Below are 114094 nucleotides of genomic sequence, written 5' to 3'. Positions count from 1 at the left end.
GGGTGAATTCGATCTGCCGGGCTTCCTTGCGCCGATCATCAAGAGCGGGTACACCGGGCCGCTGTCGCTGGAGATCTTCAACGACGGCTTCCGCGCCGCACCACCTCGGGCCAACGCCGCCGATGGTTTGCGTTCATTGCTGTACCTGGAGGAGAAAACCCGCGAGCGTCTGGCGCAGCACGCCCGGCCAGCGTCCACCCCGGAAATACTGTTCGAGACGCCCAAGGCCAGTGAGTACAACGGCATCGAGTTTCTTGAGTTCGCCGTGGATGAAAGCCTCGGCGCCAAGCTGTCGCACTGGCTGGAGCGACTGGGGTTCGTCAAGGCCGGGCAGCATCGTTCCAAGAGCGTCAGCCTGATGCGCCAGGGTGATATCAACCTGATCCTCAACTCCGAGCCTTACTCGTTCGGCCACAGCTTTTTCGAGGCGCACGGCCCATCGCTGTGTGCCACCGCCGTGCGGGTCAACGACAGTACCAGTGCGTTGGCACGCGCCGTGGCGTACAAAGGCCAGCCTTATCGTGGGCTGGTCGGCCCCAATGAACTGGAGCTTGCCGCCGTGCGCGCTCCGGATGGCAGCCTGATCTACCTGGTGGATCAGGACGCCGACGTCTACGGCACCGACTTCAACCTGCAACCGACGGCGACAGCCAGCGGCGGTCTCAAACGCATTGATCACATGGCTATGGCATTGCCGGCCGATAGCCTCGACAGTTGGGTGCTGTTCTACAAAAGCCTGCTCGATTTCGAGGCCGACGACGAAGTGGTTTTGCCCGATCCCTATGGTCTGGTGAAGAGTCGCGCATTACGCAGCCGAGACAGCTCCATCCGCCTGCCGTTGAACATTTCCGAGAACCGCAACACCGCGATCTCACATGCGCTGTCGAGTTATCGCGGTTCCGGCGTGCATCACATCGCCTTTGACTGCGACGATATCTTTGTCGAAGTGAGCCGCGCAAAAGAGGCGGGGGTACCGCTGCTGGATATTCCGCTCAACTACTATGACGACTTGGCGGCACGCTTCGATTTCGACGATGAGTTCCTCAGCGAACTGGCCTACTTCAACGTGCTGTACGACCGCGATGCCCAGGGTGGCGAGCTGTTTCATGTGTATACCGAGCCGTTCGAGGGGCGCTTCTTCTTTGAAATCATTCAGCGCAAGACCGGCTATGTCGGTTATGGTGCGGCCAATGTCGCAGTGAGGCTGGCAGCCATGGCCAAATCCAGAAGCGGTGCCATTCGTCAGGCGAAGTTGTAGGAAAAGCGTAAGCACGGCAATGAAAGCTCAACCGCGCGGCTTCCTTTCTCTGTGCCGCGCGGCCCATAATCGCCTGCTTGTGCAGTGATGGCCGTGAGCCCGCAATGACAACAATTTCAGAGTTTTCCCCTGCGCCCGCCGAGACCGTTGCCGAGCCGCGCAAAAGTCGCAAGAACAACCCGGAAAAGACCCGCGAGAATATCCTGCAAGAGGCTATTGTCGAGTTCGTCCAGCAGGGGCTGTCCGGTGCTCGCGTCGACGCCATCGCCGAGCGCATCCATACCTCCAAGCGCATGATCTATTACTACTTCGGCAGTAAGGAACAGCTCTACGTCGAGGTGCTGGAAAAACTCTACGGGGATATCCGCAACACCGAGAGTCGCTTGCATCTGGCTGAGCTGGCGCCGGTGGATGCGATTCGGCGCCTGGTGGAATTCACCTTTGATCACCATGACCGCAATGTCGATTTCGTGCGTATCGTCAGCATTGAAAACATCCACAATGCCGAGTTCGTGAAGCGCTCCGAAGCAATCAGGGCGATGAACAACACCATTCTTGATTCACTGAGTGTGATTCTGCGGCGGGGTGTTGAAGCAGGTGTATTCCGCGCAGGTCTTGTACCACTGGATGTGCACCTGCTGATCAGTTCGTTCTGTTTTTACCGTGTTTCGAACAGACATACCGTCGGTGAGATTTTCCAGATCGACTTGCCGGACGAAAGCATCAAGCAGCGTCATCGGGAGATGATTTGCGAGTCGGTGTTGCGCTACCTGCAGGCTTGACGCCTTCGCGGGCAAGCCCGCTCCCACAAGGATTTATGGCGTTGCCGGGATTCGTGTCTGGCTGCAATACCCTGTGGGAGATTCTATGTTGCAGGGGAATTCAGTTGCTCCCACAGAACACCGCGGTTCCTGTGGGAACGGGCTTACCGGCGATGCTTTTCAACCATTCATGCTCTGAAAATGCGCCAGCATCCGCTGTGCATCCGGCACTACACCGCTGAACAATTCGAATGCCTTCACTGCTTGAAACACTGCCATATTGCTGCCATCCAGCGTGCGGCAGCCCAGGGCGCGGGCGTTGCGCAGCAATTCGGTTTCCAGCGGGAAATAAACGATCTCTGCCACCCACAACTCAGCCCGAAGCAACTCCACAGGCACTGGCATGCCCGGCAGTTTTTTCATGCCCATGGGCGTGGTGTTGACCAGGCCGTCAGCCTCGGCCAGCGTGAGCGCCAAATCATGACCGGCCACAGCGCGGCCGCTGCCGAAGTGTTGATTGAGGTTATCCGCCAGGCTCTGGGCGCGAGTGATTTCCACGTCGAAAATGCTCAGCTGTTGTACGCCTTCGCTCAATAGCGCGTGGGCCACCGCCGCGCCAGCGCCACCGGCACCCATTTGTACGACGCGCTCAACGGCAACGCCCTGCAAGCCACGGCGAAAACCCTCGGCAAACCCCAGGCAATCAGTGTTGTGGCCGATGCGTTTGCCATCTTTTAAAACCACCGTATTCACCGCTCCGATGCCACGGGCTTGCGGCGATAGTTCATCAAGCAGCGGAATGATTGCCTGCTTGCATGGAAATGTGATGTTCAGGCCGGTGTAGTTCATGCGCTCGGCGGCTATCAGCAGATCGGGCAGGGCGCTGCTGTCGAGTTGCAACTGGTCGAGATCGATCAGGCGATAGAGATAGCGCAGGCCCTGGGCATCTCCTTCGTGTTCGTGCAGCGCCGGGGTGCGCGATGCCTGGATGCCGGCGCCGATCAGCCCAGCCAATATCACCGGGGCGCGAGTCATGGCGATACCCCCAGCAAGCGTTGGCCGAAGTGCTGCAGCGCAAGGCGATAGCCGTGGCTGCCGAAACCGGTCAGCACGGCGCTGGCAATGGCGGAAACGAAGGAGTGGTGACGGAACGGCTCGCGGGCGTGGACGTTGGACAGGTGGACTTCAATCACCGGCAGTTCGCTGGCGACCAACGCATCGCGGATGGCGACGCAGGTATGCGTCCACGCGGCGGGGTTGATCACGATCCCGGCGCAACGGCCACGGGCGCCGCAAATCCAGTCGAGCAACTCGCCTTCATGGTTGGTCTGGCGAAACTCTACCGCCAGGCCGAACTCTTCGGCGGATCGTGCGCAAAGGGCCGAAATGTCTGCCAGGGTTTCGTGACCGTAGGTCGTCGGCTCGCGTGTGCCAAGCAGATTGAGGTTGGGGCCGTTGAGCACCAGAACGATAGGGGGCATCGGGTCTCTCCACTTATTATTTTTGGGATCGGCCGATTGTTTCAGCCTGTGGAGATAAAATGTACTGAATGGTTAATTTGGTCAACTTAAGCAGATGCTACCCGACGTATTTTGTGCGGTGATCGGACGCTTTCGCCACTCAACGCTGAATGTGTTCCAGCAGAAAGTCGATAAAAGCCCTGAGTCGCAATGGCACGTGGCGACTTTGTGGATAAAGCAGCGTGAAGGGCCGTGAGCGTCCACCATAGGGTTTGAGCACTTCCACCAGTGAGCCCTTGGCCAGCTCTTTTTCGACGATAAAACGATAGGTCTGAAACAACCCGGCCCCATATTTGGCCAGGGTCACCCCGCCCAACACATCGTCGGAACAACTGAGGTTGCCTTCGGCCAGTATTTCCCGGGGCTCGCCCTCATCATTGAACAGCCAGGCGATGCGCCGCCCACTGCTGGGCAATTCGTACTGGATGCATTCGTGTTTTTCCAGGTCGCCGAGGGTTTGCGGAGTTCCGGCCCGTTTCAGGTAGTCGGGGCTGGCGATCATTACCAATTCGGCATCTTCCAGCTGCCGGGCGATCAGGCCGGAATCGGGAATGGCGCGTACACGGATCGCCATGTCATAGCCTTCGCCGACAAAATCGATGTTGCGGTTGCTGATGTGCGACTCGACCTTCACTGCCGGATAGCGCGCGCGAAATCCGGGCAGCAATGGCAGGATTCGATGGTGCGCATAGGTGGTCGGAATACTGATGCGCAATGTTCCGGAGGGCACTTGCTGCTGACCCATGACCTCGCGCTGGGCTTCAACCAGTTGCACCAGTGCCTGGCGACATTCCTCGTAGTAGCGCCGGCCACTGTCGGTCAGTTTGACGCTGCGGGTGGTACGTGCGAACAGGCGTACACCCAGGCGTTCCTCCATGCGCGACACCGAACGGCTCACTGCGGCGGGCGTTACCCCTGCCACTGACGCAGCAGCGGTAAAGCTGCCGGCTTCGGCGGCCAGGCAAAACAGCTCGATGCTGCCCAACTGTAGATCGTCGAATTGTCGCTGCATGATGGCACCGGGATTTGGATGAAGAGGCGCGACAAGTATTAATCAGGGGGCGGAATACGAATACAAAAAAGCCGTCACTGAGACGGCTTGATTGCATCTGGCAAGGTGATCAACGCCGGGTCAACAACACGCCGGATTCCATGTGATGAGTCCATGGGAACTGGTCGAACATCGCACAGCGGGTGATGCGGTGGGTGTCGTGCAACTGGGCGATGTTGGCCGCCAGGGTCTCCGGGTTGCAGGAGATGTAAAGGATGTTGTCGAAGCGCCGGGTCAGCTCGCAGGTGTCCGGGTCCATGCCGGCGCGCGGTGGGTCGACGAACACGCTGCCAAACTCGTAGCTCTTGAGGTCGATGCCGTGCAGACGGCGGAACGGGCGCACTTCGTTCAGGGCTTCGGTCAGTTCCTCGGCGGACAAGCGCACCAGGGTGACGTTATCCACGGCGTTTTCGCTGAGGTTGCTCAGCGCCGCATTGACCGAGGTCTTGCTGATTTCGGTGGCGAGCACCTTGCGCACGCGGGTAGCGAGCGGCAGGGTGAAATTGCCGTTGCCGCAATACAGCTCCAGTAAATCGTCGGAGCGATCGCCCAGGGCGTCGTAGGCCCAGTTGAGCATCTTCTGGTTCACCGTGCCGTTGGGCTGGGTGAACGCGCCTTCGGGTTGGCGGTAGCTGAAGGTGCGGCCGCCGACTTCCAGTTTCTCGACCACATAGTCGTGACCGATGACTTCGCGTTTGCCTTTGGAACGGCCAATGATGCTGACGTTCAAGTCGCTCGCCAGTTTCGCAGCCGCCGTGTGCCAGTGCTCGTCGAGCGGGCGGTGATAGCACAGGGTGATCATCGCATCGCCCGCCAAGGTGGTCAGGAACTCCACCTGAAACAGCTTGTGGCTCAGGGCCGCACTGGCTTGCCAGGCGGCTTTTAGCTGCGGCATCAACTGGTTGATGCGCAGGCTGGCAATCGGAAACTCTTCGATCAGGATCGGCGTACGTTTGTCTTCCTGGGAAAACATCGCGTAGTGCCGCTCACCGGCTTCACGCCACAGGCGGAACTCGGCGCGCAGGCGGAAGTTCTTCAGTGGCGAATCGAAGACAGCCGGCTCGGGTGCATCGAACGGGGCCAGCAGGTCACGCAGGCGCGTGACCTTGTCTTCGAGTTGAGCAGCGTAGGCCTGGGAATCAAAAGTCATGCGTTGAACCAACCCAGCTTGATCACAAACAGAATTGACAGGATCACCAGCGCCGGGTTCAGTTCACGGGCGCGGCCCGACAGCACTTTGATCACGGTCCAGGAGATGAAGCCGAAGGCGATGCCGTTCGCGATGGAATAAGTGAATGGCATGGCCAGGGCGGTGACCACGACCGGTGCGGCAACGGTGATGTCTTCCCAGTCTACCTCGGCCAGGCCGGAAGTCATCAGCACGGCCACGAACAACAGCGCAGGTGCAGTGGCGAACGCCGGAACGCTGGCGGCCAGTGGCGAGAAGAACAGCGCCAGCAGAAACAGGATTGCCACCACGATGGCGGTCAGGCCGGTGCGGCCACCGGCACTCACGCCAGCGGCGGATTCGATGTAGCTGGTGGTGGTCGAGGTGCCGAGCAGGGAACCGGCCATGGCCGCGGTGCTGTCGGCGATCAGGGCGCGCCCCATTTTCGGCATGTGGCCGTCCTTGCCCATCAACCCGGCGCGCTTGGCGACGCCGATCAGGGTGCCGGAGTTGTCGAACAAGTCGACGAACAGGAAGGCGAAGATCACGCTGACCAGACCGATGTCCAGGGCACCTTTGATGTCCAGTTGCAGGAAGGTCGGGGCCAGGGACGGCGGCATCGACATCACGCCGCCGAACGGGGTGAAGCCCAGCACGATCGACGCGATGGTCACTGCCAGGATGCCGATCAGCACCGCACCGCGCACGGCGAGGGCTTCGAGGCCGACGATCAGGGCAAAGCCGAGGGTCGCGAGAATAGGCGCCGGTTGTTTCAGGTCACCGAGACCGACCATGGTTGCCGGGTTGCTGACCACGATTCCGGCGTTGTGCAGGGCGATCAGCGCCAGGAACAGGCCGATACCGGCGGCAATCGCCGAGCGCAGCGGCAACGGGATGCTGTTGATGATCCATTCACGGATGCGGAAGATCGACAGCAGAAAGAAGCACACTGCCGAGATGAACACCGCTCCCAGTGCCACCTGCCAGGTGTGACCCATGTGCAGGACCACGGTGTAGGTGAAGAAGGCGTTCAAGCCCATGCCCGGTGCGAGTGCGATCGGGTAGTTGGCGATCAGGCCCATGGTTGTGGAGCCGATGGCCGCCGCCAGACAGGTGGCGACGAACACGGCACCCTTGTCCATGCCGGTCTCGCCGAGGATGCTCGGGTTGACGAACAGAATGTAGGCCATGGCCAAAAAGGTCGTGACGCCCGCCAGAATCTCGGTCCGCACGTTGGTGTTGTGTGCCTTGAGTTGAAACAGCCTTTCCAGCATGTCTGCTCCCCGTGGCGCGCCGGGCGCCGTGAATGTATCGACCTCAACAGCAAAGCACAGACAGCAGAACGCGCCTGGAATTTACTGTGGGCCGGAAAAAGCCGCGCATCATACCAGCAGCGTGGGGCTATGGCTGCTTAAGCCTGCGATGGTTAGCAATGTTTTGCGACGAAGCCAACTGCGCCATACTGCGCGCTGGTTTTTCGGGGTATTCAGGTCCTGCATGAAAAAGCGTCTGGTTAGCGTGTTTGCGGCGATGTTAGCGCTGTTTCTCGGGGTTCAAAGCGCTGCGGCAGCTTCGGCCCCGCCGTTGAGTCAGTTGAAAGTGCTAAAGGTGTCATCGCCGTCCTGTGGCGTTGAAGACATTGCCGAGGGGCAGGCTCAGACCCGCTGCGATCACAGTGGCCCGAACATCATGATTTACGTGCTGGAGGTCGGTTACGGGCGCGAACCCCATGTCGGGCTGGATGGATTCGACGTCAATGGCACCCGCACACCGGTCTGCGCCTTTAAAAACGGCAACCTGACCACTTGCACCCCGGGGGGGAACACCGTGGGCTATTTGTACGCCTTCGATCTGGCGGGCAAACAGGAAGGCACGTTCACCTTCAGCAATATCTCGCTCAATGCCCCGGGCATCACGATGTCGACGCAGCTTTACATCAAGTAACGGCACGGCTCTAACAGGGGGCAGGAAAGCTGACTACGCTTTAAGGATCATTCCGTGGATCGTAGCCAATGACCTTTCGAGCCTTGATTTCCCTTGCCGAGGGCACTGATGACCTGCAGACAGTCACCCTGATCGATGTGCTGCGCCGCGCCAACGTCGAAGTGGTGGTGGCCAGTACCGAGGGGCGGCGCATGCTCACCTGCGCTCGCGGCACGCGCCTGACCTGCGATGCAATGCTGGTGGATTTGCTGGCGCAGCCATTCGACCTGATCGCCCTGCCGGGCGGTGCCGTCAGCGCACAACACTTGGCGGCCCATCAACCCCTGCAACAATTGATCAAGGACCAGGCGGCGGCCGGACGTTTGTTCGCGGGCATTGCCGAAGCGCCTGCGGTGACGCTGCAAACATTTGGTGTGTTGCGACAACGACGCATGACTTGCTTGCCTTCGGCCAGCCATCAATTGTCAGGCTGTAACTTCGTCGATCAACCGGTAGTGGTCGACGGCAACTGCATCACCGCCCAGGGTTCCGGCGCAGCGCTGGCATTTGCCCTGGCACTGGTGGAGCAGCTCTGCGGCAAGGCCGCGCGTGCGACGGTGGCAGCAGAGTTATTGGTCAAATAAACGTCAGACCTTCGCCTCTTCCTTAGGCTCATGCATGCGGTCACGGCTGGCCAGGGTCGGGAAGAGTTTGACCCAGACTCCGGTCACCACCAGCGTGCCGATCCCGCCCATGACCACTGCGGGCACGGTGCCGAACCAGTGGGCGGTCAGGCCCGACTCGAACTCACCCAATTGATTGGAAGCGCCGATGAACAGGCCGTTCACGGCGCTGACCCGGCCGCGCATTTCGTCCGGGGTTTCCAGTTGTACGAAGGACGCGCGGATCACCATGCTGATCATGTCGGCAGCGCCCAGTACCACCAGCACTGCCAGGGAAAACCAGAACGAAGTCGACAGGCCGAAGGCGATGGTGGCCACACCGAAGATACCCACCGCTGTGAACATGACTCGTCCGACGTTGCGCTCCACGGCAAATCGCGCGAGGAACAGCGACATCAGCAGCGCCCCCACCGCCGGTGCCGAGCGCAACAGGCCCAGCCCCCATGGACCGGTCAGCAGAATGTCCTTGGCAAACACCGGTAGCAATGCCGTCGCGCCACCGAGCAGGACGGCAAACAGGTCGAGGGAGATCGCACCGAGAATGTCCGGACGACTGCGGATGAAACGGATGCCCGCAAGCAGGGAGTCGAGGGTGGCCTTGCCCTTGTTCAGTGGCGTCTGTCGCGCCGGCAGGTTAAGCATCAGCGAACAGGCGATGACATACAGGAGCACCGTCGGGCCATATACCCAGACACTGCCAAAGGCATACAACAAGCCACCGAGGGCCGGGGCAACGATGGTTGCCGATTGCTGGGCCGATTGCGCAGCAGCAACGGCTCGGGGAAACAGGGCACTGGGCACGATGCTCGGCAGCAAGGCCTGGGTGGTCGGCATTTCGAAGGAGCGCGCGGCACCGAGCAGGAAGGCCAGGATGAAGATCATTTCCCGGGTAACGTGATCGGTAGCGCTGCCGATGGCCAGGGCCAGGGCGATCAGCGCTTGCAGTGACTGGCAAATCGCGGCGACCTTGCGCCGGTCGTAGCGATCCGCGACGTGTCCGGTGTGGAGCATGAACAGCACGCGTGGCGCGAATTCCACCAGGCCGACCAGACCGAGGTCGAGGACGTTTCCGGTCAGTTGATACAGGTTCCAGCCAATCGCCACGGTGAGCATCTGAAAGCCGCTGGCGGTAAAAACCCGCGCCAGCCAGAACGCAATGAAGGGACGGTGGTGACGTAACAGCAAGGGCTCTTGGCTGGGCATCTGCGGGCAAATCTTGGGGGAGGGGAAGGGTGAGGTTATCACCAACCTGTAACAGGAAGTTGCGGCGGCGGAAAATTTAGTTAGCCAGACATCTATTCCAGGCACCCAATAGCCCCTGTGTGCGGGCTTGCTCGCAAAGAGGGTGGTACATCCTGCATTCATTTCGACTGACACAGCGCATTCGCGAGCAAGCCCGCCCCCACAGGGAAATGGTGTGCAGGCCTCATCAACTCCATGAGGCAACTTGTCACGCGGCAATAGACCACGCGGTTCTTCCCCACAAATGGGACTACGCTTTCAACCTTGATTGATCCAGGTCAATACCCCAAAAGGAATTGATCCGGCGGCCGCAAGGCCAGACCCCTGCGGTGTGATGCCGGTAAAAAAAAGAACGAATTGGAATTCGCCGCACTCGATATCCGTGGGGCCGGGGATGCAGGCTCCCAGCCAGCAGCCGTACTACCTGACAGAGGAAGACTTATGTTCGGTTTAGAGGCACTTGATCTCGCCCGAATCCAGTTCGCGTTCACCATCTCGTTCCACATCCTGTTTCCAGCCATCACTATCGGCCTGGCGAGTTACCTGGCGGTACTCGAAGGTCTGTGGCTGAAAACCCATAACGATACCTATCGTGACCTCTACCATTTCTGGTCGAAGATCTTTGCCGTCAATTTCGGTATGGGCGTGGTCTCCGGCCTGGTGATGGCCTATCAGTTCGGCACCAATTGGAGTCGCTTCTCGGACTTCGCCGGCTCCGTGACCGGGCCACTGCTCACCTATGAAGTGCTCACTGCATTCTTCCTCGAAGCGGGTTTCCTCGGCGTCATGCTGTTTGGCTGGAACAAGGTTGGCCGGGGGCTGCACTTTTTCGCCACGGTGATGGTGGCCATCGGTACGTTGATCTCGACCTTCTGGATCCTCGCCTCCAACAGCTGGATGCAAACCCCGCAGGGTTTCGAAATCGTCAATGGTCAGGTCATTCCCACCGACTGGCTGGCGATCATTTTCAACCCGTCGTTCCCCTATCGCCTGATGCATATGGCCACGGCGGCATTCGTGGCGACGGCATTCTTCGTCGGTTCCTCGGCGGCCTGGCATCTGTTGCGTGGCAAGGACAATCCGGCGATCCGCAAGATGCTTTCGATGGCCATGTGGATGGCCTTGATCGTGGCGCCGATCCAGGCGGTCATCGGTGACTTCCACGGCCTCAACACGCTTGAGCATCAACCGGCGAAAATCGCCGCGATCGAGGGGCACTGGGAAAACAAGGGTGATGAGGCGACTCCGCTGATCCTGTTCGGCTGGCCGGACATGAAGGAGGAGAAAACCAGATTTGCTGTCGAGATCCCGTACCTGGGCAGCCTGATCCTGACCCACTCGCTGGACAAACAAGTGCCCGCGCTCAAGGAGTTCCCGCCCGAAGACCGGCCAAACTCGACCATCGTGTTCTGGTCGTTCCGGATCATGGTCGGCCTGGGTTTGCTGATGATCTTCACCGGACTGTGGAGCCTGTGGCTGCGCAAGCGCGACACCCTCTATACCTCGCGCCCTTTCCTGTACCTGGCGTTGTGGATGGGGCCGTCCGGCCTGATCGCGATCCTTGCCGGTTGGTTCACCACTGAAATCGGCCGTCAGCCGTGGGTGGTGTATGGCCTGATGCGCACGGCAGATGCATCTTCCAACCACAGCTTCATGCAGATGAGCATTACCCTGATTCTGTTCGTCGTGGTGTATTTCGCGCTGTTCGGTGCCGGTCTGGGTTACATGATGCGCCTGGTGCGCAAAGGGCCGAAGATCGACGAAGGCAAGGAAACCAACGACGGTGGTCCAGGCCAGAAACGTACACCGGCGCGTCCGCTCTCCGCAGCGGATGACGAGCACACTGATGGCGATGTCAGCCTGACCAGGGAGAATTGAGTCATGGGTATTGATCTTCCGCTGATCTGGGCCGTGATCATCATCTTCGGCATCATGATGTACGTGGTCATGGACGGATTCGATCTGGGCATCGGGATTCTTTTCCCGTTCATTCCCGGCAAGGGCGACCGTGATGTGATGATGAACACCGTCGCGCCAGTCTGGGACGGCAACGAAACCTGGCTGGTGCTGGGCGGTGCAGCACTGTTCGGGGCTTTCCCGCTGGCCTACTCGGTGGTGCTTTCGGCCTTGTACCTGCCGTTAATCCTGATGTTGATCGGGCTGATCTTTCGCGGCGTGGCTTTCGAGTTTCGTTTCAAGGCCAAGGATGACAAACGGCACCTGTGGGACAAGGCGTTCATCGGCGGTTCGGTCACCGCAACGTTCTTCCAGGGCGTGGCATTGGGGGCGTTCATCGACGGATTGCCCGTGGTCAACCGGCAGTTTGCCGGCGGTTCGCTGGACTGGCTGACACCCTTCACGATGTTTTGCGGTGCGGCGCTGGTGGTGGCATATGCGTTGCTCGGTTGCACCTGGCTGATCATGAAGACCGAGGGCAAGCTGCAGGAACAGATGCATGACCTGGCGCGGCCACTGGCCTTCGTGTTGCTGGCAGTGATCGGCGTTGTCAGCATCTGGACCCCGCTGACCCACGCAGAGATCGCCGCGCGCTGGTTCACCTTGCCAAACCTCTTCTGGTTCCTGCCGGTGCCGATTCTGGTACTGGTGACGATGTACGGTCTGATTCGCGCCGTGGCCCGCAATGCGCACTACACGCCGTTCCTGCTAACGCTGGTGCTGATCTTCCTCGGCTACAGTGGATTGGGTATCAGCCTGTGGCCGAATATCGTGCCGCCGTCGATCTCGATCTGGGACGCCGCCGCGCCGCCGCAAAGCCAGGGGTTCATGCTGGTCGGCACGCTATTTATCATTCCGTTCATTCTGGGGTACACCTTCTGGAGCTACTACGTATTCCGCGGCAAGGTCACGCACGAAGACGGGTATCACTAGCTCCACGACTTGCCTTTGATGGCGTCGATAACGGCGCCATCGATCTGAAGGAGATCGAAGCAATGAGCAGCAAACCTTCCCTGCGCGAGATTGAAGAAGGCGAAAAAAAGCCGCTGTGGCAGCGGCTCGGCTGGTTGGCCATGATCTGGGCTGGCAGTGTCGGTGCACTGTTCATCGTCGCCAGCCTGATGCGCATGTTCATGAATGCCGCAGGCCTGACTACCCACTGAGCATTCCCTCCCGCTGCCTCCTGGCGCGGATTCACAACCCTGGGGCGGCCGCTTATTTGCGTGCTTTGAGAATCACGAATTTTGGGTTGGCCGCCACCTGTTCGACGCCACGGAACAGCCGCGCCAACTTGCTGTGATAACCCAGGTGTCGGTTGCCGACAATGTACAGCGCGCCGCCCACGACGAGCGCTTCCCGGGCTTGCTGGAACATCCGCCAAGCGAGAAAGTCACCGACCACCTGTTGCTGGTGGAACGGTGGATTGCACAGCACCACGTCCAGCGATTGCGCCTCCTGGCCTGCCAGGCCATCGCCAGCACGCACAATCACTTCCCGCTCACCCAGCGCCGCACGCCAGTTTTCGGCGGCCGATTGCACGGCCATGTAGGATTCGTCCACCAATGTGTAATTTGCCTCGGGGTTCTGCAGGGCACTGGCGATCGCCAGCACACCGTTGCCGCAGCCCAGATCGGCAACCCGCGCCGTGCCGAGACTTTTCGGCAGATGTGGCAAAAATGCGCGGGTGCCGATGTCCAGGCCCTCGCGGCAGAACACGTTCGCATGGTTTAGCAATTCGATCGCCGGCTCGTCGATCCGGTAACGGGTGGGGTAGGGCGATGAGGCGGGTGCTTTGGCTTGCGCAGTGGCAATCAACAGGCGGGCTTTTTTCACCGCCAGCGACGCTTGCACCGGGCCTATGTAGCGCTCAAGCAGATCGCCTGCCGCCCGTGGCAGGTGCTTGATCATCGCTGCGGCGATCACCTGGGTACCCGGTTGCAATTGGCCCTGCAGGCGGATCAATTGTTCTTCCAGCAGCGCCAGGGTTTTCGGCACCCGCACCAGCACGCAGTCGAATGGCCCGTTCAGCGGCTCGCTGGCTGGCACGGCGGGTACCGCGTCGAATGGCAGGCCGTTGCGTACAAGGTTTTTTTCCAGCCCCTGGAGGGCCAGGAAGGAGTCGCCGCTGCTGACCACCCGGACTTTGCCTGCCAGGCTGGCTGCCAAAGCACCAAAACTGTCGTTGAGCACCAGCACCCGGGTGTCCGCCGTCGGATTCTGCTCGGCCAGGTGGTTCAGCAAATATTCGTCGGCCGCATCGAAAGCTTGCAGTGGTTCGTTCTGCTGTTCGGGCTGGCGGATCAGGTCGAGGCTGGCGAAGGGTGTTTCGAGCAAAGGCATGGGGCGAGGCTCTGGGTAATCAACGGGATTGCCGCTGCCCGGGGGCGCTGAAGCGGGCGGGACTCGCCGAGTGTACTTCGTCGTGCAGGTTCACACGGCAACACTCAGGCAGCAGCCGCAAATGGTACGTTTTTTTACGCTGGATTACCCGCAGGTTTTCCTGGCACCCAGTGGTTCAGATGGCTCTGGACCTGGTTGCAGCGATCACCGCAGCAATCTTGTTATTGACCCCGAGCTTCTCGATGGCCCTGTGCACATGAAAATTGATGGTGCGCTCACTCAAACTGAGGATTCTGGCGATCTCGAAAGCGGTCTTGCCGGTGGCTGACAGTTTCAGGACTTCGACTTCTCGTATTGATAGGGGCGGGTGCGAAGGTTTTTTCGGATATGCCCGGCTCGCCAGGGCATGCAAATGACGGCTGATGAACACCGTAAATCCCAGGTTTTCATACAGTTCATAGGGCGAAATCGGACAATGGCTCCTGGCCAGACTGAGGATGCTGCGCAGACCGGATTCCTCATCATGGATCGCCTGCGACCAACCATGCGGCAAGCCTTGCTGCTGCAACATCTGCCAAAGCCATGGGGTTTTGCAGAAGAGCTGTTCGCTCCAGAGAACGGGCAGCATGGAGTGTTCGCAGTGGTCGGCAATGGGGTCGGGCTGATTGGCATTGTTTTGCGCGTACCGGGCGTTCCAGCCAGAGGGGAAATTGTTAAGCCTCAGAACGTTACAATCGGAGCTGGCAGTGGTTGAGCAGGTTGAGAAGGCGCAAAATTTGTAACCCAGGTTTTTGACGAAATCGAGTGACATTCGAAAAGCGATATTGATGTCTTCAGTGTGTGAGAGTTTCTTGAGTTGTGACTCTTTCCAATGCTCCATTCCTAATCCTCCCTTAAGTGTCCTCTGGGGTGCCACTATGGATCCAATATCCGGCACGCTTCGAGTGTAGGATAATTCCTATATTCTGAGTTGAAACTTTTTGCTCTTAAACAAATGCGGAATATTCAGTTGCAGTCCTGATTTGTGAAAAAGTATTAATATGTCGCGCGGCATTTGATGCGAAACTGTTTTAAACAAAGTTGCGCTTGGCTGTTTAAGTCCATTATGCCACTACCCACTGTCGGTGTTATTGCCCGCCATTTTGCGGGACACTGGGTTATCTGTTGAAGGGAGTGCGCCATGACCGTCAGTGAAGAAAAATTTACCCGCCAGACGTTGCTCGATGTACAGCCGGTGACCCCGAACCTGTTCACCCTGCGTGCCACCCGCGATGCGGGGTACCGTTTTCGTGCGGGGCAGTTTGCCCGGCTGGGCGTGGTCAGGGCCGATGGCAGCACGGTATGGCGCGCCTACTCCATGGTTTCGTCGCCCTTCGATGAATTCCTTGAGTTTTTTTCCATTGTCGTGCCCGGTGGCGAGTTCACCAGTGAACTCAGCCGATTGGGTGTCGGCGATACGTTGCTGGTCGACCGTCAGGCCTTCGGCTACCTGACACTTGACCGCTTTGTGGATGGGCGTGATTTGTGGCTGTTATCCACAGGCACGGGCGTGGCCCCCTTCCTGTCGATCCTGCAGGACTTCGAAGTCTGGGAAAAATTCGAACGCATCATTCTGGTCTACAGCGTGCGTGAAGCCCGTGAGCTGGCGTATCAGGAACTGATCGCGGGACTGGCGCGCCGTGATTATCTGGCCGAGCACGCACACAAGCTGCAATTCATTGCCACGGTCACTCGCGAGCGGCATGTCGGCGCCCTTAACGGGCGAATTACCACGCTGATTGAAAATGGCGAACTGGAGCGTGCTGCCGGTGTGGCGCTGACGCCCGAACACTCGCGCGTCATGTTGTGCGGCAACCCACAGATGATCGATGACACGCGCAAACTGCTCAAGCAGCGGGACATGCATCTGAGCCTCAGCCGGCGACCCGGTCAGGTGGCGGTAGAGAACTTCTGGTAGAAAAAAACGGCGCCTCGATGGCGCCGTTTTTTGCCCCGCGTTTGGGTCAGGGCGCGTCGTTACGGGCCTTGAGCAGGTCGCGGATCTCCCCCAGCAACACTTCTTCCTTGGTGGGGACCGGTGGCAGGGTTGGGGCCGCTGCTTCTTCGCGCTTCATGCGGTTGACCGCCTTGACGCCCAGGAAGATTGCAAAAGCGACTATGACGAAATCAATTATGGCCTGGATGAATTTGCCGTAGGCCAGCACCACAGCAGGTGCATCACCCTGGGCGGCCTTGAGCGTAACGACCAAGTCGCTGAAGTCCACACCACCGATCAGCAGACCGATGGGGGGCATGATCACATCGCCGACAAACGACGTAACGATCTTGCCGAAGGCGGCACCGATGATGATACCGACAGCCATGTCGATCACATTGCCTTTGACCGCGAAGGCCTTGAACTCGTTTAGCACGCCCATAGGTTATTTCCTTGTTACAGATGAGGTTGATGAGCGCAGTGTAAATCAGCCAGTCGCTTCCTGCTCGAAACAACTGCTTACCTGCGTCTGCCTGCAATCGACCCGGGGCATGGGGAAAAGTTTGCAAGGTGACCGCGATGGGCCAGTGATCTGGACATCCGCAATGGCGTAGCAGGCGATTTGGCCATCAGTTTAATCGCTTCGTGGCGAACGGATTAAAGTCCGTTTGCTTAAGGCTTGTCGCAATCTGATAACGCAGCCGTAATGTCATGTCATTCGGCTGACTAACTAGTTGGTTATTCCGGCCGTGGCCCTCAAGTATCACGGTAATGGGGTCTGATTGGTTGTTGTTTTTGAATCTGTAAATCGGGTTTATTCTTGAATATCAGGTTGTACGTCAGAGTTGATAATGTGCAAGGTATGTATAAGTTTTATGGTGACTGTGCTGAATGTTTTGTGTCTGTTTGTTCAGTTATAAACGAAAATATGTACAGGACATTGCCTGAAGTGCAGGGATTTAATATTCCTGGTCATACAAAAGTATTGTGTCTGCCTTCAGGCATCCGGCCACGCTGATCGACGCCAGCTGAGCTATCATCGCGTTTTTTTGCCGGGGGTTCCGATGGCCAAGGCCAAACGCATGTACGGCTGCACCGAGTGCGGCTCAACCTTCCCCAAGTGGGCCGGTCAGTGCGGTGAGTGCGGGGCGTGGAACACGCTCACTGAAACCATGGTGGAAAGCGGCGGGGCCGCAGCTCCGACGGGTCGTACCGGTTGGGCCGGGCAGCAGGCGCAGATCAAGACCCTGGCAGAAGTCAGTGTCGAGGAGATTCCGCGATTCTCCACGGCCTCCAGCGAGCTGGATCGTGTGTTGGGTGGTGGTCTGGTCGATGGCTCCGTGGTGCTGATCGGCGGCGATCCGGGCATCGGCAAGTCGACCATTCTCCTGCAAACCCTGTGCAACCTCGCCACGCGCATGCCCGCGCTGTACGTCACAGGCGAGGAGTCCCAGCAACAGGTGGCCATGCGTGCACGGCGGCTGGGCTTGCCCCAGGACCAACTACGGGTGATGACCGAAACCTGCATCGAAACCATCATCGCCACGGCCCGGATCGAGAAACCGAAAGTCATGGTGATCGACTCGATCCAGACCATTTTCACCGAACAACTGCAATCAGCGCCCGGCGGCGTCTCCCAGGTGCGCGAAAGCGCGGCTTTGTTGGTGCGATACGCCAAGCAGAGCGGTACCGCGATCTTCCTGGTTGGACACGTCACCAAGGAGGGCGCGCTGGCGGGTCCTCGCGTGCTCGAGCACATGGTCGATACCGTGCTGTATTTCGAAGGGGAGTCCGATGGGCGTTTGCGTCTGTTGCGGGCCGTGAAAAACCGTTTTGGGGCGGTCAACGAGTTGGGCGTGTTCGGTATGACCGACAAGGGCTTGAAAGAAGTCTCCAACCCGTCAGCGATTTTTCTTACTCGCGCTCAGGAAGAAGTCCCGGGCAGTGTGGTCATGGCCACCTGGGAAGGCACCCGGCCGATGCTGGTGGAGGTTCAGGCGCTGGTGGACGACAGTCACCTGGCGAATCCGCGACGGGTAACGCTGGGGCTGGATCAGAATCGCCTGGCGATGTTGCTGGCGGTGCTGCACCGCCATGGTGGCATTCCGACCCATGATCAGGACGTGTTTCTCAACGTGGTCGGTGGGGTCAAGGTTCTGGAAACGGCTTCCGACCTGGCACTGATGGCGGCGGTGATGTCCAGTTTGCGCAATCGGCCGCTGCCCCATGATCTGTTGGTGTTCGGCGAGGTCGGGCTGTCCGGTGAAGTACGTCCCGTGCCAAGCGGTCAGGAGCGCCTGAAGGAAGCCGCCAAGCATGGCTTCAAGCGGGCCATCGTGCCTAAGGGCAATGCGCCGAAGGAAGCACCGGCGGGCTTGCAGATTATTGCCGTGACCCGTCTGGAGCAGGCCCTCGACGCACTGTTCGAATAACCACGCCCCTGTAGGAGTTGCCGCAGCCTGCGGCAGCTCCTACAGGGCGATCAGGGCACCCAGTTCGCGCTCAAGCTCTTGCGGGTCACCCAGGTTGAGTTCGATCAACCGCCGCAAGCGTTCAATGGATTCCAGGCTGATGTATCGACATACGAAGCCGAGCTGACCATGATCTTCGTGGGTCAGATGCACATCCATGGTGATTTCGCTGTCATCGCTCAAGTGGATGTCGATCCGGAAGTCATGCGCCTTGTCGCCAAGCCATGGCTCGGGCTGCTCGATCAGCAATCCTTTCAGCGACAAGTCGATCAGCTTCACCGGCCATATGAAGTCGCCCTGGCTCAGTTCGGCTCGGGCATCGAACGCAATACGTTTGAAGCGGCGACGTTCGGCAGGGTGCTCGCTCATGGTGCGATCCTCTGAAATGTACGCAAACTATAGACCGGCATTCTCAAAGGCTGCCAGCGCGCACGTTTCTAGACCAATGTTGGGGTATGGCCTTTACCGTCAGGAGAGCTAAACTCGGAGTGGCTGTCTTTCTTGTCCACTCTGGCCGGAATAATAAAATGAAAAATAATAATAGCCCGCTACGCCATTTACCCTGGCTGGTGCTGGCAATCGTAGGTGCGTGTGCCTTGGGTGTCGTGGCGTTGCGCCGAGGCGAGGCGATCAACGCCTTGTGGATTGTGGTCGCTGCAGTGGCCATCTATCTGGTTGCATATCGTTATTACAGTCTGTTCATCGCCAACAACGTGATGCAACTCGATGCGCGTCGGGCTACTCCCGCCGTGCTCAACAACGATGGTCTGGACTACGTGCCGACCAACAAACACATTCTCTTCGGCCACCACTTCGCCGCCATTGCCGGTGCGGGGCCGCTGGTCGGTCCGGTACTGGCCGCGCAGATGGGCTACCTGCCCGGCACCCTGTGGCTGATCGCCGGGGTGGTGCTGGCCGGCGCGGTGCAGGACTTCATGGTCCTGTTCATGTCGACCCGGCGCAACGGTCGCTCCCTGGGTGACATGGTCCGTGAAGAAATGGGCCGTATCCCCGGCACCATCGCGCTGTTCGGCTGCTTCCTGATCATGATCATCATCCTCGCGGTGCTGGCGCTGATCGTGGTCAAGGCACTGGCCGAAAGCCCGTGGGGTATTTTCACGGTGATGGCGACCATCCCGATCGCGATGTTCATGGGCATTTACATGCGCTACATCCGCCCGGGCCGCATCGGTGAGATCTCGGTGATCGGCGTGCTGTTGCTGCTCGGTTCCATCTGGCTGGGCGGGGAGATTGCCGCGGATCCGGTGTGGGCCAAGGCCTTTACCTTTACCGGCATCCAGATCACCTGGATGCTGATCGGTTACGGTTTTGTGGCGGCGGTATTGCCGGTGTGGCTGATCCTCGCGCCCCGTGACTATCTGTCGACTTTCCTCAAGATCGGCACCATCGTGGCCCTGGCCATCGGCATTCTGGTGACCATGCCCGAGCTGAAAATGCCAGCGTTGACCCAGTTCATCGACGGCACCGGTCCGGTATGGAAGGGCGGTCTGTTCCCGTTCCTGTTCATCACCATCGCCTGTGGCGCCGTGTCGGGTTTCCACGCACTGATCTCCTCCGGCACCACGCCGAAGCTGCTTGATAACGAGGTAAACGCTCGTTACATCGGTTATGGCGGCATGCTGATGGAGTCCTTCGTGGCGATCATGGCCATGGTCGCCGCTTCGGTGATCGAGCCTGGTGTGTACTTCGCCATGAACAGCCCGGCCGCCGTGGTCGGCGGTGATGTGGTGGCAGTGGCGCAAGCAGTCAGCAACTGGGGCTTTGCCATCACCCCGGAAGCCCTGCAAGCGGTAGCTCATGACATTGGTGAAACCACTATCCTGGCCCGCGCCGGCGGTGCGCCGACCCTGGCGGTGGGCATCGCACAGATCCTGCACAGTGTACTGCCAGGTGAAAACACCATGGCGTTCTGGTACCACTTCGCGATCCTGTTCGAAGCGCTGTTCATCCTGACCGCTGTCGACGCCGGTACCCGTGCCGGGCGTTTCATGCTCCAGGACCTGCTCGGCTCTTTCGTTCCGGCACTCAAGCGTACCGAATCCTGGACGGCCAACCTGATCGCCACCGCCGGTTGCGTGGCGATGTGGGGCTGGTTGCTGTACCAGGGCGTGATCGATCCATTGGGTGGTATCAACACCCTGTGGCCGCTGTTCGGCATCTCCAACCAGATGCTGGCCGGGATCGCGCTGATGCTCGGCACTGTCGTGCTGATCAAGATGAAGCGCCAGCGCTATGTGTGGGTCACCATGGTGCCAGCGGTTTGGTTGCTTATCTGCACCACCACTGCCGGCTTCATCAAGCTGTTCGACGCCAACCCGGCGATCGGCTTCCTGGCGCTGGCCCGCAAATACAGCGATGCCCTGGCCAATGGTCAGATCCTCGCCCCGGCCAAGGACATCACCCAGATGCAACATGTGATCTTCAACGCCTATACCAACGCAACGCTGACTGCATTGTTCCTGTTTGTGGTGTTCAGCATCCTGTTCTATGCGCTCAAGGTCGGTATTTCCGCCTGGGGCAGCAAAGAGCGTACGGATAAAGAAGCGCCATTCCAGGCCCTGCCGGATGCGTAAACGAGGATTGCAGCATGTTCAATGACCTGAGTCGCCTGGGTAAATACCTCGGTCAGGCCGCGCGCCTGATGGTCGGCATGCCCGATTACGACAACTACGTCGAGCATATGCAGAGCAAACACCCGGACAAACCGGTGATGAGCTACGAGATGTTCTTTCGCGAACGTCAGGAAGCCCGTTACGGTGGCAAGGGTGGGCCGAAGTGTTGTTGATCTGACAGCCTGAGGCCGTAGGTATCCCCGGTGGGAGCGGGCTTGCTCGCGAATGCGGTGTGTCAGTCGACCAATTCTTTGACTGACACACCGCATTCGCGAGCAAGCCCGCTCCCACATTTGTTTTGTGTTGTTTTTTAACTTTGTGAAACAGGAGACTCCATTTGTCCTCTCCCATCCCGGTCACAATCCTCAGCGGGTTCCTCGGTGCCGGCAAGACCACCTTGCTGCGCCACCTGCTCAAAGCCGAGCACGGCCTGAAAATCGCCGTGATCGAGAACGAATTCAGCGATGCCGGTATCGACACCCAGCTATTGGGCGACGAACCTGTGCAAGTGATGACACTGTCTAACGGCTGTGTCTGCTGCACCATCCACACCGATCTGACCAAAGCGCTTTATCTGCTGCTCGAGCGCCTCGACAAGGGTGACATCGCCTTCGACCGTCTGGTGATTGAATGCACCGGACTTGCCGACCCGGCTCCCGTGGCGCAAACCTTTTTCATCGACGAAGAACTGCGCGAGCGCTACATCCTCGACGGCATCATCACCCTGGTGGATGCGGCGCACGCCGAGCTGCACCTGACCCAGACCATTGCCCAGGCGCAGATCGGTTTTGCCGACCGCTTGCTGGTGAGCAAGCGCGATCTGGTGGACGAACCGGCCTTTACGGCATTGAGCGAGCGTCTGGCCCGTATCAATCGCCGCGCGCCGATTCGTGTCGTTGACCATGGCAAGATCGACCTGGCCGAATTGCTTGATGTGCGCGGTTTCAACCTGAATGCCGACCTCGGCGGTGGCGTGACATTGCGTCCGGTGAGTACGGCGCCGTCCATCGACCGAATCTCCAGCCTGGTGCTGCGCACTGACAAACCGCTGGATATCGACAAGCTCAGCGAGTTCATGAACGAACTGTTGGAAGACCATGGAAAGCAATTGCTGCGCTACAAAGGGGTCTTGAACATCCTTGGCGAGCCGCGGCGCATGGTGTTTCAAGGGGTATTGAAGCTTTACGGTTTCGACTGGGACACCGAATGGGCCGATGATGAAGCCCGTGAAAGCGTGATCGTGTTCATCGCCGATGATTTGCCGGAAGAGAAAATCCGCGAGGGTTTTGCGCGTGTGGCGGCGGGTTGAGCATTTTTCAGTTGAAAAAAAACCGGCCATCTCTGGCCGGTTTTTTATTGCAGCGGTTTAGCGGGCTGATTAAGCGCCGTACACCGGCAGCTTCTTGCAGATAGCCTTGACCTTCTCGCGAACGGCGTCGATCACCGCTTCATTGTTCAGGTCTGCAAGGATGTCGCAGATCCAGCCGGCCAGTTCCTTGCACTCTGCTTCCTTGAAACCGCGAGTGGTCACAGCCGGAGTGCCGAAGCGCAGGCCGGAGGTGACGAACGGGGAGCGTGGATCGTTTGGTACGGAGTTCTTGTTCACGGTGATGAACGCTTTGCCCAGAGCGGCGTCGGCGTCTTTACCGGAGATTTCCTGCTTGATCAGCGACAGCAGGAACAGGTGGTTTTCAGTACCGCCGGAAACCACGTCGAAACCGCGCTCGATGAACACGCCGGCCATGGCTTTGGCGTTCTTCACCACTTGTTGCTGGTAAGCCTTGAACTCAGGCTGCAGCGCTTCCTTGAAGCAGATCGCCTTGGCAGCGATCACGTGCTCCAGCGGGCCACCCTGGGCGCCCGGGAATACCGCGGAGTTCAGCTTCTTCTCGATGTCGGCGTTGGCGCGAGCCAGGATCAGGCCGCCACGTGGACCGCGCAGGGTCTTGTGGGTGGTGGTGGTCACCACGTCAGCAAATGGCACCGGGTTCGGGTAGACGCCAGCGGCGACCAGACCGGCCACGTGGGCCATGTCGACGAACAGGTAAGCGCCAACCTTGTCAGCGATTTCGCGGAAACGCGGGAAGTCCAGAATCTGAGAATAGGCAGAGAAACCGGCCACGATCATTTTCGGCTTGTGCTCAACCGCCAGGCGCTCGACTTCGTCGTAGTCGATCAGACCGTTGGTGTCGATGCCGTACTGGATGGCGTTGTACAGCTTGCCCGAAGACGAAACGCTGGCACCGTGGGTCAGGTGACCGCCGTGGGCCAGGCTCATGCCCAGGATGGTGTCGCCGGCCGACAGCAGGGCCAGGTAAACGGCGCTGTTGGCTTGCGAGCCAGCGTGCGGCTGAACGTTGGCGTAGTCGGCGCCGAACAGCTCTTTGGCGCGATCGATAGCCAGCTGCTCGACGATGTCTACGTACTCGCAACCACCGTAGTAGCGCTTGCCCGGGTAGCCTTCGGCGTACTTGTTGGTCAGTACCGAGCCTTGAGCTTCCATCACCGCAGGGCTGGTGTAGTTTTCCGAAGCGATCAGCTCAATGTGCTCTTCCTGGCGCTGAGCTTCTTGCTCCATGGCGGCAAAGAGATCGGCGTCGTACTTGGCAATAGTCAAATCACGGCTGAACATGGCGGTCCTCAAGGATCGGGGGCAGAAAAGGGGGGCATTCTAACTCAATGGGTTTTAGATGGCATATGAAACGGCATCATGTCGCAGACAAGTGGGCTTCATGACGGGATCAGCGGTGACTGTGGCAAGGGGGCTTGTCGGAATGCCGCATCGCCCCGTTCGTCTGCGCAGTCGTCGCAAACTGCACGGGCCCATGCTGTCTGAAGAGATGTGATAGCAGATCAGGGGCCGCTTCGCGCCCCAACGGGGGCAAGCCCCCTCGCCACAAGGCAAGCCCCCTGGCCACAAGGCAAGCCCCTCGCCACAGGGTCGGTCGCCACAGGGCCGGTCAATCAGCCGAATATGAAGATGGCATCGTTGCTGAACCGCGTTTCGAATTTGCCAGCCGGCATTGGCCGGCCGAACAGATACCCCTGAACTTCATCGCAACCATGCTCACGCAGGAAATCCAGTTGCTCCTGGGTTTCCACGCCCTCGGCGATCACCGCCAGGTTGAGGCTATGGGCCATGGCGATAATCGCCCTGGCAATCTGCGCATCCTGTTCACCCGACGGCAGGCCGTCGACGAAGGTACGGTCGATTTTCAGCACGTCGATCGGGAATTGCTTGAGGTAGTTGAGCGATGAATAGCCGGTACCGAAGTCGTCGACCGCGATGCTCAGGCCGAGGTTTTTCAGCCCGGCGAGGATCTGCATCGCTTCGCTGACTTCACGCATCAGGATACTTTCGGTCAGTTCCAGCTCCAGGCAGGCGGGTGGCAGGCCGGTTTCCTTGAGAATGGTGGCGATCCGCATACCGAGTTGGCCGTCGGAGAACTGTCGTGCCGAGATGTTCACCGAAACCTTCGGCACGCGCACCTGGGCCAGATGCCAGGTCTTGAGCTGGCGACAGGCCTCGCCGATCACCCAGTCGCCGACATCCACCACCAGCCCCAGCTCCTCGAGCACCGGAATGAAGTCCCCAGGCGGCACCAGCCCGCGCCGCGGATGGCGCCAGCGCAGCAGCGCTTCGGCACCGGTCAGGCGTTTGCCGTCACCGCTGAACTGCGGCTGGTAATACAACACGAACTCGTTCTGTTCCAGCGCATGGCGCAAGTCGCTTTCCAGCTCCAGGCGCTCCAGAGCACTGGCGTTCATGTCCGCCTGATAGAACTGGAAGTTGTTCTTGCCGCGTTCCTTGGCGTGGTACATCGCCGTGTCGGCGTTCTTCATCAGTTGACTGAGTTCATTGCCATCCTGAGGGCTCAGGGCGATGCCGACGCTGGCGGTGACGAAGAACTCGCGACCTTCGAGCACGAACGGTTTTACCAGGCTGGCGAGAATCTGCTCGGCCACGTGAATGGCCCTGGTCAAGGCGACTTCGCGGTTGGCCCGTGGTTGCAGGAGCAAGGTGAATTCGTCGCCACCCATGCGTGCCACGGTGTCGTCATCGTCGACGCAACCGAGCAGGCGCGTGGCCATATCCTTGAGCATGCGATCGCCGGCGGCATGGCCCAGAGAGTCGTTGATCGGTTTGAAACGGTCGAGGTCGAGAAACATCAACACCACCCACGACTTCTGTCGTTCGGCTACCTGCAAGGCTGTGTGCAGACGATCCTGGAACAGCGAGCGGTTGGGCAGATGGGTCAGGGCATCGTAGTAGGCAAGGCGGTGAATGCGTTGCTCGCTGGCCTTGCGCTCGCTGATGTCGGTGAAAAAGCATACATAGCTGGCCAGATCGCCTTCATCGTCGAGTACCGCGGTAATCCCGACCCAGGCCGGATAGTGCTCGCCATTGCGCCGCTTGAGCCAGACTTCGCCTTCCCAGGTGCTGTGCTGGTGCAGTTGCTTGAGCACATAACGCAGATGGGCATCCTGCTGCTCGTCGACCGTCAGCATGTTCGGCAACTGGTCGAGCACTTGCTCCACCGCATACCCGCTGACGCGACTGAAGGCTTCGTTGGCCTGGACGATATAGCCGGCCGGGTCGGTGATCAGGATCGCCGAGGTCGAGTGTTCAAATACGGTGGCGGCCATGCGCAGGTCTTTCTCGGCCCTGCGCTGCTGGCTGATGTCGCGGCCGACCCCGAGCACGCCTTCAAAGGCGTCATGCTCGTCCCACACCAATACCAGTCGCAGTTCGATAGGGATCTTGCGTCCGTCGGCGCGCAGACAGTCAAACAGGAACATCTGCGTTTGCACCTGATTGCGCAGCAACGCCAGTTGTTCGGGTTGATCCAGTGCTTTATTGACCCGCGCCATCAGGCTGGAAATGCCGGTCAATTGTTGCGGGTTGGCGATGGTCGACTGCCAGCCGTTCTGGAAAATCCACTCGGCATCGTAGCCCAGCACCGCTTGCACCGAGGGGCTGACGTAGTTGAGAGACAGGCGGCTGTCGGTGGAGAAGATCACGTCGCTGATGCTTTCGGCGAGCATTCGGTACCGCTGCTCGCTGTCGCGCAAGGACTCGCTGGCTTCAATCTGGTCGGTGATGTCCTTGGCCACACCAATGATCCGCGTGACCTGGTCGTGTTTGTCCCGTGCCAGGGCCTGTTCGCGGATTTCGAAGCGTCGCCATTGGCCGTCGCGATGGCGGAAGCGCAGCTGGCACTGCATCAACTGGCGATAGCCGGCCTGGCGCTGGGTCTGGCGGGAGCGATGGTAGAAGTCGGCGTCTTCGGGGTGCAGGAGGATTTCCCAGAAGTACTCGCCCATCTGGTGCAGTTCGGTGCGGTTGTAGGCGAGTGTCTGGCCCAGATGGTGGTTGCTGAAGATCATGCGTTGGCTGATCACGTCCTGCACATAAAGGTGGTCGGGTACGGTACGCACCACGTCCGACCAGAAGCCTTCTCGCTCCAGTAGCGACAGTTCGACGAGCTTGCGGCTGGTGATGTCAGCGATGCTGAGGATCACTGCATTGTAATCGGCGGGGTCTTCGGGCAGGCGCAGCACCAGCCACAGGTGCTGGTCGCGACCATTGGCGGCCTGCAGCTTGATCTCCAGTTCAAACTGATTGATCTGGTTGAGTACGGTTTCCAGAACCTGGTTGCCGATAGCGATACCATCCAGCGGGTTACCTTCGATCAGCAGTTTCCAGGCCTTGTCGCCGGTATCGACATTGAGCAGTTGCAGCGCAAGCTGGTTGACCTCGGTGATACGCAGTTCCTGCAGCGCGCGCCGGCGTTGCTCCGGGATCTGCAGCCAGGTCTGCAACTGTTCGCTGTCATGCAGCTGCGCCTTGTCGAAGAAACTCTTGAGGCCGGACATGTCGAGCACGCACAAGGCGACGCCTGTGCCTTCGAAAATATCCTGATAACGCCTGCGGCCTTCATTGAGCTGGCGTTGGCGACGGCGCATATTCAGCAAGGCGATAAATGGCAGCATGGAAAAAGCCAGGCCCAGCAGGCACTTGCCGATGAACGCCGGCAACAGCTCTTCCAGCACGCGCTGACGATCAAACAGGCCGCGCAGTTGCCAGTCGCTGCTGCTCAGCGCGACCGTCAGTACGCTGTTGGCAATATCGTCTGCAGTCAATGTGCCCGGGTTGACCTGGGGTAACGTTTCGTCACGGCTGATGATCTGGTGATTGAGGCGGTTTTCTACCAGCCACAACGGACGATTTACCGCTTCGGTCTGCCTGGTCAGGCTGGAGAAGAACGTCGGCGCCAGACGCAACGCCCAGTAGCCCCGGGAGCTTCCGCTGGCTTGATGCAGGAGCAAGTGCACCACCGAGCCATCGCTGGCATTGCTGAAGTAGTGCACCTGGGAGCGACTGCGCCGGACCAGTTCGCTCAGATAATCGCCGTCATCGCTGACCGCAGCGCTGTCACTGATGATCTGTCCGGACGGGCTGAGCAAGGCCAGGCTGCGCAGGTCTGGCAGGGACTGTTGCAGCTTGCGCAGGAGGGCCTGCAGTTCTTCGGCGTCCTGTGGCTGTTCGACAATCGGTAGCAGGTTGAGGGCAATTTGCGCATTGAGTGTCATGTTCAGGCTGACTTGCGCGGCCAGGTCGGCGGTGTAGTCGATGGTGTACTGACGCTGGGTTTTCCGGGTTTCGTGCAGTTGATCGAGCAACTGCCAAAACAACAGGGCCAGCAGCAACAAAACCAGGGCCGCCAGGGTGCCTTTCAGAGGCCCGCGCAGGGGTGAGCCAGGCGCTGCAGTCGGCGCGCTGGAGGTCAGAGGCGAAGGGACGTTGGACAAGCTGTAATCCTGCGGTTTGGCTGGACTGGCGCGACGTGCACTATAAGCCGGACGCCCGAAGGGCGGCTAGCATGCCTTGAGTTGTGGCGAAGTGCCAGTCCTGGGCCGCCGGCTGGACTGCCATCTGTCATTAAGGTAGCTTTACCGGTTACGCGGGAGCGTTCCAGCTCCTAAAATCAGGCTTTTTCAGCGCACCCGTATTGAAATCCATCAAACGGATGACGCGCACGGTCTGGCCGGGCATCGCCCGCGCTCCAATCATTCATCAGTCACTGACCCTAGGTTCTCCATGGCTCAATACGTATTCACCATGCATCGGCTGGGAAAAGTTGTTCCGCCGAAGCGGGAAATCCTGAAAAACATTTCTCTGTCCTTCTTCCCCGGCGCCAAGATCGGCGTGCTCGGCCTCAACGGTTCGGGTAAGTCCACGCTGCTGAAAATCATGGCCGGCGTCGACACCGAATTCGAGGGCGAAGCCCGTCCGATGCCGGAGCTGAACATCGGCTACCTGCCGCAGGAACCACAACTGGATCCGACCAAGACTGTGCGTGAAGTGGTCGAGGAGGCGGTCAGCGTGATCAAGAACGCCCAGGCACGCCTGGACGAGGTCTACGCGGCTTATGCCGATGAAGATGCTGACTTCGACAAGCTGGCGGCAGAACAGGCCAAGCTCGAAGCCATCCTGCAAGCCAGCGACGGTCACAACCTTGATCGCCAACTGGAAGTCGCCGCCGATGCGCTGCGTCTGCCGGCATGGGACGCCAAGGTCGAATTCCTGTCCGGTGGTGAAAAGCGTCGTGTGGCCCTGTGCCGCCTGCTGCTGTCCGCGCCGGACATGCTGCTGCTCGACGAACCGACCAACCACCTGGACGCCGATTCGGTGGCCTGGCTGGAGCACTTCCTGCACGACTTCCCGGGCACTGTGGTAGCGATCACGCACGACCGTTACTTCCTCGACAACGTCGCCGGCTGGATTCTGGAACTCGACCGCGGCGCGGGCATTCCGTACGAAGGCAACTATTCGGGTTGGCTCGAAGCCAAGTCCGATCGTCTGGCTGCCGAATCCAAGCAGCAGTCGGCCCATGAAAAAGCCATGAAGGAAGAACTGGAGTGGGTGCGCAAAGGCGCCAAGGCCCGCCAGTCGAAATCCAAGGCTCGTCTGCAACGCTTCGAAGAAATGCAGTCGCAGGAATTCCAGAAGCGCAGCGAAACCAACGAGATCTACATCCCGGCCGGTCCACGCCTGGGCGACAAGGTCATCGAGTTCAAGAACGTCTCCAAGGGCTACGGCGATCGCGTGCTGATCGACAACCTGTCGTTCTCCATGCCGAAAGGCGCCATTGTTGGCGTGATCGGTGGTAACGGTGCCGGTAAATCGACCCTGTTCCGCATGCTGATGGGCAAGGAACAGCCGGACTCGGGCAGCATCGAAGTCGGCGAAACCGTGCAGCTTGCCTGTGTGGACCAGAGCCGCGAAGACCTGGACGGCAGCAAGACTGTGTTCCAGCAGATCTCCGACGGTTCCGACCAGATCCGCATCGGCAACTACGAGATCCCGTCGCGTACCTACGTCGGTCGCTTCAACTTCAAGGGCGGCGATCAGCAGAAGTTCGTCAAGGACCTGTCCGGTGGTGAGCGCGGTCGCTTGCACCTGGCCCTGACCCTGAAAGAGGGCGGCAACGTCCTGCTGCTCGACGAACCGTCCAACGACCTCGACGTTGAAACCCTGCGTTCCCTGGAAGAAGCCCTGCTGGACTTCCCGGGCGCGGCCATTGTGATCTCTCACGATCGGTGGTTCCTGGACCGCGTCGCGACGCACATCCTGGCGTACGAAGACGACTCGCAAGCGGTGTTCTTCGAAGGTAACTACACCGAGTACGAAGCCGACCGCAAAAAGCGTCTCGGCGAAGCGGCTGCCCAGCCACACCGGGTACGCCACAAAAAACTGGCCTGATTCGGGTTGGTCGCATGAAAACGGAGCCTTCGGGCTCCGTTTTTTTTTGCCCGGTTTTTTTCAGGTATACCGAATTGAATTCATCGCCGGCAGGCCAGCTCCCACGGAGTTTTGTGCAGACAGCAAATACTGATTCACCCCCAATCCCCTGTGGGAGCTGGTCTGCCAGCGATCGCGTTGTACCTGATGGTGCAAAACACGACTTGTGAATCCCTTTTGCGGTGCAATTTGAGCTCAAAACTCGGATAATTTATATCCTGCGCACCATTTAATTTCACAAATGCGACATATCGCTCTGTTCTTGTGCGCGATCCCTTTGTTAAAGTCCGGCCCAATCGCTCCCAATGACAATAAATTTGCCGAGACTTTTTCATGATCGAATCCGTTGAATCCTTCCTTGCCCGCCTGAAAAAACGCGACCCGGACCAGCCTGAGTTCCATCAGGCAGTGGAAGAGGTCCTGCGCAGCCTGTGGCCGTTTCTCGAAACCAATCCGCACTATCTGACTTCAGGCATTCTGGAGCGCATCTGTGAGCCGGAGCGTGCAGTCGTGTTCCGGGTTTCCTGGGTCGACGATCAGGGCAAGGTGCAGGTCAATCGCGGTTTCCGCATCCAGATGAACAGCGCAATCGGGCCGTACAAGGGCGGTTTGCGCTTCCATCCGTCGGTGAACATGGGCGTCCTGAAGTTCCTCGCGTTCGAGCAGACCTTCAAGAATTCCCTGACCTCGTTGCCGATGGGCGGTGGCAAGGGCGGTTCGGACTTCGATCCGAAAGGCAAAAGCGATGCGGAAGTCATGCGCTTCTGCCAGGCCTTCATGAGTGAGTTGTACCGTCATATTGGTGCCGACGTTGACGTGCCGGCCGGGGACATTGGTGTCGGTGCCCGTGAAATCGGGTTCCTGTTCGGCCAGTACAAGCGCCTGAGCAACCAGTTCACCAGCGTGTTGACCGGCAAGGGCCCCAGCTATGGTGGCAGCCTGATCCGTCCAGAGGCCACCGGTTTCGGTTGCGTGTATTTCGCCGAGGAGATGCTCAAACGTCGCGGCCTGGCGGTCGAGGGCAAGCGTGTGGCGATTTCCGGCTCCGGCAACGTCGCGCAATACGCCGCACGCAAGGTCATGGACCTGGGCGGCAAAGTGATTTCGCTGTCTGACTCCGAAGGCACGCTGTACTGCGAGAGCGGGCTGACCGAAGAACAGTGGCTGGCGGTGCTGGAACTGAAAAACGTCCAGCGTGGGCGCATCCGTGAACTGGCTGGCCGATTTGGCCTGGAGTTCCGCGCCGGCCAGTTGCCGTGGACCCTGAGCTGCGACATTGCCTTGCCGTGTGCGACGCAAAACGAACTGGATGCCGATGCCGCCCGCGCCTTGTTGCGTAACGGCTGCATCTGCGTGGCAGAAGGCGCGAACATGCCTACGACCCTTGAGGCGGTAGACCTGTTCATCGAAGCGAATATTATGTTTGCGCCGGGCAAGGCGTCCAACGCGGGCGGCGTGGCAGTGAGCGGACTGGAAATGTCACAGAACGCCATGCGCCTGCTATGGACTGGTGGCGAGGTCGACAGCAAGCTCCACGCGATCATGCAGTCGATCCACCACGCTTGCGTGCATTACGGCGAAGAGAACGGCCGGATCAACTATGTCAAAGGCGCCAACATCGCCGGCTTCGTCAAAGTTGCCGATGCCATGCTGGCCCAAGGCGTGGTTTAAGCCGGTTCTATACGGATCACTTCGATCAGTTGATCCCCGGCGGGGCGCTGCCACAGCACTTCATCGTTGAGTCGTGCGCCGAGCAGTGCCCGACCCAGTGGTGAGCCCCAGTTGATCAGGCCATGGGCGGCATCGGCCTGATCTTCGCCCACCAGTTGCACCCGGTGTTCGGTGGCGTGCTCGTCGGCATAGGTTACCCAACTGCCAATCTGCACTTTGTCGGTGGAGGTCGCGTCCGGCACCACCTGAGCACTGCCCAGGCGTTGCTTGAAGTAGCGCAGATCGCGCTCGAGATCGGCCAGGCGCTGTTTGTCGGCCTGATCGCCCCGGGCCGATTGTTCGGCATGCAGGGTTTGCAGTTCGCTGAATTTGCCCTGCAACAGGCGCAGGCCTTGCGGTGTGACGTAGTTAGGCTGCGCGCTGACCTGTCGTTCGACGGGCTGGTCGGCTTGCGCGGCGGCGTTATCTTCGTTGACGAATGCCCGGCTCATGGTTTTCTCCCGTGATAGGGTTTGGGCCATGGTCGCAGGCATTTGGTTTCACTGGATGTCTGGATACGACTCACTGTGAGCGACAGGCGCGGATAGGCGTTGCCCGGTCAGTAGTGATACCACTTCACCTCAAGCATCACTTCGTTCTCGGGTGTGGCCAGATGGCTGAATTCGCGCTGGGCGCTCAGGCGCAGCCCGAGGTTGCGCGACAATTCCCACTGCTGGTTCAGACTCAGGCTACGGCGCACTTCGCCGTTGGTGAAGAAGTCGCCTCTGGCCTCCAGACTGAAATTACCCAACGGATTTTTCCACAGCACGCCGCTGTTGAACCCAGCGGCCGGAGCGATGAATTCAGCGAAGTCGTTGTTGTGCTCGACACGTACGGTGCCCAGAGCGAATCCGAGCATGTCGTCAGTCAGTTGCCAGGTGCCACCTGCGCCGCCATTGACGTGGCTGACCAGGGTTTCGTCGTCATGCTTGCCCGGTACCCGCTCCAGGCCGCCGGTGACTTGCCACGACAGCGGTTGCAGCAGCTCATTGCGTGGTGTCAGGGAGCGGATGGTCGCCAGGTCCAGTTGTTGCACCTGCCAGTCGTTGCCTTCGTACTGGCGCAACTTGAGTTGCAGGATTTCGATCTGTGCGCCGAGGGGGAAGCTTTCGGCGTTGTCGTTGAGGTCGTGATAGGCCATGCGCAGGCCATATTCGCCAAAGGCCCGGTCGCCGCGCGTACCCAGGCCGGCCTGCCAGGTGCGGGACTCGTGGCCATCCTCGGGCAGACCGGGTTGCGGGATATCCAGTTCCGGAGGCGGATTGCGGTTGATCGCCCGCAACAGTTCGAAACTGCGCTGGGCTCGCTGCGGATCGCGTTCCTGGCCGTTGGCGCGGTAGCGTTCCAGGCGATAGGCGGCATCAATGATCAGCGCCTGGCGGTTGCGGGGTAGTGCCGTGAACGCCGCATCTTGCAGTTGTTGCTGGTCGGCGCTGACTTTCAAGACCCATTGCTGCTCCTCATCGCTCAACGGCTCGGCTCGGCTCAGCAGTTCGCGCTCGCGGGAGGGGCGGTACTGGATCGATTCAACCAGCCCGGCCTCTTTCACCGCTTTGACGGTGTCGGTGGGGATCGCGGTGATCGGGAATTGCTCGGTCAGGCGCAGACTCGGACGCGCCACTTGCAGCAGTTCGAGCAGGCGATAGGAGCAGTTTTCATCGAAGAAAAAATAGTCGAACTGGATCTGTTTCAACTCCCAGACGTGTTCGACCATGCGCGCGGTTTCTTGCTGGCTCAGGTTTAGGCGGTATTCCCACAGGTCACGGTTTTCGAGGCTGCGGTATTCCGAGAGTTTTTCCTGATAGGGCACCAGCGCGAACAACCCCGGATAACCGCCCATCAAACCTTTCCAGGCGTAAAGGATGCTGTTGTCCGAGCCCTCGACGTAGGCGCCGAAGTTGATTGCGTAACTGAGCAGCGAAGTCTTGTCGCTTTGTACATCGGCCTGATCAATGCGCAACAGGGTGTGGCCGAACATCGACGAAGGGCTGTTGAGGTAAGCCGCCGGGAAAATCATCACCGCACTGTGGGGAGATACGTCCTTGAACCATTGCTTGAATTCTGCGCAGGCAGGCGCTGGCAAGTCGGTCAGGTTGAGCTGTGATTTCAGCCAGCGGGTACGGGCCGGATAGACGCATTGGGCATGCTGTTCGCCAGTGCTGGCCGGGGCGTACAGCGCCTGTAAGGTGGCGGCGAGCTCATGGTCGGGATGTTCGTTGCCGTCGGCGGCGAGGAAGAACTTTTCATCGCTGACATAACTGCGCCAGCCGCCGAGCTTGGCGGTTTCGTAATGACCGAGGGAAAGCCAGAAAGGGTCATTGGCCAGTTGCTGCAGACGTTGTGGATCGAGATGAGGCGCGGCGGACAGCGGGGCGCAGACACAGAGCACCAGCCAGGCAAGGCGTTTGAGCATAGTCGGCAACTTAAGTCGAAAAAAACAAAGACCCAGTACGGAAGATACGTCGTTTGCAGGAGCCGGCTTGCTGGCGATGGCATCACCGCGGTTTATTTGGGCAACCGCAGTGATGCCATCGCCAGCAAGCCGGCTCCTACGGCTGACGATTTGGCCGAAAAGAGCAGGTCCAAAAAATAAAACCCGCTTCCCGAAGAAAGCGGGGTGCGTTCGAGCTTAAGCCTGGGTGGCGTACTTGGCCAGACGAGGGTCGCTTTTCAGAACGGCCAGGGTGTTGGCATGCACATCTTCCGCGGTCACATCAGCCTTGCTGAAGATCTGCTGGAAGTGCTCGTGAGTGACAGCGGCGAAATGCGCACGGTCTTGCGGCGCAACGCCCAGTACTACGGCATAAGTGGTCAGCGCTTCGCCCTGACCTTTAGCCATGTCTTCGGACAGCTCGTTCATCATGCCATTCATGGCAATCCAGGATTTGCCGCCATAGGTCAGCGACGCGTTGGTCGAGCAACCGTTGGTGCCGGAGGTCATACCGAAGGTTGCGTTGCCGGAAGTGCCGTTGGTGGTGGATGCCAGGAAGTGAGCCGGAGTACCACGCTGACCTTCGAACAGCATGTTGCCCCAACCGCAATCCGGGCCGCCTGGCGCCTGTGCCATAGCGTTGATGGATACAGCGGTGAAGAGAGTACCGAGAAGAATCCGTTTCATAGCTTTATTCTCTTTGTGTGCATACCAATAGACGAGGGAATCTGGCCCGTTCCGGTGCCAGTGGGCTGGGCATTAGTCCAGCCGCGCAGTTTGGAGTTTAGGCACGATCACGGGGTTCCGTTATTTTTTGCAAAAACTTCGTTGCAGAGCCGCGATTTAAGCCCGTCCTGGTTAGGGATTGCCAATTGTCGATGCGCAGGGCCGCGGCGCTCCTTGCCAGTCGGGCACAGGCAGCGCCAGAATGCTGGCATCTGCCCCGCCTGATTGTTAAGGAAGCCCGATGCCTGATCCTGTTGCTGCCAGCTTGCGTCTAGCGCCCGAAGCGCTGACTCGTCCGTTTTCCGCTGAACAGTTCAGCTTCTCTACCACCAATGATCTGGAGCCCTTTCGCGGTGTGCTTGGCCAGGAACGTGCGGTCGAAGCCTTGCAGTTCGGTGTGGCCATGCCACGCCCCGGCTACAACGTATTTGTCATGGGCGAACCCGGCACTGGCCGGTTTTCCTTCGTCAAACGCTACCTGAAGGCCGAAGGCAAGCGCCTGCAGACCCCGGCTGACTGGGTCTACGTCAACAATTTCGATGAGCCTCGCGAACCTCGCGCCCTGGAATTGCCCTCGGGTACCGCCGGCGCTTTCATCGGCGACATCAACGGATTGATCGACAATCTGCTGGCGACGTTCCCTGCGGTATTCGAGCACCCGTCCTACCAGCAGAAGAAAAGCGCCATCGATCGTGCTTTCAACCAGCGTTATGACAAGGCGCTGGATGTGATCGAGCGCCTGGCGTTGGAGAAGGAGGTCGCGCTTTACCGTGACGCCAGCAACATCGCCTTCACCCCGATGAGCGATGGCAAGGCCCTGGATGAGGCTGAGTTCGCGCAGTTGCCGGAAGCTGAACGCGAGCGTTTTCACGAGGATATCTCCGCGCTGGAGGAGCGTCTGAACGAAGAGCTGGCCAGCCTGCCGCAATGGAAGCGCGAGTCGAGCAATCAGCTGCGCCACCTCAACGAAGAAACCATCACCCTGGCTCTGCAGCCCCTGCTGTCACCGCTGTCGGAGAAGTACGCCGAGAACGCGGCTGTATGCGGTTATCTGCAAGCGATGCAGGTGTATTTGCTCAAGACTGTGGTCGAGCAACTGGTCGATGACAGCAAGACCGATGCAGTCGCCCGCAAGCTCCTGGAAGAGCAGTACGCACCGAGCCTGGTGGTCGGTCATTCGGCCAGTGGCGGTGCGCCAGTGGTGTTTGAACCACACCCGACCTACGAAAACCTTTTCGGCCGTATCGAATACAGTACTGACCAGGGCGCGCTCTTTACCACCTACCGGCAACTGCGGCCGGGTGCCTTGCACCGGGCCAACGGCGGTTTTCTGATTCTTGAAGCGGAAAAAATGCTCAGCGAACCGTTCGTATGGGATGCGCTGAAGCGCGCCCTGCAATCGCGCAAGCTGAAAATGGAATCGCCGCTCGGGGAACTGGGGCGTCTGGCCACCGTGACCCTGACCCCGCAACATATTCCGTTGCAGGTCAAAGTCGTGATCATCGGCGCCCGTCAGCTCTATTACACGCTGCAGGACCTCGATCCGGACTTCCAGGAAATGTTCCGTGTCCTGGTGGATTTCGACGAAGACATTCCCATGGTCGACGAGAGCCTGGAGCAGTTCGCCCAGTTGCTCAAAACCCGCACGTCCGAAGAAGGCATGGCACCCCTGACCGCTGATGCGGTGGCGCGCCTGGCGACCTACAGCGCGCGTCTGGCCGAGCACCAGGGGCGTTTGTCAGCGCGTATCGGTGACCTGTTCCAGCTGGTCAGCGAAGCGGATTTCATCCGTCACCTGGCCGGCGATGAAATGACCGACGCCGGGCACATCGAACGGGCGCTCAAGGCCAAGGCCACGCGGACCGGTCGGGTTTCGGCGCGGATTCTAGATGACATGCTCGCCGGGATCATCCTGATCGACACCGACGGCGCTGCGGTCGGCAAGTGCAACGGTCTGACGGTGCTGGAAGTCGGTGACTCGGCCTTCGGTGTACCGGCGCGGATCTCCGCCACGGTCTATCCAGGCGGCAGCGGCATCGTCGACATCGAGCGTGAGGTCAACCTAGGGCAGCCGATCCACTCCAAAGGCGTGATGATCCTCACCGGGTATCTGGGCAGCCGGTACGCCCAGGAATTCCCGTTGGCGATTTCCGCGAGTATCGCCCTGGAGCAATCCTATGGTTACGTCGACGGCGACAGCGCCTCCCTGGGCGAGGCGTGCACCCTGATTTCGGCCTTGTCGAAAACCCCGCTCAAGCAATGCTTTGCGATCACCGGATCGATCAACCAGTTTGGTGAAGTGCAGGCCGTCGGCGGGGTTAACGAGAAGATCGAAGGTTTCTTCCGTCTCTGTGAGGCTCGGGGGCTGACCGGCGAGCAGGGCGCGATCATTCCACAGGCCAACGTGGCCACCTTGATGCTCGACGAAAAGGTGCTGGCGGCGGTGCGCGCGGGGCAGTTCCATGTCTACGCCGTACGTCAGGCCGACGAAGCCTTGAGCCTGCTGGTCGGCGAGCCGGCCGGCGCGCCCGATGAGAACGGCGAATTTCCGGAAGGCAGCGTGAACGCGCGGGTAGTGGAGCGCTTGCGCGTTATCGCGGAAATGATCAGTGAAGAGGATCTGAAGGAAGCCGAGAAAGAGATGGCGCAGGAGGCGTTGGCAGAAACCAAGCCTGCTTGACCTGACATTGCACAAAACTCTGTGGAATCCTTTGTGGCGAGGGGGCTTGCCCCCGCTGGGCTGCGAAGCAGCCCCAAAACTTTTGGGACTACTGCGTAGTCTGACGGGGCGATGCGGCGTTCCGACAAGCCCCCTCGCCACAATGTTTTATATTGGCACTCATAAAGCGCCGTCGAAATGGCGTCAATATTCACACAATGACCGCTCGGCGTATTCTGGTCTCGTCCGGCATTCAGTTCGGACTTTTCTTCTATTCTCTGCTCAGGGATACCTACAGTCATCACTGGATCGAGACAGCCTTCCCTTGGGGGCTGAATACCGGATTTAACGAGGGTAGCCGCCATGTCGCGCAACCTCTGCCTCACCCGTCAATGCCTGGGTCTTGTGACCCGAATCGAATGCGCCGTGCGCCCCCTGGCGGGTGATAACGGTATGTGGACATTGCTGTTCGCCGCTGGAATGGCCGGTGAACAACCATCGGCCATCAAGGCCCAAGGGCCGTTTCATGGCCCGTTCGCGGCTGAATCCATCCTCGACACCATTGTGGAAAGCCTGACGCTTCACGGTTACGAATTGGCCGACGATCCGCAAATCTGGTGCCTGCACCTGCAAGCCCAGCTTCGCGAAATCAATGGTGGTCGCTGCAGCACCGTGGGCGGCTTTGAGTTTCGGCCGGAGCACTGAGTCGCACTATTGATCGAGGTGCGATGTATCGGCTTTGTCGAGTTTGACCTCGAAACCATATTGCACGGTGGTGAGGTCAGTGCGTTGATAGGTTTCAAGTCGCGCAGGCTGTCCGTAGAAATAATGCACGGCAAACAGCGCAGGGCCTTGTGCGTGCGCGTCATGGCTGACCGAGAGTATTTCTTTCAAGTAGTTGCCGGTGTCGTCCCTGGCAAAAAAGCGCCAGTCCTCAGCCGGGAACCGTTTCAGATCAACCACCAGTGTGTTGCCTTTGAGCTCCAGGCCTGCAGGCAACTGATTGGCATCGACGGTTTTTTTCTCAACTGTGGCCAGGAACAGCGGCATGGAGCCCACCGCATAGGCCGGCGTCTCTGGAAACAGATTCAGGTCGTAAGTGATGGTGCCTCGCAGGGGATCGATCTGAAACGCTTGTGGGGGCAGTTCGATAGGCTCGTCGCGTTTGCCGCCACCGTCTTCGGTAAAGAAACTGACCGGACTTTCGCCGGGGCTGAACGAGCTGCCGAGCATTTCATCATTGAAGCTGCGCAAGTGATTGAACTCGATTCGCGCAGCGCTGGGGTCGTCCACCGACTGACTGATGCTGACACCTTTCTTCAGTTGTTCCGCGCTCAAGTCTGCCCCTTTGAGCCAGCTGATGGCCTGGTCGTCGTACACGACCACGGACAGGTCCAGGGGCTGGATGGTTTTCGATGTGGTATTGGCCTCGAAGTGGCGTACCGGCAGGCTCAGATCCTTGCGGGTCACGGTGGCGGCGGAGAAATCCAGCAGGCTGACTTCCAGGGTTTCAATCGTCCCGTTGAAGTACACCTTCGAATAATGGCGGGTTTGCTGTTTCTCAAAGGTGCGTTGTTCTTCCTCGAGCTGTTTTTCCAGCGTCTCGCTCCAGGTTTTCTGCTGCTGTAATTTCGCTAACTGCTTCTGATAAAAAGCGATTTGAGCAGTTGTCTGGTTGATTGAGCCGGAGCGTGAGATGAATTGCCCGGTACCGTCCCTGGCCTGGACAATCAGCGGGTTCAAAGGTGTTTCGCTGACCTCGGGGGCCGGCGGCGCGCTGTTGCTGTATTCGATTTCTGCGTAATTGTCCGCCAGCTTGAGCAAGGTGACGCTGAGGTTGTCATTGCTGCGGGTCTTGCCAAGGTCTTGCCGGGTCAAATCGAAGCTGTAGAGCCGACGTGGCGCAATGACCTCCACCTTGCCTTGCAGACTCACTGGTTGTGGCTGCTGTTTTCGGTCGACGTCGAGGCCTTCGATGAATGGGTACGCCACGGTCAGGTCGTCGGGGTTGGTCAGGTTGGAGCTCGATGGACTCAACTGAATGCCGGGATCGGTTTCCGACCATTCCGGCTGGAACGGGATAACCCGTTTGTCGCTCAGCGTGACCGACTGCCATTGCAGACCATTGGGAAACACAAATGCGACGGGACCATTGAATGCGAATGGGAACACCGGTTGCAGATCGGTCAGGTAGTCGGAACTGGAGTCTTTTTTCAGTACGAACAACCCATTGATGTAAGTATCGACCAGCGCTTGCGGCGATGGGTAATGCTTGAGCATGGCGAGGGCGTCTTCGCTGTACTCGGTTTCCACCGGTTTGCTGTCGAGCTTGAGTTGCGCCCGTTCAAGCAGCAACAGTGATCCACCGAGCTCGGCTACGGCGTCCTTGAGCTTCGGATCCGGGATGGAGTCCAGGGACTTTTCGAACTGCGCGGTTTTTTCCTCAAGGTCGACCTGGCGCTTTTCATCCTCGGGTGAGCAGCCGCTTATCAGCAGCACCAGGCAAATACCGGCGCTTGTTAAAGGCAATCGCACATCCATTTCCAGTCTTCCTGTCCGATGTTGCTGGGCGGTCATTAATTTCGACACTAGCAGAAAAACTTTGAAGCACAGGCGCCGGTAACGGACTTTTCGACTGTTTCTGGGTGTGACGAGCGGCTGATATACTCGCGGCGATTTCAAATCCTCATGTGAGATTCAATGGAACGCTTTATCGAAAACGCAATGTACGCCTCGCGCTGGCTGCTGGCGCCGATCTATTTCGGCCTGTCCCTGGGACTGTTGGCGCTGGCGCTGAAATTCTTCCAGGAAGTCTTGCACCTCATCCCGAACGTCTTTTCGATGCTTGAATCAGACTTGATTCTGGTGCTGCTGTCGCTGATCGACATGGCGTTGGTGGGCGGTTTGCTGGTGATGGTGATGATCTCCGGTTATGAGAACTTCGTCTCGCAACTGGACATCGATGACAGCAAGGAAAAGCTTAACTGGCTGGGCACCATGGATTCTTCGTCGCTGAAGATGAAGGTGGCTGCGTCGATCGTGGCGATTTCCTCTATTCACTTGTTGCGTATTTTCATGGACGCCAAGAACGTCGATCCTCAGCATTTGCAGTGGTATGTGATCATCCACATGACCTTTGTGGTGTCGGCATTCGCCATGGGTTACCTGGATAAAGTGACCAAGCACTGATCTGCCGTTGATTGCTTTATCGCACCGCCCGTTTGTTGCAAAACAGACGGGCGGTTTCGTTAGTGGCTTGTGATTTAAGGCGCCGAGGCATATCCCTGTAGGAGTATTGATTCACCACCGCGAGAGGTGCGTCCATGAACCTGCAAGAGTTGAATGCTTATGCCATCGCCGGGAAGGTCGATGAGCTGAACCTGATCTCGATGGAGGGGGGGATCTACCTGCTGGAGGCTCGGATGCACGGCGCGCCGTATCCCTTGAGCGATGCACATGGCCAGATGATGAGCCTGCGTTCGGTGGAGCATGCCCGTGATGTGTTGCGCTCCTTTCCCAAGCTGCACTTCAACCTGGTACACACGGTGGTCCACGACGAAATGTGTGGGCTGGTCGCCGATATCCAGGGAAACCTGAAGGTGCCGATCACCTGACGCCTCTCATCAATGCCATGACAACTGTGCTAGTCTGCTGGCCCTTTTGGTTCCGGGCGCTCCGGGACGCGCTGTGCACGCACGGCTAGTTCCGGGGCGTCCGCACAGCGGAGCAGTGTCATGTCCGAAGTAAATCTGTCCACCGACGAAACCCGCGTCAGCTACGGTATCGGCCGTCAGCTGGGCGACCAGCTGCGCGACAACCCGCCACCGGGCGTCAGCCTGGACGCGATCCTGGCGGGTCTGACCGACGCTTTCGCCGGCAAGCCAAGCCGTGTCGGCCAGGAAGAAATGTCTGCAAGCTTCAAGGTGATCCGCGAAATCATGCAGGCCGAAGCTGCAGCCAAGGCTGAAGCGGCCGCTGGTGCCGGTCTGGCTTTCCTGGCTGAAAACGCCAAGCGTGACGGTATTACCACTCTGGAATCCGGCCTGCAGTTCGAAGTTCTGACTGCTGGCGAAGGCACCAAGCCATCCCGTGAAGACACCGTGCGTACCCACTACCACGGCACCCTGATCGACGGCACTGTGTTCGATAGCTCCTACGAGCGCGGCGAGCCTGCAGAATTCCCGGTTGGCGGCGTGATCGCCGGCTGGACCGAAGCACTGCAACTGATGAATGCCGGTAGCAAATGGCGCCTGTACGTGCCAAGCGAACTGGCTTACGGCGCTCAAGGCGTTGGCGGCATCCCGCCGCACAGCGTTCTGGTGTTCGACGTCGAGCTGCTCGACGTTCTGTAATGCCTGGCCCGATATGACCTCGGGCTAATGTGGGAGCGAGCCTGCTCGCGATGGCGGTGTTTCAGTCAGCAGCAATGTCGACTGTCAGATCGCAATCGCCAGCAGGGCTGGCTCCCACAGTTTTTTGCGCTGCATCATATTTCGATCTTGTGGTGCAAATCATGCGTCGGGCGCAATGCCCGGGCATAGCAGAACAGAAACAGATTGCGCACCAGTTCCTTGAGTACCACCGGCTCACAGGAACTCAAGCCGTTGAGGTCCAGGTCACCCTGATCCTGCAGTTCGTTCAAGGCTTCCTCTTCCAGCACTGCACAGACTTCCCCGGTTTCCCGATGCAGGATTCTGAGGTAAGGGTGTGGGCGATCCAGCCAGGCATCGATCAAATAAGTCATGGTCTCATCTCCATTGAAGGGTCCGATGAGAATAATTCTTATTTGTAAAATAGCAAGAGCCTATTGGCGGTTTGAGCTTTTTTCCGGGTGAAGATTGCGCGAGGTCAAAACGACTGGCGTTTGGCTACCAAGCGGGGTTGCCAGAGGAGAGTGCGAGGAAGGTGATACGCATCCCGCGCCTGGCACGGGATGGAATGGGCAGGCTCAGACCTTCCTGACGAACTCTGATTTGAGCTTCATCGGGCCGATGCCGTCGATCTTGCAGTCGATGTCATGATCGCCATCGCACAGGCGGATGTTCTTGACCTTGGTGCCGACCTTGACCACCAGGGACGTACCCTTGACCTTGAGGTCCTTGATCACGGTGATGGTGTCACCGTCCTGCAGGACATTGCCCACCGAATCCTTTTTCACCGCGTCGGCGGACACTGCTTCGGCTTCACCGCCAGCGGACCACTCGTGGGCACACTCCGGGCAGATCAGCTGGGCGCCGTCTTCATAGGTGTATTCGGAATTGCATTTCGGGCAGGGTGGCAACGTGCTCACTAAGGCTCCTTGGATTCAGGATCGCTAAAAGCGCACATTATATAGGGTTTTTTCAGGGGGTGGCTAACCCTGTAGGAGCGAGCACGCTCGCGATGGGCGCCAACGACGACGCGGGAAATCTGAATGCCCGCGTTTTCGTTAACGTCCATCGCGAGCGTGCTCGCTCCTACAGAAAAGCGCTTTAGTGCGTACGGGCGACCGCAAACTCGCTCAACTCGACCAGCGCATCGCGATATTCACTGGCTGGCAGCGCATCGAGGCATTTGATCGCACGGGCGACGTAATCGCGGGCCAGTTGCGCGGTGTACTCCAGCGAGCCCGAAGCTTCCACGGCTTCGCGGATGCTTTCCAGGTCTTCGATGCCGCCTTTCTGGATCGCCTTGCGCACCAGGGCGGCCTGCTCCGGCGTACCTTCACGCATGGTGTAGATCAGCGGCAGGGTAGGCTTGCCTTCGGCCAGGTCGTCACCGACGTTCTTGCCCAGGGTTTGAGCGTCGCCTTTGTAATCGAGCAGGTCGTCGACCAGCTGGAACGCCACGCCAAGGTGGTCGCCAAAGGTGCGCAGGGCTTCAGCCTGTTCCGGTGTGGCTTCGCACAGGGCGGCAGCACTGTGGGTCGAGGCTTCGAAGAGCATCGCGGTTTTGCCGCGGATGACTTCCATGTAGGTTTCTTCGGTGGTGCTGGCGTCACGGACCTTCGACAGCTGCAACACTTCGCCCTCGGCGATGATGCGCGTCGCTTGCGAAAGGATCTTCATGACGGGCATGGAACCCAATTCGACCATCATTTCAAAGGAGCGCGAATACAGGAAGTCGCCCACCAGCACGCTGGGGGCGTTGCCCCACATGGCATTGGCGGTCGAGCGGCCACGGCGCATGCCGGACATGTCGACCACGTCGTCATGCAACAGGGTCGCGGTGTGCAGGAACTCGATGGTCGCGGCCAGCAGACGCAGCTCATCGCCTTCGCGACCCAGGGCTTTGCCGCACAGCAGCACCAATAAAGGACGCAGGCGTTTACCGCCGGCCGAAGTAATGTAGTCGCCGATTTTCGATACCAGCGGCACTCGGGAAGTCAGCTGCTTCTTGATGATGCCGTCGACGGCGATAAAATCGTCCGACACCGCGCGGTAGAAAGCTTGGGGTTGCATCAGAGACAGTTGCTCCAGAAGGGTTGCGCGGCATGCTAGGACCCACGCCTGCAGGTGTCAAGGCGCGATGGACGGCCACTTGCAAGGCGCTCGTGCCTTGCGTACAATCGCGCACCCTGAACTTCCTGGGCAGCACCTGCCTTACGCAATTGCAATCGGGCCTTCCAGCCCATGCAGCCATGCCAGCCAATACCTCTTCTTATAAAGAGCTGGGTGAGCAGGATTATCGGAGAAATACCATGTCTTATGCAGTAATCGTTACTGGCGGCAAGCAGTACAAAGTCGCCCCGGGTGAATACCTGAAGATCGAAAAACTGGAAGTCGCTACCGGCGAATCCGTTACCTTTGATCGCGTTCTGTTGGTTGCCAATGGTGACGACGTGAATATCGGCGCTCCAGTTGTTGCTGGCGCTACCGTTGTGGCTGAAGTGATCTCCCAAGGTCGTCACGATAAAGTCCGCATCATCAAGTTCCGTCGTCGTAAGCACCACATGAAGCGTATGGGCCACCGCCAGTGGTACACCGAGATCAAAATCACCGGTATTCAGGCTTAATTACAGCCTAATTCCTCACTAGGAGAATTGAACTCATGGCACACAAAAAAGCTGGTGGTAGTACCCGTAACGGTCGCGACTCAGAAGCCAAACGCCTTGGCGTGAAGATGTATGGCGGCCAGGCTATCAAAGCAGGCAACATCATCGTGCGTCAGCGCGGCACCCAATTCCACGCTGGCTACGGCGTTGGCATGGGTAAAGATCACACCCTCTTCGCTAAAGTCGAAGGCGTGATCAAGTTCGAAGTAAAGGGCGCCTTCGGTCGTCGTTACGTGAGCGTAGTCGCGGCTTAATCGCGCGATCGCTGGAAAAGCCCTGTCTCGCGACGGGGCTTTTTCGTTTGTGGGGTGAGTCTCTTGCAAAGCTGTTTGTATGGGCTGTTGGCGTACGATGTAGGTATCGTGGTTTGGGGTCGCTGCGCTCATTTTTGCAAGAGTCTTATGTCTTGATTGTTTTTCGGCTCGTCCGTATGGCGAGAGGCGTTTGTTATGAAGTTTGTTGATGAAGTATCGATTCGAGTAAAGGCTGGCGACGGTGGCAATGGCGCCATGAGTTTCCGTCGGGAAAAGTTTATCGAGAACGGTGGCCCGAACGGCGGCGATGGCGGTGACGGCGGTTCCATCTACATGATGGCCGACGAAAACCTCAACACCCTGGTGGACTACCGTTACACCCGGCACTTCGATGCCGAGCGTGGCTCCAACGGCGGCAGCACTGACTGCACCGGCAAGAAGGGTGAAGACCTGATCCTGCGCGTTCCGGTCGGCACCACGGTGATCGACTCCGCGACTCAGGAAGTTATCGGCGACCTGACCAAGGCCGGTCAGAAGTTGATGGTAGTGCAGGGCGGCTGGCACGGTCTGGGCAACACCCGTTTCAAATCCAGTACCAACCGTGCGCCACGCCAGACCACGCCGGGCAAGCCGGGCGAGCAGCGTGACCTCAAGCTGGAAATGAAGGTGTTGGCGGATGTGGGCCTGCTGGGTTTGCCGAACGCTGGCAAAAGTACCTTTATCCGCTCCGTATCGGCCGCCAAGCCGAAAGTTGCCGACTATCCGTTCACTACTCTGGTGCCAAACCTGGGTGTGGTCAGTGTCGATCGCTGGAAAAGCTTCGTGGTTGCGGACATTCCAGGTCTGATCGAGGGTGCCTCCGATGGCGCTGGTCTGGGCATTCGCTTCCTCAAGCACTTGGCGCGTACCCGTCTGCTGCTACACCTCGTGGACATGGCGCCGCTGGATGATGCCAGCGCACCGGATGCCGCTGAAGTGATCGTCAATGAGCTGATCAAGTTCAGCCCGTCCCTGGCGGAGCGTGATCGCTGGCTGGTCCTGAACAAGTGCGATCAGATCCTTGAAGAAGAGCACGAAGCTCGCGTCAAGGAGATCGTCGATCGCCTGGAGTGGACAGGTCCGGTCTATGTGATTTCGGCCATCTCCAAGCTCGGTACCGAGCGTCTGTGTCACGACATCATGCGTTACATGGAAGATCGTGCTGATCGTCTGGCCGCTGACCCGGCTTACAAGGAAGAGCTGGCCGATCTCGATCAGCGCATCGAAGACGAAGCTCGCGCGCAACTGCAGGCGCTGGATGACAAGCGTGCCCTGCGTCGCAGTGGCGTGAAGTCGGTCCATGACATCGGTGACGATGATTGGGACGAAGAAGATGTGGATGACGAAGACGGTCCGGAAATCATTTACGTGCGTGACTGATTCGTTGCGATAAACTGAAGCGCCGCTCAATCGAGCGGCGTTTTAGTATCTGGAAATCGATTGTTGGTCACGAATAACCACGAATAACGTCACGGGCGGTGCCAGGTCGCGCCGCCCTCAAGCTAAGGTTGAAGATGATGCGGAGCAAGGTGACAGGTGCGCAGCGTTGGGTCGTGAAGATCGGCAGCGCTTTGCTGACGGCGGACGGCAAGGGTCTGGATCGCGCGGCAATGGGTGTCTGGGTTGAACAGATGGTGGCCTTGCATGAGGCGGGTGTCGAGCTGGTGCTTGTGTCCTCCGGGGCGGTGGCGGCCGGCATGAGCCGTCTGGGCTGGACCGCTCGACCCAGTGCGATGCACGAGCTTCAGGCCGCTGCAGCTATTGGTCAGATGGGCTTGGTGCAGGCCTGGGAATCGAGCTTTGCCGAGCATGGTCGGCACACTGCGCAGATTCTCCTGACCCACGATGACCTGTCCGACCGCAAGCGCTACCTGAACGCTCGCAGCACCTTGCGCGCGCTGGTTGAGCTGAAAGTGATTCCGGTGATCAACGAGAATGACACTGTGGTCACCGATGAAATCCGTTTCGGCGACAACGATACGCTTGCGGCGCTGGTTGCCAACCTGGTCGAGGCTGACTTGCTGGTGATCCTCACGGATCGTGATGGCATGTTCGATGCTGATCCGCGCAATAACCCGGATGCCCAGCTGATTTACGAAGCGCGTGCCGATGATCCGGCGCTTGATGCGGTGGCGGGTGGTACGGGTGGTGCGCTGGGGCGTGGCGGTATGCAGACCAAGTTGCGTGCTGCACGTCTGGCAGCCCGTTCCGGTGCGCATACGATCATTGTGGGTGGGCGCCTTGAGCGCGTGCTGGATCGCCTCAAGGCGGGCGAGCGCATCGGCACCCTGCTGTCGCCGGAGCGCGGCATGCTGGCTGCGCGCAAGCAATGGCTGGCTGGGCATCTGCAGACCCGTGGCACCCTGGTGCTGGATGCGGGTGCGGTGACGGCATTGTCCCAAGGTAACAAGAGTTTGTTGCCGGTCGGGGTCAAGCTGGTCCAGGGCAGTTTCCGCCGAGGTGAAATGGTGGTGTGTGTTGCGCCGGACGGTCGGGAAATTGCCCGTGGGCTGGCTAACTACAGCGCGCTGGAAGCGCAAAAAATCATCGGTCAGTCGTCTGAGGCGATAGTCGGCCTGCTGGGCTATATGGCGGAGCCCGAGCTGATTCATCGCGATAACCTGATTCTGGTCTGAAAGGAATATTGAATGCGCGTGGCAAAAGGATTGTTGGGCTTGCTGTTGGCGATGCCTCTGCTGGCCTCCGCTGAAGAGATTGGTCAGGTGTCGACGGTGTTCAAGTTCGTCGGGCCGAATGACCGGATCGTCGTCGAGGCGTTTGATGACCCCAAGGTGGACGGTGTGACTTGCTACCTGTCGCGCGCCAAGACCGGTGGCGTGAAGGGTGGGCTTGGGCTGGCCGAGGATCGTGCCGAGGCGTCCATTGCGTGTCGCCAGGTAGGGCCGATCAGCTTCAAGGGGGAGTTGAAGGATGGTGACGAGGTGTTCAAGGAGCGCACGTCGCTGGTCTTCAAGACCATGCAGGTGGTGCGATTCCTCGACAAGAAGCGCAATACACTGGTGTATCTGGTGTACAGCGATCGTTTGATCGAGGGCAGTCCACAGAATGCGGTGACGGCGATTCCGATTTTGCCGTGGGCGCACGCTCAATAGATTCGCGAAAGTTGAATTGTGAGCTGCTGTGTTATGAGGGGGCTTGTGTGGCGAGGGGGCTTGCCCCCGTTGGGTTGCGAAGCAGCCCCAAGACAGCCCCAAAGTAGGCCTACTCCGTAGTCCAGCGGGGGCAAGCCCCCTCGCCACAAAAGCCTGAATGCAGGGTTTTTGTGGCTGGCTCCTTAATCGCAGGCAATAAAAAACCGACCCTGAGGTCGGTTTTTTAATGAGCGCGTCGCTTAGGCAGCAGCGGCAACGCTCAAGGCCTTAACGTGGCCATTCAGACGGCTCTTATGACGAGCAGCCTTGTTCTTGTGGATGATGCCTTTATCGGCCATACGGTCGATAACTGGCACAGCCAGAACGTAAGCAGCTTGAGCTTTTTCAGCGTCTTTTGCGTCGATGGCCTTAACTACATTCTTGATGTAGGTACGAACCATGGAACGCAGGCTGGCGTTGTGGCTGCGACGCTTCTCAGCCTGTTTTGCACGTTTTTTGGCGGAAGGTGAGTTGGCCACCGTCGAGCTCCTCGAAAGACTTTTTAGGAAATAGCAAACAAAATAGGCCGCGAATCATGCCGATGAGTTGAGGTCTTGTCAAGGGCGGAGGAGACGTTCCGCTAAGTGGTAGGTCCCGACCCCATGAAAACTACTGCGCTCGACAATACTGCGTTGAAAACAGGCTCGGAATGCTCATTGACCGCGGTCAACTCCGCTTTCTCGCCTGTTTTCGCCTTGTCTTGCCTTCGCTCGTGACGTTTTCATGGGGTCGGTGGCCATGGATATTTCTTTCCGGCGTGCGACCTGTAAACTCGCGAGCTTTGGCTCTGTGCTGTTGCGGCGCGGAGTATCGCATAAGTAGGCGCCCAGTTCGCCTGCTGTTTATCGACAGGCACAAACTCTTTCAATGAATCTGCTCAAATCGTTGGCCGCCGTCAGCTCTATCACGATGCTTTCCCGGATTTTGGGGTTTGTTCGTGACACCCTCATTGCGCGCACATTTGGCGCGGGAATGGCGACCGACGCCTTCTTTATCGCCTTCAAATTGCCCAATCTGCTGAGGCGAATCTTCGCTGAAGGGGCATTTTCCCAGGCATTTGTGCCGATTCTGGCCGAATACAAAAGCCAGCAGGGCGATGAGGCCACGCGAACCTTCATTGCCTACGTCTCGGGCCTGCTGACACTGGTGCTGGCGCTGGTCACGGCGCTGGGCATGATCGCCGCACCCTGGGTCATCTGGGTCACAGCGCCGGGATTCACCGACACACCGGAAAAATTCGAACTGACCACCAGTCTGCTGCGGGTGACCTTCCCCTATATCTTGCTGATTTCCCTGTCTTCGCTGGCCGGCGCGATCCTCAACACCTGGAACCGCTTTTCTGTGCCGGCGTTCGTGCCAACCTTGCTCAACGTCAGCATGATCATCTTTGCACTGTTCCTGACGCCTTACTTCGATCCACCGGTAATGGCGCTCGGCTGGGCGGTGTTGGTGGGTGGTCTGGCGCAATTGCTTTATCAGCTGCCGCACCTGAAAAAGATCGGCATGCTGGTATTGCCGCGCCTGAACCTGCGCGATACCGGGGTCTGGCGGGTAATGAAACAGATGTTGCCGGCGATTCTCGGGGTATCGGTGAGCCAGATTTCACTGATCATCAACACGATTTTTGCTTCGTTTCTGGTCGCCGGCTCCGTGTCCTGGATGTATTACGCCGACCGCTTGATGGAATTGCCATCCGGTGTGTTGGGCGTGGCGTTGGGTACGATTCTGCTGCCAACCCTGGCCAAGACCTACGCCAGCAAGGACCGCCATGAATACTCGCGCATCCTCGACTGGGGCTTGCGCCTGTGCTTTGTATTGGTACTGCCATGCTCGCTGGCCCTGGGGATTCTCGCGGAGCCGCTGACCGTTTCGCTGTTCCAGTACGGCCAGTTCAATGCCTTTGATGCCTCCATGACCCAGCGTGCGTTGATCGCTTATTCCGTCGGTTTGCTCGGGATTATTGTGATCAAGGTGCTGGCCCCAGGCTTTTATGCGCAACAAAACATCCGTACGCCGGTAAAAATTGCGATCTTTACCCTGGTCGTCACCCAGCTGTTCAACCTGATGCTGATCGGCCCGCTGGCCCATGCTGGCCTTGCGCTAGCGATCAGTGCCGGTGCCTGCCTTAACGCGGGGCTGCTGTTCTACCAGCTGCGCAAGCAGCAGATGTACCAGCCGCAACCGGGCTGGGCGAAGTTCGGCCTCAAGCTGCTGGTTGCGGTGGCGGTAATGTCAGCGGTCCTGCTCGGCGCGATGCATTTCATGCCGGCTTGGGACCAAGGGCATATGCTTGAGCGGTTCCTGCGTCTGGGAGCGTTGGTGGCTGCGGGTGTGGTGAGTTATTTCGGCATGTTAGTGTTGATGGGCTTCCGTCTGCGCGACTTCAATCGCAAGGCGTTGAGCTGAGGTTCAGGCTTCGATAAACATGGGCGGGCCGGCGGTTTTGTCGGCTCGATCACTTTGGGTTACGGTGTTGCCTGTCGTCGGCCGCCGGGTGTGGTTATAATCGACCACTTTATGAGCAAGAAGCGCGTTATGCAGCTGGTTCGAGGCCTCCACAATCTGCGCCCCCAGCATCGGGGCTGTGTCGCCACTATTGGCAACTTTGACGGTGTACACCGTGGCCACCAGGCTATCCTGGCGCGGCTGCGTGAGCGTGCGCTCGAGTTGGGCGTGCCCAGTTGCGTGGTGATTTTCGAACCGCAACCGCGCGAGTTTTTTGCCCCGGATACTGCGCCTGCCCGTCTGGCTCGCTTGCGGGACAAGCTGCAGCTGTTGGCTGGCGAAGGTGTCGACCGTGTGCTGTGCCTGGCGTTCAACCAGCGCCTGAGCAAACTCAGCGCCAGCGAATTCGTCGACACCATCCTGGTTGATGGCCTCGGTGTGCAGCACCTGGAGGTCGGTGACGACTTCCGTTTCGGCTGTGATCGCGTGGGGGATTTCGATTTCCTGCAACAGGCCGGCGTACTTCAGGGGTTTACCGTCGAAGCGGCGCAAACCGTCGAGCTCGACGGTATTCGCGTCAGCAGCACCCAGGTCCGCAATGCCCTGGCCGCCGCTGATTTCGCCCTGGCCGAACGCCTGCTGGGGCGGCCGTACCGGATCGCCGGGCGGGTGTTGCATGGGCAGAAGCTCGCACGGCAGTTGGGTACGCCCACCGCCAACATACAACTCAAGCGCCGTCGCGTGCCGTTCACCGGGGTGTACCTGGTCGACGTCGAGATCGACGGCAGGACCTGGCCCGGCGTCGCCAATATTGGCGTGCGGCCCACGGTCCAAGGTGATGGCAAAGCCCACCTCGAAGTGCATCTTTTAGATTTTGCCGGCGATCTGTACGACCGGCGTTTAACGGTGGTTTTCCACCACAAGCTGCGTGAAGAGCAGCGTTTCGCCTCTCTGGAGGCGCTGAAAACGGCGATCAACGCGGATGTCGCCGCCGCCCGTGCACTAGCCGCACCTAGCGCCCATCGCTAATGAAGAGCCTTAAATGACCGACTATAAAGCCACGCTAAACCTTCCGGACACCGCCTTCCCAATGAAGGCCGGCCTGCCACAGCGCGAACCGCAGATTCTGCAGCGCTGGGACAGTATTGGCCTGTACGGAAAGTTGCGCGAGATTGGCAAGGATCGTCCGAAGTTCGTCCTGCACGACGGCCCTCCGTACGCCAACGGCACGATCCACATCGGTCACGCACTGAACAAGATTCTCAAGGACATGATCATCCGCTCGAAGACCCTGTCGGGCTTCGACGCGCCGTATGTTCCGGGCTGGGACTGCCACGGTCTACCGATCGAGCACAAAGTCGAAGTGACCCACGGCAAGAACCTGGGCGCGGACAAGACCCGCGAGCTGTGCCGGGCGTACGCCACCGAGCAGATCGAAGGGCAGAAATCCGAATTCATCCGTCTGGGCGTGCTGGGTGACTTCGCCAACCCGTACAAGACCATGGACTTCAAGAACGAGGCCGGTGAAATCCGTGCCCTGGCCGAGATCGTCAAGGGCGGTTTCGTGTTCAAGGGCCTCAAGCCGGTGAACTGGTGCTTTGACTGCGGTTCGGCCCTGGCTGAAGCGGAAGTCGAGTACGAGAACAAGAAGTCCTCGACCATCGACGTGGCGTTCCCGATTGCCGACGAAGCCAAACTGGCTGCCGCCTTTGGTCTGCCGACCCTGGGCAAGCCTGCTTCGATCGTGATCTGGACCACCACCCCGTGGACCATCCCGGCCAACCAGGCGCTGAACGTTCACCCGGAGTTCAACTACGCCCTGGTCGACGTTGGCGACAAACTGCTGGTGCTGGCCGAAGAGCTGGTCGAGTCGTGCCTGGCGCGTTATTCGCTGGAAGGCTCGGTGATCGCTACCGCTACCGGTTCGGACCTGGAACTGATCAATTTCCGTCACCCGTTCTACGACCGTCTGTCGCCAGTTTACCTGGCCGATTACGTTGAACTGGGCGCAGGCACTGGCGTGGTTCACTCCGCTCCGGCCTACGGCGTGGACGACTTCGTGACCTGCAAGAAATACGGCATGGTCAACGATGACATCCTCAATCCGGTACAAAGCAACGGCGTGTACGCGACCTCGCTGGAGTTCTTCGGCGGCCAGTTCATCTGGAAGGCCAACCCGGCCATCGTCGACAAGCTGACTGAAGTGGGTGCGCTGCTGCACACCACTATCATCGAACACAGCTACATGCACTGCTGGCGCCACAAGACCCCGCTGATCTACCGCGCCACCGCGCAGTGGTTCATCGGCATGGACAAGCAGCCGACCACGGGCGATACCCTGCGTCAACGCTCGCTCAAGGCCATCGAAGAGACCCAGTTCGTTCCGGCCTGGGGCCAGGCGCGCCTGCACTCGATGATTGCCAACCGTCCTGACTGGTGTATCTCCCGTCAGCGCAACTGGGGTGTGCCGATCCCGTTCTTCCTGAACAAGGAAAGCGGCGAGCTGCACCCACGTACCGTCGAGTTGATGGAAGAAGTTGCCAAGCGTGTCGAAGTCGAAGGCATCGAGGCCTGGTTCAAGCTGGACGCCACCGAGCTGCTGGGCGATGAAGCGCCACAGTACGACAAGATCAGCGATACCCTTGACGTCTGGTTCGACTCGGGTACCACCCACTGGCACGTCCTGCGCGGTTCGCACCCGATGGGCCACGAAAGCGGTCCACGCGCCGACCTGTACCTGGAAGGTTCGGACCAGCACCGTGGCTGGTTCCATTCGTCATTGCTGACCGGTTGCGCCATCGACAACCACGCGCCGTATCGCGAGCTGCTGACCCACGGTTTTACCGTCGACGAGTCCGGCCGCAAGATGTCCAAATCCCTGGGCAACGTGATCGCACCGCAGAAAGTCAACGACACTCTGGGCGCCGACATCATGCGCCTGTGGGTCGCTTCCACCGACTATTCAGGTGAGATTGCGGTTTCCGAGCAGATCCTGCAACGCAGTGCGGACGCCTACCGGCGTATCCGTAATACCGCGCGTTTCCTGCTTTCCAACCTGACCGGTTTCAACCCGGCCACCGACCTGCTGCCAGCTGAAGAAATGCTCGCGCTGGACCGTTGGGCGGTGGATCGCACCCTGTTGCTACAACGCGAGTTGCAGGAGCACTACGGCGAATACCGTTTCTGGAACGTCTACTCGAAGATCCACAACTTCTGCGTGCAGGAGCTGGGTGGTTTCTACCTGGATATCATCAAGGATCGCCAGTACACCACCGGCGCCGACAGCAAGGCCCGTCGTTCGTGCCAGACCGCGCTGTTCCACATCAGCGAAGCGCTGGTGCGCTGGATCGCGCCGATCCTGGCGTTCACCGCCGACGAGCTGTGGCAGTACCTGCCGGGCGAGCGTAACGAGTCGGTCATGCTCAACACCTGGTACGAAGGCCTGACCGAGCTGCCGGAAGGTTTCGAGCTGGGTCGCGCCTACTGGGACCGGATCATGGAAGTGAAGGTTGCAGTCAACAAAGAAATGGAAATCCAGCGCGCGGCCAAGGCCGTCGGTGGCAACCTGCAAGCCGAAGTGACGCTGTTCGCCGAAGACGATCTGAGCGCCGACCTGGCCAAGCTGAGCAACGAGTTGCGCTTCGTTCTGATCACCTCGACCGCCAGCGTTGCGCCATTGGTGCAAGCGCCGGCCGAAGCGGTGGCCACCGAAGTCAGCGGCCTCAAGCTGCAGATCGTCAAATCGGCCTTCGCCAAGTGCGCCCGTTGCTGGCACTGCCGTGAAGACGTCGGCGTGAATCCGGAGCATCCGGAAATCTGCGGCCGTTGCGTCGACAACATCAGCGGCGCCGGCGAGGTTCGTCACTATGCCTAATGCCGTTGGCCGTTTTGGACGGTTGAGCTGGCTCTGGTTGAGTTTGCTGGTACTGGTCATCGACCAGGCCAGCAAGTTCTACTTCGAAGACAGGCTCGAAATGTTCCAGCAGATCGTGATCATCCCTGATTACTTCAGCTGGACCCTGGCCTACAACACCGGCGCAGCATTCAGCTTCCTGGCCGACAGCTCCGGCTGGCAACGCTGGCTGTTTGCACTGATCGCCATAGGCGTGAGCGCAGTGCTGGTGGTATGGCTCAAGCGTCTGGGGCGCAACGAGACCTGGCTGGCGGTAGCGCTGGCACTGGTGCTGGGTGGCGCGCTGGGCAATCTGTATGACCGCATTGCCTTGGGCCATGTGATCGATTTCATTCTGGTGCATTGGCAGAATCGCTGGTATTTCCCCGCGTTCAACTTTGCCGACAGTGCAATCACTGTAGGTGCCGTCATGCTGGCACTGGATATGTTCAAAAGTAAAAAGACCGGAGAAACCGTTCATGACTGAACAGGTATTGGCTGAACAACGTATTGGCCAGAACACGGAAGTCACCTTGCATTTCGCATTGCGCCTGGAAAACGGCGACACGGTGGACAGCACCTTCGACAAAGCCCCGGCGACCTTCAAGGTCGGCGATGGCAGCCTGTTGCCAGGTTTCGAAGTGGCGCTGTTCGGTTTCAAGGCCGGTGACAAGCGCACGCTGAACATCGAGCCGGAGAACGCCTTCGGCCAGCCTAACCCGCAAAACGTACAGATCATTCCACGTTCGCAGTTCCAGGACATGGAATTGTCGCCAGGCCTGCTGGTGATCTTCAACGATGCGGCCAATACTGAATTGCCGGGCGTGGTAAAAGAGTTCGATGACGCGCAAGTGACTGTCGACTTCAACCATCCGCTTTCGGGCAAAACACTGACCTTTGACGTGGAAATCATCTCCGTCAAAGCGCTGTAACTGTTCGAATACGGTCAAATGTGGGAGCGGGCTTGTGTGGCGAGGGGGCTTGCCCCCGCTGGGGTGCGAAGCGCCCCTAAATACCGGGTGCCACAGTATCGAGTGAAAATTTAGTACTCGGTTTACGATTGCTGCGCAATCGAGCGAGGTGGTGCGGCATTCCGACAAGCCCCCTCGCCACGACAAGCTCGCTCCCACAGTGGTTTTTATTTTTTTCGCGCGCAAGACACGAGGCACAGCATGCAAATCAAACTCGCCAACCCCCGTGGCTTCTGCGCCGGTGTGGACCGTGCGATCGAAATCGTCAACCGCGCCCTGGAGGTCTTCGGACCGCCGATCTATGTGCGTCACGAAGTGGTCCATAACAAGTTCGTCGTAGAAGACCTGCGCTCCCGTGGCGCGATCTTCGTCGAGGAGCTGGATCAGGTGCCGGACGACGTCATCGTGATCTTCAGTGCCCACGGTGTTTCCCAGGCGGTGCGCAGCGAAGCAGCCGGCCGTGGCCTGAAGGTGTTCGACGCAACGTGTCCGCTGGTGACCAAGGTGCATATCGAGGTTGCGCGCTACAGCCGTGACGGCCGTGAATGCATTCTGATCGGCCACGCCGGTCACCCGGAAGTCGAAGGCACCATGGGGCAGTATGACGCCAGCAATGGTGGTGCAATCTATCTGGTCGAAGACGAGAAGGATGTCGCCAACCTGCAGGTAAACAACCCGGAGAAACTTGCATTCGTGACCCAGACCACCTTGTCCATGGACGATACCAGCCGCGTCATTGACGCACTGCGTACGCGTTTCCCGGCCATTGGTGGTCCGCGCAAGGACGACATTTGCTACGCCACGCAGAACCGTCAGGACGCGGTCAAGCAACTGGCGGACGAGTGTGATGTGGTGTTGGTGGTCGGCAGCCCGAACAGTTCCAACTCCAATCGCCTGCGCGAACTGGCCGAACGCATGGCTACGCCTGCCTACCTGATCGACGGTGCGGAGGACCTGCAGCAGAGCTGGTTCGACGGAGTCGAGCGCATCGGCATCACCGCTGGCGCATCAGCGCCGGAGGTTCTGGTGCGCGGGGTGATCCAGCAGTTGCAGGCCTGGGGCGCTACCGGTGCCGACGAACTGGCTGGGCGCGAGGAGAACATCACCTTTTCCATGCCTAAAGAGTTACGCGTTCGTACGCTGCTCTAAGGCTTTGTCCCTCCCGCGCATAACGGCTGTTCTGCCTTGTCGTTGCGCAGGCTGACGCGGCCGCTTGGGGCCAGTACTACCTGATACTGACTCAGCGGTTCGCGTGCAGCGCAAATATGCAAAGTCCCCGCTTGAAAACCGCCGCCGGTAAACCGCGGCACGCCCGCCCCGTTGAACCGTACGTAACTTTTGACCGGCCTGTTGCCGGCAATGGGGACTTGTGCCGCACTCTGGCGTTCGCTCAGCAGCGGATTGTCGCGGTCCGTATGCCCCTTGCCGCTAATATCCAGAATCATCCGCCAACCCTGGCCCCAGTCGTCGTTGATAGCGTGAATCACCACTGCCTGGTTGCGCACAACCGCTTCGGTTCTGGCGGTGCGTATGCCACTGAACAGGGACTGCGCAGCCTGTTCCCGGTAGCTCGACGCCGTGAGGGTGGCGTATGCCGGGCTGACCAGAAGCAGAACAATTCCGCCAATTGTCAGTCCCATGAGCAGTTCGATCAGGCTGAATCCTCGTTGATGCATGACATCTGCCTCCCTGGCGTGCCTTGGCCTGCGCGATCCTTGCGCAAGCAATGAGAAAACCCGACTTCCACCCGCCCATTATTTTGGCGAGCAACTGCAGGTATAGCCGACGGTAACCGAGGGCAACGATGGATCTTCGTACAAAGGGTTTCACACTGATCGAGTTGCTGATCGCGCTCGCGATCCTGTCGATCATGATCACCCTGGCAGCCCCGGCGTTCAGTCGATCAGCGCAGATCGCCCGAGCGGATACCGAAATCGGCGATCTGCAACGAGGCCTGAATTTCGCCCGTATCGAGGCGATCAATCGCGGCACCACGACGCGGGTTCGCCCGACGTTCAGTCGCGGCGTCTGGAGCGGCGAGCTGACGATTTATGAAGCTAGCGGCACCTTGGTCAATGTGTTGCGGGTTGTTCCGGTGATGAGCAGCGGTGCAACGGTGACGCTAACCTCAGGAGTGACCGAGATCGATTTCAACAATCTGGGCGGGCTGTCTTCATCGTCCAGGGCGGTGGTGATCAGCTATGTATTGGGGACACAAAGCAGGATGCTGAGTGTGTGTTTGAACGGACGAATCGAATTGGCTGGAAGTTGCGGATGAAAGCATGGAGCAAGCGTACACAGGAAGGAATGACGCTGATTGAAGTACTGGTTGCGTTGGTGATCCTGGGAGTCGGGTTGCTGGGTGCGGCAGCGTTTCAGCTCAATGCGTTGAAATACACCGACAGCTCGCGCATGACCAGCCAGGCCAGTTTTATCGCCTACGACATGCTGGACCGCATTCGTGCCAACTCCACCGCTGACTACACGGTTAATCCACCCAGCTCGGGCAATCCGGGTGTGGCCCGGGACCAGGATCTGTACGACTTCAATTCCAATATCGTGAATTTCGGCGGCCCCAGTGCCACGGGCAGCATCACCCTCAGCCAGCGGGTGTACACCATCACCATTGAGTGGGACGACTGGCGGGCAGCCAATGCGGCCGATTCGCGACGCAGTTATGTCTTGTCCAGCCGCACTGCCGTTGACCCGGTGGCGGCGCCATGAACCGTCACAACCAAGGCTTCGGCCTCATCGAGTTGCTGATTGCCCTGGCACTGAGCCTGGTCGTGGTGCTGGGCGTTGTGCAGGTGTTTATTGCGGCCAAAAACACTTATCTCAGCCAGAACGCTGCCGCCGAGATGCAGGAAGACGCGCGTTTTGTGCTGAGCAAAATGATTCAGGAGATCCGCATGGTCGGCATGTTTGGCTGCCTGGGGGCGATTACCGATGCTAGCGAGAAAGGTGACTTCAAGGCCAGCCAGGCGACGCCGATCAGGTGGGATAACGCCAGCCAGACGCTGACCCTGGTGACCGCGGATGTTGGCAACCAGGGCGGGAAGCCGACCTGGACCGTTATATCCGACTGTTTGAACAGTGCGACGGCCTACAGTAACGCGCGGGCACCTGGATCGGGACAGCTGGCGTTTCCGGTCCGGCGGCTGGTTTACAGTTTCAGCAACAATCAATTGATGATGGGTATCGGGACGGAATCGCCGCAGGTATTGGTGAACAACGTCAGTGCTTTGAGCGTGAGCTTCGGTGTTGCCAGTTCCAATACCGACCTGGCCGCATCCAGTTACAGCGAAAATCCGTCGGATCCCGCGCGAATACGCAGCGTTCGCCTTGCGCTGACGCTTTTCGATCCGAACCAACGGGTGAGCAGCCAAACCTTCAACGTGGTTGCCGCGTTGCGCAACCGGTTGCCATGAGGGGAGATGCATGACAAGGAATCCCCAGCGGGGCATGGCCCTTCTGGTCAGCCTGGTATTTCTGCTGATGTTGACGCTTATCGGTATCTCATCCATGCAGAACGCTACCCTGCAGGAAAAAATGGCCGGCAGCGTGGCTCTGCGCAACCATTCATTTCAGGGCGCTGAAGCGGCATTGCGGGTAGGCGAAAGTACGGTGCAACGGGACAGCTATTCGTTACCTGTTTGCAGTGGCGCCAGTCACTGCGCGCCGCCCGCGGAGTCGGCGACTATCACCGCTGGCGGCCACAATCCTGGCTCGGGGGTGACCTGGGTCGCTACCGGAACAGGCTTTTACGCAGTGCAAAACCTGGGTGCCACCCGGACTGCGGTGAATGTGCCGATCAACACCCCGGCAACCTTGTACCGCGTCACGGCGGTGGGCATCGCGGGCAATTCGCGCAGCGTGGTAGAGAGTATATATGCGAAGTATTGAACGCCGGGCCGGGGGCTTGTCAGGATTGTGCGCAATGGTTCTGGGGCTATGCCTGTCGCCTGCGGCCTATGCGCTTGCGCCGCCAGAAGAGCCCGCCCTGGACCGCAATCGCTGCCTGGCGGGTGGTTACTGGTACGGCTTCTATCGGGACAAATCATTGCTGACGCCCATCTGCCTGAAGCTGCCTGCTGCTATCAGCGGTAAGATACTCGACAGCAATGGAGATGGGGTTGTCGATAACATCGACGCGATTTCCAGCGGGGTGGTCTACATCGGCGATAATCCGCCCCGCAGCGACACCGACGATGGTATGCCAGCAGTCGGACACGAGGCTGATGGCGATATTCCGCCATCGGGGGATGATTCCGGCGGCAGCCGTCGCATCATGTGGCGACAAATACAGTAAGTGAGAGTTGAGGCATGCATAGATTCAACCGCGGTTTTACCCTGATCGAAATCATGATCGTGATTGCGATCATCGGGATTGTCATGACCATAGCCGCCCCGAGCTTCACCGAGTACCTGAACAAGGGCCGCCGGACAGAAGTAGCCGGCCTGCTTTCGGAACAGGCGCAGATCCTCGAGCGCAACTACTCGAGCAAGAATGTCTACACCGATACCCCAGGTCTCAGCGCCGGCAACGACTATTACACGATTACCCAGACGTTGACCGACCAGACGTTCCTGCTCACAGCCGTGCGCAAGCCGGGCACTGGCATGGCCGAAGACAAGTGCGGTGATTTCACCCTGGCCAACACGGGAGTCCGTGGCATGGTCAACGCAAAGGATGGCCTGACCACCAAGGACTGCTGGGGGCGCTGAATTACTTTTTCGGGCGCCATTTGCGCCCTCTGTCTACTTAACGGTTGGATCAGAATATGACCAGGCAACAGCAAGTGGTGATTGTCGGCGGCGGGGTGATCGGTCTGCTCACGGCATTCAATCTCGCGTCCGAAGTGCAGAGCGTTGTGCTGCTGGACCGCTCGAACGTCGGTCAGGAATCTTCCTGGGCCGGTGGCGGCATCGTCTCGCCGCTTTACCCGTGGCGCTACAGCCCGGCGGTCACCGCACTGGCGCACTGGTCCCAGGACTTTTATCCACAGCTGGGTGAGCGGCTGTTCGCCGCGACCGGGGTTGATCCCGAAGTGCATACCACGGGTCTGTACTGGCTGGATCTGAACGACGAGGCCGAGGCGCTGGCCTGGGCGCTTCGGGAAAACCGTCCATTGCGGACCGTGGATCTGTCGGCGGTGCATGACGCCGTGCCGGTGCTGGGCAGTGGTTTTTCCCGGGCGATCCATATGGCCGATGTGGCCAACGTGCGCAATCCGCGCCTGGTGAAATCCCTCAAGGCGGCATTGCTCGCGTTGCCCAACGTGACGATTCATGAGCAGTGCGAAGTCAGCGGGTTCATTCGTGATGGCGATACCGTCGTTGGCGTGCAGACAACGGCAGGCGTTATCCGCGGTGATCAAGTCGTGTTGACCGCGGGTGCCTGGAGCGGCGATTTGCTCAAAACTCTCGATCTCTCATTGCCGGTCGAGCCGGTCAAGGGGCAGATGATTCTCTACAAGTGTGCGGCGGACTTCCTGCCCAGCATGGTCCTGGCAAAGGGCCGTTATGCGATCCCTCGTCGCGACGGACACATCCTGATCGGCAGTACCCTGGAGCATGAAGGCTTCGACAAGACGCCTACCGAGTCCGCCCTGGAAAGCCTCAAGGCTTCTGCGGTGGAGTTGATACCGGCACTGGCCGGCGCCGAAGTGGTCGGGCATTGGGCCGGGTTGCGGCCAGGATCACCAGAAGGCATTCCTTACATCGGCAGGGTGCCAGGGTTTGACGGGCTCTGGCTCAATTGCGGGCATTATCGCAACGGTCTGGTGCTGGCACCGGCCTCGTGCCAATTGTTTGCCGACGTGATGCTGGGCAGGGCGCCGATCATTGATCCGGCGGCGTATGCGCCGGCCGGGCGGATCTGAAGCCGGATCAAAAGATTGTCCGAACGCGGCCCGAGCCTGCGGCAGTTCCTGTAAGGGGGCGCAGGCTGTGATCTTTTTTGGGGTCAATCCAGTCCCAGTTTCTTCAACCTGTAACGCATCGACCGAAACGACACACTCAATCGCTGCGCAGCCGCCGTGCGGTTCCAGCGGGTCTCCTCCAGTGCCTGGAGGAGGAGTTGGCGTTCGACGTTTTCCAGATAGGTCTGCAGATTGTCGATCTGCGTCAGGTCCGGGATGCCGCCCTCGGCTGTGCAGTTACCTTCGGCGAGACGCAAGTCGCCGGCTTCTATCAGCTGGTTCTCGCACAGCGTATGGGCCCGTTCGAGCATGTTTTCCAGTTCCCGCACATTGCCCGGAAAGCGATAGCTTTTCAGCGCGGCGAGGGCTTGCGGGTGGAGTCTGGCGGCGGGCTGCGCGGTCGTGGTGGCCAGGCGTTTGAGCATGCAGCTTGCCAGCGCTTCAATGTCATCGCGGCGCTCGCGCAAAGGCGGGACCCGCAGCTCAATCACGTTCAGGCGGTAGTAGAGATCCTGTCGAAAGCGGCCGGCGGCGACCTCGGCGTCGAGGTCTTTGTGGGTGGCGCAAAGGATGCGTACATCGACCACGGTTTCCTGTTGCCCGCCGACGCTGCGCACCGATTTTTCCGCAATGGCGCGCAGCAGTTTGACCTGCATCGCCAGCGGCAAGTCGGCCACCTCGTCGAGAAGCAGGGTGCCGCCATGAGCCGCCTGGAACAGGCCGGGCTTGTCCTCAATGGCGCCGCTGAAACTGCCTTTGCGATGGCCGAAAAACTCGCTTTCCATCAAATCCGCCGGAATGGCCCCGCAATTGATCGCAATGAACGGTTGTTTGGCGCGCAGGCCTTGATCATGAATCAGGCGCGCCACCAACTCCTTGCCGCTACCGGATTCGCCGCTGATGTACACCGGTGCCTGGCTGCGAGCCAGCTTGGCGATGTGCTTGCGCAGAGTGCGCATGGGCGCCGAGTCGCCCAGCAGGCGCCGATTGATGGCTGTGGGAGGATTGGGAAGCAAGAGAGTAGCGCTGATGAGTTCTCGCAGGCGAGTGAGGTCTACCGGTTTGGTCAGGAAATCGAAAGCACCGGCCTTGAGTGCGTTGATTGCGGTATCGAGGCTGCCGTAAGCGGTGATCATGGCCACCGGTAATTGTGGGTGGCGTTGCTGAATATGTTGCACCAGCGCAAGGCCGGTGCCATCCGGCAGGTGCATGTCGGTCAGGCACAGGTCGAAATTCACCCGTCTCAGAAGACTCAGCGCCTCGGTCAGGTTGCGGGCGCTGAATGTCTCGAGTTTCATCCGTCCCAGGGTTATTTCCAGGAGTTCGCGAATGTCCGGCTCGTCGTCGACGACCAGAACCTTTTGTCGGGCGCTCATGTTCAACTTTGGTTCCATCCGTGGGCAAAGGTGATGAGAAAACAGGCGCCATCCTGGCGCGGTTCGAAGGTTGGGGGAGACCGGTTGCTTGCGCAAGGCTCATGGAGCAGTTGCAGGATGTCTTCGATTACCCGATTCATGCGCTGAGGTGGTCTTGAATAATCTGCGTCAGACGTCGATCTGCGCCTTCAGTTCCTCCCCCTCGCGCAATAGCTGTGCGCAGTGACTGATGGTCGTGGGGGTCAGCGGTTGCTGGAGCCAGGGCCCTGTTCCAGATGCGCCTGGCTGCAGTACCACTGTTGTTCGAGACTCAATGCGCGATCCCGGGGCAGATGCACTCCGCAATGGGCGCAACGGACCATGGGGGCCGCGTCCCGCTCGGCCGGGGACCTGGGGGCCGAATTCTGACCCTTGAACTTGCGCCAGAACCATACCGCAGCGGCAATCAGGGCGATCCAGAACAATAAACGAAGCATGGTGAGCTGCTTTTTGAATGATGATGCGGCAGTTTAGCCAAGGACGTGCCGGGCGCACAGCCTAATAAGATGCTGAAATAAAAAGGGAGGGGCAGGGGGGAATGCCGAGCAGGTAGGGGCAATACTTGAGGGAGTGAACTTTTGTGGCGAGGGGGCTTGCCCCTGCTGGGTCGCGAAGCGGCCCGAAAAAACAGGACTGCTGCGAAGTCCAGCGGGGGCAAGCCCCCTCACCACAAAGGCTCGCTCCTTCAGGATACGTTTCGAAATATCAGTCGAACACGCCAAAGGTCATGTAGCTGAACCACGAACGGTCCTCGTTGTTGCCTTCGGCTTCCTGATTTTCTTCCTCGATCACTTCGCCATTGCTGTCTTTAGGCTTGAGTTCGCTCGGGATCGCGTCCTTGGCGTCCTGGTACTGCCTCTGCACGTCCTGGTTGGCGCGGGTTTCTCCCGGCGGCAGCGGCGGACGGGATTCGATCAGGCCCAGGGTCGCCTTGCTCATCCACGAACGGTTGTCGGCTTCGGCCACCGACGGAACGAACTGGCCGTCCTCCAGGCTTGGGTGATCCGGGTAGTTGAGCTTCAGGGTTTCCAGGCTGGTCGCGGCCAGGTCATCCAGGTGCAGACGCTGGTAAGCCTCGGTCATGACCGCCAGGCCGTCACCGACCGATGGGGTTTCCTGGAAGTTTTCCACGACATAACGACCACGGTTCGCCGCGGCGACATAGGCCTGACGGGTCAGGTAGTAGTCGGCAACGTGAATTTCGTAGGCGGCCAGCAGGTTGCGCAGGTAGATCATGCGCTGCTTGGCGTCCGGCGCGTAGCGGCTGTTCGGGAAGCGGCTGGTCAGCTGGGCGAACTCGTTGTAGGAGTCGCGGGCGGCGCCCGGGTCACGCTTGGTCATGTCCAGCGGCAGGAAACGCGCCAGCAGGCCGACGTCCTGGTCGAAAGATGTCAGACCCTTGAGGTAGTACGCGTAATCCACGTTCGGATGCTGTGGGTGCAGGCGAATGAAACGCTCCGCAGCGGACTTGGCAGCCTCTGGCTCAGTGTTCTTGTAGTTGGCGTAGATCAGTTCGAGTTGAGCCTGGTCAGCATAACGACCGAACGGATAGCGCGACTCCAGAGCCTTCAGCTTGGTGATGGCACTGGTGTAGCTACTATTGTCCAGGTCGGCTTGAGCCTGTTGGTACAGCTCGACTTCACTGAGGTTTTCGTCTACGACTTCCTTCGATGAGCAAGCAGCGGTCAATGCGAGGATGGCGATCAGCAGCAGGTGTTTCACTTGCATGGCGGCTTGCGTCCCTATGACGGCCGCTGTCTTGGGCGAGGCCGTCCTGTTATGATGAGCGCCCCGTTGAATAGCCTCGGGGCAAAAGACGCCGTATTTAACCACAAGCGCGCAGCCGAAACCAAAGGCTGTGCCGACGCCTAGTCTGAGCATGTCCGATAAAATTGAACTTCGCGCAGAGGTGCCGTCCGAATTGGGCGGCCAACGCCTCGATCAAGTCGCCGCACAATTATTCGCTGAGCACTCGCGCTCGCGCCTTTCCGCCTGGATCAAAGACGGCCGCCTGACTGTGGATGGGGCGGTTATCCGCCCGCGAGACATCGTTCACGGTGGTGCCATCCTTGAGTTGACTGCCGAGCAGGAAGCTCAGGGCGAATGGGTCGCTCAAGATATTGCCCTGGACATCGTCTACGAAGACGACGACATCCTGGTGATCAACAAGCCCGCGGGCCTGGTGGTGCATCCGGCTGCCGGTCACGCCGATGGCACCTTGCTCAATGCCCTGCTGCACCACGTGCCGGACATCATCAACGTGCCCCGCGCCGGTATCGTGCATCGCCTGGACAAGGACACCACCGGTCTGATGGTGGTGGCCAAGACCATTCAGGCGCAGACGCAGCTTGTCACTCAATTGCAGAGCCGTAGTGTCAGCCGGATCTACGAGTGCATCGTGATTGGTGTGGTCACCGCTGGCGGCAAGATCAACGCGCCAATCGGTCGTCACGGCCAGCAACGTCAGCGCATGGCAGTCATGGAAGGCGGCAAGCAAGCCGTCAGCCACTACCGCGTGCTCGAGCGTTTCCGCTCCCACACTCACGTGCGGGTGAAGCTGGAAACAGGTCGTACCCACCAGATTCGCGTGCACATGGCGCACATCAACTACCCGTTGGTCGGAGATCCTGCCTACGGCGGTCGTTTCCGTATCCCGCCGGCAGCCAACCCAACCATGGTCGAGTCGCTGAAAAACTTCCCGCGTCAGGCGCTGCATGCGCGTTTCCTGGAACTGGATCATCCGACCACCGGCAAGCGCATGAGCTGGGAATCACCGTTGCCGGAAGATTTCGTCTGGTTGCTGACCCTGCTCAAGCAAGATCGTGAGGCGTTCATCGGATGAGTGACTGGCTGATTCCCGACTGGCCCGCGCCGGCCGGGGTAAAAGCCTGTGTCACCACCCGGGCGGGCGGCGTCAGTCTGGCGCCGTTCGACAGCCTCAATCTAGGCGATCATGTCGACGACAGCCCTGAAGCTGTGGCCGAGAATCGCCGTCGTCTGACCGATCATTTCGCCATTCAACCGGCCTGGCTGCAGCAGGTCCACGGCATTGTCGTGGCCCATGCCCATCCAGGCCGAGTGGTTGCGGCCGACGCCAGTTGGACCGCAACGCCAGGCATCGCCTGTGCGGCCATGACCGCCGATTGCCTGCCTGCGCTGTTCTGCGACCGTGCCGGTACTCGCGTCGCGGCAGCTCATGCCGGTTGGCGCGGGCTGGCTGCAGGGGTGCTGGAAGCCACCCTCGACAGCCTGGCCGTGCCTCCTGCCGAAGTAATGGTCTGGCTCGGCCCGGCCATTGGACCCCAAGCCTTTGAAGTCGGCCCGGAAGTGCGCGAGACCTTCGTCGAGCAGTTACCGCAGGCTGCTGAAGCTTTTGTGCCCAGTCCCAACGCCGGCAAGTTCATGGCTGACATCTATATGCTCGCGCGTCTGCGCCTGGCGGCTCGCGGTGTAACCGCTGTTTACGGTGGCGGTTTCTGCACCGTGACCGATCCTCGCTTCTTTTCCTATCGCCGCGCCCCTCGCACTGGCCGATTCGCCTCCTTGATCTGGCTCGAACGCTAGACTCAGTTGATCTACATCAACGTCACGACGCTTGAAACTCCCGGAATCGACCGCATCTATTGTGGTATCTGGCAGGTTTCTCCATTCAGGACGTTTTATAGGTCCGGCCTGCTCAAAAGGAAGGTGACCCATGCGTATAGACCGTTTAACCAGCAAATTGCAGTTAGCGTTGTCCGATGCCCAATCCCTGGCCGTCGGTCTCGATCACCCGGCCATAGAGCCGGCGCACTTGATGCAAGCCCTGCTCGAGCAACAGGGCGGCTCGATCAAGCCCCTGCTGATGCAGGTGGGCTTCGACGTCAACAGCCTGCGTAAAGAGCTGACCAAAGAGCTCGACCAGCTACCGAAAATCCAGAATCCGACCGGCGACGTCAACATGTCGCAGGATCTGGCGCGCCTGCTCAACCAGGCCGATCGCCTGGCTCAGCAAAAGGGCGACCAGTTCATCTCCAGCGAGTTGGTGCTGCTCGCCGCCATGGACGAGAACAGCAAGCTTGGCAAGCTGTTGCTCGGCCAGGGCGTGAGCAAGAAAGCCCTGGAAAACGCGATCAACAACCTGCGTGGTGGCGAGGCCGTCAATGACCCCAACCACGAAGAGTCCCGGCAGGCCCTGGATAAGTACACCGTCGACCTGACCAAGCGCGCCGAAGACGGCAAGCTCGATCCGGTGATCGGTCGCGACGACGAAATTCGCCGGACCATCCAGGTGCTGCAACGCCGCACCAAGAACAACCCGGTGCTGATCGGGGAACCGGGCGTCGGTAAAACTGCCATTGCCGAAGGCCTGGCACAGCGCATCATTAATGGTGAAGTGCCGGACGGCCTCAAGGGCAAGCGCCTGTTGTCCCTGGACATGGGGGCATTGATTGCCGGTGCCAAGTATCGCGGTGAGTTCGAGGAGCGCCTCAAATCCCTGCTCAATGAGCTGTCGAAGCAGGAAGGGCAGATCATCCTGTTCATCGACGAACTGCACACCATGGTCGGCGCCGGTAAAGGTGAAGGCTCGATGGATGCGGGCAACATGCTCAAGCCGGCATTGGCCCGCGGTGAGCTGCACTGCGTCGGTGCCACTACGCTCAACGAGTACCGCCAATATATAGAGAAGGATGCCGCCCTTGAGCGTCGCTTCCAGAAAGTGCTGGTGGACGAGCCGAGCGAAGAAGACACCATCGCCATCCTGCGTGGGCTCAAAGAGCGCTACGAGGTTCACCACAAGGTGGCGATCACCGACGGCGCAATCATCGCGGCGGCCAAGCTCAGTCATCGCTATATCACTGACCGGCAGTTGCCGGACAAGGCCATCGACTTGATCGACGAGGCCGCCAGCCGCATCCGCATGGAAATCGATTCCAAGCCGGAAGTGCTGGATCGTCTGGAACGCCGCCTGATTCAACTGAAGGTGGAATCCCAGGCGCTGAAGAAAGAAAGTGACGATGCGGCGAAGAAGCGCCTGGAAAAATTGCAGGAAGAAATCGCACGTCTAGAGCGTGAGTACTCGGACCTCGAAGAAATCTGGAACTCGGAAAAAGCCGAAGTACAGGGTTCTGCGCAGATCCAGCAGAAAATCGAGCAGTCCCGTCAGGAGCTGGAAGCGGCCCGCCGCAAAGGTGACCTGAACCGCATGGCGGAGTTGCAGTACGGGGTGATCCCGGACCTGGAACGCAGCCTGCAAATGGTCGACCAGCATGGCAAGCCCGAAAACCAGCTGCTGCGCAGCAAGGTGACTGAAGAAGAGATCGCCGAAGTCGTGTCGAAGTGGACCGGTATTCCGGTGTCGAAAATGCTCGAAGGCGAGCGCGACAAACTGATGAAGATGGAAAGCCTGTTGCACCAGCGTGTGATAGGTCAGGAAGAGGCGGTGGTTGCGGTTTCCAACGCGGTGCGACGCTCTCGTGCCGGGTTGTCCGACCCTAATCGCCCGAGCGGCTCGTTCATGTTCCTCGGCCCGACCGGTGTGGGTAAAACCGAGCTGTGCAAGGCGTTGGCCGAGTTCCTGTTCGATACTGAAGAGGCGATGGTTCGCATCGACATGTCCGAGTTCATGGAGAAACACTCCGTGGCCCGCTTGATTGGTGCGCCACCGGGGTACGTTGGCTATGAAGAGGGCGGTTACCTGACCGAGGCCGTACGTCGCAAGCCGTATTCGGTGATCCTCATGGACGAAGTCGAGAAGGCGCACCCGGATGTATTCAACATCCTCCTGCAAGTACTGGAGGACGGGCGCCTGACTGACAGTCATGGCCGCACGGTGGATTTCAAGAACACCGTGATTGTCATGACCTCCAACCTGGGCTCGGTGCAGATCCAGGAACTGGTGGGTGATCGCGAAGCTCAGCGTGCGGCGGTAATGGACGCGATTTCTTCGCACTTCCGGCCGGAGTTCATCAACCGGGTCGACGAAGTGGTGATCTTCGAGCCGTTGGCCCGTGATCAGATCGCCGGTATTACCGAGATCCAGTTGGGTCGTCTGCGCAGTCGTCTGACCGAACGCGAGCTGAAGCTGGAGTTGAGCCCTGAGGCCATGGATAAGCTGATCGCGGTAGGTTACGACCCGGTGTATGGCGCACGGCCGCTCAAACGAGCGATCCAGCGCTGGATCGAGAACCCGCTGGCACAACTGATTCTGTCCGGTCGATTCCTGCCGGGCGACACAGCCAAAGGGGTTGTGGAGAACGACGAAATCGTCTTCGTCTGATCCACGACGGCAACAAAATCGAAAAGGCCTCGCATTGCGAGGCCTTTTTTTCGTTAGGCTGTTGAACTCAAAGGAAAAGGCTTGTAAAGTGCGCCCCGCAGTAAGTCACCCGCCAGGGTTTCCGCTCCCCAAGCAGGAATCCAAAATAAGTTGCAAATCATTAACTTGAAAGCAATTTAGGGGGTTGACAGAGGTTCTGAAGATTGTAGAATAGCGCGCCTCAGACACACGAACGCAGCGATGCAAACGGGTCGAAGAGAACGCAGTAAAGCTTCAAAGTTGTAAATTGAAATATGTAGTTCCGTGATAGCTCAGTCGGTAGAGCAAATGACTGTTAATCATTGGGTCCCAGGTTCGAGTCCTGGTCACGGAGCCAATTTCAAACCGGGGTATAGCGCAGTCCGGTAGCGCGCCTGCTTTGGGAGCAGGATGTCAGGAGTTCGAATCCCCTTACCCCGACCATTTTTGGGTCGTTAGCTCAGTTGGTAGAGCAGTTGGCTTTTAACCAATTGGTCGTAGGTTCGAATCCCACACGACCCACCATTTTTGAAACCAGTTAGCGCTGGGATCGAATCTTAAGATCAGAGGCCAAAAGCGCTGATCGAAGAAGGCGATCTTTGAAAGGTCGCCTTTTTTTTACCGGGGTATAGCGCAGTCCGGTAGCGCGCCTGCTTTGGGAGCAGGATGTCAGGAGTTCGAATCCCCTTACCCCGACCATATTAAAAATCCTCGTATCGAAAGATACGGGGATTTTTTTTGTCCACAGGAAATCAATTGCCCCGCAAAGCCAATGTGGGAGCGGGCTTGCTCGCGAAAGCGGTGTATCACTCAACCAACTTATTGACTGATTCACCGCTTTCGCGAGCAAGCCCGCTCCCACACTAGACCGAGTTAGTGCAGCTTGAGGCGAGGCTCAGTCCCGCGCCCGATCTTGCTGCCCAGCATCAGCATCGCCGTGCGGAACGGCCCGTACAACGCCATCTGGTGCATGCGGTACAGCGACACATAGAACATCCGCGCCAGCCAGCCCTCCAGCATCACGCTACCGGTAAGGTTGCCCATCAAGTTACCCACAGCCGAAAAACGCGACAGCGAGATCAGCGAACCATAGTCGGTGTACTTGTACTCCGGCAATGCCTTGCCTTCGATGCGCAGCTTGAGCGATTTGGCCAGCAACGAGGCTTGCTGATGCGCAGCCTGGGCGCGGGGCGGCACGTTGCGATCACTGCCAGGTTGCGGACAGGCGGCACAGTCTCCGAAGGCGAAGATATTCTCGTCACGGGTGGTTTGCAGGGTCGGCAGCACGTGCAGCTGGTTGATACGGTTGGTTTCCAGGCCATCGATGTCCTTGAGGAACCCCGGCGCACGAATTCCGGCAGCCCAGACTTTCAGGCTTGCCTTGATCTCGTTGCCGTCAGCGGTGATCAGGCTGTCAGCCGTCACTTCGCTGACTGCCGCATTGGTCATGACGTTGACCCCCAGTTTTTCCAGGGTTTTATGCACAGGCCCGCCGATTCGTTCCGGCAGGGCAGGCAGCACCCGTGGCCCGGCTTCGATCAAGGTGATGTGCATGTTTTCCGGTTTGATCCGGTCCAGGCCGTAAGCCGCCAGTTCATGGGCAGCGTTGTGCAGTTCGGCGGCCAGTTCGACTCCGGTGGCACCGGCGCCGACGATGGCCACGCTGATCTGTTCGACTTTGTCAGTCTGTCCGGCATGGGCGCGCAGGTAGTGGTTGAGCAGTTGCTGGTGGAAGCGCTCGGCCTGCTTGCGGGTATCGAGGAACAGGCAATGCTGAGCCGCGCCCAGGGTGCCGAAATCATTGGTGGTGCTGCCGACGGAGATGACCAGCGTGTCGTAAGCCACTTCGCGGGCCGGGACCAATTCCAGACCGGCTTCGTCATAGGTGGCGGCCAGCTGGATTTTTTTCTGCGTGCGATCGAGCCCGCTCATGCGCCCCAGCTGGAACTCGAAGTGGTTCCATTTGGCCTGGGCCACATAATTGAGTTCATCTTCGGAGGAGTTCAGGGAGCCGGCCGCCACTTCGTGCAACAACGGTTTCCAGATGTGGGTCAGGTTCGCGTCGACCAGCATCACACTGGCCGTGCCACGTTTGCCCAGAGTCTTACCCAGACGGGTAGCCAACTCCAGACCGCCGGCGCCGCCGCCAACGATGACAATACGATGAGTCATGGGGATATCTCGCAAGGCTAAAAGAAATCGGTGCAATTACCCGAGCGAGCGCCACGCAGCTCATAGCGTCAGATAACTGATAAATCGGCTTAACAGGCCCAAACCAATGGTCACTGCCAACACCAGCACCAGGAGCATCCACGGCCGGAAAGGCCGGCGCTCGACTCGGTGCTGGGACAGATGCAGGTACTCTTCGACATGCTTCTGGTCGTCGGGGTTCAAGCGGCTGGTCATATGAGGCCTCGTCAGGAGTAGACGTTGCTGAATGTGTAGAAGCTACAGACTGATTTAACGAACGTTGAACGGAGCATAGCCGCTGTCCGGAATAGGCTCGACGCTCACCGAATCGTCCAGGCGAATGATGCCACTTTGTAACACCCGGGCAGTGATTCCGCCATGTCCGCGTACGGCCTGAAAGGTCCCTGGGCCGAGGTTGTTTTGCAGGCGTGCGCAAGGCTGGCACCAGCCCGTGGTTTCGAAAATCGCCTGGCCGATCCTGAAGCGACGGCCTTTGAGGCTGAACAGGTTGATACCGCTGATCACGAGATTGCGCCGCAAATCATTGGGCAACACCGGTTGATCGGCGGGGCGGCCCATCAGCGAACTGATCACTGCCAGATGCTCCCACTGCAACAGCGTCACCTGCCGTGTATTGCGTACCCCCGGCCGGGCACGATCGCCAGTCAGACCGGCCTCAAGCCGTGCCTCAACGGCATCCAGTTCGATCATCGACACGTGGGGTTGCGGGCGTACGCCGATCCAGCGCACGCGGCCGGTTTGCGGGACTTCGGCGAGTAATTCTTGCAGTGGGCTCACAGGCTGATGCCGACGTCGAATACGATGCTGCGCCCCAGGTTGCTGCGCAGGAAATCCGGCGCATCCGGATGGGCAAACAGCACGCGGGCGAAGGTCGGCCCGACCAGTGACAACGAGCGCCAGCCCTGGCGCAGGTACTCGGTGGGTGGCGGGAAATGGCTGTTGAGGTCGAGCACTTCACGTTTGAGGCTGGCGAAAGCAATGATGTCCAGTTCCCCCAGGTCCATGCCGCGCTCTTTGTAGTTGTGGGCTTTTTTGCGCAAGGTTGGCGCCAGTCGCAGCAAAAACTCATTGGCGGGAATTCTTCGGGGCTTGGCCTCGCGACGCACCAGTTGGCTCAGGGAAAACGCGCTGCGCCGACGTTGCAGTTCGTCGCGCCATTCATCGTTGAGACGCCGGCCTTCGTCGAGCACGAAGAACACTTCGAAACTGGCATCACGAAACAACACGTCCGGCGGTTCTCCGGCAGGGGCAAACTCATCGGCGCGGTAAGGAATGTTGAGGCCTTGCAGCAGGCGCTGGCAGACCCAACGCTCCCGCTCCCATTTGCGGGCATTGGACAAAAATGCGTTGGCTTGCTCGGCCGCGATGGTCAGCAGGCGTAAGTAATCTGAGTCATCCATAGGCCCAAGCTTAGCGTTCAAATGCGACAAGCAGAAAGCATTGCATCGACTGGAGCGATTTCGTGACCGTAGTAGACTGCTGGACAGCGAGCCGAACCAGCCGAGGAGACAGCAGTGGAGCACAAAGGGTTAGCCTTATGATCGGCGCAGAGTTGCTGTCAGCGCAGACGCTGATAGTCGGCTGGCTCATATACGTGACGGTATTGTTATGGGCCGTTTGTCGTGCCCCCTGGGTCGAGTTGTTCACCGATAGCCGTCGCCAGCATTTACTGTTCGGAACGGTATTTGCCCTGTTTCTGTTGTGGCTGGTGCGGCGCGATTTCGACACGGGCGTGTCTTACCACTTCATCGGCATGACGGCGGTAACGCTGCTGCTGGACTGGCCACTGGCGCTGGTCGGTGGTCTGGTGGCACAAATCGGCCTGGTGCTGCTCGGGCGTCAGGATCTGGCGGCGATGGGGGTTAATGGCGCGCTGTTGATCGCGCTGCCGGTGCTGGTCACCGAGTGCTGCGCGATTCTGGTGGAGCGTGCGCAACCGCGTAACCCGTTTGTGTATATCTTCGTTTCCGGGTTTTTTGCCGCAGCGTTGTCGGCGTTGCTGTGTCTGCTGCTGGCCCTGTGGTTGCTGTGGTTCGACGAGATCTTTGCCATGCCCTACTGGCTGGAAGACTTTGTCGGTTACCTGTGGTTGATCATATTTCCCGAGGCGTTCATCAACGGCATGGTGGTCAGCGCCCTGGTGGTGTTCTGCCCGGAATGGCTGGAGACGTTCAATCGCACACGCTACCTTTCGGCGCCGTGGAAAGACGACGATCCCAAGCGTTGACCAGGCCCGAAATCGTCGACGTCTTCACAGGATCAGTGGCGCGGGTCGAAGTCGCCGCTGAACAATTCGTCCTCGGCATCGGGGGCGACCGGGATCTTGTGTTCTTCCGAGGCCCAGGCGCCCAGGTCGATGAGTTTGCAGCGGTCAGAGCAGAAGGGCCTGAATTTGCTCTCCGGGCTCCATTCCACGGGGGCGCCGCAGGTTGGACATTCGACGGTTGGGATTTGGCTCATGACTGGCCTCCACGCAAAGTAAGATAAAAGTGATGCAGGCGTTCGACCTCACTGTGCAGCCAGGCGAGGTCACGGTCATTGGTCACGACGTCGTCGGCATGGCTCACGCGATCCTGGCGGCTGGATTGGGCCTTGAGGATCGCCTGCACCTGTTGTTCGCTGGTCTGGTCCCGTTGCAGGGTGCGCTCGATCTGCAGTTGTTCGGGGGCATCTATCACCAGCACCCGTTGCGTCATGGCGTACTGTCCAGACTCGATCAGCAGTGGTGAAACCAGTATTGCGTAAGGCGATTTTGCCAGCGCCAGATGATGGGCGATTTCCTCGCCGATCAACGGATGCAGGAGTGCCTCCAGCCAGCGGCGTTGTTCCGGCACTTCGAAGATCAATTTGCGCAACGCGGCGCGGTCCAGTTGACCATCGGCTTGCAGTACACCGGGGCCGAAGTGTTCGGCGATTTGCGCCAGGGCCGGCCGCCCCGGTTCCACCACCCAGCGCGCGGCATGATCGGCGTCCACGACGTGGATGCCCAGGTCAATGAAGTGTTGGGCCGCCGCACTTTTACCGCTGCCGATGCCGCCGGTCAGGCCGAGAATCCAGGGTTTTTCCACAGAGGTATTCATTTCAAACCGACAAACTGCCAATAGAAGTCGGTTATTTGACCACCCCAGAGCAAGGCAATCCAGCCGGCAATTGCCAGCCAGGGACCAAAAGGGATCGGTGTCGAGGTATTTGCGTTGCCCAGGCGCAGACAGATCAGGCCGACAATGGCACCTGTCAGGGAAGACAGCAGGATGGTCAGAGGCAATATTTGCCAGCCGCCCCAGGCTCCCAGCAGCGCCAGTAGCTTGAAGTCACCGTGACCCATGCCGTCCTTGCCGGTCACCAGCTTGAACAGCCAGAACACCGACCACAGCAGCGTGTACCCGGCAATCGCGCCCCATAACGCCTCTTGCAACGGCACGAACAGGCCGAAACTGTTGACGATGAGCCCCAGCCACATCAGCGGCAGCACCAGCACATCGGGTAACAGTTGATGTTCGGCGTCGATCAGGCTCATCGCCAGCAACCCCCAACTCAGCACCAGCGTCATGCACGCCTGCCAACCGAAACCGAAGTGCCAGGCAATGAACGCTGACAACAGACCGCAGGCCAATTCGGTCAGCGGGTAGCGCTTGCTGATCGGCGCCGAGCAGGCCGAGCAGCGTCCGCGCAAAAAGACATAACTGAGCAGGGGGATATTTTCCCAGGCCCGAATGCGGTGGCTGCAATGTGGGCATTGGGAGTGAGGCAGTACCAGGTTGTAGGTTGGCAGCGGAGTTTCCCCGGGTAACCCGAGAATGTCCCGGGCCTGCACGCGCCACTCGCGTTCGAGCATTCTGGGCAGGCGCCAGATCACGACATTGAGAAAGCTGCCGACCAGCAGGCCGATCACACCTGTGATAACAACGAAGGCCAGCGGGTAATGGGTCAGAATTTCGTTCAAGGGCATGTCAGATCGCTGAGCCGAGTTGGAAAATGGGCAGGTACATCGCAACTACCAGGCCGCCGACGATAACACCCAGCACTACCATGATGAACGGCTCCATGAGGCTGGTGAGATTATCGACCATGTTGTCGACTTCGTCTTCGTAGTAGCTGGCAACCTTGTCGAGCATAGCGTCCAGAGTGCCGGACTCTTCGCCTATGGCAGTCATCTGAATCGCCATGTTCGGAAACACGCCACAGGTGCGCATGGCGAAATTCAACTGCATGCCCGTCGCAACGTCCTGCCTGATGCGCAGGACCGCGCGCTTGAACACTATGTTTCCCGTCGCGCCCGCCACTGATTCCAAGGCTTGCAGCAGCGGTACGCCGGCGGCGAAGGTGGTCGATAAAGTGCGGGCGAATCGGGCAACGGCGGACTTGTACAGCAAAGTGCCTGTCAGCGGCATCTTCAGCAGCCAGGCATCGGCTCTATCGCGAAAACCGCGCGAGGTCTGCAAGGCATGGCGAAGGCCCAGGGCTGCTGCGAGCAGCACGGCAAATACCATCCACCACCAGGCCTGCATGAATTGCGACAGACCGATGACCAGCACCGTGAAGGCCGGCAGTTGCGCGCCAAACCCTTTGAACATGGACTCGAATTGCGGCACCACGTTGACCAGAAGAATGGCGCTGACAATGATCGCGACGAACACCACCATCAGCGGATAGGTCATGGCTTTCCTGATTTTCGCCTTGAGGCTTTCGCTCTTCTCCCTGTAGGTCGCGACCCGTTCCAGCAGGGTATCCAGGGCGCCGGCCTGCTCGCCTGCGTCGACCAGGTTGCAGTACAACTCATCAAAGTATTGCGGCTTCCTGCGCAGCGCGGCAGCGAGACTATTGCCCGCCGCGACATCCTGTTTCAAATCGTCCACCAGCCTGCGCATGGCCGGGTTATCGAAGCCTTCACCGATGATGTCGAACGACTGCAGCAATGGCACACCGGCCTTCATCATCGTCGCCATTTGCCGGGTGAACAGGGCTATGTCCCGGGCCTTGACGCCCTTGCCCAGGTCAAATAGCGAGGGGGCTTTCTTGCGGATCCTGCCGGGGTTGATGCCTTGCTTGCGCAATTTTGCCTTGATCAGCGCCGGGCTCTGAGCGCTGAGTTCACCGGTAATTTTCGCACCTTTGCGGTCTGTGCCTTCCCATGCGTATACGCTGATTTTTACTGCCTTGACCGCCATGTCCAGTCCTGGGTGAGCCGATTGATTTGCTCTTATAGCCTAGTCAACCGATGGAACCAAACCGGCGGCGCCAAGGTGACAAAAAACGTCAGATAGTGCGGATTCCTGAGGCGCTGAGGTGTTTTTCTTCGCTCAAGCGTCGGCCCGTCGGGGGTTGGGCCTTGGCACAGCCTGTGCTGATAGAGGTCCGGATCGAGAGATTTCAATTCATACATGGAACTGTCTATGAACAATCAAAAAGGTTTTACCCTGATCGAGTTACTGGTCGTAGTGGCGATCATCGGCATTCTGGCGACGTTCGCCTTGCCGATGTATTCCAAATATCAGGCCCGGGCGAAAGTCACCGCCGGATTGGCGGAGATTAGCGCGATGAAGGTGCCGTTCGAGGATGTCATCAATCAGGGGGACACTCCGACGCTCGCCAACGTAGCACCGGGCGGCGCCACCGCGACCAGCAATTGCACACTGAGCGTGTCGGGGGAGGCGGGGGCTGGTGCCATTGTTTGTACATTGCACAACGCTCCCGGACTGGTTCAGGGCAAAACCATCACCCTGACCCGTGACGCTATCAATGGTTGGTCATGCGCGAGTACTGCCCAAAAAGACTACGTTCCTGCAGGTTGCAGCGGTTCAGCTTCCTGAAATGAAGGGGCAGGAGCGGACTTGCTCGTTAACTCTCATCGCGCGCAGGGGTACGTGAACGTGTTCTCAATTGCGTGAAAAAAGCCTAAAAAATTCATGCGTTTAGGAACTTCTCACGAACCCGCAACTTGCATGCAGTGTTTTTGCGACTCATGCATTTTGCATGATTTCGAAAATGAACCAATTTATTAAGTTATTGATTTATAAGGATTATTTGTAATCGGAAAAGTTGGCACAACGTTCGCAATATACCTGGTAACCCTGCCGGGATGACGTCCGGCAGACTTTTCAGAAAAACAGGAGTTACACGTATGAAGAAGTTCGCTATCGCTGCCGCTACTGCAACCGCGCTGACCCTGACTATGGCCAACGCCGCATTTGCCCAGAACGCCCAAGCCACTCAGGCGCCTATGGTTGTGGCAACAGGTGAGGTGGATAAAGCCCAGGAAGCTACTTCTGATACCTGGATCACGACCAAAGTCAAAAGTGACCTGCTGACCGAAAAAGGTATTCCTGGCACCGACATTAAAGTCGAAACCAACAAAGGTGTTGTATCGCTATCGTCGACTGTAGCGGTTACCGATTCTCAGAAAGCTACCGCTGTAGCCATCACCAAAAAAATCAAAGGCGTCAAAGCGGTATCCGCTGACGGCCTGAAAGCCGAATAAGGCAAGACTTCTCGCCTGGACCGGGAGAAGGCGCGACAGACGGGACAAGGAATACGCCTGTCGCATTTCAAAGAGTTCATGCGAACGGCCACAAGGATTGTGGCCATTACAGGCCCCGGCATTCGTGTCGGGGCCTGTTCTATTCAAATGATTGAAATCTGCTGTGGGATTGTTTCGCGAGTGTATTTATCGGTGGCCCAGCGCATTACTCCGCATCCAGATGCAAGGGTGTAACTACCCGGCCATCTCCCTCGGCTTCGCCCAGATTGGCATCGATGAAGTACACGCGGTCGTCTGCCAACTGGCCCTTGTCGACCAGGTAGTCCTTGATGCTGCTGGCGCGTTCCTGGCCCAGTTGACGTAACAGTACGTCGCTGGAGCTCCAGAATTTGATCACATCAGCACGCATTTTCGCGGTGCGTTCTTCCTTGCCCAGATCCTTCCATTCGAGCGGTGGCTGAGTCTTCAGGCGGGTGCGGTAGATGCCTTCGAGCAGTGTGCCTTTTTCATCCTCCGGCACTTCCAGCAACGACGCCTGGGCCGGCACCTTGTCGCCTCGGCGCTGGAGCATTTTGTAGTAGTTGTACTGGTATTCCCGTTCCAGGCGCTGCTCGGCGATCAGTGGGCCATCGCTGCTCTGGGCGGCGGTACCTTCGATTTCCAGGCGCAGGGCCGGGCGTTCCTTGAGGGCCTGGGACAGTTTGTTCAGGGCGCCTTCGGCGTCCTTGCTCAAATCGCTGGACCCCGCCGCGAACGAGACGGTACCCAGATCTTCCGAGCCGCCACCGCTGACCAGCCCGCCGATAAGCTTGAACGGCGCCGCTGCCGCCTTGACGATCAGATTGCGCAGGGTTTGCCAGACAATCGGCATGACGCTGAATTGCGGGTTGTTGAGGTCGCCGGTGACCGGCAGTTCGATGGAGATCTTGCCGTCGACGTCCTTGAGCAGGGCAATGGCCAGTTTCAGCGGCAGGCTCACGGCATCCGGGCTGTCGACCTTTTCGCCCAGTTGCAACTGTTCGACCACCACTTTGTTTTCGGCTTTGAGCTGGCCCCGGGTGATCTGGTAATGCAGGTCGAGGTTCAAGCGGCCCTTGCGAATACGGTAACCGGCGAACTTGCCGGAGTAAGGCGTCAGTGTGGTCAGCTCGACGCGTTTGAAACTGGTGGCAATGTCGAGGCTGGCCATGGGGTCGAACGGGTTCACCGCGCCCTTGATGGTCACCGGTGCGTAGCGGTCCACCTTGCCGTTGATATTGACACTCGCAGGGTTGGCCTGACGACTGTCGATGGTGCCGATCTGCCCATTGAGCTGCTGGACGGCAGTGGCGAAGTTCGGGGTCAGGCTGAAGTCGGCGAAGTTGGCCGAGCCGTCGTTGATGGCAATGCCCCCGATGTGGATGCCCAACGGTTTTTCCTTGGCGGCAGGTTTGGCGGCGGTGGTTTTGCTGGCGGTATCGGCCGGTTGTGGAACGAGCAGGTCATCGACGTTGGTTGTGCGGTCATCGTTGATCATGAAACGAACATAGGGCTGGAACAGATTGACCTTGTCGATCGACAGGCTGTCGCCATGCTGATAGTTCAGGCCCTCGACCACCACTTGTTGCCACTTCAGGAAGTCGCGGGTTTTCAGGGTGTCGAGGGTGTGCAACTGATCGACCTGGGCGCGACCGGTGACGCTGAAAGCCAGTGGTTCGGTGCTCTTGAGGTTGACCGCCAGATCACTGCCGAGCATGCCGCTGCGCAGTTCCAGGCGAATGAACGGGGTGATGTAGGACTGGGCAACCCGCAGGTCGATATCTTTCGTCTGTACGTTCAGCCTGGCACTGACCGGGGCCAGGTTGACCTCGCCATCGGCCATGAGCGTGCCTTGTTTACCCACACCGGTATCAAGCTTGAGGGTAAATGGCGAGCCATTGAGGCTGTCGAAATTCTGCAGATCGACATTCAGCGGGCCCACATCCAGAGCAACGGCGGGCTGTGCTTTACGGTCGGCCAGATGCACCTGGTAGCCACGCAGTTGCACATCCTTGACCAGCACCTGCCACGGTTTGCTCGGGGCGGTTGGCTCAGGTGCGGGAGAGTCGGCGGCGGCCGGAGCACTGGCTTCGGCGGCAGGCCGGGATGGCTGGCTGGCGAACAGTTTTTGCCAGTCGAGTTGGCCATCGGATTCCAGGGCGGCCCAGGTTTCCAGCTTTTGGCTGCGGATCTTGCCCACCACCACTTGCTGCCTGGCAAGGTCCACGGTCGTTTCGCTGATCTCCAGTCGTTGCAGCTTCGCCAGCGGGCGGCCGTCCGGCGCCTTGATGGCGAAAGGCGCAACACTGACGGCAACATTGCTCAACAGCAGTTCGGTTGCTTTGGATAAATTGAGTTTGTAGTCGGTGCTGAGGCTGACGATTCCTTCCTCGAGGTCCAACGGCACGGCGTCACGCACGTAGGGCCAGAAGGCTTTCATCTTGCCATCGGTGATTTTCAGCTTACCTTCGGATGCAAGCGGGATGAGGCTGAAATTGCCGGTCCAGTCGATTTGCCCACCGTTAGGACCGATAGCCACCAAGGTCATGTCGGCGCTGTCTTCAGGCAGGGTACTTAAGTTTTTCAGCTCGAAATCGAGGGTGTCGTAAAGGAATTCGATGGGCTCGCTGGGCCGCGCATCCTCAAAGTGCACGGCACCGCCGGCCAGCTTTATGCGCTCGATGCGCAGTGGAAACGGCTTTTCGTCCGGATCGGCAGGCGTTGGATCGCTCGCCGGCAACTTGAACAGGCCAAGCAGATTGAGCTTGCCGTCCTTGCTGAACAGGATCTCGGTCCTGGACTTCTCCAGTTCGATATCCGACAGATGCAGCGCCTTGGTCCACAGGCTGTCGAGTTGCAGGTTGGCGTACAGGCGTTCAAAGCCGACCTGTTCCTTGCCGGGTTCACCGATGTTCAAACCCCAAAGAGTCAGCTCCAGGCTGAACGGGTTGAATTCGATTCGCTGAAGTGTGGCGGGGGTGTTGGCGTAGTTGGCCAGTTGCTGGTTGGCAACGCGCAGCGCGATCCCCGGTAAAATCAGAAAGCCCAGCAAACTGTAGAGGGCCAGAGCAGTCAACAAGGCGCCGACGGCGCGAATCAATCCTTTGGGCATGTGTGGCTTCATCTGTCTGAATCGGAGTGCCTTGGAGTATGGCATGCGATTACGGTTCCGAAGCAAACGCAAATGCTCAGGATTGCTCCACGTCTTCGAGGCAAATCACAGCTGCAGAATCAGGGTTTTCAGTGGTGGTTGCTGGTCCATGGACGGGAAATCGCCACCGGGTTTCATCACTGTCCATTCACGCACCGGGCGCCCGGCCTTTTCGGCGCAGCGCAAAACCTGTTCGCGCCACTCGTCCATGCCGACTTTTGCCAGGTTGTTGCAACAGATCAGCACGCCGTTGTCGGCAGTGGTCAGCAGCGCCGGCTTCAGCAGACTCTGGTAGTCACGCAGCAGGTCAACGGTGCCGAACGCGCTCTTGGCCCAGGCCGGTGGGTCGAGCAGTACCAGATCGTACTGACGCTGTTCCAGGCGTTGATAGCCTGGCAGTTTCTGCCCGCGACGCTGGCTGATGGGCAGGCCGGCCAACTGCCGAATGGCCGGGAAGTAGTCGGACTGGATGAATTCCATGGTCGGCAGTTGCGGATTGAGCAGGCCGTTTTCCCGGCCAACGGCGAGGTTGCCTTCGGCGAAGTCCAGGTTGCACACCTCGCGCGCGCCACCGGCAGCGGCGCTCAGGCCGACGCCACAGGTGTAGGCGAACAGGTTCAGCACACTTTTGTTTTTGCTGTGATCCTTGACCCAGCCGCGGGTGTTGCGCAGGTCAAGAAACAGCAGAGGATCCTGTCCGGCGTGGCGGCCGCGAACCCGATAATTGAGACCCCATTCGTGGCCAATCAGGTCTTGCAGTGCTGCTTCGTCGGCACGATAGACGTTGTCTTCACGGTCGATGCGCGAGTTGCCACGGGAACGATCGTTGTAGACCAGCAGGGTTTCGAACCCCAGGTGTTGATTGACGATTTCGTGCAGTTGCAGCAGCGCCTCACGCTCCAGCGACTGGTGGAAACTTTGCACCAGCAGTTGCGGGCCGTAGCGGTCGATGGTCAGGCCGCCAGCGCCTTCCTGGCTGCCATGGAACAGGCGATAGCAATCGGTGCCTTGCTGGTGCAGCTCGGCGAGCAGGTCCTGGCGTTGATCGAGGGCGGCGCGCAGCGCCTGATTCAAGGAAGACATGCTTGGCGCCTTGCAGGAGGAATTTGGCGCGGGAGTTTAACAGCTTGAGCACTGTAAGAGCTGGCCCTTGTGGGAGCGTGGCTCGCCCGCGATGAACGATAATGCGGTTTGTCAGTTGAACCATAGCGTGGCCATCGCGGGCAAGCCACACTCCCACAAAAGACTATCAGGTCAGCAGGCCCATGCGCCGTCTGGCCCGTTGCACCGAGCCGTTACGCACCGCCCAGCGCAGCATGGGCGCACTGCGATTGACGCTGGCGCGGATCAGTTTGCGCTGCAGCGGGCTCTGGCTGACGCCGAGCATGTCGCTGGCCCAGTCCGGCAGCAGGTCGATCCCGGCTTGCATCATCAACCCGCCGAATGGCCTGGCCAGACGACTGGGGGAGGGGGCGTTCAACAACAAACGCAACACTTCGCGGCTGCGTTCGTCGCACAGCAACTGCGGGCGCATGCGCTCCAGATAAGCGCAAACTTCCTTCCGGGAGCGGGGCACATTGCAGGCACCCAGGCGTTCGGCGACCAGTGCGATTTCTGCGTAATAGCGATCCTGATCAGCCGGGGACAAGTGCGGATTTCGGTAGCGCAGATGCGCGGCGAGGAAGTTACTGACCTCAGCCACATGTACCCATGTCAGCAACTCTGGATCGCTGGCGGCGTAGGGGCGGCCGTCGGGCGCTGTGCCGGTCACTTGCAGGTGGATGGTGCGCACTTTTTCGATCAGCCAATCGGCGTCCTGACTTGAGCCAAAGGTGGTGCCGGAGATGAACTGCCCGGTGCGGCGCAACCGGCGGAGCATGTCTTCGCGAAAATTGGAGTGGTCCCACACACCGGCCAGGGCCAGCGGGTGCAGGGCCTGCAGCATCAAGGCGCTGATACCGCCGATCAGCATGCTGCTGAAGTCGCCGTGAACCTGCCAGCTCACCGAGTCGGGCCCGAACAGGCCGGGATCGCCCTTGGGGTTTTCCAGGTCGAGCTTGCCCAGGGACAATCCGGTGAGGCTCATGATCTGGGTTTCGATACGGGTGCGAATGAATTCCATGGCGACTCTGTAGTTCTCTGCAGGAGCGAGCCGGCTCGCTCCTGCAAAGGCCAGTACGTTATTGGTTCAGGCGTTTGTCGATCAGACCTTGCACCACGCTCGGATCGGCCAGGGTCGAGGTATCGCCCAGGCTGTCCAGTTCGTTGCAGGCGATCTTGCGCAGGATACGCCGCATGATCTTGCCTGAGCGGGTTTTCGGCAAGGCCGGTGCCCACTGGATCAAGTCCGGTTTGGCGAAACTGCCGATTTCCTTGCTGACCAGGGCCAGCAATTCTTTCTTCAGTTCATCGTTGGCTTCGACGCCGTTCATGGGGGTGACGAAGACATAGATGCCCTGGCCCTTGATGTCGTGTGGGTAACCGACTGCAGCGGCCTCGGCGATGCTGTCGTGCAGCACCAGGGCGCTTTCCACTTCGGCGGTGCCGATACGGTGGCCTGAGACGTTGATCACATCGTCAATGCGCCCGGTGATCCAGTAGTCACCATCTTCATCGCGCCGCGCGCCATCGCCGGTGAAGTAGTAACCGGGATACGGCTTGAAATAGGTGTCGACCATGCGCTGCGGGTCGCGGTAGACGCTGCGGATCTGCGCCGGCCAACTGGATTTAATGGCGAGTACGCCGCTGCCGGGGCCTTTGATTTCCTTGCCGTGCTCGTCAAGCAGTACCGGTTGTACGCCGAACATCGGCTTTGTAGCGCTGCCGGGCTTGATGTATCGGGCGCTCACCAGCGGGCTGAGCATGATGCCGCCGGTTTCGGTCTGCCACCAGGTATCGACGATCGGGCAGCGCTCTTCGCCGACCTCATGGAAATACCATTGCCAGGCTTCCGGATTGATCGGCTCGCCGACCGTACCGAGTAGCCTGACGCTGGCGCGGGAGGTTCCCTTCAATGTCGCGGGCCCTTCGCGCATCAACGAGCGCAGGGCTGTGGGGGCGGTGTAGAAAATGTTCACCTTGTGTTTGTCGATCACCTGCCAGAAGCGTGAGGTTGTCGGGTAGCTCGGTACGCCCTCGAAGATCAGTGTGGTAGCGCCGTTGGCCAGCGGACCGTAGACGATGTAGCTGTGGCCAGTGACCCAACCGACGTCGGCGGTGCACCAGAAGACTTCGCCCTCGCGGTAATCGAGCACGTACTTGAAAGTCATCGCCGCTTGCAGCAGGTAGCCGCCAGTGGTGTGCAGTACGCCTTTGGGTTTGCCGGTGCTGCCAGAGGTGTAGAGGATGAACAGCGGGTCTTCGGCATCCATTGGCTCGGGCGGGCAATCGGCGCTGACGTCGCGCAGGGCCTGCTGGTACTTGAGGTCCCGTCCTTCGACCCAGTTCACTTGTACATTACTGCGCTCGATCATCAGCACGGTGCTCACGTCCGGGCAGCTTTGCAGCGCCTTGTCGACGTTTTGCTTGAGTGGCACGGGCCTGCCGCCACGCACGCCTTCGTCTGCGGTGATCACGGTGCGGCAGTCGGCATCGAGAATACGGTCGCGCAACGAGTCCGGAGAGAAACCGCCGAACACCACCGAGTGCACCGCGCCGATGCGGGTACAGGCAAGCATGGCGTAGGCAGCCTCGGGAATCATCGGCATGTAGATACACACGCGGTCGCCTTTTTTCACGCCACGGCTTTTCAGCACGTTGGCCAGGCGGCAGACGTTTTCATGCAATTGCTTGTAGGTGATCGATGTCGAGTCGGCAGGGTTGTCGCCTTCCCAGATGATGGCGACCTGATCTGCGCGGTTCTCCAGGTGCCGGTCGATGCAGTTGTAGCTGACATTCAATTTTGCACCGGCAAACCAACTGGCCTCACCGGTCTTCAGGTTGTAACGCTGGACGGTGTCCCAGGGCGCGCTCCAGTCGAGAAAGCGTGTGGCCTGTTCGGCCCAGAAGGTGCTGGGGTGTTCGATGGATTGGCGGTACAGACGCTGATAGTCGTCTTGACTCAATTGTGCAGCCCGGCGGACGGCATCGGCTTTGGGGAACGTGCTGATATCGAACATGACGGTTCCTTATTCTTGTTTTGCGACAAAGATAAAGATGCGCCGAGTGACCAATGGGTTCAAGAGGGGAGCTACGCGACCCTCGTAGGAGCCGGCTTGCTGGCGATGGACGCTAACGATGACACGGGCCTCCTGAATGCCCATGGCGCTCTCCGGCTTTTCGCGAGCGTGCTCGCTCCTACAGGGGAGCGCGCCGAACTGTAGGAGCGAGCATGCTCGCGATGGACGCTAACGATGACGCGGGCGTCCTGAATGCCCACGGCGCCCTCGGGTTTTTCGCCAGCAAGCCGGCTCCTACAGGGAATGGGGCATTGCTGCCCCGTCAGATCACCCGCGGTGACGACCACGGAAGTAGTTGATCAACCCTTGGGTCGAGGCATCGTCAGCCGGGGTTTCTTCGCTGCCGACCAGGCGGTTGTAGACGCCTTTGCCCAGTTCCTTGCCCAGCTCCACGCCCCACTGATCGAAGGCGTTGATGCCCCAGATCACGCTTTGCACGAAGACTTTGTGTTCGTACATCGCCACCAGTGCGCCAAGGCGGCGCGGGCTGATGCGCTCGACCACCAGGGTGTTGCTCGGACGGTTGCCCGGGATCACCTTGTGCGCGGCGAGTTTCTGCACGTCCTCTTCACTCATGCCTTTCTCGCGCAGTTCGGCCTCGGCCTCGGCCAGGGTCTTGCCGAGCATCAGCGCCTGGCTTTGCGACAGGCAGTTGGCGTACAGCCACTGATGGTGATCGGACACCGGGTTGAAGCTGACGATCGGCACGATGAAGTCGGCCGGAATCAGTTGGGTACCCTGGTGCAGCAACTGGTGATACGCATGCTGACCGTTGCAGCCTACGCCACCCCAGATCACCGGCCCGGTGTCGGTGGACACTGGCGTGCCGTCCTGGCGCACGCTCTTGCCGTTGGATTCCATGTCCAGCTGTTGCAAGTGCTTGGTGATGTTGCGCAGGTAGTGGTCGTACGGCAGGATCGCGTGGCTCTGCGCGCCCCAGAAATTGCCGTACCACACGCCGAGCAGGGCCAGCAGCACCGGCATGTTCTGCTCGAAGGGTGCGCTCAGGAAATGCTGGTCCATGGTGTAGGCGCCGGACAGCAGTTCCTTGAAGTTCGACATGCCGATCGCCAGGGCGATGGGCAAACCGATGGCCGACCACAGCGAATAACGGCCGCCGACCCAGTCCCACATCGGGAAGATGTTTTCTTCGCGGATACCAAAGGCCACCGCCGCCGCGTTGTTGCTCGATACGGCGATGAAGTGGCGATACAGCTCGGCTTCCGAACCACCCTGAGCCAGGTACCAGGCACGGGCGGCCTGGGCGTTTTTCAGGGTTTCGAGGGTGTTGAAGGATTTCGACGAGACGATGAACAGCGTGGTCTCGGCGCGCAGCTTCATGGTCAGTTCGTGGAACTCACTGCCGTCGATGTTCGCCAGATAATGGCAACGTACGCCTTTCTGGGCGTAGGACAGCAGTGCTTCGGAGACCAGCTCGGGGCCCAGGAAGGAGCCGCCGATGCCGATGTTCACAACGTCAGTGATCGGCTTCTCGGTGTAACCACGCCACAGGCCGTCGTGGATACGGCCGACGAGGTCAGTGATCTGGTTGAGCACCTTGTGCACTTCCGGCATCACGTTGACGCCATTGACCGACAGCTTGTCGCCGACCGGGCGGCGCAAGGCGGTGTGCAGGGCCGGGCGGCCTTCGGAGGAGTTGACGATTTCGCCGTCGAACAGCGATTTGATCGCGCCCTTGAGGTCGACTTCGTTGGCCAGCCCCACCAGCAGGTCGCGGGTCTGGGCATTGATCAGGTTTTTCGAGTAGTCGAGAAACAGGCCGCAGCTGCTGAGGGAGAATTGCGTAAAGCGCTGCGGGTCGGCGTTGAAGGCTTCACGCATGCTGAAATCCTGCATGGCTTGGCGGTGATCATTCAACGCTTGCCAGGCGGGCAGAGCGGTCACGTCGTGAGGAGTGCGGTAGTACGCCATCGCTGCGTTTTTCCTTTTTACTTGAACGGCCTTTTGAACACTGAAGATCCCGGAGCGCTGCGTATAGGCGTCCGGGCAACTGCGCCGACAGGGTTTCATGGCGCAGGGCGAATACAGTAAACCCCGCGCAGTGATCTGTCTTGACTTTGTCTGACCTGTTTCCAGCACTTTTTTAACATCGGGCTGAAAATCGTCCGACAAACGGAGCAATGACCGGACTTCAGTCAGATCAGGCGACCTGGACCGGGATGGCGTTGCTGGTATGGCTCAGCTCATTGCCCGGTGCCATATACAGCATGCGTGGCTTGAAGTTGAGCAGTTCGGCTTCGCTGTAATGGGCGTAGGCGCAGATGATCACGCGGTCACCGACCTTTGCCTTGTGTGCTGCGGCGCCGTTGACCGAGATCATGCGCGAACCTTCTTCGCCACGAATGGCGTAGGTGGTGAAGCGCTCGCCGTTGTCGACGTTGTAAATCTGGATCTGTTCGTACTCGCGGATACCGGACAGGTCCAGCCATTCGCCGTCGATGGCGCAGGAACCTTCGTAGTCGAGCACAGCGTGGGTAACTTCGGCGCGATGCAGCTTGGCTTTGAGCATGATGGCGTGCATGAGTGTTTTTCCCCAGGTCAGAATCGAACGGTGGGCAATGTGCCCGAAGGGTTTGAAATCGGCAATACGAAATCGGCAAACACACAAAACCGCTGTGGGAGACTGTGTGTTGAAGGGGCGCTTTTGTGGTGAGTGGGCTTTTGTGGCGAGGGGGCTTGCCCCCCGTTGGGCTGCGCAGCAGTCCCTTGTTTGTTGGGGCCGCTGCGCGACCCAACGGGGGGCAAGCCCCCTCGCCACAAAAAGCCCCTTCAGCAACGAAGCCCCTTCACCACAGAAGTTCGCTCCCACAGAGGGGGGGCGATATTCAGGCTGGCATATCCAGGTTCAGATGCAGGTTGTCGATCAACCGTGTCGTGCCCAGGAACGCCGCGACCAGAATTACCAGGTCGCGATCTTGTGCAACCGCCGGGCGCAGGGTCAGTGCGTGGCGAATTTCCAGGTAGTCCGGGCGCAACCCAGCCGCTTCGAGCTGTTTGACTTGCGCATCGATCAGGGCCGGATAGTCGCGCTCGCCTAGCTTGATAGCATCGCTGATGTTGCTCAGTGTGCGATAAACGATTGGCGCCACGGCTCGCTGTTCTTCATTGAGGAAGCCGTTGCGTGACGAAAGTGCCAGGCCATCGGCGGCACGCACAGTCGGCTCGCCGATGATCTGCACCGGCATGTTCAAGTCCTGCACCAGCGCACGGATCACCGCCAGTTGCTGGAAGTCCTTCTCGCCGAAAATCGCCAGGTCTGGTTGAACCATGTTGAATAGCTTGCTGACCACCGTCGCCACGCCTTCGAAGTGCCCCGGACGGCTTGCACCGCACAGGCCTTCGGAAAGTTGCGGGACACTGACGCGGGTCTGGCCGGTCATGCCTTCGGGATAGACTTCTTCAACGCTCGGCGCGAACAACAGATGGCAGCCGGCCTGGAGCAGTTTTTCCTGGTCGGCGGCGAGGGTGCGCGGGTATTTGTCGAGGTCTTCACCCGCGCCGAACTGCAGCGGGTTGACGAAAATGCTCGCCACAACGAAGTCCGCCCGTTGCGAGGCTTTGGTCACCAGCGCCACATGGCCGCTGTGCAGGTTGCCCATGGTCGGCACCAACGCGATGCGCTTGCCTTCACTGCGGGCGCGGGCCACTGCGGCCCGCAATTCGCGTACGGTTTTTACGGTGTTCATGCAGAGAATCCGTGTTCGATTCCAGGGAAGGTCGCCGCTTTGACTTCGGTGACGTAGGCACGCAAGGCCGCATCAATGCTGGTTTGGCCGGTCATGAAGTTCTTCACGAATTTTGGCACCCGACCAGTAATGGACAGGCCCAGCATGTCGTGCAGGACCAAAACCTGGCCGTCGGTGCGGTGGCCAGCGCCGATACCGATCACCGGGATGTTTACCGCCTGGGTGATCTCTTCGGCCAACTCGCTCGGCACGCATTCGAGCAGCAGCATCGCCGCACCCGCCTGCTCCAGGGAAATGGCATCGGCACGCATTTGCCGCGCCTGGTTCTCATTGCGACCCTGAACCTTGTAGCCGCCGAGAATGTTGACCGATTGCGGCGTCAGGCCCATGTGCGCACACACCGGGATACCGCGCTCGGCCAGCAGGCGGATCGAGTCGGCCAGCCACAATGCACCTTCTACCTTGACCATGTGCGCCCCGGCCTGCATCAACAGCGCGCTGTTGTTCATGGCTTGTTCAGTGGTCGCATAGGCCATGAACGGCAGGTCGGCGAGGATCAACGCATCGCTGTTACCGCGCTTGACGGCGGCCACGTGGTAAGCCATGTCCGCGGTGGTGACGGGCAGGGTGCTGTCGTGGCCCTGCAATACCATGCCGAGGGAGTCGCCCACCAGCAGCACTTCGACGCCAGCCTGGTTGCAGGCATGGGCGAAGGTTGCGTCATAGCAGGTCAGCATGGTGATTTTTTCACCTTTTTGCTTCAGACCTTGCAGGGTGGTCAGGGTGATGGCTGGCATGAAAAAGTTCCTCATTCAGGCGCTGTGAAAACTACTGCGAGTAACGCGCGTGATTCTTCGTGTAATACAGGCGCACGTTTTGTTTCGTGCTTTTAAGGCCTGGATTGCGCCCTTAAACGCCATGTAGGCGGCAGCGGGACGCCTATAGTCGTGAGGAGAACGTGGGAAGTCAATTGCGTGTGTTACCGCGTTGTTACGGGTGCGGTGTTACCGCGGGGACTGATGCGATTCAGCACCATCGTGCAGCAATGGCAATGTGGGGGTGAGCTTGGTGGGGGCTTTTGTGGTCAGGTGACTTTTGTGGCGAGGGGGCTTGCCCCCGTTGGACTGCGCAGCAGGCCCATTTTTTTTGGGGCCGCTGCGCGACCCAGCGGGGGCAAGCCCCCTCGCCACAAAAGCCCCTTACCACAGGGATTCGTTCCAGCAGGGGATTCTGGTCAGGTTTGGGGCAATCGTTCCAGACCGACGAACGGGCACGCAGCGAGCAGTTCGTTGAGGCAGCGGCCATCAGCCAGGCGCAGATCCGCAGGCGCCAGTTCGGCCAGTGGATAAAGCACGAATGCTCGTTCCTGCATGTGATAGTGCGGAACCTTGAGGCGCGGTTCGTCGATCACCCGGTCACCGAACAGCAAAATATCGAGGTCCAGGGTGCGTGGCCCCCAGCGCTCCAGCCGCTCGCGGCCCTGGCCGTTCTCGATGGCCTGCAAGGCATCCAGCAACGCCAGAGGAACGAGTGTGCTGTCCAGGGCGGCCACCGCGTTGGTGTAACGCGGTTGGCCGGGAAGCAGCGAGTCACTTTGATAAAAAGCGGAAACCCCGGCCAGCTTCGATTGCGGTAGTTGCGTCAGCGCCTCGATGGCGCTGCGTAACTGTTCGGCAGGCTCAGCCAGATTGCTGCCCATGCCGATGTATATGCGTTCCATGGGTTATTCGCCCGTGGCGCTCGAAGCACCGGCGGCGCGCTTGCGCTTGGAGCCGCTGCTGCGACGACGTTTGCGCGGGGCGCCGGTGCCGTCATCCTTGCCGCTGAGGTCGCGGATCATGTCGCGACGTTCGCTTTCGTTGGCGTCCTGATAGTCCGTCCACCACTCGCCCAGGCCGTCGGTCTGCTCGCCCGCGCTTTCGCGCAGCAGCAGGAAGTCGTAGCCGGCGCGGAAGCGCGGGTTGTCCAGCAGCAGGTCGGCGCGCTTGCCACTGCGTCGCGGCAGGCGTTCCTGCATGTCCCAAATCTCGCGAATGGGCATGGTGAAACGCTTGGGAATCGCAATGCGCTGGCACTGCTCGGCGATCAGTTCGTGGGCTGCTTCCTGCATCGCTGGAATCGGCGGCATGCCACGTTCCTGCAAACGCAGAACGCGTGCCGGCAGGGCGGGCCAGAGCAGCGCTGCGAACAGGAACGCCGGGGTTACCGGTTTGTTCTGCTTGATGCGCAGGTCTGTGTTGCTCAAGGCTTCGCTGATCAGCGTGTGGGTGTAGGTCGGGTTGTATTCCAGAGCTTCGGCGCTGGCCGGGAACAGTGGATCGAACAATTGCAGGTCGACCAGCATCTCAAAGGTGTCAGCGGCATGGCCGGACAGGAACAGCTTGAGCACTTCTTCGAAAAGACGGGCTGACGGAATGTCACGCAGGGTCGGTGCCAGATCGCGGATCGGCAGGGCGCTGTGTTTTTCGATGCCGAAATTGAGCTTGGCGGCGAAGCGCACGGCTCGCAGCATCCGCACCGGGTCTTCCTGGTAACGCTGCTTCGGATCGCCGATCAAACGGATCAGGTGATTGCGGATGTCGTGTACGCCGTTGGCGTAATCGAGGATGCGCTCGCTGACCGGATCGTAATACAAGGCGTTGATGGTGAAGTCGCGACGTTGCGCGTCTTCTTCCAGGGTGCCATAGACGTTATCGCGCAAGATGCGCCCGCTTTCGTTGCGCGAAGACTGGTTGCTGTCTTCATCGTCTTCATTTTGCGGGTGATTGGCGCGGAAAGTCGCGACTTCGATGATTTCGCGGCCAAAGTGGATGTGCACCAGCTTGAAGCGGCGACCGATGATCCGCGCGTTGCGGAATTCGGCCCGTACCTGCTCGGGGGTAGCACTGGTGGCGACGTCGAAATCTTTCGGTGTAATACCTAGCAGCATGTCGCGCACGCAGCCGCCAACCAGGTAAGCCTGATAACCGGCGCCCTGCAGGCGTTCAACGATATTCACCGCGTAACGGCTGAATTGGCCCTTTTGCAGCGAGTGTTGACCGCTGTTGAGCACTTCAGGCGTGCTGCGAATGTGTTGCACAGGACGCTTGGGGGAACGGAATGACTGGAACAGCTTCTTCAGCATGGGATGCACTGTTTGAAGGAATATTCGGCCATAACAGAAGAATGACCGCATGATGGGCGGGGATTCTAGCATTTAGTCGGGGGATGGTGTAGGACGACGCAAATTGACCTTGTAGGAGCGAGCACGCTCGCGAGGGTGGTCAACGATAACGCGGGGTGTCAGGTGGCCAACGGCGTCAGTAGGTTTTTCGCGAGCATGCTCGTTCCTGCAGGTACAGGGTTTGTCATTCGAGCCGCCAAATCGCAGAAACTACAAGGGGAGCCGAAGCTCCCCAAGAAGTAGTTGCATGCTCTATTTTTATTTTTGGTTTCGGGCTTCTTGTTTTTGTTGAGTGCCCACGTCATGAAGCTTCCTTCATGACCCTCCCAATCGGGAGTCAAGAGCAAACGGATTGCTTTGGTCGCTGAGTTGCAGTGATCTTGCGATCCAACCAGTACAGGCTCTGTCTAATGACAGTTTTTTGTTGTTCTCGGCCTGGTCGTGGGGCTAGCCCCAAATACAACGCCTCTCCAAAAGAATCAGTTAGCTGCGCCTCTCGCCGTCTTGTTTTTATTGTGCGTGAGTCGATTCGTCTTATTTTTATTGTCTTGTGCATTGCTTGTTATTGTTCTTGTACCAAACATATAGCAGGGTGCGTGCCAACTTTTGCAAGGCCCAGTAAAACAAGGGTTTAGGCCGCTTGGGAAGGTTCTTGCAGGCGAAAAAAAGCCGGGGCTTCGTTACCGTAAGCCCCGGCTTCTGTTACGTGGAAAACCTCAGGTAACAGTTTTTTCACAAATTCATGTGTTACCCGCACATGAGACAGCTACGGTTCAGCTCTCGCTGGTAACCCCGGTCTTGCGTCGTGGTATGCCAAGGCGCTGGCGGCGTTCCCACAGGCATTTGCGACTGACCCCGAGCTTGCGAGCCAGCTCGGTCTCGGTCATGTGGTCCTGATGCTCGAGAACGAAATGCTGGAAATAGTCTTCCAGGGACAGGTCTTCGGTCGGCTCGTGGTTGGTGTTGCCGGTATTGCCGTTCCCCTGCTGCGGCGGCAGACCGATGAATTCGTCGTCTTCCAGATCTGCAAGCTCGATGTCGATGCCCAGCAGCTCGGCGGAAATCTCCGGGCTCTCACACAGGATGACGGCGCGCTCGACGGCGTTTTCCAGTTCTCGAACGTTACCCGGCCATGAGTAGTGGCGAATGGCTTGTTCCGCATCCGCCGCGAACTTCAGATCGGTGCGGTTGATCCGTGCGCTTTGCCGCGCCAGGAAGGCGTTGGCGATTTCATTGACGTCAGCACCCCGTTCGCGCAGCGCGGGCAGCTTCAACGCAATGACGTGAAGACGGTAATAAAGGTCTTCGCGGAACTGACCGATTTTCGCCAGGCTCTTGAGATCGCGGTGAGTCGCGGCGATCAGGCGCACATCGACTTTCTGCGACTGCACCGAGCCTACCCGACGAATTTCGCCTTCCTGCAATACGCGCAGCAGACGAGCCTGGGCTTCCAGGGGCAGTTCGCCGATTTCGTCGAGGAACAAGGTGCCGCCGTCCGCCGCTTCGACCAGGCCGGCGCGTCCGGCGCTGGCGCCGGTGAATGCGCCTTTTTCATGGCCGAACAGTTCGGACTCGATCAGGCTTTCAGGAATGGCGGCGCAGTTCACCGAAATCATCGGTGCCTTGGCGCGTTTGGACAGGTTGTGCAGGGCGCGCGCCACCAGCTCTTTACCGGTGCCGGATTCGCCCTGGATCAGCACATTGGAATCGGTCGGCGCGACTTTGCGGATCTTGCTGTACAGGTCCTGCATCGGTGGGCAGGAACCGATAATGCCGATTTCACCGTTGCTGTTGTCGGTAGCCGATTTCGCCGCGCCATTGGCGGCCTTGCCGGTTGCCGGCTCGCCACCGGCTTGCACCGATTGCCGGTCGCGCAGGATTCGCGCGGCGGCCTGGAGCATTTCGTCGTGGTCGAAGGGTTTGGCGATGTAGTCCACCGCGCCCATCTTCATCGAGTCTACCGCCGAGCGCAGGCTGGCGTAGCTGGTCATGATCAGCACCGGCGTGCCCTGAGCGAGTTTGATCAGTTCGGTGCCAGGGGCGCCGGGCAGGCGCAGGTCGCTGACGATCAGATCGAATGAGGGAATGGTGAAGCGTTCTTGTGCTTCCTGCACGGAACCGGCTTCGCTGACCTGGTACTGGTTGCGTTCCAGCAGGCGGCGCAAGGCGGAGCGGATAATGGTTTCGTCTTCGACGATCAAAATGTGCGGCATTGATTCGATTCTCTCGACGGTCTCAGTTCACAGCGGACGTCGCTTCGACATGACGCGGCAATGTCACCCGGATACGGGTGCCGCGTTGGCTCTGTACATCAGCCGGGCTGTCGATGGTGATTTGTCCATAATGCTCTTCAACGATGGAATAGACCAGTGCAAGGCCCAGACCGGTGCCTTCGCCAGGGTCCTTGGTGGTGAAGAAAGGTTCGAACAATCTATCCATGATGCTCGACGGAATACCGCTGCCTTCGTCCTCCACGATCAGATCGACCGTGTGTTCGCCGGCTTCGCTCTTGACGCGCACCGCGCTGCCCGGAGGCGAGGCGTCGCGAGCGTTCGAGAGCAGGTTGATCAACACCTGGGCCAACCGCTGCGGGTCGCCTTCAACCCAGTGGTCGGGGTCGCACAGGTTGTAGAACTGCACTTCGAAATTGCGTCGGTTCAGGGCCAGCAGGCCAATGGCGTCCTGGGCCACTTCCGCCAGACAGACGGGCTCGTCACTGTGCTGATGGCTGCCGGCATGGGCAAAGCTCATCAGCGACTGGACGATGCGCGACACGCGTTTGGTCTGCTCGAGGATCTGGCCGCTGATTTCCTTCAACTCGCCGTCTTCCTCGCGCTCTTCGCGCAGGTTCTGCGCCAGGCAGGCGATACCGGTGATCGGGTTGCCGATTTCATGGGCTACACCCGCCGCCAGTCGGCCGATGCTGGCCAGACGCTCGGAGTGCACCAGCTTGTCTTCGAGCATCTGGGTTTCGGTGAGGTCTTCCACCAGCAGCACCAGGCCACTGTTGCCCGGAGCCAGGGGTTCATCGATCGCCGCTTTGTGCAGGTTGAGCCAGCGGGTCTGGCCATCGAGGGCCAGGTGCTGTTTGTGCAAGTGCTCGTCCGGCAGGTTGATAAAACCTTGCAGCAGTTCTTTCCACGGATCGGCAATGGTGCTCAGGCGCGAGCCGACCACACGCTGTGCGGCAATCCCGGTGAGTTCCTCCATGGCCTTGTTCCACATGAGGATTTCCTGGTCCTTGGCCAACGAGCAAACGCCCATCGGCAATTCCTGCAGTGTCTGGCGGTGATAGCGACGCAAGGCGTCGAGTTCAGCGGCCAGGCCGGTCAGGCGAGAGTGATAGTCCTCAAGGCGACTTTCAATAAAGTGGATGTCTTCGGTGACATAGTTTTCACCGCCGGCCTTGTACGGCAAGAAGGTCTCGACCATGTCCTGGGCCACGCTCGGCCCCATCAGGCCGGAGAGGTTGGCTTCGATGCGGTCACGCAGGCGGCGCAAGGCATACGGGCGGCGCTCGTCGAAGGGCAGGTAGAGGTCGCGCAGGGCCTGTTCGACTTCCTTCTGCGCCGCTTTGGCGCCCAATGGTTTTGCCAACTGCGTGGCGAACTCCTGAGGTGAGGCGGCGTGCAGTTCGCGGCGTTGCGGGCGGCGCACGTTGTCCACGGCACAGGCTTCGGCGGCGCTGGCCTCTTCAGTGCTGGCGTTGGTGAAGAGCGAGATCAGGGTGAACATCAGTACGTTGGCAGCCAGCGATGCGATAGCTGCCATGTGCCAACTGGTGTCGTCCAGGACGTAGATCATGTTCAGCAGCGGAATATAGAAACCCTGAAGGTTGCCGACCAGCGGCAGCAGCATGGTCACGATCCACACCAGGATCCCCGCCAGCAACCCGGCGATGAAGCCGCGACGGTTGGCAGTCGGCCAGTACAGTACCGAGAGCACGCCCGGCAGGAACTGCAGTGTGGCGACGAAGGCAACGATGCCGAGGTTGGCCAGATCCTGCTCGGCGCCCAGCAGCAGATAGAAGCCATAGCCGGCCATGATGATTGCGACAATCAGCGCTCGGCGAGTCCACTTCAGCCAGCGGTAGATGTTGCCTTCGGCCGGTGGTTGATACAGCGGCAGCACCAGGTGGTTGAGAGCCATGCCGGACAGGGCCAGGGTGGTGACGATGATGAGGCCGCTGGCGGCGGACAGCCCACCAATGTAGGCCAGCAGCGTCAAGGCCTTGCTGTTGGCGGCAATGCCAATGCCCAAGGTGAAATATTCGGGATTGGTCGTTGCTCCGAGTTTCAGTCCGGCCCAGAGAATCAGCGGCACGGCCAGGCTCATCAGCAACAGAAACAGCGGCAAGCCCCAGCTCGCGCTGACCAGCGAGCGCGGGTTGAGGTTTTCGGTAAAGGTCATGTGATACATGTGCGGCATCACGATCGCCGAGGCGAAGAACACCAGCAGCAGCGTGCGCCATGGGCCTTCCTGCAAGGGGGTATGCAGGGCGGCGAGGGCGGTCTGGTTCTGCAGCAGCCACAGTTCAAGCTGTTGTGGGCCGTCGAATACCCCGTACAAGGCATACAGGCCTACGCCGCCCAGGGCAATCAGCTTGATCACCGATTCGAAGGCAATCGCGAACACCAGGCCTTCATGCTTTTCGCGGGTGGCGATGTGTCGGGAACCGAAGAAAATCGTGAACAGTGTGATCAGTGCGCAGAAACTCAGGGCCACGCGATGCTGCACCGGCTCGCGGGTCAGGATGCCGATGGAGTCGGCGACCGCCTGGATCTGCAAGGCCAGCAGTGGCAACACGCCGACCAGCATGAAAATCGTGGTCAGGGCACCGGCCCAGGTGCTGCGGAAGCGGAAGGCAAACAGATCCGCCAGGGACGACAACTGATAAGTGCGGGTGATCTTCAGGATCGGATAGAGCAGCACCGGCGCCAGCAGAAAGGCTCCGGAGACGCCCAGATAGCTGGATAGAAAGCCGTAGCCGTACTGATAGGCCAATCCGACCGTGCCGTAAAACGCCCATGCGCTGGCGTAGACCCCGAGTGACAGGGTGTAGGTCAGCGGGTGGCGAATGATCGCCCGGGGGATCATGCCCCGTTCGCTGATCCAGGCCACGCCGAACAGCACCGCCAGGTACGCGGCGCTGATCAGGATCATCTGGGTCAGGCTAAAGCTCATCGGCATCTTTTTGGCTCTGCAGGATGAAGGTCACGACGATCAGAATCAGCCAGAGCAGATAGGGGCGATACCAGGCGCCTGTGGCGTCGATCCACCAATCCATGATGGCTGGGGAAAACAGGTAGATCCCCACTACCAAAAGCAGGACCAAGCGATAGATGTACATCCCGGCCTCTCTTTTTTATGCGCGTGCCCGAAAACGAGCGGCGATGGTAACGGATGGGCGCACGACTGCAAGTGTGATCACAGCAGCTGTGCCTCCGGCAGGCTCAGTGTGCGCGGGATCAGCAGCGCATCCCAGTGGGCAATCCCCCAACTCAGCACTTCCCGTGGCGTGGCGTAAGCCAGTTCGGTTCCCGGATGTTGCCCCAGTGCGCGCAGCGCTCGCAGCAACAAAGGTGTTGCCTGATCTTCGTTTAGCGGTGGAGAACGGTAGGATTTTCCGAGTTTGTTGCCGTCCGGCTGGGTAATCAGCGGGATATGCAGGTAGCGCGGCGGCGGCAGGCCGAGCAACTCCTGGAGATAAAGCTGACGGGGCGTGGAATCCAGTAAGTCGGCACCCCGTACGATGTCGGTGATGCCTTGCCAGGCATCGTCCAGTACCACTGCCAATTGATAGGCATATAGCCCGTCGCGCCGGCGAATCACGAAATCGCCGACTTCCCGACCCAAATGCTGGCGGTATTCGCCTTGTACCCGATCGATGAAGTGATATTCGAGTTCGGGCACCCGTACGCGAATAGCCGCATCGTCGGGACCGTGACCGGCATTGCGGCACAGTCCTGGATAAATGCCGTGATACGGCTCCAGTTGTTTGCGCGAGCAGGTGCAGGCGTAGGCCAGGCCGTGGTTGAACAGGCGATTGAGGACTTCGGCGTAGGCATCATGACGTTCGCTTTGCCGAACCAGCTCGCCATCCCATTCGAACCCATAGCTTTCCAGCGCCTTGAGGATCGCAGCCTGGGCGCCAGGCTCTTCACGGGGTGGATCGAGGTCCTCCATGCGCATCAGCCAGCGGCCACCCACTGCGCGCGCATCCAGGTACGAGGCGAGCGCTGCGACCAGCGAGCCGAAATGCAGATGGCCACTGGGCGTGGGGGCGAAACGCCCGATGTAGGGAGAGGCGATGGCAGTCATGAGGGCGATGTTACTTGTATGGGGTGGCACGAACCACCTGTGGAGCGGGCTGCCCGCGAAGAGGGTGTGTCAGCAACATGTATGTCGACTGATACTCCTCATTCGCGAGCAAGCCCGCTCCCACAGGTTTCTTGCCGAAGCAAATGTCAGAAACAAAAACGGAGCGTCAAAACGCTCCGTTCCTGGTTCAAGCCGCTATTACTTGCCGACTTGTTTTTCCTTGATTTCCGCAAGGGTCTTGCAGTCGACGCACATGTCGGCGGTAGGGCGGGCTTCCAGACGCTTGACGCCGATCTCGACGCCGCAGGATTCGCACCAGCCATACTCTTCGTCTTCGATCAGTTGCAGCGTTTTGTCGATCTTCTTGATCAACTTGCGCTCACGATCGCGGGCTCTCAGTTCGAGGGCGAACTCTTCTTCCTGGCTGGCACGGTCTGCCGGATCCGGGAAGTTGGCCGCTTCGTCCTTCATGTGGTCAACGGTACGGTCGACTTCCTGCATCAAGTCCTGCTTCCACTTGTTCAGGACCTTGGTGAAGTGCGCGCGCATGGGCTTGCCCATGTATTCCTCGCCCGCTACTTCTTTGTAGGGTTCGAAGCCGCTGATTGTCGGCTGATGCTGCTGCTTTGCTTGGGTGGGCATGAAATGGACCGCCTCTACTCTTGTAATCCATCTGCGCAGGACTGCTCTACCGACACCTGCCGGCCCTGCGGCTGCAAGCGGGCGAACTTACCAGATCAAATCGGACCGCGCCACTCCCTGATGTCAAGCGCGTGGCCCAAGGTGCTTGCAAATGATGACAAAGCGTTGTCTGGTGGCTCTGGAGCCCTGCTCAATAATTGATTTTAGTCAAACCTGGGGCGCCCGTCAGAGTCGTTTGCGCCCGCGGTTATAAGGGCTCTGACCGCTTTAAGTTCTCGCTCGTTCCTGTGCTTGGGTAGAATCGTTCTTTTTCCCGTTGAAGGAAGGCCAATGGCTCAGTCCTACAGTGCCCGCAGTCGCGCAATCGAACCTTTCCACGTCATGGCTCTGCTGGCGCGGGCCAACGAATTGCAGGCGGCCGGCCACGATGTGATCCACCTGGAAATCGGCGAGCCGGATTTCACCACTGCCGAGCCGATCATTCAGGCGGGGCAGGCGGCTTTGACGGCGGGGAAAACTCGTTACACCGCAGCCCGCGGCATTCCCGAGCTGCGAGAGGCCATTTCCGGTTTCTATCAGCAGCGCTACGGGTTGAATATCGATCCACGACGCATCCTGATCACGCCTGGCGGATCAGGCGCCCTCCTGTTGGCCAGCGCCTTGCTGGTGGATCCGGGCAAGCACTGGCTGCTGGCGGACCCGGGCTACCCTTGTAACCGGCATTTCCTGCGCCTGGTGGAAGGTGCGGCGCAGCTAGTTCCTGTGGGGCCGGAGGTGCGCTACCAACTGACACCTGGTTTGGTCGAGCGGCATTGGGATCACGACAGCGTCGGTGCATTGGTCGCGTCGCCTGCCAACCCGACCGGCACCATCCTGACCCGCGACGAGTTGGCGGGGCTGTCTACTGCAATCAAGCAGCGACACGGCCATCTTGTGGTGGATGAGATTTATCACGGCCTGACTTACGGCACCGATGCAGCCAGCGTGCTGGAAGTCGATGACAGCGCTTTCGTGCTTAATAGTTTTTCGAAATATTTCGGCATGACGGGTTGGCGTCTCGGCTGGCTGGTTGCACCCGATGCTGCCGTCGGTGAGCTGGAGAAGCTCGCGCAGAATCTGTACATCAGTGCGCCAAGCATGGCCCAGTACGCGGCCCTGGCCTGTTTCGAGCCCGGGACTATCAGCATTCTCGAAGAGCGTCGCGCCGAGTTCGGAAGGCGTCGGGATTTTCTGCTGCCAGCCTTGCGTGAACTGGGTTTTCGCATTGCCGTCGAGCCTGAAGGGGCGTTCTACTTGTACGCTGATATCAACAAGTTCGGCGGTGATGCCTTCGCATTCTGTAAACATTTCCTCGAAACAGAGCACGTGGCGTTCACTCCGGGGCTGGATTTCGGCCGCTATCAGGCCGGCCATCATGTGCGTTTCGCCTACACGCAGAACCTTGAGCGTCTGCAGGAAGCGGTGGAGCGTATCGCTCGCGGTTTGCGGAGCTGGCAAGGCTAATGCGTTTTCATCCTGCACTCGAAGAAGGCCGACTAATTCGTCGTTACAAGCGTTTTCTCGCCGATATCGAGACTGTTAGCGGCGAGTTGCTGACCATTCACTGTCCAAACACCGGCTCGATGCTCAATTGCCAGGTCGAGGGCGGTCAGGTCTGGTTCAGTCGCTCCAACGATCCTAAACGCAAGTTGCCGGGCACTTGGGAGATCGGTGAAACCCCTCAAGGGCGGCTGTTTTGTGTGAACACCACGCGCGCCAACGGCTTGATCGAAGAAGCTCTGCGGGCCGGTGTCATCACCGAACTCAATGGTTTTACCGGGCTCAAGCGTGAAGTGGCATACGGTCAGGAAAGCAGCCGCATCGATTTTCGACTCGACTATCCTGGTGGCCCGGCCTATGTCGAAGTCAAAAGCGTCACCCTGGGTTTTGATGGCACGGCGGTGGCGGCCTTTCCTGATGCGGTGACTCAGCGCGGGGCCAAGCATCTGCGCGAGTTGGCACACCTGGCCCGAGACGGTATTCGTGCAGTTCAGCTGTATTGCGTATGCCTGACCGGAGTCGATGCCGTGCGCCCTGCGCAAGAAATCGATGCGGCCTACGCGCAGGCGTTGCGTGAGGCAGTGGCTTGCGGAGTCGAAGTGTTGGCTTACGGTGTGCGCTTGAGCCACGAAGAAATGGTGGTAGAACGGCGTCTTGACGTGTTGCTGGGTGGCTAGAGGCTGACCCAGATCCCCTGTTCGTCTTCGCGGCAGGGGACGCTGGCCAGGGATTGCCCGGCACAGGGGCCGGCGATACATTCGCCGTCCTCGATCAGGAACAGGGCGCCATGGGTGGCGCACTGGATCAGGCTCTGGCTGTCGTCGAGAAACCGGTCCGGATGCCATTCCAGCGCAACGCCACGGTGGGGGCAGCGGTTGACGTAGACATAAACCTGTCCTTCCCGGCGCACTGCAAACAGTTTCTGTCCTTCGACTTCGAAACCGCGACTGCTGTCGTCAGCCAGCTCGACACCTGCACAAAGCAACTTCATGTCTATCCTCTGTCCCGCCAGCCTGTCCGGTAGTGGCGGTGGAAAACCTGAGATTATCAAATGGCCTTTATCCTGGGGCAATCCACATTTTCCACAGGCAAAAAAAGACCCGGCAAGAGCCGGGTCAAATAACCGTGATTAGCCTGATGATGAGATAATCTGAGAGTCCGAACCAAGGGCAATTCAGAAAATCGACCAGTCTCGCGACCAGTTGTGATAATCATATCGATTCTCATTACCATGTCAACCGCTGTTTTTCTGTTTCTTCCATTTGGTCGTTTTCGACGCCTCGAATGTCGTAATCATTGCCTTGGAGTTGGCTCAATTCTTGTGGCGTGACGAAATGGCCTCGAGCTGCTTGTTCAGGGCTTCCTTGCGTTCGGCAGGAATATCGTTCCAGTGTACGTCCATGAGGGCGCCTTCAATTGCATACAGCAACACCTTTGACGCGCGAAAACCGCGCGTGCGCACGGCCCGGTAAGCGTCCACCGCTCCCAGGCGACGCAAGTCCGAGGCGCTATGGATGCCCACGGCATGCAGCCATTGCGCCGACGTCTTGCCAAGATTCTTCAGGTGTTGCAGTTCATCATTCATCGAGCCTCCTTGCGATGGCCGAATAGTGCGCGAGGGCAGTATTGAGGAGTGTAGCCATCAGTAGGAAAAGCGTTATCGTTTGGTCGTTTTCGACGCAAACGCTTCTAAGGAGGGAATTTTGGAGAGAGCTCGATGAGGCGCGAACGTGGCCGGAACCAGCGCCTGGAAACGGCGTTCGTGAGAGAAGAAAACTCATGGTCCGGCGCGCAGAAAAGGCGCCGGACTGTCCAGTTTGCGGACTGTTTCAGCGTGTGCGGTAACGCAGTCGTGTGCCGAAATTCATCGACATCAGGATCTCGTCGGCACTCAGTTCCGGCGGAAAGTAGGTTCCGGAAATTTGCGCATGGGCCAGGCTGGCACCTTCCAGTCTGGCTTTGCGAAAGTCGATGCCACGCAAGTCGGCAGAGCGGAAGTAGGCGTCCGAAAAGTCTACGCCATCGGCATTCAATTCCCGCAGATCCAGCCCACGGAAGTCCCCTCCCACCATATCGATAGACTCATTGAGCGGGCGCTCGCTATTGAAGCCGCTGATGTCGTCTTTGTGCAGCAGCGCATAAAGCGGGGTGTCGAGAAGTTTGGGCTGGCTCATGTCGCATCACCTGATGGTTTTATGACGCCAGTATAGTGCCACTATTTGGCGGCCGTGAAGCCAGCGAGGGCTTCACGACCGAAATAGTTTTACAAGCCTGGAAGGCGTTGACGGATTTGCGCGACAACGGTATCCAGAGTCCCGCTTTCATTGGTCTGAACGCGTTTGCTGCAGAGGATTTCTGCTGGCGTCAGTGCTTCGCGGCTGGCTTGTTGGGCAGCGATAACCGCCAGGGTGGCATCCGAAGGGTCTTTTTTATCGGACTGGCGCAAGGCCAGCCAGCTTTCGATGACTGCCTGCGGTGCGTTGCAGTCGAGGATCAGGAACGGCGCGCCTGTGGCTTCGGCAACTTTTGCCGCGAGCACGCGTTGATCCTGCTTGAGGTAGGTAGCGTCGATCACCACCGGGAAACCTGCCCGCAGAATGACATCGGCAATTTCATGCAGGCGGGTATAGGTGGCGACACTGGCGTCGGCACTATAGATGCCGGCCTGCAGATCGTTGGCTACGGTTTGTTCGCCAAACATGCGTTTACGCTCGACATCGGAGCGCAGGCGAATGGCGCCCAAGGCTTCCACCAGGCGCATGGCCACGTGGCTTTTGCCGACGGCGGAAACACCGTGGGTAATGGCCATGAAGCGCGAAGGTATGGTGCTGTAGCTTTCCGCCAGGTTGGCGTAGTTGCGGTACTGACGCAGGGTGGTTGCGCGCTGCACGGCGGTGGCGTCCGCCGGCATGCTGAACAGCGCGACCTTGGCGCGGACCAGTGCGCGGTAAGCCTTGTAGAAATTCAGCAGTTCGAGGCCCTGGTAGTCGCCGGTCAGCTCCAGGTACTGGCTGATGAAGCGCCGTGCCAGGCATTTCAGGCCGCGGTCTTCCAGGTCCATTGCCAGGAAGCCGGTGTCGGCATAGACGTCGGTAAAGCGGAACGGTTCGTTGAATTCGATGCAGTCGAAGATCACAACCTTGCCGTCGATCACGGTCGCGTTGCCGAGGTGGATGTCGCCGTGGCACTCGCGGATGAAACCATCGGCCTTACGCTGGGCGAACAGTGGCTTGAGGCGTTCGAAGCTGCTCTCGGCCCAGGCCTGCAGGGCATCGAGTTGCAGCAGATCGGCCTTGTCACTGAGGAACGGGCGAATCTGTTCGAAGTTCTGGCGCACCGGTGCCATCACGCTGTCCGGGGTGCCGGCCTCGTGCTCGGCCGGAACTTTCGGGGCGCTGAGGTGGAAGCGGGCGATCTGCTCGGCCATCTCGTCGATGTGCGCAGGGGTCAATTCGCCATTGGCTTGCAGGGTGCTGAGCAATCCGGTCTGCGGGAACTGGCGCATTTTCAGCACATATTCGATAACCGGGCCGTCACCGCCCAGTTGCGGCGCTTCGGCACTGCCGGTGACCGGCATAACTTCCAGATACAAATCGTCGGTCAGGCGCTGGTTCAGGCGCAGCTCTTCACCGCAGAATTTTTCCCGAGCCTGGAGGCTGGTGAAGTCGAGGAAGCCGAAGTTGACCGGCTTCTTCACTTTATAGGCAAAAGGGCCGGTGAGCAGGACCCAGGAAATATGGGTCTCGATGACCTGGAACCCATCTACAGGGTGCGGGTAGAGGGCAGGGTTTTGCAGGGCAGCGATCAGGGACTGGCTCACGGGCGATCCTTCAGAGTCTGGGAAATTCGAGGTCGCCATTATGGCCGCAAGTCCGCTCGACGCAAACCTCGGAGCGCTCCTGTTGACTAGCCATAAAGTGCGTATAATCCGCCGCCATGACTCGTACTCGAACTCCCCGCACCCCCAAAAAACCACCCTCCAGAGGCCTGAGCCCCTGGTTAGGCTGGGCCATTAAACTCAGTCTGGTCGGCCTTGTCGTGCTGGCCGGATTCGCCGTGTACCTCGACGCGATCGTCCAGGAGAAATTCTCCGGCAAGCGCTGGACCATTCCGGCCAAGGTGTATGCGCGCCCGCTGGAACTGTTCGTCGGGCAGAAACTGAGCAAGGACGATTTCCTGACCGAGCTGGATGCCTTGGGCTATCGCCGTGAAAGTGTGGCCAACGGCCCGGGCGCCGCTGCAGTCAATGGCAATACCGTCGACCTTAATACCCGCGGCTTCCAGTTCTATGAAGGCATGGAGCAAGCGCAGCCGGTGCGGGTGCGGTTCTCCGGTGACTACGTCGCCGAACTGTCGGCGACCAACGGCTCGAAACTGTCGGTTGTGCGCCTGGAGCCGCTGCTGATCGGCGGTCTGTATCCGAAAAACCTCGAAGACCGGATTCTGATCAAGATCGATCAGGTGCCACCGTATTTGCTCGAAACCCTGGTGGCTGTCGAGGATCGGGATTTCTATCATCATTTTGGTGTTTCGCCGAAGTCGATTGCACGGGCGATCTGGGTCAATGGCTCGTCGGGCCGTATGCGCCAGGGCGGCAGTACCCTGACTCAGCAGCTGGTGAAAAACTTCTACCTGACCAATGAGCGCAGCCTGAGCCGAAAGCTCACCGAAGCCATGATGGCGCTGCTGCTTGAGTTGCATTACGACAAACGCGAAATCCTTGAGGCGTACCTCAATGAAGTGTTCGTCGGTCAGGACGGTCAGCGTGCGGTGCACGGTTTCGGCCTGGCCAGCCAGTTCTTCTTCAGTCAGCCGTTGGCTGAACTCAAGCTGCATCAAGTGGCTCTGCTGGTGGGGATGGTCAAGGGGCCATCTTCCTATAACCCGCGGCGCTATCCGGAGCGTGCCCTCGAGCGGCGCAACCTGGTGCTCGATGTGTTGCAGGAGCAGGGCGTGGCTACGGCTGAGCAAGTCGAGGCGGCGAAGAAGATGCCGCTGGGCGTGACCAAGCGCGGCAGTCTTGCCGACAGCTCATTCCCGGGCTTCCTCGATCTGGTCAAGCGTCAGCTGCGCGAAGACTATCGCGACGAAGACTTGACCGAAGAAGGCCTGCGCATCTTCACCAGCTTCGACCCGATCCTGCAGATGAAGGCCGAAGCTTCGGTCAACGACACCTTTAAACGCCTGGCGGGGCGCAAGGGCTCTGAAGACGTCGAAGCGGCGATGGTCGTGACCAATCCGGAAACCGGTGAAGTTCAGGCCATGATCGGCAGTCGTCAGGCCAGCTTTGCCGGGTTCAACCGCGCGCTGGACGCGGTACGCCCCATCGGCTCGCTGATCAAGCCGGCGGTATACCTGACCGCACTCGAGAAGCCCAGCCAGTACACCTTGACCAGTTGGTTGTCGGACGAATCCTTCTCGGTCAAAGGGGCGGACGGTCAGGTCTGGAAACCGCAGAACTACGATCGCCGCTCTCACGGCACAGTCTTCCTTTATCAAGGGCTGGCGCATTCCTACAATCTGTCGACCGCGCGTCTGGGTCTGGCGGTGGGCGTTCCGAATGTTCTCAAGACCCTGGCGCGTCTGGGTGTGAGCCGTGAGTTCCCGGCATTCCCGTCGATGTTGCTCGGCGCCGGTGGCATGACCCCGATCGAAGTCGCGACCATGTACCAGACGCTTGCCAACGGTGGCTTCAACACACCGATGCGCGGGATTCGCAGCGTACTGACGGCAGAAGGCGAGCCGCTCAAGCGTTATCCGTTCCAGATTCAGCAGCGTTTTGATCCAGCGTCCATCTACCTGATCCAGAGCGCCATGCAGCGTGTCATGCGTGAGGGTACCGGCAGCTCGGTTTACAACGTGTTACCGAAAACCTTGACCCTGGCGGGCAAGACCGGCACCAGTAATGATTCGCGGGACAGCTGGTTTGCGGGCTTCAGCCAGGATTTGCTGGCGGTGGTCTGGCTGGGTCGTGATGACAACGGCAAGACGCCATTCACCGGTGCGACCGGTGCGTTGCAGGTCTGGGCCAGTTTCATGCGCAAGGCCGATCCGCTGCCGCTGGACATGCCGCAACCGGATAACATCGTCCAGGCTTGGGTCGATTCGCGTACCGGGCAGGGTTCTGACGCCGGCTGCCCAGGTGCTGTGCAGATGCCGTATATTCGCGGCAGCGAACCGCCTCCCGGTGCCGCTTGCGCTGGCGAAGGCCCGGCATCCGGCGAATCGGTGATGGATTGGGTCAAAGGCTGGATGAATTAAGCAAAGAGGGTTTTAAGTGAACAAGTGGTTGATTCCAGCGGTTGCCGCCGTAGCTTTGCTCAGCGGTTGCTCCACCGTACAACGTGGCTCGATTCCGGTTGTGGACGCCGGCACTGCCGTTTCCAACAGCGAGCGGATTTCGGCGAACGGCGGCTTCCGGCAAACGACGGTCAAGCGGCCTGCGCAAGCTCAGGTTCAAGAAATTCCGCAGGGTGATAGCGGAGTCGTCGTAATGGTTCCGGGAGCGGGCGCCATGACCTCGACCCCGATCAGCACGACCCCGATTACCCCGGGGCCGGTCAGTTCCGGCCCGATCACGCCAGGGCCGATTGATACGACTTCGGGGCAGTCGGCACCGATCAACCAGGGCAGTTACAGCATGCCGTCGACGCCAAGCGGGATTCCGTCGGCCAGTTCCGGCGGCCTGTCTGCGGACGAGCAACTGGATGGCCCGGTGTTGGCGCTGTTGACCACGGCGCAGCAGCAACAGGCGAGCGGTGACCTCAACGGTGCCTCCTCCAGCCTCGAGCGCGCCCAGCGTGTTGCACCTCGCGAGCCACAGGTTCTGTACAAGCTTGCGCAGGTGCGGATGGCCCAGGGCGATGCGGCGCAGGCAGAGCAGTTTGCCCAGCGCGGCCTGACCCTGGCCAACGGTCGGCCGGCACTCCAGGCCAGCCTGTGGGATCTGATCGCCCAGGCACGGGAAAAACAGGGTGACTCTGCGGGCGCTGCACAGGCTCGGCAGAAAGCCAAGGTTTCACTGTGATGGATGCGCGCTTTCCCCGGATAGCCGACCAACTGCTGTTGATCGAGCGTGAACTGCGGGTGCAAGGCTGGTGGGATGAAGTCCCACCATCGGCCGAAGCGCTATCGAGTGTCGAGCCGTTCTCGGTCGACACCCTGGAGTTCGAGCAGTGGCTGCAATGGATCTTCCTGCCGCGCATGAAGGCGATCCTCGAACAGGACTTGCCGCTGCCCAACGCTTCGGGCATTCAGGAAATGGCGGAAATGGTCTTTGCTTCGCGCAATGTGCAGGGCAGGGATCGCCAACTTCAGGTGTTGCTCAAAGAGTTCGATCAATTGATCAGCGCCGCCCGCTGAAACCGTAAAAGTCAGATAGTCCCTAGGGTTGTGGGCTGGCGGTCAGGTAGCGACCGCCAAGTCTGTGATGCAGAAGTGTGTTCGCGTGCCAATTTTCTGCCAAAACTTGCGCAATTGAAGCTAAGACCGCTGGGCTTTACGGGTTTTTTCTTGCGTTCTCATATGTTTAGCAGAATAAAGCACATAGACGACTTGACTTGCAGGGGACGAAACAGAAGAATCCAAAGTCCGCTGTAGAGGGACTGCCAGAAGCAGGCCCACTCGGCAGATCATGAGGCGCACACCCGCGCCGACCTGTTACACCCGCAACGCGTTACCTCGCGCTGGGTGGGAAAGGCCCGCAACACTTGGGACGATCCCAATACTTGCTCAGTCAGTGCTGACGTAGTCGGCGACCACCGTCGCTCATGCTCTGCTGGGAAGTAAACCTATTAAGACCCGTTCCATTTTTCGTGGGCGGTATTCTGGCGTTTTAGAGGTGAGCAACGTGGAGCTTTTATCTGGCGGTGAGATGCTCGTCCGCTTTTTGCGCGACGAAGGCGTCAAATATATCTACGGGTACCCGGGTGGTGCTCTTCTTCATGTTTACGATGCCCTGTTCAAAGAACCGGAAGTGACCCACATCCTGGTTCGTCACGAGCAAGCGGCTACCCATATGGCTGACGGCTATGCCCGTGCCACCGGTAAAGCCGGCGTGGTATTGGTGACATCCGGTCCAGGCGCCACAAACGCCATTACCGGTATCGCCACTGCCTATATGGACTCGATTCCAATGGTGGTCATCTCCGGTCAGGTGCCAAGCACCATGGTCGGCACCGATGCATTCCAGGAAACCGACATGATCGGTATTTCCCGGCCGATCGTGAAGCACAGCTTCATGATCAAGCACGCGTCGGAAATCCCTGAAGTCATGAAGAAGGCTTTCTACCTGGCGCAATCCGGTCGTCCGGGCCCGGTCGTTGTCGATATCCCGAAAGACATGACCAACCCGGCCGAGAAGTTCGAATACATCTTCCCGAAAAAAGCCAAGCTGCGCTCCTACAGCCCGGCTGTACGCGGTCACTCCGGCCAGATCCGCAAGGCGGCAGAAATGCTCCTGGCGGCCAAGCGTCCTGTGTTGTACGCGGGCGGCGGCGTGATCCTCGGCGGTGGTTCCGCACCACTGACCGAACTGGCGAAAATGCTTAACCTGCCAGTGACCAATACCCTGATGGGGCTGGGTGCCTACCCTGGCACCGACCGTCAGTTCATCGGCATGCTCGGCATGCACGGCAGCTACACCGCCAACCTGGCGATGCACCATGCCGATGTGATCCTTGCAGTCGGCGCGCGCTTCGACGATCGCGTGATCAACGGTCCGGCCAAGTTCTGTCCGAACGCCAAGATCATCCACATCGACATCGACCCGGCTTCGATCTCCAAGACCATCAAGGCCGATGTGCCTATCGTTGGTCCGGTTGAGAGCGTCCTGACCGAGATGGTCGCGATCCTCAAGGAAATCGGCGAGACCCCGAACAAGGAGTCCGTTGCCAGCTGGTGGAAGCAGGTCGACGAGTGGCGCGGTGATCGTGGCCTGTTCCCTTATGACAAGGGCGACGGCAGCAAGATCAAGCCACAAACGGTCATCGAAACCCTGTGCGAAGTGACCAAGGGCGACGCCTTTGTAACTTCCGATGTGGGCCAGCACCAGATGTTCGCGGCGCAGTACTACCGTTTCAACAAACCGAACCGCTGGATCAACTCCGGGGGGCTGGGCACCATGGGCTTCGGTTTGCCGGCGGCCATGGGTATTGCGTTGAGCTTTCCGGAGGCCGACGTCGCCTGTGTTACGGGCGAAGGCAGCATCCAGATGAACATCCAGGAGCTGTCGACCTGTCTGCAATACGGTTTGCCGGTAAAAATCGTCATCCTCAACAACGGTGTGCTGGGTATGGTTCGCCAGTGGCAGGATATGAGCTACGGCAGCCGTCACTCGCATTCCTACATGGAATCGTTGCCTGACTTCGTCAAGCTGGCAGAGGCCTACGGCCACGTCGGCGTACGCATCACCGAGTCCAAGGACTTGAAGTCGAAGATGGAAGAGGCGTTCGCCATGAAGGATCGCCTGGTCGTGATCGATATTTCGGTCGACACCAGCGAGCACGTCTATCCGATGCAGATCAAAGACGGCTCCATGCGCGATATGTGGCTGAGCAAGACGGAGCGTACCTAATCATGCGGCACATTATTTCCTTGCTTCTGGAAAACGAACCCGGTGCTCTGTCCCGTGTGGTTGGTCTGTTCTCGCAGCGCAACTACAACATCGAAAGCCTGACCGTGGCCCCTACCGAAGACCCGACCCTGTCGCGTCTGACGCTGACCACTGTCGGCCACGATGAAGTGATCGAGCAGATCACCAAGAACCTGAACAAACTGATCGAAGTGGTAAAACTGGTCGACCTGTCGGAGAGTGCTCACATCGAGCGCGAGCTGATGCTGGTCAAGGTCAAGGCCACCGGCGCCCAGCGCGCCGAGATCAAGCGCACCACCGATATTTATCGTGGACAGATCGTCGATGTCAGCGCCAGCGTGTATACCGTTCAACTGACCGGTACCAGCGACAAGCTCGACAGCTTCCTTCAGTCCATCGGCACTGCCTCGATACTGGAAACCGTCCGTAGTGGCGTGACCGGGATTGCTCGCGGCGACAAAGTACTCAGCATCTAAACCAAATTAGCGAATGGCCTGAACGGCCTGATATAGGGGAAATTCATGAAAGTTTTCTACGATAAAGACTGCGACCTGTCGATCATCCAGGGCAAGAAAGTTGCCATCATCGGCTACGGTTCCCAAGGTCACGCTCAAGCGTGCAACCTGAAAGACTCCGGCGTTGACGTGACTGTTGGCCTGCGTAAAGGCTCGGCCACCGTTGCCAAGGCTGAAGCCCATGGCCTGAAAGTGACTGACGTTGCTTCCGCTGTAGCGGCTGCCGACCTGGTCATGATCCTGACCCCGGACGAGTTCCAGTCTTCCCTGTACAAGAACGAAATCGAGCCAAACATCAAGAAGGGCGCTACCCTGGCCTTCTCCCACGGTTTCGCGATTCACTACAACCAGGTTGTGCCGCGCGCTGACCTCGACGTGATCATGATCGCGCCGAAAGCTCCAGGCCACACCGTACGTTCCGAATTCGTGAAGGGCGGCGGTATCCCTGACCTGATCGCTATCTACCAGGACGCCTCGGGCAACGCCAAAAACGTTGCACTGTCCTACGCCGCCGGCGTTGGCGGTGGTCGTACCGGTATCATCGAAACCACCTTCAAGGACGAGACCGAAACCGACCTGTTCGGCGAGCAAGCCGTTCTGTGCGGCGGTACCGTTGAACTGGTCAAAGCCGGTTTCGAAACCCTGGTTGAAGCTGGCTACGCGCCAGAAATGGCCTACTTCGAATGCCTGCACGAACTGAAGTTGATCGTTGACCTCATGTACGAAGGCGGTATCGCCAACATGAACTACTCGATCTCCAACAACGCCGAATACGGCGAGTACGTGACCGGCCCGGAAGTGATCAACGCCGAATCCCGTCAGGCCATGCGCAACGCCCTGAAACGTATTCAGGACGGCGAGTACGCCAAGATGTTCATCAGCGAAGGCGCCACCGGCTATCCTTCGATGACCGCCAAGCGTCGTAACAACGCCGCTCACGGTATCGAAGTCATCGGCGAGCAACTGCGCTCCATGATGCCGTGGATCGGTGCCAACAAGATCGTCGACAAAGCCAAAAACTAAGTCACGCCCTTGTACGAAGAACGCGGCTAAGGCCGCGTTTTTTCGTTTGCGGGGCGCTTCTGGTATAAAGCTGCATCGTTTGCGGTCGAACCGTCGTCCCCAGACACCAGTCCAAACTTTCCACCCCGTTGCAAGGTAATGTCCATGAGCGAACGTCCCGAAGAGCCAAACCAGGCTTCTGACGCCGAAAGCCTCCTGCCCGTCGATGAGCATATCGAGGAAGGGCACGACGCTGAAGGTCGTAAAGTCCGGCATCGTGGTATCTATCTTCTGCCGAATCTGTTCACCACTGCGAACCTGTTCGCAGGGTTTTACTCCATCATCAACTCGATGAGTGCACAGGCAGCCCTGAGCGCCGGTGACTCGGTCAATGCGAGCAAGTATTTTGCATTCGCCGCCATCGCTATTTTCGTGGCAATGGTGCTCGACGGCCTCGATGGTCGCGTTGCACGCATGACCAATACCCAGAGTGCCTTCGGTGCCGAGTACGACTCGCTGTCGGACATGGTTGCCTTTGGTGTGGCGCCGGCATTGCTGGCGTTCGGTTGGGCACTGGGCGACATGGGCAAGGTCGGCTGGATGGTCGCCTTCATTTATGTGGCTGGCGCGGCATTGCGTCTGGCGCGCTTCAACACTCAGGTCGGTACCGCGGACAAGCGCTACTTCATCGGCCTTGCCAGCCCGGCAGCTGCCGGTGTGGTGGCGGGCATTGTCTGGGCGTTCAGTGATTACGGCATCCAGGGCTCTAAAATGTCCTTCCTGGTGGCGCTGATGGTAGCTGCGGCCGGCATGCTGATGGTCAGCAACATCAAGTACAACAGCTTCAAGGAGCTGGATCTGAAAGGTCGCGTGCCGTTCGTGGCCATACTTGCCGTGGTGCTGGTATTCGCGGTGGTGTTCAGCGATCCGCCACGCATCCTGTTGCTGGTGTTTCTCGCCTACGCTGCCTCAGGTCCGGTTCAATACCTGTTACGTCTGCGCCGGCACAAAAACCTGTAATTTCCCTCATACTCCGCAGTCTATTGGTGCATCTGTTCTCCAAAACTGCGGAGTAGCCATGCTGATCAAAGTCCCCAAAGCGTCCGACTGCCATGAGTCGGACGTCACGCCTGAATCCTTCTATCTTTCTCGCCGCCATCTATTAGGTGCAGCCGTTGCCGGTCTGGCAGCAAGCGGTTTGCCGCGCTGGGCCGGTGCAGATGAAGCAGTCCGTTATGCAGACGTCGAACCTGGTAACGCGCCTTCCTGGTTCACCGAAAAACTTCCAGCAACCAGGTGGGGGGCGGTCAACGTCAAGGACGAGGCGATCACGCCATTCAAAGATGCTACCCACTACAACAACTTCTATGAGTTCGGCGCCGACAAAGGTGACCCGGCGGCGAACGCCGGAGCGCTGAAGACGCAGCCATGGACAGTGGTAGTGGATGGGGAGGTTGGCAAGCCTGGGCGCTATGCACTTGAAGACTTCATGAAACCCTATCAGTTGGAGGAGCGGATTTATCGTCTGCGCTGCGTGGAGGCCTGGTCGATGGTTATTCCATGGATAGGTTTCCCCATCTCGGCGTTGCTCAAGGAAGTCGAGCCAACCTCAAAAGCCCGGTTCATTCGTTTCGAAACCCTGCAGGACCCCAAGAGCATGCCGGGGCAGCGGTCCGGGTTTGCCCTGATCGACTGGCCTTACGTAGAAGGGCTGCGCCTGGATGAGGCGATGAATCCGCTGGCGATTCTGGCGGTGGGGATGTACGGGCGGGAGTTGCCTAATCAGAACGGTGCGCCGCTGCGTTTGGTGGTGCCATGGAAGTACGGCTTCAAGAGTATCAAGTCTATTGTGCGAATCAGCCTGGTCAGCGAACAGCCGAAAACCACCTGGCAGAGTATCGCCGCGGATGAATACGGTTTTTATGCGAATGTGAACCCTGCGGTTGACCACCCCCGCTGGACCCAGGCCCGTGAACGACGCCTGCCCAGTGGCCTGTTCAAGCCGAATGTGCGAGACACGCAGATGTTCAATGGCTATGCCGATGAGGTCGCTTCTCTATATACAGGGCTCGATCTGCGGAAGAACTACTGATGCGATATCCGCTCTGGCGTATGGGGGTATTCGTTGCTGCACTGGTCTGGCCGTTGCTTTGGTTGTATCAGGCTTGGGACGATGTGCTTGGGCCTGATCCGGGCAAGGTATTGGTTGACCGGTTGGGGTTGGGGACGCTTGTCCTTCTTCTCATTACATTGAGCATGACACCCCTGCAGAAGCTCACCGGTTGGGTAGGGTGGATCGCTGTCCGCCGGCAGCTGGGGTTATGGTGTTTTGCCTATGTGGTCATGCACTTGAGCGCCTATATGGCGTTTATCCTCGGTTTTGACTGGTCGCAGTTGGGTGTCGAATTGCGCAAGCGCCCTTACATTATTGTCGGAGTCCTGGGGTTTCTCTGTTTGTTGGCGTTGGCGGTGACGTCCAATCGATACAGTCAGCGCCGCTTGGGGTCTCGCTGGAAGAAGCTGCATCGCCTGGTTTATGTGGTTCTGGGCCTGGGTTTACTGCATATGCTCTGGATTGTGCGGGCTGATCTGAAGGAATGGGCGATTTATGCAGTTATAGGCGCGTTGCTGATCGCATTGCGAATACCGCCTGTGACCAGGCGAATTCCACGCCTGATGAGCAAAAAGGGCACTTCTGCCAAAAAAGCGTAATTAGTGGTTGACGGCAGATTCTGGAAGCCTATAATTCGCCCCACTTCCGGCGCAGTCGAAACGGAAAACTCCTTGGTAAACAATGAGTTACGCAGTTTTCGACAGCAAGTTGCTTCAGTTCATCGAAGCCGAAAGGGAGTTGAAAAAGAGGTG

At 59.2% G+C, this 114094-nt stretch carries 104 protein-coding genes, 4 tRNA genes and 2 pseudogenes (1 of these 110 cut by a window edge); 58 read left to right on the top strand and 52 right to left on the bottom strand.

Annotated elements, in window-relative coordinates; translation table 11 throughout:
• Together quiC and KW839_RS24790 are read left to right on the top strand one after the other, a co-directional pair.
• Positions 1-1258: the 3' portion of a 3-dehydroshikimate dehydratase QuiC gene (gene quiC, locus KW839_RS24795; protein WP_218425743.1), read on the top strand. The gene continues 644 nt to the left of window position 1, outside the view; the window shows 1258 of its 1902 coding nt (coding positions 645-1902); its start codon lies off the left edge, out of view; it ends in the stop codon at positions 1256-1258.
• Positions 1259-1362: 104 nt separating this feature from the next.
• A complete protein-coding gene (locus KW839_RS24790) occupies positions 1363-2040 on the top strand; it encodes a TetR/AcrR family transcriptional regulator (RefSeq protein ID WP_218425742.1) in 678 nt (225 codons plus the stop codon).
• Between the two features lie 159 nt (positions 2041-2199).
• Here the strand turns inward: KW839_RS24790 and KW839_RS24785 are convergent, their stop codons facing one another.
• From KW839_RS24785 to KW839_RS24765, 5 genes are all read right to left on the bottom strand, one after another.
• Positions 2200-3054: a shikimate dehydrogenase gene (locus KW839_RS24785; RefSeq protein ID WP_218425741.1), complete on the bottom strand. Its 855-nt coding sequence runs from the start codon at positions 3052-3054 to the stop codon at positions 2200-2202.
• Positions 3051-3500: a type II 3-dehydroquinate dehydratase gene (gene aroQ / locus KW839_RS24780; protein WP_218425740.1), complete on the bottom strand. Its 450-nt coding sequence runs from the start codon at positions 3498-3500 to the stop codon at positions 3051-3053. The genes KW839_RS24785 and aroQ overlap by 4 nt, the downstream gene beginning before the upstream one ends.
• A gap of 139 nt (positions 3501-3639) precedes the next feature.
• Complete coding sequence (locus tag KW839_RS24775; protein ID WP_218425739.1) at positions 3640-4551, bottom strand: LysR family transcriptional regulator; 912 nt, start codon at positions 4549-4551, stop codon at positions 3640-3642.
• A 109-nt stretch (positions 4552-4660) separates the two neighbouring features.
• A complete protein-coding gene (trmA, locus tag KW839_RS24770; protein ID WP_218425738.1) occupies positions 4661-5740 on the bottom strand; it encodes a tRNA (uridine(54)-C5)-methyltransferase TrmA in 1080 nt (359 codons plus the stop codon).
• Positions 5737-7032: an NCS2 family permease gene (locus tag KW839_RS24765; protein WP_060543306.1), complete on the bottom strand. Its 1296-nt coding sequence runs from the start codon at positions 7030-7032 to the stop codon at positions 5737-5739. The genes trmA and KW839_RS24765 overlap by 4 nt, the downstream gene beginning before the upstream one ends.
• 223 nt (positions 7033-7255) lie before the next feature.
• Here KW839_RS24765 and KW839_RS24760 point away from each other — a divergent pair, with 223 nt between their 5' ends.
• Both KW839_RS24760 and KW839_RS24755 read left to right on the top strand, forming a co-directional pair.
• On the top strand, positions 7256-7702 hold the full coding sequence (locus tag KW839_RS24760; protein ID WP_218425737.1) for a DUF4879 domain-containing protein: 447 nt from the start codon (positions 7256-7258) through the stop codon (positions 7700-7702).
• A 68-nt stretch (positions 7703-7770) separates the two neighbouring features.
• Entirely contained in the window at positions 7771-8325 is a 555-nt protein-coding gene (locus KW839_RS24755) for a DJ-1 family glyoxalase III (protein ID WP_060543308.1), read from the top strand.
• A gap of 3 nt (positions 8326-8328) precedes the next feature.
• Here KW839_RS24755 and KW839_RS24750 read toward each other — a convergent pair whose 3' ends face one another.
• Positions 8329-9567 (bottom strand): MFS transporter, encoded by a 1239-nt coding sequence (locus KW839_RS24750; RefSeq protein WP_060543309.1) that lies wholly within the window; start codon positions 9565-9567, stop codon positions 8329-8331.
• A gap of 480 nt (positions 9568-10047) precedes the next feature.
• Here KW839_RS24750 and KW839_RS24745 point away from each other — a divergent pair, with 480 nt between their 5' ends.
• The 3 genes from KW839_RS24745 to KW839_RS24735 all read left to right on the top strand — a co-directional run bounded on the left by KW839_RS24745 (position 10048) and on the right by KW839_RS24735 (position 12725).
• Positions 10048-11484, top strand: coding sequence for a cytochrome ubiquinol oxidase subunit I (locus tag KW839_RS24745; protein ID WP_060543310.1), 1437 nt, complete (start codon positions 10048-10050; stop codon positions 11482-11484).
• 3 nt (positions 11485-11487) lie between these two features.
• Positions 11488-12495 (top strand): cytochrome d ubiquinol oxidase subunit II, encoded by a 1008-nt coding sequence (gene cydB, locus KW839_RS24740; protein ID WP_060543311.1) that lies wholly within the window; start codon positions 11488-11490, stop codon positions 12493-12495.
• Between the two features lie 62 nt (positions 12496-12557).
• The gene (locus KW839_RS24735) at positions 12558-12725 is read left to right on the top strand and encodes a DUF2474 domain-containing protein (protein ID WP_218425736.1); all 168 of its coding nucleotides are present in this window, start codon (positions 12558-12560) and stop codon (positions 12723-12725) included.
• Positions 12726-12777: 52 nt separating this feature from the next.
• On the opposite strand, the gene KW839_RS24730 is transcribed toward KW839_RS24735, so the two are convergent.
• The gene (locus KW839_RS24730) at positions 12778-13902 is read right to left on the bottom strand and encodes a methyltransferase (RefSeq protein ID WP_218425735.1); all 1125 of its coding nucleotides are present in this window, start codon (positions 13900-13902) and stop codon (positions 12778-12780) included.
• Positions 13903-14077: 175 nt separating this feature from the next.
• On the bottom strand, positions 14078-14782 hold the full coding sequence (locus KW839_RS24725; RefSeq protein ID WP_218425734.1) for a LuxR family transcriptional regulator: 705 nt from the start codon (positions 14780-14782) through the stop codon (positions 14078-14080).
• A gap of 300 nt (positions 14783-15082) precedes the next feature.
• On the opposite strand from KW839_RS24725, the gene KW839_RS24720 reads away from it, so the two are divergent.
• Complete coding sequence (locus KW839_RS24720) at positions 15083-15859, top strand: ferredoxin--NADP reductase (protein ID WP_218425733.1); 777 nt, start codon at positions 15083-15085, stop codon at positions 15857-15859.
• A 46-nt stretch (positions 15860-15905) separates the two neighbouring features.
• Here KW839_RS24720 and mscL read toward each other — a convergent pair whose 3' ends face one another.
• The gene (gene mscL, locus KW839_RS24715) at positions 15906-16319 is read right to left on the bottom strand and encodes a large-conductance mechanosensitive channel protein MscL (protein ID WP_060543315.1); all 414 of its coding nucleotides are present in this window, start codon (positions 16317-16319) and stop codon (positions 15906-15908) included.
• 622 nt (positions 16320-16941) lie between these two features.
• On the opposite strand from mscL, the gene radA reads away from it, so the two are divergent.
• Positions 16942-18309 carry a DNA repair protein RadA gene (gene radA / locus KW839_RS24710; RefSeq protein ID WP_060543316.1) on the top strand — a complete coding sequence of 456 codons (1368 nt, stop codon included), beginning with the start codon at positions 16942-16944 and terminating at the stop codon, positions 18307-18309.
• 39 nt (positions 18310-18348) lie between these two features.
• Here radA and KW839_RS24705 read toward each other — a convergent pair whose 3' ends face one another.
• A complete protein-coding gene (locus KW839_RS24705) occupies positions 18349-18717 on the bottom strand; it encodes a PilZ domain-containing protein (protein ID WP_060543317.1) in 369 nt (122 codons plus the stop codon).
• 158 nt (positions 18718-18875) lie between these two features.
• Here KW839_RS24705 and KW839_RS24700 point away from each other — a divergent pair, with 158 nt between their 5' ends.
• From KW839_RS24700 to yjiA, 3 genes are all read left to right on the top strand, one after another.
• Positions 18876-20942, top strand: coding sequence for a carbon starvation CstA family protein (locus KW839_RS24700; protein WP_060543318.1), 2067 nt, complete (start codon positions 18876-18878; stop codon positions 20940-20942).
• Positions 20943-20956: 14 nt separating this feature from the next.
• The gene (locus tag KW839_RS24695; protein ID WP_008052036.1) at positions 20957-21154 is read left to right on the top strand and encodes a YbdD/YjiX family protein; all 198 of its coding nucleotides are present in this window, start codon (positions 20957-20959) and stop codon (positions 21152-21154) included.
• 164 nt (positions 21155-21318) lie between these two features.
• Entirely contained in the window at positions 21319-22290 is a 972-nt protein-coding gene (gene yjiA, locus KW839_RS24690) for a GTPase (protein ID WP_060543319.1), read from the top strand.
• 69 nt (positions 22291-22359) lie between these two features.
• Here yjiA and glyA read toward each other — a convergent pair whose 3' ends face one another.
• Both glyA and KW839_RS24680 read right to left on the bottom strand, forming a co-directional pair.
• On the bottom strand, positions 22360-23613 hold the full coding sequence (gene glyA / locus KW839_RS24685; protein ID WP_060543320.1) for a serine hydroxymethyltransferase: 1254 nt from the start codon (positions 23611-23613) through the stop codon (positions 22360-22362).
• A 332-nt stretch (positions 23614-23945) separates the two neighbouring features.
• On the bottom strand, positions 23946-27794 hold the full coding sequence (locus KW839_RS24680; protein ID WP_060543321.1) for an EAL domain-containing protein: 3849 nt from the start codon (positions 27792-27794) through the stop codon (positions 23946-23948).
• Positions 27795-28083: 289 nt separating this feature from the next.
• Here KW839_RS24680 and ettA point away from each other — a divergent pair, with 289 nt between their 5' ends.
• Both ettA and gdhA read left to right on the top strand, forming a co-directional pair.
• Positions 28084-29748 (top strand): energy-dependent translational throttle protein EttA, encoded by a 1665-nt coding sequence (gene ettA / locus KW839_RS24675; RefSeq protein ID WP_060543322.1) that lies wholly within the window; start codon positions 28084-28086, stop codon positions 29746-29748.
• Between the two features lie 372 nt (positions 29749-30120).
• The gene (gene gdhA, locus KW839_RS24670; protein WP_060543323.1) at positions 30121-31458 is read left to right on the top strand and encodes an NADP-specific glutamate dehydrogenase; all 1338 of its coding nucleotides are present in this window, start codon (positions 30121-30123) and stop codon (positions 31456-31458) included.
• Here gdhA and KW839_RS24665 read toward each other — a convergent pair.
• The 3 genes from KW839_RS24665 to KW839_RS24655 all read right to left on the bottom strand — a co-directional run bounded on the left by KW839_RS24665 (position 31455) and on the right by KW839_RS24655 (position 34615).
• Positions 31455-31949 (bottom strand): GreA/GreB family elongation factor, encoded by a 495-nt coding sequence (locus tag KW839_RS24665; RefSeq protein ID WP_060543324.1) that lies wholly within the window; start codon positions 31947-31949, stop codon positions 31455-31457. The genes gdhA and KW839_RS24665 overlap by 4 nt on opposite strands.
• Positions 31950-32056: 107 nt before the next feature.
• Positions 32057-33910: a DUF4105 domain-containing protein gene (locus tag KW839_RS24660; RefSeq protein WP_060543325.1), complete on the bottom strand. Its 1854-nt coding sequence runs from the start codon at positions 33908-33910 to the stop codon at positions 32057-32059.
• Between the two features lie 216 nt (positions 33911-34126).
• A complete protein-coding gene (locus KW839_RS24655) occupies positions 34127-34615 on the bottom strand; it encodes a DUF3015 domain-containing protein (RefSeq protein WP_060543326.1) in 489 nt (162 codons plus the stop codon).
• A 280-nt stretch (positions 34616-34895) separates the two neighbouring features.
• Here KW839_RS24655 and KW839_RS24650 point away from each other — a divergent pair, with 280 nt between their 5' ends.
• Together KW839_RS24650 and KW839_RS24645 are read left to right on the top strand one after the other, a co-directional pair.
• A complete protein-coding gene (locus KW839_RS24650; protein ID WP_060543327.1) occupies positions 34896-37334 on the top strand; it encodes a Lon protease family protein in 2439 nt (812 codons plus the stop codon).
• A 342-nt stretch (positions 37335-37676) separates the two neighbouring features.
• Positions 37677-38018, top strand: a complete 342-nt coding sequence (locus KW839_RS24645) for a hypothetical protein (protein WP_060543328.1) — start codon at positions 37677-37679, stop codon at positions 38016-38018.
• Positions 38019-38024: 6 nt separating this feature from the next.
• Here the strand turns inward: KW839_RS24645 and KW839_RS24640 are convergent, their stop codons facing one another.
• A complete protein-coding gene (locus KW839_RS24640; RefSeq protein WP_060543329.1) occupies positions 38025-39854 on the bottom strand; it encodes a hypothetical protein in 1830 nt (609 codons plus the stop codon).
• A gap of 159 nt (positions 39855-40013) precedes the next feature.
• On the opposite strand from KW839_RS24640, the gene KW839_RS24635 reads away from it, so the two are divergent.
• The 3 genes from KW839_RS24635 (at position 40014) to KW839_RS24625 (ending at position 41665) form a co-directional block, all read left to right on the top strand.
• Positions 40014-40502: a TIGR00645 family protein gene (locus KW839_RS24635; RefSeq protein WP_060543330.1), complete on the top strand. Its 489-nt coding sequence runs from the start codon at positions 40014-40016 to the stop codon at positions 40500-40502.
• 134 nt (positions 40503-40636) lie between these two features.
• Entirely contained in the window at positions 40637-40927 is a 291-nt protein-coding gene (locus tag KW839_RS24630) for a DUF6482 family protein (RefSeq protein ID WP_060543331.1), read from the top strand.
• 120 nt (positions 40928-41047) lie between these two features.
• Positions 41048-41665, top strand: coding sequence for an FKBP-type peptidyl-prolyl cis-trans isomerase (locus KW839_RS24625; RefSeq protein WP_060543332.1), 618 nt, complete (start codon positions 41048-41050; stop codon positions 41663-41665).
• A gap of 134 nt (positions 41666-41799) precedes the next feature.
• Here KW839_RS24625 and KW839_RS24620 read toward each other — a convergent pair whose 3' ends face one another.
• The 3 genes from KW839_RS24620 to KW839_RS24610 all read right to left on the bottom strand — a co-directional run bounded on the left by KW839_RS24620 (position 41800) and on the right by KW839_RS24610 (position 43753).
• The gene (locus KW839_RS24620; protein ID WP_060543333.1) at positions 41800-42057 is read right to left on the bottom strand and encodes a hypothetical protein; all 258 of its coding nucleotides are present in this window, start codon (positions 42055-42057) and stop codon (positions 41800-41802) included.
• Positions 42058-42261: 204 nt separating this feature from the next.
• The gene (locus KW839_RS24615) at positions 42262-42603 is read right to left on the bottom strand and encodes a zinc ribbon domain-containing protein YjdM (protein WP_060543334.1); all 342 of its coding nucleotides are present in this window, start codon (positions 42601-42603) and stop codon (positions 42262-42264) included.
• Between the two features lie 181 nt (positions 42604-42784).
• Positions 42785-43753, bottom strand: a complete 969-nt coding sequence (locus KW839_RS24610) for a polyprenyl synthetase family protein (protein WP_060543335.1) — start codon at positions 43751-43753, stop codon at positions 42785-42787.
• 239 nt (positions 43754-43992) lie between these two features.
• Here KW839_RS24610 and rplU point away from each other — a divergent pair, with 239 nt between their 5' ends.
• The 5 genes from rplU (at position 43993) to KW839_RS24585 (ending at position 47752) form a co-directional block, all read left to right on the top strand.
• Positions 43993-44307 (top strand): 50S ribosomal protein L21, encoded by a 315-nt coding sequence (gene rplU, locus KW839_RS24605; RefSeq protein WP_007950961.1) that lies wholly within the window; start codon positions 43993-43995, stop codon positions 44305-44307.
• A 35-nt stretch (positions 44308-44342) separates the two neighbouring features.
• A complete protein-coding gene (rpmA, locus tag KW839_RS24600) occupies positions 44343-44600 on the top strand; it encodes a 50S ribosomal protein L27 (protein ID WP_003281574.1) in 258 nt (85 codons plus the stop codon).
• 195 nt (positions 44601-44795) lie between these two features.
• Complete coding sequence (gene cgtA, locus KW839_RS24595) at positions 44796-46019, top strand: Obg family GTPase CgtA (protein ID WP_060543336.1); 1224 nt, start codon at positions 44796-44798, stop codon at positions 46017-46019.
• Positions 46020-46156: 137 nt separating this feature from the next.
• Positions 46157-47275: a glutamate 5-kinase gene (proB, locus tag KW839_RS24590; RefSeq protein WP_060543337.1), complete on the top strand. Its 1119-nt coding sequence runs from the start codon at positions 46157-46159 to the stop codon at positions 47273-47275.
• Positions 47276-47287: 12 nt separating this feature from the next.
• The gene (locus KW839_RS24585; protein WP_008022496.1) at positions 47288-47752 is read left to right on the top strand and encodes a CreA family protein; all 465 of its coding nucleotides are present in this window, start codon (positions 47288-47290) and stop codon (positions 47750-47752) included.
• A 239-nt stretch (positions 47753-47991) separates the two neighbouring features.
• Here the strand turns inward: KW839_RS24585 and rpsT are convergent, their stop codons facing one another.
• Positions 47992-48270: a 30S ribosomal protein S20 gene (rpsT, locus tag KW839_RS24580; protein ID WP_060543338.1), complete on the bottom strand. Its 279-nt coding sequence runs from the start codon at positions 48268-48270 to the stop codon at positions 47992-47994.
• Positions 48271-48658: 388 nt separating this feature from the next.
• Here rpsT and murJ point away from each other — a divergent pair, with 388 nt between their 5' ends.
• From murJ to ispH, 6 genes are all read left to right on the top strand, one after another.
• On the top strand, positions 48659-50197 hold the full coding sequence (murJ, locus tag KW839_RS24575; RefSeq protein ID WP_060543339.1) for a murein biosynthesis integral membrane protein MurJ: 1539 nt from the start codon (positions 48659-48661) through the stop codon (positions 50195-50197).
• A 129-nt stretch (positions 50198-50326) separates the two neighbouring features.
• Positions 50327-51265: a bifunctional riboflavin kinase/FAD synthetase gene (gene ribF / locus KW839_RS24570; protein ID WP_060543340.1), complete on the top strand. Its 939-nt coding sequence runs from the start codon at positions 50327-50329 to the stop codon at positions 51263-51265.
• 13 nt (positions 51266-51278) lie between these two features.
• Complete coding sequence (gene ileS, locus KW839_RS24565; protein WP_060543341.1) at positions 51279-54110, top strand: isoleucine--tRNA ligase; 2832 nt, start codon at positions 51279-51281, stop codon at positions 54108-54110.
• Positions 54103-54615, top strand: coding sequence for a signal peptidase II (gene lspA / locus KW839_RS24560; RefSeq protein WP_218425732.1), 513 nt, complete (start codon positions 54103-54105; stop codon positions 54613-54615). Before ileS ends, lspA begins: the two co-directional genes overlap by 8 nt.
• A gap of 7 nt (positions 54616-54622) precedes the next feature.
• Positions 54623-55060, top strand: a complete 438-nt coding sequence (gene fkpB, locus KW839_RS24555; RefSeq protein WP_177336994.1) for an FKBP-type peptidyl-prolyl cis-trans isomerase — start codon at positions 54623-54625, stop codon at positions 55058-55060.
• 240 nt (positions 55061-55300) lie between these two features.
• On the top strand, positions 55301-56248 hold the full coding sequence (ispH, locus tag KW839_RS24550) for a 4-hydroxy-3-methylbut-2-enyl diphosphate reductase (RefSeq protein WP_060543344.1): 948 nt from the start codon (positions 55301-55303) through the stop codon (positions 56246-56248).
• Here the strand turns inward: ispH and KW839_RS24545 are convergent.
• Positions 56217-56775 (bottom strand): annotated as a pseudogene (locus KW839_RS24545) (GspH/FimT family pseudopilin). The gene ispH and the pseudogene KW839_RS24545 overlap by 32 nt on opposite strands.
• A gap of 128 nt (positions 56776-56903) precedes the next feature.
• On the opposite strand from KW839_RS24545, the gene KW839_RS24540 reads away from it, so the two are divergent.
• The 7 genes from KW839_RS24540 to thiO are packed head-to-tail and all read left to right on the top strand — an operon-like array spanning position 56904 to position 60981.
• A complete protein-coding gene (locus KW839_RS24540) occupies positions 56904-57377 on the top strand; it encodes a GspH/FimT family pseudopilin (protein WP_218425730.1) in 474 nt (157 codons plus the stop codon).
• Positions 57374-57823 (top strand): type IV pilus modification protein PilV, encoded by a 450-nt coding sequence (gene pilV / locus KW839_RS24535; protein ID WP_218425729.1) that lies wholly within the window; start codon positions 57374-57376, stop codon positions 57821-57823. Before KW839_RS24540 ends, pilV begins: the two co-directional genes overlap by 4 nt.
• Positions 57820-58527 carry a prepilin-type N-terminal cleavage/methylation domain-containing protein gene (locus tag KW839_RS24530; RefSeq protein ID WP_218425728.1) on the top strand — a complete coding sequence of 236 codons (708 nt, stop codon included), beginning with the start codon at positions 57820-57822 and terminating at the stop codon, positions 58525-58527. The genes pilV and KW839_RS24530 overlap by 4 nt, the downstream gene beginning before the upstream one ends.
• Positions 58528-58537: 10 nt before the next feature.
• Positions 58538-59002, top strand: coding sequence for a PilX N-terminal domain-containing pilus assembly protein (locus KW839_RS24525; protein WP_218425727.1), 465 nt, complete (start codon positions 58538-58540; stop codon positions 59000-59002).
• Positions 59003-59036: 34 nt separating this feature from the next.
• Positions 59037-59408: a hypothetical protein gene (locus KW839_RS24520; RefSeq protein WP_256352824.1), complete on the top strand. Its 372-nt coding sequence runs from the start codon at positions 59037-59039 to the stop codon at positions 59406-59408.
• Between the two features lie 14 nt (positions 59409-59422).
• Positions 59423-59824, top strand: a complete 402-nt coding sequence (locus tag KW839_RS24515) for a type IV pilin protein (protein WP_060543351.1) — start codon at positions 59423-59425, stop codon at positions 59822-59824.
• A 56-nt stretch (positions 59825-59880) separates the two neighbouring features.
• Positions 59881-60981, top strand: a complete 1101-nt coding sequence (gene thiO, locus KW839_RS24510; RefSeq protein ID WP_218425725.1) for a glycine oxidase ThiO — start codon at positions 59881-59883, stop codon at positions 60979-60981.
• 83 nt (positions 60982-61064) lie between these two features.
• Here the strand turns inward: thiO and KW839_RS24505 are convergent, their stop codons facing one another.
• From KW839_RS24505 to KW839_RS24495, 4 genes and pseudogenes are all read right to left on the bottom strand, one after another.
• Positions 61065-62396 (bottom strand): sigma-54 dependent transcriptional regulator, encoded by a 1332-nt coding sequence (locus KW839_RS24505; RefSeq protein WP_218425724.1) that lies wholly within the window; start codon positions 62394-62396, stop codon positions 61065-61067.
• Positions 62397-62503: 107 nt separating this feature from the next.
• A pseudogene (locus tag KW839_RS28185) lies at positions 62504-62627 on the bottom strand (hypothetical protein); the annotation flags it as partial.
• 11 nt (positions 62628-62638) lie between these two features.
• A complete protein-coding gene (locus tag KW839_RS24500; protein WP_060543353.1) occupies positions 62639-62872 on the bottom strand; it encodes a PP0621 family protein in 234 nt (77 codons plus the stop codon).
• Between the two features lie 268 nt (positions 62873-63140).
• Positions 63141-64163, bottom strand: coding sequence for an outer membrane protein assembly factor BamD (locus tag KW839_RS24495; RefSeq protein ID WP_060543354.1), 1023 nt, complete (start codon positions 64161-64163; stop codon positions 63141-63143).
• A 151-nt stretch (positions 64164-64314) separates the two neighbouring features.
• Between KW839_RS24495 and rluD the strand changes: the two genes are divergently transcribed.
• From rluD to KW839_RS24460, 7 genes are all read left to right on the top strand, one after another.
• On the top strand, positions 64315-65277 hold the full coding sequence (gene rluD / locus KW839_RS24490) for a 23S rRNA pseudouridine(1911/1915/1917) synthase RluD (protein WP_007990414.1): 963 nt from the start codon (positions 64315-64317) through the stop codon (positions 65275-65277).
• The gene (gene pgeF, locus KW839_RS24485) at positions 65274-65999 is read left to right on the top strand and encodes a peptidoglycan editing factor PgeF (RefSeq protein WP_218425723.1); all 726 of its coding nucleotides are present in this window, start codon (positions 65274-65276) and stop codon (positions 65997-65999) included. Before rluD ends, pgeF begins: the two co-directional genes overlap by 4 nt.
• A gap of 130 nt (positions 66000-66129) precedes the next feature.
• Positions 66130-68694 carry an ATP-dependent chaperone ClpB gene (clpB, locus tag KW839_RS24480; RefSeq protein ID WP_060543356.1) on the top strand — a complete coding sequence of 855 codons (2565 nt, stop codon included), beginning with the start codon at positions 66130-66132 and terminating at the stop codon, positions 68692-68694.
• 300 nt (positions 68695-68994) lie between these two features.
• A tRNA-Asn gene (locus KW839_RS24475) sits at positions 68995-69070 on the top strand.
• Positions 69071-69079: 9 nt separating this feature from the next.
• Positions 69080-69156 (top strand) — tRNA-Pro (locus KW839_RS24470).
• Between the two features lie 5 nt (positions 69157-69161).
• Positions 69162-69237: transfer RNA gene (locus KW839_RS24465), tRNA-Lys, on the top strand.
• A 97-nt stretch (positions 69238-69334) separates the two neighbouring features.
• A tRNA-Pro gene (locus KW839_RS24460) sits at positions 69335-69411 on the top strand.
• A 174-nt stretch (positions 69412-69585) separates the two neighbouring features.
• On the opposite strand, the gene KW839_RS24455 is transcribed toward KW839_RS24460, so the two are convergent.
• Genes KW839_RS24455 through KW839_RS24440 form a run of 4 tightly spaced genes read right to left on the bottom strand, consistent with a single transcriptional unit; the run spans position 69586 to position 72323 of the window.
• Positions 69586-70884, bottom strand: coding sequence for an NAD(P)/FAD-dependent oxidoreductase (locus KW839_RS24455; protein WP_218425722.1), 1299 nt, complete (start codon positions 70882-70884; stop codon positions 69586-69588).
• Positions 70885-70944: 60 nt separating this feature from the next.
• Positions 70945-71118 carry a DUF3094 domain-containing protein gene (locus KW839_RS24450; protein WP_060543358.1) on the bottom strand — a complete coding sequence of 58 codons (174 nt, stop codon included), beginning with the start codon at positions 71116-71118 and terminating at the stop codon, positions 70945-70947.
• Between the two features lie 54 nt (positions 71119-71172).
• Positions 71173-71700, bottom strand: a complete 528-nt coding sequence (locus tag KW839_RS24445) for an MOSC domain-containing protein (RefSeq protein ID WP_218425721.1) — start codon at positions 71698-71700, stop codon at positions 71173-71175.
• The gene (locus KW839_RS24440; RefSeq protein ID WP_007970534.1) at positions 71697-72323 is read right to left on the bottom strand and encodes a DUF1780 domain-containing protein; all 627 of its coding nucleotides are present in this window, start codon (positions 72321-72323) and stop codon (positions 71697-71699) included. The genes KW839_RS24445 and KW839_RS24440 overlap by 4 nt, the downstream gene beginning before the upstream one ends.
• A gap of 137 nt (positions 72324-72460) precedes the next feature.
• Between KW839_RS24440 and KW839_RS24435 the strand changes: the two genes are divergently transcribed.
• Positions 72461-73150 carry an energy-coupling factor ABC transporter permease gene (locus tag KW839_RS24435; RefSeq protein ID WP_218425720.1) on the top strand — a complete coding sequence of 230 codons (690 nt, stop codon included), beginning with the start codon at positions 72461-72463 and terminating at the stop codon, positions 73148-73150.
• Between the two features lie 32 nt (positions 73151-73182).
• Here KW839_RS24435 and yacG read toward each other — a convergent pair whose 3' ends face one another.
• The 4 genes from yacG to KW839_RS24415 are packed head-to-tail and all read right to left on the bottom strand — an operon-like array spanning position 73183 to position 76091.
• The gene (yacG, locus tag KW839_RS24430; RefSeq protein ID WP_060543361.1) at positions 73183-73383 is read right to left on the bottom strand and encodes a DNA gyrase inhibitor YacG; all 201 of its coding nucleotides are present in this window, start codon (positions 73381-73383) and stop codon (positions 73183-73185) included.
• Positions 73380-74003 (bottom strand): dephospho-CoA kinase, encoded by a 624-nt coding sequence (coaE, locus tag KW839_RS24425; protein ID WP_060543362.1) that lies wholly within the window; start codon positions 74001-74003, stop codon positions 73380-73382. The genes yacG and coaE overlap by 4 nt, the downstream gene beginning before the upstream one ends.
• Positions 74000-74872: an A24 family peptidase gene (locus KW839_RS24420; protein WP_218425719.1), complete on the bottom strand. Its 873-nt coding sequence runs from the start codon at positions 74870-74872 to the stop codon at positions 74000-74002. Before KW839_RS24420 ends, coaE begins: the two co-directional genes overlap by 4 nt.
• Position 74873: 1 nt before the next feature.
• The gene (locus tag KW839_RS24415; protein ID WP_218425718.1) at positions 74874-76091 is read right to left on the bottom strand and encodes a type II secretion system F family protein; all 1218 of its coding nucleotides are present in this window, start codon (positions 76089-76091) and stop codon (positions 74874-74876) included.
• 225 nt (positions 76092-76316) lie between these two features.
• On the opposite strand from KW839_RS24415, the gene KW839_RS24410 reads away from it, so the two are divergent.
• Together KW839_RS24410 and KW839_RS24405 are read left to right on the top strand one after the other, a co-directional pair.
• Positions 76317-76733, top strand: a complete 417-nt coding sequence (locus tag KW839_RS24410) for a pilin (protein WP_060543365.1) — start codon at positions 76317-76319, stop codon at positions 76731-76733.
• Between the two features lie 311 nt (positions 76734-77044).
• A complete protein-coding gene (locus tag KW839_RS24405) occupies positions 77045-77401 on the top strand; it encodes a BON domain-containing protein (protein WP_060543366.1) in 357 nt (118 codons plus the stop codon).
• Positions 77402-77606: 205 nt separating this feature from the next.
• Here KW839_RS24405 and KW839_RS24400 read toward each other — a convergent pair whose 3' ends face one another.
• The 15 genes from KW839_RS24400 to dksA all read right to left on the bottom strand — a co-directional run bounded on the left by KW839_RS24400 (position 77607) and on the right by dksA (position 98581).
• Entirely contained in the window at positions 77607-80576 is a 2970-nt protein-coding gene (locus KW839_RS24400; protein ID WP_218425717.1) for a DUF748 domain-containing protein, read from the bottom strand.
• A 60-nt stretch (positions 80577-80636) separates the two neighbouring features.
• Complete coding sequence (locus KW839_RS24395) at positions 80637-81653, bottom strand: class I SAM-dependent rRNA methyltransferase (protein ID WP_218425716.1); 1017 nt, start codon at positions 81651-81653, stop codon at positions 80637-80639.
• Positions 81654-81819: 166 nt separating this feature from the next.
• Positions 81820-82692, bottom strand: coding sequence for an oxygenase MpaB family protein (locus KW839_RS24390; RefSeq protein ID WP_218425715.1), 873 nt, complete (start codon positions 82690-82692; stop codon positions 81820-81822).
• A gap of 58 nt (positions 82693-82750) precedes the next feature.
• Positions 82751-84688 carry an acetate--CoA ligase gene (gene acs, locus KW839_RS24385; RefSeq protein ID WP_218425714.1) on the bottom strand — a complete coding sequence of 646 codons (1938 nt, stop codon included), beginning with the start codon at positions 84686-84688 and terminating at the stop codon, positions 82751-82753.
• 327 nt (positions 84689-85015) lie between these two features.
• Positions 85016-86680 carry a glucose-6-phosphate isomerase gene (gene pgi, locus KW839_RS24380; protein ID WP_218425713.1) on the bottom strand — a complete coding sequence of 555 codons (1665 nt, stop codon included), beginning with the start codon at positions 86678-86680 and terminating at the stop codon, positions 85016-85018.
• A gap of 229 nt (positions 86681-86909) precedes the next feature.
• A complete protein-coding gene (panD, locus tag KW839_RS24375; RefSeq protein WP_003228271.1) occupies positions 86910-87290 on the bottom strand; it encodes an aspartate 1-decarboxylase in 381 nt (126 codons plus the stop codon).
• Between the two features lie 304 nt (positions 87291-87594).
• Positions 87595-88455 (bottom strand): pantoate--beta-alanine ligase, encoded by an 861-nt coding sequence (panC, locus tag KW839_RS24370; protein WP_218425712.1) that lies wholly within the window; start codon positions 88453-88455, stop codon positions 87595-87597.
• Positions 88452-89252 (bottom strand): 3-methyl-2-oxobutanoate hydroxymethyltransferase, encoded by an 801-nt coding sequence (gene panB / locus KW839_RS24365; RefSeq protein ID WP_060543373.1) that lies wholly within the window; start codon positions 89250-89252, stop codon positions 88452-88454. The genes panC and panB overlap by 4 nt, the downstream gene beginning before the upstream one ends.
• 437 nt (positions 89253-89689) lie before the next feature.
• Positions 89690-90175 carry a 2-amino-4-hydroxy-6-hydroxymethyldihydropteridine diphosphokinase gene (folK, locus tag KW839_RS24360; protein WP_060543374.1) on the bottom strand — a complete coding sequence of 162 codons (486 nt, stop codon included), beginning with the start codon at positions 90173-90175 and terminating at the stop codon, positions 89690-89692.
• A gap of 3 nt (positions 90176-90178) precedes the next feature.
• On the bottom strand, positions 90179-91579 hold the full coding sequence (locus KW839_RS24355) for a polynucleotide adenylyltransferase PcnB (protein ID WP_060543375.1): 1401 nt from the start codon (positions 91577-91579) through the stop codon (positions 90179-90181).
• Between the two features lie 812 nt (positions 91580-92391).
• Positions 92392-93831, bottom strand: a complete 1440-nt coding sequence (locus tag KW839_RS24350) for a sigma-54 dependent transcriptional regulator (protein ID WP_060543376.1) — start codon at positions 93829-93831, stop codon at positions 92392-92394.
• 22 nt (positions 93832-93853) lie between these two features.
• On the bottom strand, positions 93854-96808 hold the full coding sequence (locus KW839_RS24345; RefSeq protein WP_218425711.1) for a sensor histidine kinase: 2955 nt from the start codon (positions 96806-96808) through the stop codon (positions 93854-93856).
• Entirely contained in the window at positions 96792-96968 is a 177-nt protein-coding gene (locus KW839_RS24340; RefSeq protein ID WP_003176118.1) for a hypothetical protein, read from the bottom strand. The genes KW839_RS24345 and KW839_RS24340 overlap by 17 nt, the downstream gene beginning before the upstream one ends.
• Before the next feature lie 77 nt (positions 96969-97045).
• Positions 97046-97930, bottom strand: a complete 885-nt coding sequence (gene gluQRS / locus KW839_RS24335; protein ID WP_177336995.1) for a tRNA glutamyl-Q(34) synthetase GluQRS — start codon at positions 97928-97930, stop codon at positions 97046-97048.
• Positions 97931-98137: 207 nt separating this feature from the next.
• Positions 98138-98581 (bottom strand): RNA polymerase-binding protein DksA, encoded by a 444-nt coding sequence (gene dksA, locus KW839_RS24330; protein ID WP_060543379.1) that lies wholly within the window; start codon positions 98579-98581, stop codon positions 98138-98140.
• A 330-nt stretch (positions 98582-98911) separates the two neighbouring features.
• On the opposite strand from dksA, the gene KW839_RS24325 reads away from it, so the two are divergent.
• Together KW839_RS24325 and sfsA are read left to right on the top strand one after the other, a co-directional pair.
• Complete coding sequence (locus tag KW839_RS24325) at positions 98912-100084, top strand: pyridoxal phosphate-dependent aminotransferase (RefSeq protein WP_218425710.1); 1173 nt, start codon at positions 98912-98914, stop codon at positions 100082-100084.
• Complete coding sequence (gene sfsA, locus KW839_RS24320) at positions 100084-100797, top strand: DNA/RNA nuclease SfsA (protein ID WP_060543381.1); 714 nt, start codon at positions 100084-100086, stop codon at positions 100795-100797. Before KW839_RS24325 ends, sfsA begins: the two co-directional genes overlap by 1 nt.
• Here sfsA and KW839_RS24315 read toward each other — a convergent pair.
• From KW839_RS24315 to KW839_RS24300, 4 genes are all read right to left on the bottom strand, one after another.
• A complete protein-coding gene (locus KW839_RS24315) occupies positions 100794-101111 on the bottom strand; it encodes a Rieske (2Fe-2S) protein (protein WP_218425709.1) in 318 nt (105 codons plus the stop codon). The genes sfsA and KW839_RS24315 overlap by 4 nt on opposite strands.
• A 321-nt stretch (positions 101112-101432) precedes the next feature.
• Positions 101433-101705, bottom strand: coding sequence for a TfoX/Sxy family protein (locus KW839_RS24310; RefSeq protein WP_007971093.1), 273 nt, complete (start codon positions 101703-101705; stop codon positions 101433-101435).
• A 244-nt stretch (positions 101706-101949) separates the two neighbouring features.
• Positions 101950-102294 (bottom strand): pentapeptide repeat-containing protein, encoded by a 345-nt coding sequence (locus KW839_RS24305; protein ID WP_060543383.1) that lies wholly within the window; start codon positions 102292-102294, stop codon positions 101950-101952.
• Between the two features lie 89 nt (positions 102295-102383).
• On the bottom strand, positions 102384-103940 hold the full coding sequence (locus KW839_RS24300; RefSeq protein ID WP_060543384.1) for a bifunctional aminoglycoside phosphotransferase/ATP-binding protein: 1557 nt from the start codon (positions 103938-103940) through the stop codon (positions 102384-102386).
• Between the two features lie 116 nt (positions 103941-104056).
• On the opposite strand from KW839_RS24300, the gene mrcB reads away from it, so the two are divergent.
• The 9 genes from mrcB to msrQ all read left to right on the top strand — a co-directional run bounded on the left by mrcB (position 104057) and on the right by msrQ (position 113941).
• Positions 104057-106381: a penicillin-binding protein 1B gene (mrcB, locus tag KW839_RS24295; protein WP_060543385.1), complete on the top strand. Its 2325-nt coding sequence runs from the start codon at positions 104057-104059 to the stop codon at positions 106379-106381.
• A gap of 16 nt (positions 106382-106397) precedes the next feature.
• Positions 106398-107147 carry a tetratricopeptide repeat protein gene (locus KW839_RS24290; protein ID WP_060543386.1) on the top strand — a complete coding sequence of 250 codons (750 nt, stop codon included), beginning with the start codon at positions 106398-106400 and terminating at the stop codon, positions 107145-107147.
• Positions 107147-107482 carry a YqcC family protein gene (locus KW839_RS24285; protein WP_060543387.1) on the top strand — a complete coding sequence of 112 codons (336 nt, stop codon included), beginning with the start codon at positions 107147-107149 and terminating at the stop codon, positions 107480-107482. The genes KW839_RS24290 and KW839_RS24285 overlap by 1 nt, the downstream gene beginning before the upstream one ends.
• A gap of 487 nt (positions 107483-107969) precedes the next feature.
• Complete coding sequence (locus KW839_RS24280; protein WP_060543405.1) at positions 107970-109694, top strand: acetolactate synthase 3 large subunit; 1725 nt, start codon at positions 107970-107972, stop codon at positions 109692-109694.
• A gap of 2 nt (positions 109695-109696) precedes the next feature.
• Positions 109697-110188, top strand: coding sequence for an acetolactate synthase small subunit (gene ilvN / locus KW839_RS24275; RefSeq protein WP_060543388.1), 492 nt, complete (start codon positions 109697-109699; stop codon positions 110186-110188).
• A gap of 45 nt (positions 110189-110233) precedes the next feature.
• Positions 110234-111250: a ketol-acid reductoisomerase gene (gene ilvC / locus KW839_RS24270; protein WP_007909969.1), complete on the top strand. Its 1017-nt coding sequence runs from the start codon at positions 110234-110236 to the stop codon at positions 111248-111250.
• Between the two features lie 144 nt (positions 111251-111394).
• The gene (gene pssA, locus KW839_RS24265) at positions 111395-112249 is read left to right on the top strand and encodes a CDP-diacylglycerol--serine O-phosphatidyltransferase (protein ID WP_060543389.1); all 855 of its coding nucleotides are present in this window, start codon (positions 111395-111397) and stop codon (positions 112247-112249) included.
• A gap of 58 nt (positions 112250-112307) precedes the next feature.
• Positions 112308-113321 carry a protein-methionine-sulfoxide reductase catalytic subunit MsrP gene (gene msrP / locus KW839_RS24260; RefSeq protein WP_218425708.1) on the top strand — a complete coding sequence of 338 codons (1014 nt, stop codon included), beginning with the start codon at positions 112308-112310 and terminating at the stop codon, positions 113319-113321.
• Positions 113321-113941, top strand: coding sequence for a protein-methionine-sulfoxide reductase heme-binding subunit MsrQ (gene msrQ, locus KW839_RS24255; RefSeq protein ID WP_218425707.1), 621 nt, complete (start codon positions 113321-113323; stop codon positions 113939-113941). The genes msrP and msrQ overlap by 1 nt, the downstream gene beginning before the upstream one ends.
• Positions 113942-114094: the final 153 nt, after the last annotated feature.

Origin of the sequence: Pseudomonas sp. PDM31 (assembly GCF_019218965.1) — a bacterium.
GTDB lineage: Bacteria > Pseudomonadota > Gammaproteobacteria > Pseudomonadales > Pseudomonadaceae > Aquipseudomonas.
The sequence above is the reverse complement of the archived record's forward strand: the minus strand, read 5'-3'. Positions and strand labels throughout refer to the sequence as shown.

Bases quoted from the DNA above. Each gene is read 5' to 3' on its own strand.
- panB (WP_060543373.1), bottom strand. From the start codon at position 89,252: ATGCCAGCCATCACCCTGACCACCCTGCAAGGTCTGAAGCAAAAAGGT.
- KW839_RS24640 (WP_060543329.1), bottom strand. From the start codon at position 39,854: ATGGATGTGCGATTGCCTTTAACAAGCGCCGGTATTTGCCTGGTGCTG.
- KW839_RS24310 (WP_007971093.1), bottom strand. From the start codon at position 101,705: ATGAATGATGAACTGCAACACCTGAAGAATCTTGGCAAGACGTCGGCG.
- pssA (WP_060543389.1), top strand. From the start codon at position 111,395: ATGAGCGAACGTCCCGAAGAGCCAAACCAGGCTTCTGACGCCGAAAGC.
- proB (WP_060543337.1), top strand. From the start codon at position 46,157: ATGCGGAGCAAGGTGACAGGTGCGCAGCGTTGGGTCGTGAAGATCGGC.
- murJ (WP_060543339.1), top strand. From the start codon at position 48,659: ATGAATCTGCTCAAATCGTTGGCCGCCGTCAGCTCTATCACGATGCTT.
- KW839_RS24440 (WP_007970534.1), bottom strand. From the start codon at position 72,323: ATGGATGACTCAGATTACTTACGCCTGCTGACCATCGCGGCCGAGCAA.
- dksA (WP_060543379.1), bottom strand. From the start codon at position 98,581: ATGCCCACCCAAGCAAAGCAGCAGCATCAGCCGACAATCAGCGGCTTC.
- ispH (WP_060543344.1), top strand. From the start codon at position 55,301: ATGCAAATCAAACTCGCCAACCCCCGTGGCTTCTGCGCCGGTGTGGAC.
- KW839_RS24315 (WP_218425709.1), bottom strand. From the start codon at position 101,111: ATGAAGTTGCTTTGTGCAGGTGTCGAGCTGGCTGACGACAGCAGTCGC.
- clpB (WP_060543356.1), top strand. From the start codon at position 66,130: ATGCGTATAGACCGTTTAACCAGCAAATTGCAGTTAGCGTTGTCCGAT.
- pilV (WP_218425729.1), top strand. From the start codon at position 57,374: ATGAAAGCATGGAGCAAGCGTACACAGGAAGGAATGACGCTGATTGAA.
- sfsA (WP_060543381.1), top strand. From the start codon at position 100,084: ATGCGTTTTCATCCTGCACTCGAAGAAGGCCGACTAATTCGTCGTTAC.
- KW839_RS24525 (WP_218425727.1), top strand. From the start codon at position 58,538: ATGACAAGGAATCCCCAGCGGGGCATGGCCCTTCTGGTCAGCCTGGTA.
- KW839_RS24355 (WP_060543375.1), bottom strand. From the start codon at position 91,579: ATGCTGAAGAAGCTGTTCCAGTCATTCCGTTCCCCCAAGCGTCCTGTG.
- coaE (WP_060543362.1), bottom strand. From the start codon at position 74,003: ATGAATACCTCTGTGGAAAAACCCTGGATTCTCGGCCTGACCGGCGGC.
- KW839_RS24540 (WP_218425730.1), top strand. From the start codon at position 56,904: ATGGATCTTCGTACAAAGGGTTTCACACTGATCGAGTTGCTGATCGCG.
- KW839_RS24650 (WP_060543327.1), top strand. From the start codon at position 34,896: ATGCCTGATCCTGTTGCTGCCAGCTTGCGTCTAGCGCCCGAAGCGCTG.
- KW839_RS24630 (WP_060543331.1), top strand. From the start codon at position 40,637: ATGAACCTGCAAGAGTTGAATGCTTATGCCATCGCCGGGAAGGTCGAT.
- ilvC (WP_007909969.1), top strand. From the start codon at position 110,234: ATGAAAGTTTTCTACGATAAAGACTGCGACCTGTCGATCATCCAGGGC.
- panD (WP_003228271.1), bottom strand. From the start codon at position 87,290: ATGCACGCCATCATGCTCAAAGCCAAGCTGCATCGCGCCGAAGTTACC.
- msrQ (WP_218425707.1), top strand. From the start codon at position 113,321: ATGCGATATCCGCTCTGGCGTATGGGGGTATTCGTTGCTGCACTGGTC.
- KW839_RS24340 (WP_003176118.1), bottom strand. From the start codon at position 96,968: ATGTACATCTATCGCTTGGTCCTGCTTTTGGTAGTGGGGATCTACCTG.
- KW839_RS24390 (WP_218425715.1), bottom strand. From the start codon at position 82,692: ATGGAATTCATTCGCACCCGTATCGAAACCCAGATCATGAGCCTCACC.
- folK (WP_060543374.1), bottom strand. From the start codon at position 90,175: ATGGAACGCATATACATCGGCATGGGCAGCAATCTGGCTGAGCCTGCC.
- rluD (WP_007990414.1), top strand. From the start codon at position 64,315: ATGTCCGATAAAATTGAACTTCGCGCAGAGGTGCCGTCCGAATTGGGC.
- panC (WP_218425712.1), bottom strand. From the start codon at position 88,455: ATGAACACCGTAAAAACCGTACGCGAATTGCGGGCCGCAGTGGCCCGC.
- KW839_RS24625 (WP_060543332.1), top strand. From the start codon at position 41,048: ATGTCCGAAGTAAATCTGTCCACCGACGAAACCCGCGTCAGCTACGGT.
- trmA (WP_218425738.1), bottom strand. From the start codon at position 5,740: ATGACTTTTGATTCCCAGGCCTACGCTGCTCAACTCGAAGACAAGGTC.
- thiO (WP_218425725.1), top strand. From the start codon at position 59,881: ATGACCAGGCAACAGCAAGTGGTGATTGTCGGCGGCGGGGTGATCGGT.
- KW839_RS24785 (WP_218425741.1), bottom strand. From the start codon at position 3,054: ATGACTCGCGCCCCGGTGATATTGGCTGGGCTGATCGGCGCCGGCATC.
- KW839_RS24705 (WP_060543317.1), bottom strand. From the start codon at position 18,717: ATGAGCGAGCACCCTGCCGAACGTCGCCGCTTCAAACGTATTGCGTTC.
- ettA (WP_060543322.1), top strand. From the start codon at position 28,084: ATGGCTCAATACGTATTCACCATGCATCGGCTGGGAAAAGTTGTTCCG.
- KW839_RS24500 (WP_060543353.1), bottom strand. From the start codon at position 62,872: ATGCTTCGTTTATTGTTCTGGATCGCCCTGATTGCCGCTGCGGTATGG.
- ileS (WP_060543341.1), top strand. From the start codon at position 51,279: ATGACCGACTATAAAGCCACGCTAAACCTTCCGGACACCGCCTTCCCA.
- pgi (WP_218425713.1), bottom strand. From the start codon at position 86,680: ATGGCGTACTACCGCACTCCTCACGACGTGACCGCTCTGCCCGCCTGG.
- KW839_RS24610 (WP_060543335.1), bottom strand. From the start codon at position 43,753: ATGCAACCCCAAGCTTTCTACCGCGCGGTGTCGGACGATTTTATCGCC.
- KW839_RS24450 (WP_060543358.1), bottom strand. From the start codon at position 71,118: ATGACCAGCCGCTTGAACCCCGACGACCAGAAGCATGTCGAAGAGTAC.
- KW839_RS24415 (WP_218425718.1), bottom strand. From the start codon at position 76,091: ATGGCGGTCAAGGCAGTAAAAATCAGCGTATACGCATGGGAAGGCACA.
- glyA (WP_060543320.1), bottom strand. From the start codon at position 23,613: ATGTTCAGCCGTGATTTGACTATTGCCAAGTACGACGCCGATCTCTTT.
- KW839_RS24745 (WP_060543310.1), top strand. From the start codon at position 10,048: ATGTTCGGTTTAGAGGCACTTGATCTCGCCCGAATCCAGTTCGCGTTC.
- rpmA (WP_003281574.1), top strand. From the start codon at position 44,343: ATGGCACACAAAAAAGCTGGTGGTAGTACCCGTAACGGTCGCGACTCA.
- KW839_RS24730 (WP_218425735.1), bottom strand. From the start codon at position 13,902: ATGCCTTTGCTCGAAACACCCTTCGCCAGCCTCGACCTGATCCGCCAG.
- KW839_RS24760 (WP_218425737.1), top strand. From the start codon at position 7,256: ATGAAAAAGCGTCTGGTTAGCGTGTTTGCGGCGATGTTAGCGCTGTTT.
- yacG (WP_060543361.1), bottom strand. From the start codon at position 73,383: ATGAGCCAAATCCCAACCGTCGAATGTCCAACCTGCGGCGCCCCCGTG.
- KW839_RS24750 (WP_060543309.1), bottom strand. From the start codon at position 9,567: ATGCCCAGCCAAGAGCCCTTGCTGTTACGTCACCACCGTCCCTTCATT.
- KW839_RS24755 (WP_060543308.1), top strand. From the start codon at position 7,771: ATGACCTTTCGAGCCTTGATTTCCCTTGCCGAGGGCACTGATGACCTG.
- lspA (WP_218425732.1), top strand. From the start codon at position 54,103: ATGCCTAATGCCGTTGGCCGTTTTGGACGGTTGAGCTGGCTCTGGTTG.
- ribF (WP_060543340.1), top strand. From the start codon at position 50,327: ATGCAGCTGGTTCGAGGCCTCCACAATCTGCGCCCCCAGCATCGGGGC.
- KW839_RS24285 (WP_060543387.1), top strand. From the start codon at position 107,147: ATGGATGCGCGCTTTCCCCGGATAGCCGACCAACTGCTGTTGATCGAG.
- KW839_RS24775 (WP_218425739.1), bottom strand. From the start codon at position 4,551: ATGCAGCGACAATTCGACGATCTACAGTTGGGCAGCATCGAGCTGTTT.
- KW839_RS24635 (WP_060543330.1), top strand. From the start codon at position 40,014: ATGGAACGCTTTATCGAAAACGCAATGTACGCCTCGCGCTGGCTGCTG.
- KW839_RS24645 (WP_060543328.1), top strand. From the start codon at position 37,677: ATGTCGCGCAACCTCTGCCTCACCCGTCAATGCCTGGGTCTTGTGACC.
- KW839_RS24700 (WP_060543318.1), top strand. From the start codon at position 18,876: ATGAAAAATAATAATAGCCCGCTACGCCATTTACCCTGGCTGGTGCTG.
- mrcB (WP_060543385.1), top strand. From the start codon at position 104,057: ATGACTCGTACTCGAACTCCCCGCACCCCCAAAAAACCACCCTCCAGA.
- KW839_RS24620 (WP_060543333.1), bottom strand. From the start codon at position 42,057: ATGACTTATTTGATCGATGCCTGGCTGGATCGCCCACACCCTTACCTC.
- KW839_RS24410 (WP_060543365.1), top strand. From the start codon at position 76,317: ATGAACAATCAAAAAGGTTTTACCCTGATCGAGTTACTGGTCGTAGTG.
- ilvN (WP_060543388.1), top strand. From the start codon at position 109,697: ATGCGGCACATTATTTCCTTGCTTCTGGAAAACGAACCCGGTGCTCTG.
- KW839_RS24655 (WP_060543326.1), bottom strand. From the start codon at position 34,615: ATGAAACGGATTCTTCTCGGTACTCTCTTCACCGCTGTATCCATCAAC.
- KW839_RS24790 (WP_218425742.1), top strand. From the start codon at position 1,363: ATGACAACAATTTCAGAGTTTTCCCCTGCGCCCGCCGAGACCGTTGCC.
- KW839_RS24305 (WP_060543383.1), bottom strand. From the start codon at position 102,294: ATGAGCCAGCCCAAACTTCTCGACACCCCGCTTTATGCGCTGCTGCAC.
- KW839_RS24530 (WP_218425728.1), top strand. From the start codon at position 57,820: ATGAACCGTCACAACCAAGGCTTCGGCCTCATCGAGTTGCTGATTGCC.
- KW839_RS24765 (WP_060543306.1), bottom strand. From the start codon at position 7,032: ATGCTGGAAAGGCTGTTTCAACTCAAGGCACACAACACCAACGTGCGG.
- pgeF (WP_218425723.1), top strand. From the start codon at position 65,274: ATGAGTGACTGGCTGATTCCCGACTGGCCCGCGCCGGCCGGGGTAAAA.
- KW839_RS24400 (WP_218425717.1), bottom strand. From the start codon at position 80,576: ATGCCATACTCCAAGGCACTCCGATTCAGACAGATGAAGCCACACATG.
- mscL (WP_060543315.1), bottom strand. From the start codon at position 16,319: ATGGGCGTGCTAAACGAGTTCAAGGCCTTCGCGGTCAAAGGCAATGTG.
- KW839_RS24350 (WP_060543376.1), bottom strand. From the start codon at position 93,831: ATGCCGCACATTTTGATCGTCGAAGACGAAACCATTATCCGCTCCGCC.
- gdhA (WP_060543323.1), top strand. From the start codon at position 30,121: ATGATCGAATCCGTTGAATCCTTCCTTGCCCGCCTGAAAAAACGCGAC.
- cydB (WP_060543311.1), top strand. From the start codon at position 11,488: ATGGGTATTGATCTTCCGCTGATCTGGGCCGTGATCATCATCTTCGGC.
- msrP (WP_218425708.1), top strand. From the start codon at position 112,308: ATGCTGATCAAAGTCCCCAAAGCGTCCGACTGCCATGAGTCGGACGTC.
- KW839_RS24395 (WP_218425716.1), bottom strand. From the start codon at position 81,653: ATGTCTTCCTTGAATCAGGCGCTGCGCGCCGCCCTCGATCAACGCCAG.
- radA (WP_060543316.1), top strand. From the start codon at position 16,942: ATGGCCAAGGCCAAACGCATGTACGGCTGCACCGAGTGCGGCTCAACC.
- KW839_RS24505 (WP_218425724.1), bottom strand. From the start codon at position 62,396: ATGAGCGCCCGACAAAAGGTTCTGGTCGTCGACGACGAGCCGGACATT.
- KW839_RS24520 (WP_256352824.1), top strand. From the start codon at position 59,037: ATGGTTCTGGGGCTATGCCTGTCGCCTGCGGCCTATGCGCTTGCGCCG.
- cgtA (WP_060543336.1), top strand. From the start codon at position 44,796: ATGAAGTTTGTTGATGAAGTATCGATTCGAGTAAAGGCTGGCGACGGT.
- KW839_RS24495 (WP_060543354.1), bottom strand. From the start codon at position 64,163: ATGCAAGTGAAACACCTGCTGCTGATCGCCATCCTCGCATTGACCGCT.
- KW839_RS24585 (WP_008022496.1), top strand. From the start codon at position 47,288: ATGCGCGTGGCAAAAGGATTGTTGGGCTTGCTGTTGGCGATGCCTCTG.
- acs (WP_218425714.1), bottom strand. From the start codon at position 84,688: ATGTTCGATATCAGCACGTTCCCCAAAGCCGATGCCGTCCGCCGGGCT.
- KW839_RS24325 (WP_218425710.1), top strand. From the start codon at position 98,912: ATGGCTCAGTCCTACAGTGCCCGCAGTCGCGCAATCGAACCTTTCCAC.
- KW839_RS24455 (WP_218425722.1), bottom strand. From the start codon at position 70,884: ATGACTCATCGTATTGTCATCGTTGGCGGCGGCGCCGGCGGTCTGGAG.
- KW839_RS24420 (WP_218425719.1), bottom strand. From the start codon at position 74,872: ATGCCCTTGAACGAAATTCTGACCCATTACCCGCTGGCCTTCGTTGTT.
- KW839_RS24515 (WP_060543351.1), top strand. From the start codon at position 59,423: ATGCATAGATTCAACCGCGGTTTTACCCTGATCGAAATCATGATCGTG.
- KW839_RS24720 (WP_218425733.1), top strand. From the start codon at position 15,083: ATGACCGTCAGTGAAGAAAAATTTACCCGCCAGACGTTGCTCGATGTA.
- KW839_RS24405 (WP_060543366.1), top strand. From the start codon at position 77,045: ATGAAGAAGTTCGCTATCGCTGCCGCTACTGCAACCGCGCTGACCCTG.
- KW839_RS24660 (WP_060543325.1), bottom strand. From the start codon at position 33,910: ATGCTCAAACGCCTTGCCTGGCTGGTGCTCTGTGTCTGCGCCCCGCTG.
- aroQ (WP_218425740.1), bottom strand. From the start codon at position 3,500: ATGCCCCCTATCGTTCTGGTGCTCAACGGCCCCAACCTCAATCTGCTT.
- rplU (WP_007950961.1), top strand. From the start codon at position 43,993: ATGTCTTATGCAGTAATCGTTACTGGCGGCAAGCAGTACAAAGTCGCC.
- KW839_RS24725 (WP_218425734.1), bottom strand. From the start codon at position 14,782: ATGGAGCATTGGAAAGAGTCACAACTCAAGAAACTCTCACACACTGAA.
- KW839_RS24345 (WP_218425711.1), bottom strand. From the start codon at position 96,808: ATGCCGATGAGCTTTAGCCTGACCCAGATGATCCTGATCAGCGCCGCG.
- KW839_RS24435 (WP_218425720.1), top strand. From the start codon at position 72,461: ATGATCGGCGCAGAGTTGCTGTCAGCGCAGACGCTGATAGTCGGCTGG.
- KW839_RS24695 (WP_008052036.1), top strand. From the start codon at position 20,957: ATGTTCAATGACCTGAGTCGCCTGGGTAAATACCTCGGTCAGGCCGCG.
- KW839_RS24735 (WP_218425736.1), top strand. From the start codon at position 12,558: ATGAGCAGCAAACCTTCCCTGCGCGAGATTGAAGAAGGCGAAAAAAAG.
- KW839_RS24665 (WP_060543324.1), bottom strand. From the start codon at position 31,949: ATGAGCCGGGCATTCGTCAACGAAGATAACGCCGCCGCGCAAGCCGAC.